86 protein-coding genes and 3 pseudogenes are annotated in these 99,248 nt (G+C 59.8%); 29 read left to right on the forward strand and 60 right to left on the reverse strand.

The annotated features are described in order from the left end of the window. Positions 1–54: 54 nt before the first annotated feature. Together AC1D2Q_RS26005 and AC1D2Q_RS26010 are read right to left on the reverse strand one after the other, a co-directional pair. The gene (locus AC1D2Q_RS26005) at positions 55–1,068 is read right to left on the reverse strand and encodes an aldo/keto reductase (protein WP_018929082.1); all 1,014 of its coding nucleotides are present in this window, start codon (positions 1,066–1,068) and stop codon (positions 55–57) included. Positions 1,069–1,136: 68 nt separating this feature from the next. After that, the gene (locus AC1D2Q_RS26010; RefSeq protein ID WP_477815040.1) at positions 1,137–2,036 is read right to left on the reverse strand and encodes a LysR family transcriptional regulator; all 900 of its coding nucleotides are present in this window, start codon (positions 2,034–2,036) and stop codon (positions 1,137–1,139) included. Between the two features lie 100 nt (positions 2,037–2,136). Between AC1D2Q_RS26010 and AC1D2Q_RS26015 the strand changes: the two genes are divergently transcribed. From AC1D2Q_RS26015 to AC1D2Q_RS26025, 3 genes are all read left to right on the forward strand, one after another. After that, complete coding sequence (locus tag AC1D2Q_RS26015; RefSeq protein WP_477815041.1) at positions 2,137–2,853, forward strand: SDR family oxidoreductase; 717 nt, start codon at positions 2,137–2,139, stop codon at positions 2,851–2,853. Continuing rightward, complete coding sequence (locus tag AC1D2Q_RS26020) at positions 2,850–3,224, forward strand: VOC family protein (RefSeq protein ID WP_477815042.1); 375 nt, start codon at positions 2,850–2,852, stop codon at positions 3,222–3,224. Before AC1D2Q_RS26015 ends, AC1D2Q_RS26020 begins: the two co-directional genes overlap by 4 nt. A gap of 343 nt (positions 3,225–3,567) precedes the next feature. After that, complete coding sequence (locus AC1D2Q_RS26025; protein WP_477815043.1) at positions 3,568–3,927, forward strand: DUF6124 family protein; 360 nt, start codon at positions 3,568–3,570, stop codon at positions 3,925–3,927. Between the two features lie 239 nt (positions 3,928–4,166). Here AC1D2Q_RS26025 and AC1D2Q_RS26030 read toward each other — a convergent pair whose 3' ends face one another. Beyond that, positions 4,167–5,477, reverse strand: a complete 1,311-nt coding sequence (locus AC1D2Q_RS26030) for an MFS transporter (protein ID WP_477815044.1) — start codon at positions 5,475–5,477, stop codon at positions 4,167–4,169. A gap of 169 nt (positions 5,478–5,646) precedes the next feature. Between AC1D2Q_RS26030 and AC1D2Q_RS26035 the strand changes: the two genes are divergently transcribed. The 5 genes and pseudogenes from AC1D2Q_RS26035 to AC1D2Q_RS26055 all read left to right on the forward strand — a co-directional run bounded on the left by AC1D2Q_RS26035 (position 5,647) and on the right by AC1D2Q_RS26055 (position 11,106). Continuing rightward, positions 5,647–6,759: a sugar diacid recognition domain-containing protein gene (locus tag AC1D2Q_RS26035; protein ID WP_477815045.1), complete on the forward strand. Its 1,113-nt coding sequence runs from the start codon at positions 5,647–5,649 to the stop codon at positions 6,757–6,759. Positions 6,760–6,881: 122 nt separating this feature from the next. Next, entirely contained in the window at positions 6,882–8,030 is a 1,149-nt protein-coding gene (locus tag AC1D2Q_RS26040; RefSeq protein ID WP_477815046.1) for a glycerate kinase, read from the forward strand. A 222-nt stretch (positions 8,031–8,252) separates the two neighbouring features. Continuing rightward, positions 8,253–9,020 (forward strand): annotated as a pseudogene (locus tag AC1D2Q_RS26045) (MCP four helix bundle domain-containing protein); the annotation flags it as partial. Then, on the forward strand, positions 9,015–9,878 hold the full coding sequence (locus tag AC1D2Q_RS26050; protein ID WP_371929189.1) for a methyl-accepting chemotaxis protein: 864 nt from the start codon (positions 9,015–9,017) through the stop codon (positions 9,876–9,878). The pseudogene AC1D2Q_RS26045 and the gene AC1D2Q_RS26050, both read left to right, overlap by 6 nt. A 40-nt stretch (positions 9,879–9,918) precedes the next feature. Beyond that, entirely contained in the window at positions 9,919–11,106 is a 1,188-nt protein-coding gene (locus AC1D2Q_RS26055; RefSeq protein WP_477815047.1) for a pyridoxal phosphate-dependent aminotransferase, read from the forward strand. Between the two features lie 50 nt (positions 11,107–11,156). On the opposite strand, the gene AC1D2Q_RS26060 is transcribed toward AC1D2Q_RS26055, so the two are convergent. From AC1D2Q_RS26060 to AC1D2Q_RS26080, 5 genes are all read right to left on the reverse strand, one after another. Next, the gene (locus AC1D2Q_RS26060; protein WP_477815048.1) at positions 11,157–12,134 is read right to left on the reverse strand and encodes an NAD(P)-dependent oxidoreductase; all 978 of its coding nucleotides are present in this window, start codon (positions 12,132–12,134) and stop codon (positions 11,157–11,159) included. Positions 12,135–12,146: 12 nt separating this feature from the next. Next, positions 12,147–13,445, reverse strand: a complete 1,299-nt coding sequence (locus AC1D2Q_RS26065) for an MFS transporter (RefSeq protein WP_019649635.1) — start codon at positions 13,443–13,445, stop codon at positions 12,147–12,149. 61 nt (positions 13,446–13,506) lie between these two features. Next, complete coding sequence (locus AC1D2Q_RS26070; RefSeq protein ID WP_477815049.1) at positions 13,507–14,460, reverse strand: sugar kinase; 954 nt, start codon at positions 14,458–14,460, stop codon at positions 13,507–13,509. Further along, entirely contained in the window at positions 14,453–15,235 is a 783-nt protein-coding gene (locus AC1D2Q_RS26075) for a sugar phosphate isomerase/epimerase family protein (RefSeq protein ID WP_477815050.1), read from the reverse strand. The genes AC1D2Q_RS26070 and AC1D2Q_RS26075 overlap by 8 nt, the downstream gene beginning before the upstream one ends. Before the next feature lie 96 nt (positions 15,236–15,331). Beyond that, the gene (locus AC1D2Q_RS26080) at positions 15,332–16,357 is read right to left on the reverse strand and encodes a LacI family DNA-binding transcriptional regulator (RefSeq protein ID WP_477815051.1); all 1,026 of its coding nucleotides are present in this window, start codon (positions 16,355–16,357) and stop codon (positions 15,332–15,334) included. A gap of 239 nt (positions 16,358–16,596) precedes the next feature. On the opposite strand from AC1D2Q_RS26080, the gene AC1D2Q_RS26085 reads away from it, so the two are divergent. From AC1D2Q_RS26085 to AC1D2Q_RS26095, 3 genes are all read left to right on the forward strand, one after another. Continuing rightward, positions 16,597–17,433: a hypothetical protein gene (locus AC1D2Q_RS26085; protein ID WP_477815052.1), complete on the forward strand. Its 837-nt coding sequence runs from the start codon at positions 16,597–16,599 to the stop codon at positions 17,431–17,433. 146 nt (positions 17,434–17,579) lie between these two features. After that, the gene (locus AC1D2Q_RS26090; protein ID WP_477815053.1) at positions 17,580–19,547 is read left to right on the forward strand and encodes a hypothetical protein; all 1,968 of its coding nucleotides are present in this window, start codon (positions 17,580–17,582) and stop codon (positions 19,545–19,547) included. A 198-nt stretch (positions 19,548–19,745) separates the two neighbouring features. Further along, complete coding sequence (locus AC1D2Q_RS26095) at positions 19,746–22,292, forward strand: autotransporter outer membrane beta-barrel domain-containing protein (protein ID WP_477815054.1); 2,547 nt, start codon at positions 19,746–19,748, stop codon at positions 22,290–22,292. A 70-nt stretch (positions 22,293–22,362) separates the two neighbouring features. Here AC1D2Q_RS26095 and AC1D2Q_RS26100 read toward each other — a convergent pair whose 3' ends face one another. From AC1D2Q_RS26100 to AC1D2Q_RS26115, 4 genes are all read right to left on the reverse strand, one after another. Beyond that, on the reverse strand, positions 22,363–23,004 hold the full coding sequence (locus tag AC1D2Q_RS26100; protein ID WP_477815055.1) for a DUF1345 domain-containing protein: 642 nt from the start codon (positions 23,002–23,004) through the stop codon (positions 22,363–22,365). 94 nt (positions 23,005–23,098) lie between these two features. Next, the gene (locus AC1D2Q_RS26105; RefSeq protein ID WP_477815056.1) at positions 23,099–24,016 is read right to left on the reverse strand and encodes a hypothetical protein; all 918 of its coding nucleotides are present in this window, start codon (positions 24,014–24,016) and stop codon (positions 23,099–23,101) included. Between the two features lie 143 nt (positions 24,017–24,159). Beyond that, positions 24,160–27,258 carry a multidrug efflux RND transporter permease subunit gene (locus tag AC1D2Q_RS26110; protein WP_477815057.1) on the reverse strand — a complete coding sequence of 1,033 codons (3,099 nt, stop codon included), beginning with the start codon at positions 27,256–27,258 and terminating at the stop codon, positions 24,160–24,162. Positions 27,259–27,272: 14 nt separating this feature from the next. Then, on the reverse strand, positions 27,273–28,430 hold the full coding sequence (locus AC1D2Q_RS26115) for an efflux RND transporter periplasmic adaptor subunit (protein WP_477815058.1): 1,158 nt from the start codon (positions 28,428–28,430) through the stop codon (positions 27,273–27,275). 210 nt (positions 28,431–28,640) lie between these two features. Here AC1D2Q_RS26115 and AC1D2Q_RS26120 point away from each other — a divergent pair, with 210 nt between their 5' ends. Both AC1D2Q_RS26120 and AC1D2Q_RS26125 read left to right on the forward strand, forming a co-directional pair. After that, positions 28,641–29,342, forward strand: a complete 702-nt coding sequence (locus AC1D2Q_RS26120) for a response regulator (RefSeq protein WP_018929113.1) — start codon at positions 28,641–28,643, stop codon at positions 29,340–29,342. 3 nt (positions 29,343–29,345) lie between these two features. Continuing rightward, positions 29,346–30,647, forward strand: a complete 1,302-nt coding sequence (locus tag AC1D2Q_RS26125; protein ID WP_477815059.1) for an ATP-binding protein — start codon at positions 29,346–29,348, stop codon at positions 30,645–30,647. Between the two features lie 90 nt (positions 30,648–30,737). Here AC1D2Q_RS26125 and pncA read toward each other — a convergent pair whose 3' ends face one another. Beyond that, positions 30,738–31,367, reverse strand: coding sequence for a bifunctional nicotinamidase/pyrazinamidase (gene pncA / locus AC1D2Q_RS26130; RefSeq protein WP_477815060.1), 630 nt, complete (start codon positions 31,365–31,367; stop codon positions 30,738–30,740). 229 nt (positions 31,368–31,596) lie between these two features. On the opposite strand from pncA, the gene AC1D2Q_RS26135 reads away from it, so the two are divergent. Together AC1D2Q_RS26135 and nudC are read left to right on the forward strand one after the other, a co-directional pair. Continuing rightward, positions 31,597–32,409 (forward strand): crotonase/enoyl-CoA hydratase family protein, encoded by an 813-nt coding sequence (locus AC1D2Q_RS26135; RefSeq protein ID WP_477815061.1) that lies wholly within the window; start codon positions 31,597–31,599, stop codon positions 32,407–32,409. A gap of 6 nt (positions 32,410–32,415) precedes the next feature. Continuing rightward, on the forward strand, positions 32,416–33,246 hold the full coding sequence (gene nudC, locus AC1D2Q_RS26140; RefSeq protein ID WP_477815062.1) for an NAD(+) diphosphatase: 831 nt from the start codon (positions 32,416–32,418) through the stop codon (positions 33,244–33,246). Here the strand turns inward: nudC and AC1D2Q_RS26145 are convergent. From AC1D2Q_RS26145 to AC1D2Q_RS26155, 3 genes are all read right to left on the reverse strand, one after another. Then, positions 33,214–33,993, reverse strand: a complete 780-nt coding sequence (locus AC1D2Q_RS26145) for a TSUP family transporter (RefSeq protein WP_477815063.1) — start codon at positions 33,991–33,993, stop codon at positions 33,214–33,216. The genes nudC and AC1D2Q_RS26145 overlap by 33 nt on opposite strands. 208 nt (positions 33,994–34,201) lie before the next feature. Then, entirely contained in the window at positions 34,202–34,678 is a 477-nt protein-coding gene (locus tag AC1D2Q_RS26150) for a nuclear transport factor 2 family protein (protein ID WP_305481039.1), read from the reverse strand. Between the two features lie 56 nt (positions 34,679–34,734). Continuing rightward, positions 34,735–35,298: a TetR/AcrR family transcriptional regulator gene (locus AC1D2Q_RS26155; protein ID WP_305408976.1), complete on the reverse strand. Its 564-nt coding sequence runs from the start codon at positions 35,296–35,298 to the stop codon at positions 34,735–34,737. A gap of 248 nt (positions 35,299–35,546) precedes the next feature. Here AC1D2Q_RS26155 and pssA point away from each other — a divergent pair, with 248 nt between their 5' ends. Continuing rightward, complete coding sequence (pssA, locus tag AC1D2Q_RS26160) at positions 35,547–36,890, forward strand: CDP-diacylglycerol--serine O-phosphatidyltransferase (RefSeq protein ID WP_477815064.1); 1,344 nt, start codon at positions 35,547–35,549, stop codon at positions 36,888–36,890. A gap of 89 nt (positions 36,891–36,979) precedes the next feature. On the opposite strand, the gene efeO (AC1D2Q_RS26165) is transcribed toward pssA, so the two are convergent. Genes efeO (AC1D2Q_RS26165) through efeU form a run of 4 tightly spaced genes read right to left on the reverse strand, consistent with a single transcriptional unit; the run spans position 36,980 to position 41,201 of the window. After that, positions 36,980–37,804, reverse strand: a complete 825-nt coding sequence (gene efeO, locus AC1D2Q_RS26165; RefSeq protein WP_477815065.1) for an iron uptake system protein EfeO — start codon at positions 37,802–37,804, stop codon at positions 36,980–36,982. A 26-nt stretch (positions 37,805–37,830) separates the two neighbouring features. Beyond that, on the reverse strand, positions 37,831–39,129 hold the full coding sequence (gene efeB, locus AC1D2Q_RS26170) for an iron uptake transporter deferrochelatase/peroxidase subunit (RefSeq protein ID WP_477815066.1): 1,299 nt from the start codon (positions 39,127–39,129) through the stop codon (positions 37,831–37,833). 18 nt (positions 39,130–39,147) lie between these two features. Then, positions 39,148–40,347 carry an iron uptake system protein EfeO gene (gene efeO, locus AC1D2Q_RS26175; RefSeq protein ID WP_477815067.1) on the reverse strand — a complete coding sequence of 400 codons (1,200 nt, stop codon included), beginning with the start codon at positions 40,345–40,347 and terminating at the stop codon, positions 39,148–39,150. A gap of 8 nt (positions 40,348–40,355) precedes the next feature. After that, positions 40,356–41,201 (reverse strand): iron uptake transporter permease EfeU, encoded by an 846-nt coding sequence (gene efeU / locus AC1D2Q_RS26180; protein WP_477815068.1) that lies wholly within the window; start codon positions 41,199–41,201, stop codon positions 40,356–40,358. A gap of 182 nt (positions 41,202–41,383) precedes the next feature. Here efeU and AC1D2Q_RS26185 point away from each other — a divergent pair, with 182 nt between their 5' ends. The 6 genes from AC1D2Q_RS26185 to AC1D2Q_RS26210 all read left to right on the forward strand — a co-directional run bounded on the left by AC1D2Q_RS26185 (position 41,384) and on the right by AC1D2Q_RS26210 (position 48,150). Then, a complete protein-coding gene (locus AC1D2Q_RS26185; protein WP_477815069.1) occupies positions 41,384–42,400 on the forward strand; it encodes an AraC family transcriptional regulator in 1,017 nt (338 codons plus the stop codon). 163 nt (positions 42,401–42,563) lie between these two features. Further along, positions 42,564–44,228 carry an AMP-binding protein gene (locus AC1D2Q_RS26190; protein WP_477815070.1) on the forward strand — a complete coding sequence of 555 codons (1,665 nt, stop codon included), beginning with the start codon at positions 42,564–42,566 and terminating at the stop codon, positions 44,226–44,228. A gap of 16 nt (positions 44,229–44,244) precedes the next feature. Then, on the forward strand, positions 44,245–45,006 hold the full coding sequence (locus AC1D2Q_RS26195; protein ID WP_477815071.1) for an SDR family NAD(P)-dependent oxidoreductase: 762 nt from the start codon (positions 44,245–44,247) through the stop codon (positions 45,004–45,006). A 12-nt stretch (positions 45,007–45,018) separates the two neighbouring features. Continuing rightward, entirely contained in the window at positions 45,019–46,212 is a 1,194-nt protein-coding gene (locus AC1D2Q_RS26200) for an acetyl-CoA C-acyltransferase (RefSeq protein ID WP_305408969.1), read from the forward strand. A gap of 22 nt (positions 46,213–46,234) precedes the next feature. Further along, on the forward strand, positions 46,235–47,362 hold the full coding sequence (locus AC1D2Q_RS26205) for an acyl-CoA dehydrogenase (protein ID WP_138867511.1): 1,128 nt from the start codon (positions 46,235–46,237) through the stop codon (positions 47,360–47,362). 14 nt (positions 47,363–47,376) lie between these two features. Next, positions 47,377–48,150, forward strand: coding sequence for an enoyl-CoA hydratase (locus AC1D2Q_RS26210; protein ID WP_028940625.1), 774 nt, complete (start codon positions 47,377–47,379; stop codon positions 48,148–48,150). A gap of 93 nt (positions 48,151–48,243) precedes the next feature. Here the strand turns inward: AC1D2Q_RS26210 and AC1D2Q_RS26215 are convergent, their stop codons facing one another. From AC1D2Q_RS26215 to argH, 11 genes are all read right to left on the reverse strand, one after another. After that, positions 48,244–49,395 carry an acyl-CoA dehydrogenase family protein gene (locus tag AC1D2Q_RS26215; RefSeq protein ID WP_018929133.1) on the reverse strand — a complete coding sequence of 384 codons (1,152 nt, stop codon included), beginning with the start codon at positions 49,393–49,395 and terminating at the stop codon, positions 48,244–48,246. 3 nt (positions 49,396–49,398) lie between these two features. After that, a complete protein-coding gene (locus AC1D2Q_RS26220) occupies positions 49,399–50,505 on the reverse strand; it encodes an enoyl-CoA hydratase/isomerase family protein (RefSeq protein ID WP_477815072.1) in 1,107 nt (368 codons plus the stop codon). Between the two features lie 345 nt (positions 50,506–50,850). Further along, entirely contained in the window at positions 50,851–51,546 is a 696-nt protein-coding gene (locus AC1D2Q_RS26225; protein WP_477815073.1) for an HPP family protein, read from the reverse strand. Between the two features lie 159 nt (positions 51,547–51,705). Then, complete coding sequence (locus AC1D2Q_RS26230; RefSeq protein WP_477815074.1) at positions 51,706–52,884, reverse strand: MFS transporter; 1,179 nt, start codon at positions 52,882–52,884, stop codon at positions 51,706–51,708. A gap of 55 nt (positions 52,885–52,939) precedes the next feature. After that, positions 52,940–54,352 carry an MmgE/PrpD family protein gene (locus tag AC1D2Q_RS26235; RefSeq protein ID WP_477815075.1) on the reverse strand — a complete coding sequence of 471 codons (1,413 nt, stop codon included), beginning with the start codon at positions 54,350–54,352 and terminating at the stop codon, positions 52,940–52,942. Beyond that, positions 54,349–55,236, reverse strand: coding sequence for a polysaccharide deacetylase family protein (locus AC1D2Q_RS26240; RefSeq protein WP_477815076.1), 888 nt, complete (start codon positions 55,234–55,236; stop codon positions 54,349–54,351). Before AC1D2Q_RS26240 ends, AC1D2Q_RS26235 begins: the two co-directional genes overlap by 4 nt. After that, on the reverse strand, positions 55,229–56,077 hold the full coding sequence (locus AC1D2Q_RS26245; protein WP_477815077.1) for a polysaccharide deacetylase family protein: 849 nt from the start codon (positions 56,075–56,077) through the stop codon (positions 55,229–55,231). Before AC1D2Q_RS26245 ends, AC1D2Q_RS26240 begins: the two co-directional genes overlap by 8 nt. Positions 56,078–56,154: 77 nt before the next feature. After that, on the reverse strand, positions 56,155–56,979 hold the full coding sequence (locus AC1D2Q_RS26250; protein WP_028940620.1) for an ABC transporter substrate-binding protein: 825 nt from the start codon (positions 56,977–56,979) through the stop codon (positions 56,155–56,157). 53 nt (positions 56,980–57,032) lie between these two features. Continuing rightward, the gene (locus AC1D2Q_RS26255; protein WP_064617790.1) at positions 57,033–57,797 is read right to left on the reverse strand and encodes an amino acid ABC transporter ATP-binding protein; all 765 of its coding nucleotides are present in this window, start codon (positions 57,795–57,797) and stop codon (positions 57,033–57,035) included. Between the two features lie 10 nt (positions 57,798–57,807). Continuing rightward, positions 57,808–58,686 (reverse strand): amino acid ABC transporter permease, encoded by an 879-nt coding sequence (locus tag AC1D2Q_RS26260; RefSeq protein ID WP_105346141.1) that lies wholly within the window; start codon positions 58,684–58,686, stop codon positions 57,808–57,810. Positions 58,687–58,770: 84 nt separating this feature from the next. Further along, positions 58,771–60,198, reverse strand: coding sequence for an argininosuccinate lyase (argH, locus tag AC1D2Q_RS26265; protein ID WP_305408961.1), 1,428 nt, complete (start codon positions 60,196–60,198; stop codon positions 58,771–58,773). Positions 60,199–60,494: 296 nt separating this feature from the next. On the opposite strand from argH, the gene AC1D2Q_RS26270 reads away from it, so the two are divergent. Next, positions 60,495–61,460 (forward strand): LysR family transcriptional regulator, encoded by a 966-nt coding sequence (locus tag AC1D2Q_RS26270; RefSeq protein WP_477815078.1) that lies wholly within the window; start codon positions 60,495–60,497, stop codon positions 61,458–61,460. A 143-nt stretch (positions 61,461–61,603) separates the two neighbouring features. Here AC1D2Q_RS26270 and AC1D2Q_RS26275 read toward each other — a convergent pair whose 3' ends face one another. The 10 genes from AC1D2Q_RS26275 to AC1D2Q_RS26320 form a co-directional block, all read right to left on the reverse strand. Continuing rightward, a complete protein-coding gene (locus AC1D2Q_RS26275; protein ID WP_477815079.1) occupies positions 61,604–63,226 on the reverse strand; it encodes an ArnT family glycosyltransferase in 1,623 nt (540 codons plus the stop codon). Continuing rightward, complete coding sequence (locus tag AC1D2Q_RS26280) at positions 63,199–64,578, reverse strand: UDP-glucose dehydrogenase family protein (RefSeq protein ID WP_477815080.1); 1,380 nt, start codon at positions 64,576–64,578, stop codon at positions 63,199–63,201. Before AC1D2Q_RS26280 ends, AC1D2Q_RS26275 begins: the two co-directional genes overlap by 28 nt. Next, positions 64,575–64,988: a 4-amino-4-deoxy-L-arabinose-phosphoundecaprenol flippase subunit ArnF gene (gene arnF / locus AC1D2Q_RS26285; RefSeq protein ID WP_019578860.1), complete on the reverse strand. Its 414-nt coding sequence runs from the start codon at positions 64,986–64,988 to the stop codon at positions 64,575–64,577. Before arnF ends, AC1D2Q_RS26280 begins: the two co-directional genes overlap by 4 nt. After that, positions 64,985–65,329, reverse strand: a complete 345-nt coding sequence (gene arnE, locus AC1D2Q_RS26290) for a 4-amino-4-deoxy-L-arabinose-phosphoundecaprenol flippase subunit ArnE (RefSeq protein ID WP_018925830.1) — start codon at positions 65,327–65,329, stop codon at positions 64,985–64,987. Before arnE ends, arnF begins: the two co-directional genes overlap by 4 nt. Beyond that, positions 65,326–66,981, reverse strand: a complete 1,656-nt coding sequence (gene arnT / locus AC1D2Q_RS26295; protein ID WP_477815081.1) for a lipid IV(A) 4-amino-4-deoxy-L-arabinosyltransferase — start codon at positions 66,979–66,981, stop codon at positions 65,326–65,328. Before arnT (AC1D2Q_RS26295) ends, arnE begins: the two co-directional genes overlap by 4 nt. Continuing rightward, positions 66,978–67,862: a 4-deoxy-4-formamido-L-arabinose-phosphoundecaprenol deformylase gene (gene arnD, locus AC1D2Q_RS26300; protein ID WP_064617800.1), complete on the reverse strand. Its 885-nt coding sequence runs from the start codon at positions 67,860–67,862 to the stop codon at positions 66,978–66,980. Before arnD ends, arnT (AC1D2Q_RS26295) begins: the two co-directional genes overlap by 4 nt. Beyond that, a complete protein-coding gene (arnA, locus tag AC1D2Q_RS26305) occupies positions 67,862–69,856 on the reverse strand; it encodes a bifunctional UDP-4-amino-4-deoxy-L-arabinose formyltransferase/UDP-glucuronic acid oxidase ArnA (RefSeq protein WP_477815082.1) in 1,995 nt (664 codons plus the stop codon). The genes arnD and arnA overlap by 1 nt, the downstream gene beginning before the upstream one ends. Continuing rightward, complete coding sequence (arnC, locus tag AC1D2Q_RS26310; protein ID WP_477815083.1) at positions 69,853–70,872, reverse strand: undecaprenyl-phosphate 4-deoxy-4-formamido-L-arabinose transferase; 1,020 nt, start codon at positions 70,870–70,872, stop codon at positions 69,853–69,855. The genes arnA and arnC overlap by 4 nt, the downstream gene beginning before the upstream one ends. Next, complete coding sequence (gene arnB, locus AC1D2Q_RS26315) at positions 70,869–72,017, reverse strand: UDP-4-amino-4-deoxy-L-arabinose aminotransferase (RefSeq protein ID WP_477815084.1); 1,149 nt, start codon at positions 72,015–72,017, stop codon at positions 70,869–70,871. Before arnB ends, arnC begins: the two co-directional genes overlap by 4 nt. A gap of 560 nt (positions 72,018–72,577) precedes the next feature. Continuing rightward, entirely contained in the window at positions 72,578–73,555 is a 978-nt protein-coding gene (locus tag AC1D2Q_RS26320; protein ID WP_477815085.1) for an IS5 family transposase, read from the reverse strand. 206 nt (positions 73,556–73,761) lie between these two features. On the opposite strand from AC1D2Q_RS26320, the pseudogene AC1D2Q_RS26325 reads away from it, so the two are divergent. Then, positions 73,762–73,866 (forward strand): annotated as a pseudogene (locus AC1D2Q_RS26325) (DUF4198 domain-containing protein); the annotation flags it as partial. 23 nt (positions 73,867–73,889) lie between these two features. Here AC1D2Q_RS26325 and AC1D2Q_RS26330 read toward each other — a convergent pair. Further along, complete coding sequence (locus AC1D2Q_RS26330) at positions 73,890–74,030, reverse strand: hypothetical protein (protein WP_477815086.1); 141 nt, start codon at positions 74,028–74,030, stop codon at positions 73,890–73,892. Positions 74,031–74,199: 169 nt separating this feature from the next. On the opposite strand from AC1D2Q_RS26330, the gene AC1D2Q_RS26335 reads away from it, so the two are divergent. Then, positions 74,200–74,655, forward strand: a complete 456-nt coding sequence (locus AC1D2Q_RS26335; RefSeq protein ID WP_477815087.1) for a hypothetical protein — start codon at positions 74,200–74,202, stop codon at positions 74,653–74,655. Positions 74,656–74,755: 100 nt separating this feature from the next. Here the strand turns inward: AC1D2Q_RS26335 and AC1D2Q_RS26340 are convergent, their stop codons facing one another. The 13 genes and pseudogenes from AC1D2Q_RS26340 to AC1D2Q_RS26400 form a co-directional block, all read right to left on the reverse strand. Then, positions 74,756–75,826, reverse strand: coding sequence for an ABC transporter ATP-binding protein (locus tag AC1D2Q_RS26340; RefSeq protein ID WP_477815088.1), 1,071 nt, complete (start codon positions 75,824–75,826; stop codon positions 74,756–74,758). Continuing rightward, positions 75,823–77,421: an ABC transporter permease gene (locus AC1D2Q_RS26345; RefSeq protein WP_477815106.1), complete on the reverse strand. Its 1,599-nt coding sequence runs from the start codon at positions 77,419–77,421 to the stop codon at positions 75,823–75,825. Before AC1D2Q_RS26345 ends, AC1D2Q_RS26340 begins: the two co-directional genes overlap by 4 nt. Positions 77,422–77,424: 3 nt before the next feature. After that, a complete protein-coding gene (locus tag AC1D2Q_RS26350) occupies positions 77,425–78,441 on the reverse strand; it encodes an iron ABC transporter substrate-binding protein (RefSeq protein ID WP_477815089.1) in 1,017 nt (338 codons plus the stop codon). Between the two features lie 202 nt (positions 78,442–78,643). Further along, on the reverse strand, positions 78,644–80,173 hold the full coding sequence (locus AC1D2Q_RS26355) for an ArnT family glycosyltransferase (protein ID WP_477815090.1): 1,530 nt from the start codon (positions 80,171–80,173) through the stop codon (positions 78,644–78,646). Between the two features lie 27 nt (positions 80,174–80,200). Beyond that, complete coding sequence (arnT, locus tag AC1D2Q_RS26360; protein WP_477815091.1) at positions 80,201–81,922, reverse strand: lipid IV(A) 4-amino-4-deoxy-L-arabinosyltransferase; 1,722 nt, start codon at positions 81,920–81,922, stop codon at positions 80,201–80,203. Positions 81,923–82,109: 187 nt separating this feature from the next. Next, complete coding sequence (gene pmrG / locus AC1D2Q_RS26365) at positions 82,110–82,790, reverse strand: lipopolysaccharide core heptose(II)-phosphate phosphatase PmrG (RefSeq protein WP_477815092.1); 681 nt, start codon at positions 82,788–82,790, stop codon at positions 82,110–82,112. A gap of 287 nt (positions 82,791–83,077) precedes the next feature. Next, on the reverse strand, positions 83,078–83,632 hold the full coding sequence (locus AC1D2Q_RS26370) for a PqiC family protein (RefSeq protein WP_477815093.1): 555 nt from the start codon (positions 83,630–83,632) through the stop codon (positions 83,078–83,080). Between the two features lie 16 nt (positions 83,633–83,648). Next, positions 83,649–85,304 (reverse strand): PqiB family protein, encoded by a 1,656-nt coding sequence (locus AC1D2Q_RS26375; protein ID WP_477815094.1) that lies wholly within the window; start codon positions 85,302–85,304, stop codon positions 83,649–83,651. After that, positions 85,285–85,965, reverse strand: a complete 681-nt coding sequence (locus AC1D2Q_RS26380) for a paraquat-inducible protein A (protein WP_477815095.1) — start codon at positions 85,963–85,965, stop codon at positions 85,285–85,287. Before AC1D2Q_RS26380 ends, AC1D2Q_RS26375 begins: the two co-directional genes overlap by 20 nt. Next, on the reverse strand, positions 85,962–86,558 hold the full coding sequence (locus AC1D2Q_RS26385; RefSeq protein ID WP_477815096.1) for a paraquat-inducible protein A: 597 nt from the start codon (positions 86,556–86,558) through the stop codon (positions 85,962–85,964). Before AC1D2Q_RS26385 ends, AC1D2Q_RS26380 begins: the two co-directional genes overlap by 4 nt. 220 nt (positions 86,559–86,778) lie before the next feature. Continuing rightward, a complete protein-coding gene (locus AC1D2Q_RS26390; RefSeq protein WP_477815097.1) occupies positions 86,779–88,080 on the reverse strand; it encodes an NAD(P)/FAD-dependent oxidoreductase in 1,302 nt (433 codons plus the stop codon). Continuing rightward, positions 88,077–89,165: pseudogene (locus AC1D2Q_RS26395) on the reverse strand (polyamine ABC transporter substrate-binding protein). The gene AC1D2Q_RS26390 and the pseudogene AC1D2Q_RS26395 overlap by 4 nt, the downstream one beginning before the upstream one ends. A 75-nt stretch (positions 89,166–89,240) precedes the next feature. Then, positions 89,241–90,599, reverse strand: coding sequence for a glutamine synthetase family protein (locus AC1D2Q_RS26400; protein ID WP_428635171.1), 1,359 nt, complete (start codon positions 90,597–90,599; stop codon positions 89,241–89,243). Positions 90,600–90,759: 160 nt separating this feature from the next. Here AC1D2Q_RS26400 and AC1D2Q_RS26405 point away from each other — a divergent pair, with 160 nt between their 5' ends. Continuing rightward, positions 90,760–91,686 carry a helix-turn-helix domain-containing protein gene (locus tag AC1D2Q_RS26405; RefSeq protein ID WP_477815098.1) on the forward strand — a complete coding sequence of 309 codons (927 nt, stop codon included), beginning with the start codon at positions 90,760–90,762 and terminating at the stop codon, positions 91,684–91,686. Further along, positions 91,683–92,123: a hypothetical protein gene (locus AC1D2Q_RS26410; RefSeq protein ID WP_477815099.1), complete on the forward strand. Its 441-nt coding sequence runs from the start codon at positions 91,683–91,685 to the stop codon at positions 92,121–92,123. The genes AC1D2Q_RS26405 and AC1D2Q_RS26410 overlap by 4 nt, the downstream gene beginning before the upstream one ends. Here the strand turns inward: AC1D2Q_RS26410 and AC1D2Q_RS26415 are convergent. The 3 genes from AC1D2Q_RS26415 to AC1D2Q_RS26425 are packed head-to-tail and all read right to left on the reverse strand — an operon-like array spanning position 92,108 to position 95,799. Further along, the gene (locus AC1D2Q_RS26415; RefSeq protein ID WP_477815100.1) at positions 92,108–93,139 is read right to left on the reverse strand and encodes a DUF2955 domain-containing protein; all 1,032 of its coding nucleotides are present in this window, start codon (positions 93,137–93,139) and stop codon (positions 92,108–92,110) included. The two genes, AC1D2Q_RS26410 and AC1D2Q_RS26415, sit on opposite strands and share 16 nt — an antisense overlap. Continuing rightward, on the reverse strand, positions 93,129–94,268 hold the full coding sequence (locus AC1D2Q_RS26420) for an HlyD family secretion protein (RefSeq protein ID WP_477815101.1): 1,140 nt from the start codon (positions 94,266–94,268) through the stop codon (positions 93,129–93,131). Before AC1D2Q_RS26420 ends, AC1D2Q_RS26415 begins: the two co-directional genes overlap by 11 nt. Then, positions 94,261–95,799 carry an efflux transporter outer membrane subunit gene (locus AC1D2Q_RS26425; RefSeq protein ID WP_477815102.1) on the reverse strand — a complete coding sequence of 513 codons (1,539 nt, stop codon included), beginning with the start codon at positions 95,797–95,799 and terminating at the stop codon, positions 94,261–94,263. Before AC1D2Q_RS26425 ends, AC1D2Q_RS26420 begins: the two co-directional genes overlap by 8 nt. A 206-nt stretch (positions 95,800–96,005) precedes the next feature. Between AC1D2Q_RS26425 and AC1D2Q_RS26430 the strand changes: the two genes are divergently transcribed. Beyond that, complete coding sequence (locus tag AC1D2Q_RS26430; RefSeq protein ID WP_477815103.1) at positions 96,006–96,527, forward strand: transporter suffix domain-containing protein; 522 nt, start codon at positions 96,006–96,008, stop codon at positions 96,525–96,527. Between the two features lie 6 nt (positions 96,528–96,533). On the opposite strand, the gene AC1D2Q_RS26435 is transcribed toward AC1D2Q_RS26430, so the two are convergent. Continuing rightward, entirely contained in the window at positions 96,534–97,166 is a 633-nt protein-coding gene (locus AC1D2Q_RS26435; protein WP_028940608.1) for a response regulator, read from the reverse strand. Between the two features lie 33 nt (positions 97,167–97,199). Beyond that, positions 97,200–98,561, reverse strand: a complete 1,362-nt coding sequence (locus tag AC1D2Q_RS26440) for a cache domain-containing protein (RefSeq protein ID WP_477815104.1) — start codon at positions 98,559–98,561, stop codon at positions 97,200–97,202. Between the two features lie 242 nt (positions 98,562–98,803). Here AC1D2Q_RS26440 and AC1D2Q_RS26445 point away from each other — a divergent pair. Continuing rightward, positions 98,804–99,248 (forward strand): carbon starvation CstA family protein (locus AC1D2Q_RS26445; RefSeq protein ID WP_477815105.1); only part of this gene is annotated, 445 nt, incomplete at its 3' end.

The raw sequence follows: 99,248 nt of genomic DNA on the forward strand, positions 1-99,248 counted from the left end.
ACACGACCGGACACGACCGGGATGGACACAAATCGAGCCTGCCCGCGACAAACCTCAAGCCGAACGCGGTTTGCGTCCCGGCACAAAATGGCTCACATCATTGAACCCCGGCGTCGACGCGTGCCCCGGTGTCACCAGCGAATCGATAAAGGCTTCATCTTCCGCCGTGATTTTCACCGCCTGCGCCTTGGTGTACCCGTCCCACTGTTCTTCGGTGCGCGGGCCGACGATGGCCGAGGTGACGGCGCTGTTGTTCAGCACCCAGGCGATGGCGAACTCAACGATGCCCACGCCACGGTCCCGGGTGTATTGCTGGATCTGCTGGGCAATGCGCAAAGACTCAACCCGCCATTCGGTTTCCAGGATGCGTTTGTCCTGGCGACCGGCGCGGCTGTTGGCGTCCGGTGTCACATCCGGCGCGTACTTGCCGCTGAGCACACCGCGCGCCAGCGGACTGTAAGGCACCACGCCGAGGCCATAGTTTTGCGCGGCGGTGATCTGCTCGGTTTCCGCCTGACGGTTGACGATGTTGTACAGCGGCTGGCTGATCACCGGCCTGTCGACGCCGAGTTTGTCGGCCAAACGAATCACCTCGGCGATGCGCCAGCCGCGATAGTTCGACAGGCCCCAGTAGCGGATCTTGCCCTGACGAATCAGATCGCCGATGGCCGACACCGTGACTTCCAGCGGCGTGTTGTGGTCTTCGCGGTGCAGGTAATAGATGTCCAGATAATCGGTGCCCAACCGCGTCAGGCTGGCGTCGATGCCATTGAACAGGTGCTTGCGGCTCAAACCGCTGCGGTTCGGCACACCGTCCACCGGACCGAAGCCGACCTTGGTGGCGAGCACCCATTCGTGGCGGTGGCTGGCGATCGCTTCGCCGACGATCTCTTCGGAGCGGCCATTGGTGTACACGTCCGCGGTGTCGATGAAGTTGATGCCCTGGTCCCAGGCCTTGCCGATGATCCGCAGGGAATCTTCGGTGCTGGTCTGTTCGCCGAACATCATGGTGCCCAATGTGAGGGTCGACACCTGTAAACCCGAATGACCCAGCGTGCGATAGCTCATGACGAAATCCTTTTACCGGTCAGAAAGCCCTAATCAAATACCAGAACCGCTGCGCGGAGCAATCTGAATTATCGACGCAGTGCCTCACAACGCTCCTGCAAGAACGTTTGCAACACCTTGACCCGCTCCGAAACCTGCACCCGATGCGGGCAGAGCAAATTGAATGGCACGCTTTCGCCTTGCCAGTCATCGAACAGCGTCACCAGCCGCCCGGCCTGCACATCGGCGGCGACGTCGAGCCAGGCCTTGTAGGCGATGCCATGCCCGGCCAAGGCCCAGCGGCGGGCAACTTCGCCGTCGTCGCTGAGGTAGTCGCCGTGCACATCAACCTCCAGCACCTCATCGCCACGGCTGAAACGCCAATGGTTGTAGGGTCGGCCATTGCGCAGGTAGAGAAGGGCGCTGTGTTCGCTCAGTTCCGCCGGGGTTAACGGCACGCCGCACCGGGCCAGATACTCGGGGCTGGCGCAGGCCACGCGGCGATGCTGCGGCAGAATCGGCAGCGCCACCAACGTCGAGTCACTCGGCACACCGAAGCGCAGAGCCACATCGACCGTCTCGCGGAACAGATCGGCATGGCGATCGTTGAGCAGTAGCTGAAATTGAATGTGCGGATGCTCGCGTTTGAAGTCGTCGAGCCACGGCAACAGCACGTTGCGCCCGAAGTCCGATGGCGCGGCCAGTTGCAGCACACCACTCAAGCCTTGGGTTTGTTGCTTGAGCGCCTGCTCACCTTCGGCCAGCGCGGCCAGTGCCAGGCGCACGCTATCCAGGTAGCGCCGGCCTTCTTCGGTCAGGCGCATGCTTCGCGTGGAACGGGCCAGCAAGCGAATGCCGAGGCGGGTTTCCAGGCGTTTGAGGGCGATGCTGGCAGCGGCGGGGGTCAGCTCTAGGGCGCGGGCGGCGGCGGAAATGCTGCCGGAATCGGCGGTGCGAACGAAGATCTCCAGATCGAGAATCGAGCTCATTGGTAAAAATCCTTTAAAGATCCTTCTGATTTACCGGGATTTTTCTTCGATTGGCAACCGGAGAAGATTGAATCTCCCTAACTCGACCGGAGATCGGCTCATGACACAACTCAACGCTTGCTTGCACAATCAGACCGTCGTGGTGATCGGTGGCAGCAGCGGAATAGGCGCAGCCGTCGCCCGGGCCGCAGCCGAGCGTGGAGCCCTTGCGGTGGCGGTGAGTCGCCGCCAGCCAGCGGTCGACCATGATGCAAAGACTCGACACGAAGCGGCGGACGTCACTGATGAATCGTCGTTGCGACAGCTGTTCGAGCGTATCGGCCCTTTCGATCATCTGGTGATCACGGCCGGTCCGAGTGTGAGTGCCAAACCGTTGGCTGACAGCGATTTGCAGCACGCCCAACAGGCCTTCGATGTCAAATTCTGGGGCGCGCTGCGGGCGATCCAGGTCGCGCTGCCATACCTGAGCGCACGTGGCAGCATCACGCTGACCTCGGGTCTGTTGTCGCGCAAATTCGTCGCCGGGCAGTTCATCAAAACCACCTTGAATGCGGCGCTGGAGGCTTTGGGCAAGCAACTGGCCAAGGAACTGGCACCGCGCCGGGTCAACGTTGTAAGCCCTGGCGTAACTGACACCGAGGCTTACGCCGGCATGGACGAAGCGCAACGCGCCGCGATGTTTGCCCGTACCGCCGCCGCATTGCCGGTGGGCCGGGTCGGCACCCCGCAAGATCTGGCGGCGGCGTTTATTCTGGCCATGGAAAACGGCTTCATCAGCGGCACCGTCATCGACGTCGACGGAGGAGGGTTGCTATGAGTTGGCACTTTGATCATCTGGCCTTCAACACCCCCGACGGGCAACCGTTGCAGGAGGCCTTCGGTTCGTTGTTGGGATTGGCGCCGGGACGCCGTCCGCCGTTTCCGTTCCCCGGACGCTGGTTGTATCAGGATGCGCAGGCGCTGGTGCATGTGATCGAACAGCCGACGTTCGATGAGACGGCGTTGAGCCACATTGCCTTTCGCACCGATGAGGAGGCCGCGACGGTGTTGCAGCGGGTGCAGGCCAGTGGCTTGCCGTATCAGGTGGCGCAGGTGCCGGAGGACGGGATCTGGCAGATTTTCGTGCAGATGCCGGGTGGTTTGGTGATTGAGCTGGATGCCAAGGCGGGGAGTCTGGTGGGCGTTTAAGGACGATGTTTAAAAGACATTTCCAGATACTCACTAAGGCTACATATTCTTGCGCCGCTGCCTACGACTGCGCCAGAATCCGCCGGCTTGTGCGCCTTGGGCCTGGGTTTTATCGTTTCCCCGTCGCTGAAAAACAGCGATCGGGTTTGGTAGCCCGGGTCTCTAATTGCAAAGCACTGCCTTTTGCCGAGCCTTTTCGTCTCGTCTTTATGGTGGTCATGCGCAGGGCACCTTCGGGTGCGCCGTTTTCCTAGAGCCCGGTCTACCAACCTGCGTATGGCCTCCACCCATCGTTTGGTAGCGAGGGTGATGGCTCCTTTTAAGCGCTTTAGGAGTTTCATCTATGTTCAAACCAACGCCAAATCCACCAGAAGCGGACGACGTTTCCCCCTACGAAACCCCCGATTCCAAAAAACTCAACGAAGCCGCCGAGCGCGCCCTCGACCATTACCTCAAACCGCCCACCCCCAAAGCCACCAAGCGCAAACCCAGCACCATTTACCATGTCGGTGAGAAAGTCGATAACGAAACCCTGCTGGTCAACGCCTGCGAAACCCTGGCGTCAGCGAGCATGATGCTTAGTGAGTTCGCCGGGCTGATGGACATGCCGCATCGCAACATGATGCTGGGGATTCAATCGGTGGTCATGCTTGGGGAACTGGCCGTCAACCGGGTGCTGGATAACCTCGATCCGCAAGGCTGACGAAAGTCTGTAGTGAGAGCACTCCTTGTGGCGAGGGAGCTTGTCGGATCGCCGCACCGTCCCGCTCGGCTGCGCAGCAGTCGCAAAGCCTGGGCATGCGGTATGTCTGAAAAACCGCGATCACCGGGATTGGGGTCGCTTCGCAACCCAGCGGGAGCAAGCTCCCTCGCCACAGAAGCAATTGCGAATGCATGGAATGAGAAACGGCCCGGGAGGGCCGTTTTTGTTTTCACTGAACCTTAAACCCGCAACGTCCGGGTCATGCGCAACGCCAGCAAACTCCCACACACAATCACACCCGCCAGCAGGTACAACGCCGCATCGGTGGACCCGGTGCTGTCCTTGACCCAACCCACCAGATACGGGCTAAGGAAACCCGCCATCTGCCCCATGGAGTTGATCAGCGCCAAGCCACCGGCCGCCGCACCGGCGCTGAGCATCGCCGTCGGCACCGGCCAGAACATCGGCAAGCCGGTGAGGGCGCCCATGGTGGCGAGGGTCAGGCCGAGGATTGCAATGGCTGGGGTGGTCGCGAAGTTCACCGCAATCAACAGACCGACCGCACCCATCAGCATCGGCACCACCAGGTGCCAGCGACGTTCTTTGCGCAAGTCCGCCGAACGCCCGACCATCAACATGAACACCGCCGCCAACAGGTACGGAATCGCGCTCAACCAGCCAATCACCAGGTTGTCGCTGAAACCCAGGTTCTTGATGATCGACGGCAGCCAGAAGTTAATCGCGTAAACACCGCTCTGGATGCAGAAGTAGATCAATCCAAAGGCCCAGATCGCCGGGTTCTTGAACACTGCCCGCAAGGAGTCAGTGGTGGTTTTCGGTTTACTGGCCAGGTCTTCTGCGTGGTCGGCTTCAAGCACCGAACGCTCGTACGGGGTCAGCCACTTGGCGTTGGCGTAACTGTCGCTGAGCAGGAAATAGGCGAGGGCACCGAGGATCACGGTCGGAATGCCTTGCAGCAGGAACATCCACTGCCAGCCCGCCAGACCCGCCTGGCCTGCGCCAAAATGATTGAGGATCCAGCCGGAAAACGGGCTGCCCAGCAAACCGGATACCGGGATCGCCGACATGAACAGTGCCATGATGCGGCCACGGCGGAAGGTCGGGAACCACTGCGAAAGGTAAAGCACCACACCCGGGAAGAACCCGGCTTCGGCGGCACCGGTAAACAGGCGCAGGGTGTAGAACTCGGTGGGTGTGGTGACGAACAGCAAACACGTCGAGAGCGCGCCCCAAGTCATCATCATCAGCGCGATCCAGCGGCGCGGGCCGAATTTGCTCAGGGCCAGGTTGCTCGGTACACCGCACAGTACGTAGCCGATAAAGAAAATCCCGGCGCCGAGGCCGTACACGGTTTCGCTGAATTTCAGCGCGTCGAGCATCTGCAGTTTGGCAAACCCGACGTTCACCCGGTCGAGGTAGTTGAACAGGTAGCAGATGAAGATGAAGGGGATCAAACGCAGGGTAATGCGTTTGTAGACGGCGTTCTTGTCGTCAGCGTTGGCCAGGGTAGCGGTGGCGCTCTGTGACATGGCGGGCTCTCTCTTTATTATGATTTTTTGCGACGCAAGGGTAACGTTGGTCGCCCGGTGAGTCTCGGCCACCCCTTGGGTGGTTGTCTTTGTGCCTGAGCACAGGGTTTGCGACCCTGGCCTGTGCGGGTGAACAACCCGTCCCATCACGTTTTCAAGGATCCGCGCTATGTTCGAACTCGATCACGACCTGGCCCAGGACATCGTCGACCGGGCGATGGCCATCCTGCCGTACAACGTCAATGTCATGGACAGTCAGGGGCTGATTCTCGGCAGCGGCGAGCCGGAGCGCATCAACACCCGTCACGAAGGCGCACAACTGGTGCTGGCCAACGGGCGGGTGGTGGAGATCGACGCGCAAACGGCGATCCATCTCAAAGGCGTGCAGCCGGGCATCAATCTGCCGCTGTTGCTCGATCAGCGTTTGATCGGTGTGTTGGGCATTACCGGCGAACCGGAGCAATTGCGCACCTACGCCGAACTGGTGCGCATGACCGCCGAGATGCTGGTGGCCCAGCGCAATCAGCAGGCCGAGCAGCAATGGCGGCGCCAACGGTGCGACGATCTGCTGGCATTGCTGTTGAGCGAAGCGGGGGATTCGCCACGGTTACTGGACGAAGCGCAGCAACTGGGGCTCAAGCCGCAGCTGACACGGGTGCCGTATCTGTTCGAGTTGGGCATCGAACACGGCCCGAGCCAGACCGTCGAAACGCTCAGCGCCTGGTTGATGTCGCGCTACCCGGACAGTTGGTGCGTGAGCTCGGCCAAATCTTCGTTGCTCTGGTGCCGCCCGGCGACGCCAACCGTTGAGAATGAACGGCTGCTGGAAAAACTCGATGGCCTGGGCTGGAACATTTTGCGCATTGCCGTGGGCGGGCAGGCCGACGGCTTGTCGGGGTTGCGTCGCTGCTATCGGCGGGTCGGCGATTTGCTGGCTTACGGGCGCGATGTGTTGCCGCATTCGCGCTTGTTGATCCTGAACCGTTATCGGCTGCCGGTGATGCTCTGGCGGCACCGCGACGACGATGCGCTGGATGAACTGCTGAGGCCGCTGCGCAAAGTCATCGCCAAGGACGGTAACGGGCAATTGCTGGCAACCCTGCGCAGTTGGTGCGAACACGACGGCCAGAGCCAGGCCTGCGCCGACGCCCTGGGCATCCACCGCAACAGTTTGCGCTACCGCATGGAGCGAATCGCCGAACTCAGCGGCGTCGACCCGCTGAAGCTCGACGGAATGCTCGCGCTCTACCTCGGCGTCCAGCTCCTGCCACAAACTGACTGACACGCAAACGACGTGGGGTTTTGTGAAATTGAACAATAATCCTCACGACCGCTTGTGCAGCGGACCGGCGTTATTGTTCAGGCCTGCTGGCAGCATGGACGCATTGGAACTGGAGAATTCGCATGAAGATCGTCATTGCCCCCGATTCGTTCAAGGATAGCCTGAGTGCCCAGGGTGTGGCCGAGGCCATTGCGCTGGGGTTGGCGCAGGTTTGGCCAGATGCACAATTGCTCAAGTGCCCGATGGCTGATGGTGGCGAAGGCACGGTCGAGTCGATTCTGGCCGCGTGCGRCGGCGAACTGCGCCGCACCCGTGTTCGCGGGCCGTTGGGCGCCACGGTCGATGCGGCCTGGGGCTGGTTGCCGCAGAGTCATACCGCGCTCATCGAAATGGCCGAGGCCAGTGGCCTGCAACGGGTGCCGCCGAACCTGCGCGATGCCTGTACCAGCAGCACCTTCGGCACCGGCGAATTGATCCGCGCTGCGCTCGATGCCGGGGCGCAACGAGTGATTCTGGCGATTGGCGGCAGCGCCACCAACGACGGCGGCGCCGGGGCGATGCAGGCCTTGGGGGTGAAACTGCTGGATGCCCAGGGCCAAACCCTGGCGCCGGGTGGTCTGGCGCTGGCGCAACTGGCCCGTCTCGATTTGAGCGACATTGATCCGCGTCTGGCCGGCGTGCGTTTCGACATCGCCGCCGACGTCAATAATCCACTGTGCGGCCCTCAGGGGGCGTCAGCGATTTTCGGCCCACAGAAAGGTGCGTCGCCCGAGCAAGTCCAGCAACTGGACCTCGCTCTTGGGCACTTCGCCGAGCACTGCGCGCAAGCCCTGGACAAAGACGTGCGCGATGAACCGGGCAGTGGCGCGGCGGGCGGTCTGGGGTTTGCCGCGAAGGCGTTTCTCGGCGCGCAATTCCAGGCCGGTGTGGAAGTGGTCGCCGAACTGGTGGGGCTGGCCGAAGCGGTCAAAGGCGCCGACCTGGTGATCACCGGCGAAGGCCGTTTCGATGCCCAGACATTGCGCGGCAAAACCCCGTTTGGCGTGGCACGCATTGCACGGCAGCACGGCGTGCCGGTCATCGTCATGGCCGGCACCTTGGGCGAGGGGTATCAAGCTCTGTACGAGCATGGCATCGACGCGGCGTTTGCATTGGCAAGCGGGCCGATGACCCTGGAGCAGGCCTGCGCCGAGGCGCCGCGATTGCTGCGTGAGCGCGCCAGCGATATCGCGCGGGTTTGGCGAGTGGCCGCCCGCAAAATCCAGAACTGACACCATTCCCAGTAGCAGCAGCCTCGCAGGCTCGGCAGCTGCTACACGTTTGAAAAATATTTCTCCAGCCCCCTGCAAAAATCCTAAACCCCGGCCGATACAGCCAATAGGCGTACACAAACCTATTACAACAGTGGCGCCAAACTGAAAGGTGCGCGCCATCGCCCGCCCGCCAGTGATTACCGCAAGGATGCTCGCCGCCTCAATTACCGAGATCATCCTATGTCACTGCGTAATCTGAATATCGCGCCTCGAGCTTTCCTCGGTTTCGCCTTCATTGCCCTGCTGGTCATTGTGCTGGGTGTGTTTGCCGTGAACCGCATGACGATCATCCGCCAGGCCTCCGTGGACATGCAAAGCAATCAGCTACCCAGCGTCGGCTTCCTGGGTGTCATGACCGAAAACGTGCTGCGTCTGCGTATTCTCTCGTTCCGGGTTCTGGTGAACCGTGAGCCCGCGAGCCTGCAAGAAGCCGAAACCCGAATCGGGGTGCTGGTTGACAAGGTCAAGCAAGCGCAGGCAAGTTATGCGGCATTGCCGGCCGGCGGTGAAGAAGCGGCGTTATTCAAGACATTCTCGGCCACGCTGGACAAATACCTGCAAGCCCTGCGCGAGATGATGGAGCTTTCGCGCCAGAACAAACCGGATGAAATGCGCAACCTGATCAACACCCGGATCAAGGAAGGCACCGACCAGATGGGCGAGCAGTTGAACACGCTGATCGCCATCAACAAGGCTGACGCGACCGCGGCCGACGCCGAGGCCAACGACCAGTACGCCTTTGCTACCAATGGCATCATCGTGGTCTCGGTGCTTGCTGCCCTGATGACCGTGCTACTGGCCTGGCTGCTGACCCGCAGCATCGTCGAGCCGTTGAACCGTGCAGTGCAGGCTGCGCAAACCATTGCCGACGGCAACCTGACCAAAGCCATCGCCATCGACGGCAAGGACGAACCGGCCCGTTTGCTCGGCGCCTTGGCCACCATGCAGACGAACCTGCGCAAGACCATCGAGCAGATCGCCGGCTCCGCGACGCAACTGGGCGCCGCCGCCGAAGAACTCAGCACCGTGACGCAAGAAGCGTCCCGTGGCCTGCAACAGCAGAACAACGAAATCGAGCAGGCCGCCACTGCCGTCAACGAAATGACCGCCGCCGTGGAAGAAGTGGCACGCAACGCGGTGTCGACCTCCGAAGCCTCGAACCAGTCGACCGCCGCTGCCCGTGAGGGTCGTGACCGGGTGGTGGAAACCGTCGACGCGATTCAGACCATGACCCACGACGTGCAAAACACCGCGTTGATGATCGAAGGCCTGGCCGCTCAGGGCCGCGACATCGGCAAAGTGCTGGACGTGATCCGCGCCATCGCCGAGCAGACCAACCTGCTGGCCCTCAACGCCGCCATCGAAGCGGCCCGTGCCGGGGAGGCTGGGCGTGGCTTTGCGGTGGTGGCGGACGAGGTCCGGGCGTTGGCCCATCGCACTGCGCAATCGACCCAGGAAATCGAGAAAATGGTGGCCGGCATTCAGAACGGTACCGGTGAAGCGGTTTCGTCGATGCAGCAAAGCAATCAGCGCACCCAAAGCACCCTGGAAATGGCCCGTGCGGCAGGTGTCGCCCTGGAACAGATCACTTCATCGATTCAGCTGATCAATGAACGCAACCTGGTGATCGCCAGCGCCTCGGAAGAACAGGCCCAGGTGTCCCGTGAAGTCGACCGCAATCTGGTCAACATCCGCGACCTGGCCACCCAATCGGCCGCCGGTGCCAACCAGACCAGCGCCGCCACCCATGAACTGTCACGACTGGCGGTAGATTTGAACGCAATGGTGGCGCGTTTCGTGATTTGAGATAGGGTTGAAACTGGAACTCGCGCGTTAGGAGAAGTACATGCGCTATTCAGCCTTGACCCAACGAATCGACGGTGATGGAGCGGCAGCCTGGAAGATTCACGATCGAGCGCTGGAATTGCGCGAGCAGGGCGTCGACGTGCTGCTGCTGTCGGTCGGCGACCCGGATTTCGATACACCGCTGCCGATCGTCCACGCGGCCATCGACAGCCTGCTGGCCGGCGACACCCATTATTCGGATGTACGCGGCAGCCGCACACTGCGTAGCAGCATCGCCAGCCGTCATCGGCAGCGCAGCGGCCAGGAGGTGGACGCCGACCATGTGATCGTGCTGCCCGGCGCTCAATGCGCGGTGTATTCGGTTGCGCAGTGCCTGCTTGATCCGGGTGACGAAGTGATCGTCGCCGAGCCGATGTACGTCACCTACGAAGGCGTGTTCGGCGCCTGCGGGGCGAGCGTGGTGCCGGTGGCGGTGCGTCCGGAGAACGGCTTTCGGGTCAAGCCGGCGGATGTCGCGGCGCTGATCACCGCTAAAACCCGGGTCATTCTGCTCAACAGTCCGAACAATCCCTCCGGCGCCAGCCTCTCCTTGAAAAGCTGGCAGGAACTGGCGGCGCTGTGTGTGCAGCATGACCTCTGGCTGATCAGCGACGAGGTCTACAGCGACTTGCTGTATGAGGGCGAGCACATCAGCCCGGCGAGCCTGCCGGGTATGGCCGAGCGCACCGCGACCCTCAACAGTTTGTCCAAATCCCATGCCATGACTGGCTGGCGGGTAGGCTGGATGATCGGCCCGAAACCACTGGCCGATCATGTGATGCATCTGTCGTTGTGCATGCTGTTCGGCATTCCGGATTTCGTTCAGAAAGCCGCGCAAGCGGCACTCGATAAGGATTTGCCGGAAGTGGCACTGATGCGTGAGGAGTATCGCCAGCGACGCGATCTGGTGTGCGCGAGGTTGAGCGGTTGCCCCGGTATCCGGCCGATCAAGCCCGATGGCGGGATGTTTGTGATGCTCGATGTGCGCCAGACCGGGCTCGGCGCCCAGGATTTTGCCGAGCGGCTACTGGAAGGTTATGGCGTGTCGGTGCTGGCCGGCGAAGCCTTCGGGCCGAGTGCGGCGGGGCACATACGCATCGGGCTGGTGGTGGACCAGGTGAAGCTGGCGGAGGCGTGTCGGCGAATTGCGTCCTGTGCGGCGGATTTGCTGCAGATGCGACGGGCCTGATCAAGCCATTTCATGATCGTTCCCACGCGAGCGTGAGAACGATCAATTCCTTACCCCTTCCACGCTCCGGTATTCACCAGATTCACCGGCCGCTCACCCGCCAACGCCGCCAACAAATTTTCGACCGCGCAAGTCGCCATCGCCTCCCGCGTTTCATGGGTCGCCGAACCGATATGCGGCGTCGCCACCACATTGTTCAACTGCAACAGTGGCGAGTCATTACTCAGCGGTTCGCGCTCGAACACATCCAGCCCGGCGGCGCGAATCCGGTTCTGCTGCAACGCCTCGATCAACGCCGCTTCGTCCACTACCTTACCCCGTGAAATATTGATAAAGATGCTCTGCGGGCGCATCAAGGCGAACTCCCTGGCGCCGATCAGCTTTTCGGTTTCGGCGGTCAGCGGCAAGGTCAGGCAAATGAAGTCGGCCTGCTGTAACAACTCGGTCAGGCTGCAGTATTGCGCATTGAAGCGCTGCTCCACCGCCGGTTTCGGCGAATGGCTGTGATACAGAACCGGCATGCCAAAACCGAAATGCCCACGCTGCGCCAACGCTTCGCCAATCCGCCCCATGCCGATGATGCCCAGCGTTTTGCCGTGTACATCGCTACCAAAATGCGCCGGGCCAATGTTGCGGTTCCACTGGCCGGCACGAACCATGTTCGCCAGTTCCACCACGCGTCGGGCGGTGGCCAGAATCAGCGCGAAACCGGTGTCGGCGGTGGTCTCGGTCAACACATCGGGGGTGTTGCTGAGCAGGATCCGCCGTTCGGTCAGGTAGTCGATGTCGTAATTGTCGACGCCGACGGACACACTGGCAATCGCTTCCAGGTTCGGCGCCAGGTCCAGCAACCCGGCATCGAGTTTCAGACTGGCGCCAAGCAACCCTTGGGCGCGGGGCAGGGCCTGGCGCAGCTTGGCCAGGCCTTCGGCGTCGAGGCTGTCGATCAGTGTCACCTCGGTCTGCTCATGCAAGCGCGCCATCAGCAGCGGCGAGAGTTTCTTGTACAGCACAACCTGCTTTTTCATATCAACATCCATTCAGGAATGAGCCGGCACCGGCCGGGGCGCGGCGGCTTTGGCCACGACCCGGTCACTGGCGCCGGGCTTGAGGAAAATCGTCAGCACCACCGACACCAGCAACGCGCCGCTCATCAGCAGATAAGACGCACCGGGCGATCCGGTGGAGCTGTTCAGGTAACCGACCAGATAAGAGCCGCCAAACGACCCGAGCGCGCCCATGCTGTTGATCAACGCCATCGCACCACCGGCCACGTTGGCCGGGAGGATTTCCGGAACGATGGCGAAGAACGGCCCGTACGGGGCGTACATGCAGGCACCGGCAATCACCAGCAGGGTGTAGGACCACCAGAAATGTTCAGCACCCAGCGCGTAGGAACCGTAGAACGCAATCGAGGCGATCAGCAGCGGCGGCCAGACGAAGCGTTTGCGCTTTTGCAGTTTGTCCGAGCCCCAGGACACCAACAGCATGCCGATCACTGCCGCCAGGTACGGCAATGCCGACAGCCAGCCGGCTTCGATCATGTCCATTTGCGCGCCGGCCTTGAGGATCGACGGCAGCCACAGCACGAAACCGTAGACGCCGATGCTCCAGCAGAAGAACTGCAAGGCGAGGATGATTACTTTTGGCGAGCGAAAAGCTTCTGCGTAGTTTTTCACCGCTTTGATGCCCACCTGTTCGGCGGCCAAGGCACTTTCCAGGTCCTGCTTTTCCTGGTCGTTGAGCCACTTGGCCTGAGCCGGACGGTCATCGGCCAGACGCCACCAGATAAACGCCCACAACACTGCCGGCAAGCCTTCGATGATGAACATCCAGCGCCAGCTGAAATGCTGGATCAGGTAGCCCGAGACCACCGACATCCACAGCATCGTCACCGGGTTGCCGAGGATGAGGAAGGTGTTGGCGCGCGAGCGTTCGGCACGGGTGAACCAGTGGCACAGGTACACCAGCATCGCCGGCATCACCGCCGCTTCGACCACTCCGAGCATGAAACGAATGACGATCAGCCAGTAGGCGTTGGAGACGATCCCGGTCAAGGTCGCCAGGGCACCCCAGAGAATCAGGCTGACGAAAATCAGCTTTTTCACGCTGTGCTTCTGGGCGTAGATCGCGCCCGGAATCTGGAAGAAGAAATAGCCGAGGAAGAACAGTGCGCCGAGCAGGGAAGACAACCCCGGGGTGATCATCAGGTCCTTGGCCATCCCGGAGGCGGCGGCGAACCCATAGTTGGCGCGGTCCAGATACGCCAGGCTGTAGGTGATGAACACGATGGGCATGATGTACCACCAGCGGCGGGTGGCCAGTGTTGCGGTTTTCATAGTGATGCTCCTGAGCTTGTTGTTTTTGTCGCAGCAGGTAACGGTTTAAATGCGGTGGTGACTATGCAGACCTCATCGCGGGCAAGTCGGCATACATTTCGGCTCGGGTAGGTAACCCCTCCATATCCCCCCGGCTCTGCACCGCGCGGCTGCCGATCCAGTTGGCACGCTGCACGGCTTGGGCGACGCTGTGGTTTTCCAGCAGGGCGCTGATCAGGCCGACGGCAAACCCGTCGCCGGCACCGACCGTATCGACCACCGTTGCCACGGGCACGCCTGCAACGAAACCTTCGTCCTGGTGGGTTCGGTAATACGCGCCGTGCGGGCCAAGCTTGATCGCCACGGCTTCGGCGCCCTGGTCGAGGTAAAACGCCGCGATGTCGGCGGGGTCTTCGAAACCGGTCAGCAACCGTCCTTCGCTCAAGCCCGGCAGTACCCAATGGGCGAGGGCGGCGAGGCGGTTGATCTCGCTGATCATCTGTTGTTCGCTGGCCCACAGGCTCGGCCGCAGGTTGGGGTCGAACGACACGCTGCGCCCGGCATCGCGCATGCGGGTCATCAGTTCGAAGGACATTGCCCGGGCCGACGCGGATAGCGCCGGAGGAATGCCGGTGGCATGCAAGTGCCGGGCGTTGAGCAGCGACGGGGAAATCGACTGCACCGACAAGTGACTGGCCGCCGAACCGCGACGGAAATACTCGACCACCGGATCGCTGCCGTCATCTGCGCGGGATTTGAGTTGAAACCCGGTGGGGTGCGCCGGGTCGATGTCGACGTGGCTGCAATCCAGGCCTTCTTTCTTCAGCGTATCGATGACGAACCGGCCGAGAGAATCGGCGCCCACCCGGCTCAGCCAGGCGACGTTAAACCCCAACCGCGACAAGCCAATGGCGACGTTGCTGTCCGCCCCGGCAATGCGCTTGTGGAAGTGGCCGACGTCGGCCAGATCGCCATTCTGCTCGGCAACGAACATCGCCATGGTTTCGCCGAACGACAGGATATCGAACTCAGACATGCGCGTTCTCCAGACGTAATTGGCCGAGACAGGCGAGGGTGGCGACATGTTCGGTGGTCAGTTGCACCAGGTCATCGCCTTGCAATGGATACTCCGCCGCGCGCATCACCCCTTGGGGCATGTGCCGCAGCAATTGTTGCCACAGATGCAAGTCATTGGCCGCTGGTGGCACCGCCACCAGTTTGCCGTCGGCCCGGCGCGCCACTGCTTTGCAGTGCACGTAGCCAACATATCGGCCGAGCAACCGCGCGGCGCTGGCGGCGGATTGGTCCTGCCATTGCCAGTTGCCGATGTCGAAGGTCATTTTGATCGGCAACTGATGCTGCTCGACGTCGGCGAAGAAGCGCTGGAACGGTTCTATGCGACCGCCGTGCAAGGTCTGGTCGTTTTCCACCAGCAATTGCACAGGGCTCTGCTGCAACACATGCGCCAGTGTTTGCAGGTCGTTGTTGTCGGTGAAATAGCCCAGGGAGACTTTCAGCCATTGTGAGCCGAATGCCTCAGCGCGTTGCAGGGTCGAGAGCAGTTCCGGGTTGGGCGCCGATTGCCCGGCCAGCCACAACTCCAGCGGCGAGGAATACACGCTTTCCAGGCCCCGGGATTGCGTGGCGTCGGCCAATTGCGCGGGGTCTTCAAGGGTCAGCAGCTCTTCGCGCCATTCAATGTGCGTGGCACCGGACGCGGCCAACACCTCGACGAAACTGCCTTGGCCACGTTGGCGCACAAGCTCGGCGCCGTAGCTGGACAGGCTGATGGATACGGGTGGTTTGTTCATTGTTATCACCTCTGAAACCGGTTTCATTTCTGTTCAAAAAAAATGTTCAAAAAAATGTTCAAAGAAATATCAGTGGTCGATGTGCCGTTCTTTCAGTCACCGAAAATGCCCAAGAGTCGACCCACGCACGATCAACCGCGCCGGAAAATCCAGGGTCCGCGCCGGCCCGTCATCCCCACGCAAACGCTTGAGCAAGCACTCGAACGCACTCGCGCCAATGTCCTCGGTTGGCTGGGCTAGGGCGGTAATCCCGCTGCCCACCAACGGATACCAATCCAGATCATCCAGGGCGATCAGCCCGACATCCTCGAACAGGTTGCACTGCAATTCACGCAACGCATGGGTGCCGGCCAGCGCGGCGATGCCGTTGGCGCAAAACAGCGCTTTCGGGCCAGGGCCGGGAGTGTTCAGGAAGGTTTTCAAGCGGCTGGTCAGATCGCTGCCGGTTTCAACTACCGTGCCTGAGAGCGCCGGGCGTTGCGCAATCTGCGCCTTGAAACTGCTGACCCGCTCGATCCGTGAACTGGTGCCGTCAAATGGCTCCGTCACCATCAGCACATCGCGATAACCGCGCTCTTCCAGGTGGGCGAGGGCCATTTCAACGGCGGCAGGATTGTCCAGCCCCACCAGATCGCTATCAAACTGTTCGACCTTGCGATCCACCAGCACCATGGGCATTTCCCGCTGCAATTCGCGCAACTCATCCACGTGGTGGCCGAGGGTGTTCACGATCAAGCCTTCGATGTTGTACGAGCGCAGCAGCGCCAGGTGCTGACGTTCCTGCTCGTCATCGCGATCGGTGTTGCACACCACCAGGCTGTAGCCGTGCCGACGGCAGGCGGTTTCCACGCCATGCATCACGGCAATCGAATAAGGGTTCCGGATATCGGCCACCAACATGCCGATCAGACGCGTGCGCCCACGTTTCAAGCCGCGGGCCATCTGGTTCGGGCGGTAGCCCAATTCGTTAATCGCTTTTTCGATGCGCAAGGCAATGGCATCGGAGAGCAGGGCGCGGTCGTCGCCGATGAAGCGCGAGACGCTGGCCTTGGAGACGCCGGCTTGTTCGGCGACGTCGAGCATGGTGACGCGACTGCGTTGGGCGGCGGAGAAGTCGTTCACGGTTGAGTCTTCTTATTGTCTGAAACCGGTTTCAGGAGACACCAATTTCTTTGTTGGCGTCAAGTGAAGGTTCGTTCGGTAGCGAGAGTGAAGAACCTGTGTATCCGACAGGTGGTCGTCAGAACTATCAGATTTGACAGTAGGCAGACTAGGAAATCGAACGTTTAATTCTCCCAACGAGTGGCTTTTTGCGTTAATCGATTTCCCTTGCGAAAGTACGATGACGAGGTCAGGAATAAATGTCATTGCCCGCGGATGAAAACACATCTTCCATTGGCTCCTTCACGTCAATAGGAGATGGTGTTCTAGCAGAAATCATCAAGGTGGATGGCGTCGATCCGGTTGATGTAGACGGAAATATTCCTCTTCCACAACTGCATAAGGGAACGATTGGCAGAGTCCCAAGATGGGCGGAATACTCAGTGGATCCTGACAACCCAGACCGCTTGCAGGTGTTTTTCGAGCAGGATGGAGTTAAAAATACAATTCACGACAATTTATATAATCCGATAAATTTACGTGAAATCGAAATTCCGCTAAGCGCTGCATTATTGAGTAAAGATGGGGTCGCCTGGATTTCTTATTTGGTGAATGACGCGGACTCTAACCCGGATATCGCGCCTCCGAGAAAGTTGACCATCGATCATACGCAGTTGCCTGTTCAAAAACTGCCTGAAGCGAATTTTCTCAATGCCACTCTCTGGGGGTATTGGAATTGCTTGACTCGTCCCGCACTCAGCGGCGGGGGATGGATACACATTTTGCCCCAGTTGATCGGTAGGTCAGGCGATTTATGCGTAGTGACGTGGCGGGGATATCTTAGTTTGAATGGTGTTGGAGAAGTTGAAGAAGCATATGGTAGTTTCTCGAAGAGTCTGAGCACAGAGGATAACTCGCAAGGCTTCAATATGTTGATTCCTTTCAAACATATAAAACCATTGGAAAATAATGCCTCGGCAATCGTGATTTACCGCTTCTATCGAGCGGCAAAGTTGATCGCAGAGTCCGAGCCAGCACTGATCAAGATTGATCGTGTTATTTCCGGCGAATCACTGCCCTGTTATTACGATGCTTGAATGTTTCTGGATGCAGTTTGGTTGACGGGGCTTGTCAATTGGGCGGGAAGTTTGTTCGGTCGTAGATGAGCTGGAAAGTTTTTAGTTGTTTTGGCAAGTGTTTGTAAAAAGAGCTGTCTGTCTGTTTTTATCATGGAGCGTGTGAAATGACCATCGAAGAGAAAATCCCTGCTGGCGCAAAAAGTTCAAATGTTGGTATCGGAATACTTTCTGATCCACCCGTGGTTAAAAATCTGGCCGTGGATGGTCGCGTTAAAAAATCTGATGATGACAGGGGGTATATTGAAGTCGAACTTGATGGTTTGAACAATGCGGCGGGAGGCGGTAGTGCAACACTCGAATTGCTCTTGCCCGACGGGACCACAAAACTGCTGGACTCAAAACCTCTAGAAGGCGTCAACGTACCTTTAATGTATCGCCTGAATAAAGCAGACATTCCTGAGCTGACTACGCCTGAGGCTCCAACTGAATATTCTGTTCAGTTCAAGGTTCTCGATGGCGATGGCAACGATGACCACTCTACAGCGCCGACTCTTTTGCGGGCCAGGTATCGTGGGCCCTATGCTACGAAGACCCCCTCAAGTAGAGGGGTTGTTCCACCCGTTACCTATGTGAATGCGCCGCCCTCTGGGGTTCTTGATGGGGCTTGGTTCAACTCGAACCCGGGCGGTCTGCGTTGCAAGGTGGTCACCACTTATCCTTTTCGACATGCCGATGATACTCATCATTTTTATTTGAGCTCGAGAGCTTTAGCCTCCACATCCCAAACCCCGATTTATGAGGGGAAACTGGATGCGAATGACGAGTTTGTTGTCAGTGTCGCCGCTTTACGCGCCTTGGGTAACACGACACTTTATCAGCTCAACACTATTACTGATGTCGCGGGATTTAGAAGTATCGACTCAACGCCCAGGAGAGATCTTGAGGTTCGTCAACCGCCTGCAGTGGTATTTTTCCCCCTCACAGTTCCTGATACAGGAACGGACGGAAATACCACGTTGACTCTTAAGCATTTCAACCCGGTTCCCAGGAATGTGAAGATCATCTTGCAGCAGCCAACCCATGCTGCTGTGCGCGCGATGATTGAAGTGAAGCTTGAAAATGAAGTGGTTGGCAGCAAGGAATTGGCTGCTTCGGGTGGCCTGGAATTCGATTTGACATTCGATGCCTATAAAGCCGCTTACGGTACAACTCTCGGAGAGTTGGCCGGGAAACTGACTTACACCTACAAAGATGGAACGGCGCCAACCCAGGACTCGAACCAAGTAACAATAGTCTATATGAACGCCGATTATCCGCCGATTGGTTTGATACCGGCGCCGGATCTAGAAAGTGACAACCTGCCCCCGGTCGAGGTTACTGGCGACACCGGCACCCTAAATCATCTTGTACCGGGTGATTTCGGCAAACCAGTTACGTTTACATTCAAACTATGGGAAATGGACGTTGGTGATCCTCTCACCCGAACTGCAATAGTCAATTTTTGGTACAACAAAGAGTTTATGGGGGATAAAGAAATCGAGCCGACTGATACCGAAACTTCTCTCGAGGTAGACTTTGCAAGAGTTGCCGCCCATGGTACTGGCACCAAGGACGCTTACTGTGACATCCGCTATCTGGACGTTGACGCTACCGTTGTGCAAAAAACTCCGACTCGGGTTAACTTTGAAGCAAATGAAGTCAAACTTCTTGAGCATGTCGCGAGAACCTACAATTCCGATCGCGTCGTCAGTTGCCCAAGCTTTGATCTGGTGGGGGGCGAGCGTCTATGGCGAGTGGCAGTACCGCAAGAACAAAGTTCCTTGCCTGATGGTCAATCAATAACTATTCATGCTGATGGCTATGAAGACATTGCAATGACCACTCCCATTGGCATTCCGCACGTGGAGACAAAAAAAGTTAGTGGCACGGCGCAAACCATCTTTGATGTGAATTTTACGTATATCAAGACACTGCAAGGCCCAATCGTACCGCCACCTGGTACACCTGACTATAACTACGTGTATGTATGGTATGAAACTACGATTGCGGGAACTCTCTACAAATCACCGGAAGTACTGCACAGGGTTAACGTACGCAACACCAGCAGCTTGTTCTGCGATGGCACCGCATAATCCATGACGAAATGACCGTGCCTGGCTCACAGGGAGTCTAAGTGAGTCAGGTTGCGGTTGTTCTTACGAGTCATGAAGGAATATCCGACTCGGATAGGGACTTTTCCTACATATAAGAGTGGGGTTGGTCTGTAGTCTCCCGGCGCTCAAATCGTGCTTCACCCGATATTGCCGACAACTCAATGTAAGAGCCCCCATATGTCCAGGTTTTCTTCGTGTTCAAAAAAAAACGTCAAAGGTTACGCATTATCGGCGCTCTCATCGTTAATGTTTCTCGGAGCACCTGCGCATGGCGGTAGCGTTCCTGCAGGCCAGACCCACACCATTGACAACTCCCTGCCCCCGGAAGATTGGACGCTGAACGCGGGTTCTACGCTCATCTCCAACGGCGCCGAGACGCTGATCATCGGGGCTGAAAGTGCATTGTTCAACGCCGTTGGTGGAAGCGCACAACGCCTGGATGGCAGGCTCAATTCAACGTTCAATCTCACGAATGCGTCAGTTGATCGTATAGGGGGGGGCTTTGCCATAAGGCTGAGCGACAGCACAGCAAACCTGACGAACAGTACGGTGACCAGTGACGACATCGGTCTGCAACTCATCAGGAATAATGCCGGGCAAATTGGCTCTACCGTCACGTTGACGAACAACAGCTCTGTAACAGCGTTAAACGGTGGCGCTCTTATGACCGGTTTCAGTCAATTGAACGTCTTGAATTCATCGATAGAAGCCACTGATGCAACCAGTTATGGTGTTCGATTGAGTCACGCCGATCTTAATGCGGCTGGCAGCACCATTATTGGAGGGTTGAACGGGTTGGAAGTCGGGCGAGAAATAGTTGATCTCGCGAGAACATCCGCGGTGACGCTGGATAGTTCAACCATCGAAGGAAAATCCGGTTCGGCCATCGTTGTGGGTTTTCAGGATCGTGCGGGAATCACGGCAAACATAGACGTACTCAACGGCTCCCGACTGGTCGGGGCCAATGGCACGATGCTCGAAGTCAACGATGGTGCCGCGGTCAATCTTAAAGTGGATCGGAGCGACTTGGCGGGCAATATTATCGTTGAGTCTGGCAGCACAGCGAAGGTCACATTGCAAAACGCCTCGATTCTGAACGGCAATTTACAGAACGTGACCCAAACCAGGCTTGATACACGCAGCACCTTGAACGGCGACGTGCAAGCGGTCGCAGGTACTGGAGCCATGGTCAGTCTCGACAATGGATCGGTGGTCAACGGCAATATCGACAACGTCTTCAGCTTGTCGCTGAACAACGGCAGCAGGATGACTGGAGACGTGCTCACCGACACCAATGGCAGCGTGCTGCTGGACAACGGCTCGGTACTGACCGGCCAAATCAAAAACTCCGCCAATCTGAATATCAATAACTCAGCRCAATGGGTAATGACGGGCGATAGCTCCGTGCAACGTCTCGCGTTGAATGATGGCGTGGTTCGCATGGGGACGAACGAGCAGTTTCAGCAACTGAACGTGGGTGATCTTTCCGGCAAGGGCACCTTTGTGATGGGCACCGACCTGGGTAACGGCAACACAGATTTCCTGAACGTCACCGGCAACGCCAGCGGACAACATCAACTGCAAATCTCCGCCACCGGCACCACGCCGGTCACTGCCGAGCCGGTGAAGGTCGGTAATATCGCTTCCGGCGACGCGAGCTTCTCGTTGGGTAATCGTGACACCGTGGACGCCGGCACATTTGTCTACAGGCTTGCGAAGGAAGGCCAGGGCTTGTATCTGAATCCGGACAAGAAGACCGTCAGTACTTCAAGTAATACGGCGTTGGCCCTCGCCGGGAGTGCGCGCAGCGTGCTGAATGCTGAAGCGGCCATGCTTAGCGACCAATTGGGCGACCGCAGTCTGAACGTCCGACCCGAAGCGTCGATGCGGGCGATGAACGACAGCTCGGTAAAAAACCTCAGCAACAGTGTCTGGGTTCGCACTTATGGCAACCAGTACAATGTCGATAACGCCTATGGTGATGGCTACACCCAGAATCAGACCGGTATTACGGGTGGTGCCGACACAACTGTGGATTTGGGCGGCAGGCCGTGGGTAGTGGGTGGATTCGTCGGGACAAGCCATACCAAAATGGATCTCAAGTACGGTTCCAGCGCCACCGTCGACAGTGTGAATGCCGGCGTCTATGGCAGCACGTTCGATGTTGAGAGTGGTGTGTTCGTCAATGTCATGGCCAAGATCAACCAGTTCGATAACAAGGCCAACGTCACCATGAGTGATGGCACTCGGGCCAAGGGCGATTACAAAGCCTTGGGCGCCAGTGGTTCGGTGGCCGTCGGTAAGCATATTCGCTTGAAGAACGACTACTTTGTCGAGCCTCAAGTACAGGTATCGACCGGTGTCACTCAAAGCGACAAGTATCGGCTCGACAACGGCCTGGAAGTAAAAAGCGACACCATGCGTTCAGTGCAAGGCAAGGTTGGTGTCCGCGGCGGGCGCGTCATCACTCTGGACAACGGCAGCCGGCTCGAGCCCAGCCTGATGACGGCGTTCAATCACGAGTTTGTGAAGAGCAATGAGGTCAAGATAAACGACAACAGTTTCGATGATGACCGCGCCAGTAGCTCGATTGAGTACGGAGCAGGTTTGAAATGGTCGCCGGCTCAACGCAACTGGCAGGTTTCCGGCCAGGTCGGTGGCAGTAAAGGCACCACCGTCAGTCAGGAATGGAGCGGCAGCTTGAGAGTGAGCTATTTCTTCTGATGAGCGTTGTTTCAATGAAGTGACCTAATAAAAATGCCCCGAGACTGCCGGGGCATTTTTTGTGCAGTCATCAGCTAAACAGACCCGCCGCGATATTGATCGAAAACCCGAGAATCGCCGTGTTGAACAAGAAAGCGATCAACGACTGCGCCAGTACGATTTTGCGCAAGCCGCGGGTGGCTACGCCCACGTCTGCTGTTTGTACGGCGACGCCGATGGTGAACGAGAAGTACAAAAAGTCCCAATAGTCGGGCTTCAGCTGCCCCTCGGCAAATCGCAGCGCAGGTTCCTTGCCTTCCCAAGTATAGAACAGCCGCGCGTAATGCAGGCTGAAAATCACCCCGATCAACAACCATGAACCGATTATGGTCAGCCCGGTGAAGCCGTAGTGAAACAGCCGGTGATAAGTGTCCAGATCCTTGCTTCCCGCCAGTTGGAGGGTAATGGCGGCGAGGCTGGCCAGCGCGGCCATGCTCACGGTGAACAGCACCAGCCCGGCGTTTTCGTCTTCGACTGCGGCAATGCGTTTCACATCGTCGGCTTTGGCGCGCATGGTCAGCCAGATGATCAGGGCCAGATACGTCCAGACCCCGGCGTTCCAGCCGATGAGGATTTTGCCGAGGATCGAATCGGCCGGAGCCAGAATGCCTGCCGCGACGCCAAAGGTGGCGGCGGCGGACAGGCGAGGGTGGGTGCGGGCGAGGAAGGGCATGGGGGTTCACGGTCAGGGGCTTTTCAGCACCTTAGCCCTGGTGTGAGTGGTGCGGCAAGTGCGGGGGCTTTGAAGGTCATCGCAGCCCTGTTAGTCAGGCCTGACGCTTTACGCGCTCGAAACTAAATTTCCCGTTTTTGATCGCGATAGTTCCGGCCGAAGATTCGGCCGTGACATTATCGAGGGTGCCTTCCAATGAGTCCCCTGTAATTGAGGTTATCGTAAAGGAACCGCTAATCGCGTCGTAGCCGACTACGCTGACACTGTCCATATAAAGAACATAAATCTTGTTCCTGTCATTATTCAGTTCATACGTGCCGGGGCCAAGATCTTTGGCAATGTAGATAGTCACGCTGTGCCGCCAACGATTTGGAATGCCTACGTTATCAAAGTAACCGGACCACGCACGGTAGTGCTCCTTTGGAAATATCACCTCGTTGGCAGGTCGTTCGGCAAAAGTAAAATTGTTGGCCTCGTACTGATGTGTGATGTGCCCTGAAATGTCAGCCGTGAATGAACCGATCGCTGTGTCATCGCCCAACACGGAGCGGCTTGGATCGAAGCCCTTAAGTTCAACTGCGCCATCGGTGACTGTCAGCTCCTCTTTTGACGGAGAGAACGCATTGAACTGAAAAGTGCAGGTGGCTTCTTGAGCCGCTACATTGAGGGTTACGACAACTTCACCCGAGGTGGCAATGTAGGGGGTGAACAAACTTTCGTTGTGCATCCAAAAGGTGGCCTTTGCGGTGTCTAGGTTTTCGTACACATTATCAATTTTGTAGATGCGATTCACTACATCTCCTTGATCAGGAATGCGCAAAACGATACTTCGATAAAGGTAGAGCGTTTGCTCCAGATCTTGGGTTGCCATTGCAATGTAACGATTTTCCTGGGGATCCAGATACAGCTTCATTTTGGTAGGTGAGCCCACATAGGGCTCAGGAAGCTCTTTTATCTTTGCGGTGAATGTTCCGGTAGTGATCCCGAGTGAGTTTCTGGTTAAATCATCCATTTGGAGACTCCTTAGTTGAGGGGCAACAACGTCGTTGATTGTTGAACCCAGCGTAAAGAGGAGTCCAACCCTCGTGAACTATCAGTTCTGATAGTTCACGAGGGTTTTTTGGCATAACAATACCGTTATCAATAGTGAATGGTTCAGTTGGTTTTCTTTAAACAAACAACCCACTTCATGACCACCACAAAAAACACCGGCACAAACACCACCGCCAATGTCGCCGTGATCATCCCGCCGATCACTCCGGTACCAATGGCTTGCTGACTCGCCGAGCTGGCCCCGGTAGCAATCGCCAACGGCACCACCCCAAGAATGAACGCCAGCGATGTCATCACAATCGGCCGCAACCGCAGGCGCGCCGCTTGCAGCGTGGCATCGATCAGGTCATGACCTTCGTCATACAGGCTTTTGGCGAACTCGATGATCAGGATCGCGTTCTTCGCCGACAGGCCAATGATGGTGATCAGCCCGACCTTGAAGAACACGTCATTGGGCATCCCGCGCAGGGTCACAGCCAGGACCGCGCCGAGCACTCCCAGCGGCACCACCAGCAGCACCGAGGTTGGAATCGACCAGCTCTCGTACAGCGCCGCCAGGCACAGGAACACGATCAGCAGCGACAGCCCGAGCAGCATCGGCGCCTGACTGCCGGACAAGCGTTCCTGCAACGACAACCCGGTCCACTCCTGCCCCAACCCCGCCGGGCCTTGCGCCACCAGCCGTTCGATTTCCGCCATGGCTTCGCCAGTACTGTAACCGGGCGCCGGTTCACCGGAAATGCTGATGGCCGGGTAGCCGTTGTATCGGGTCAATTGCGCTGGGCCCTGGGTCCAGTTGGCCCGGACGAAGGCCGACAGCGGCACCATTTTTTCGGCGTTGTTGCGTACGTGAATCTTCAGCAGATCGGCGACCTGGCTGCGTTGATCGCCTTCAGCCTGGACCACCACTCGCTGCATTCGCCCCTGGTTGGGAAAGTCGTTGATGTAGGCCGAACCGACCGCCGTGGACAGCACATTGCCAATGTCGGCAAAGGATATGCCCAGGGCGTTGGCCTGTTTGCGGTCGACTTCCAGCTGAACCTGTGGCGCTTCGGCCAGGGCGCTTTCGCGCACATTCATCAGGATCGGGCTTTTCTCGGCGGCGGCGAGCAATTCGCTGCGCGCTTTCATCAGCGTGGCATGGCCGAGGCCGCCACGGTCCTGCAAGCGGAACTCGAAACCGCTGGAGGTGCCGAGACCGTCAACCGGCGGCGGCAGCACCGAGAAAGCCATGGCATCCTTAATCTGGCTCAGCGCGATGTTGGCGCGATCGGCGATGGAACTCGCCGAGTCGTAGCTGCCCCGATCCGACCAGTCCTTGAGCGTGGTGAACGCCAGCGCGGCGTTCTGCCCGCTACCGGAAAAACTGAAGCCGAGAATCACTGTGCTGTCGCCGACGCCCGGCTCGGTGGCGTTGTGCGCTTCGATTTGCTCGACCACCTGCACCGTGCGGTTCTTGCTCGCGCCGGGTGGCAGTTGAATGTCGGTGATGGTGTAACCCTGGTCTTCCACCGGCAGGAACGAGGAGGGCAGGCGACTGAAACACAGTCCCAGGCCGACCAGCAGCACGCCATAGATCAACAGGTAACGACCGGTGCGTTTCAACGCATAGGCGACCCAGCCCTGATAACGCTCGGTCAGTTGTTCGAAGCGCCGGTTGAACCAGCCAAAGAATCCGGCTTTTTCGTGATGCTCGCCTTTGGCAATCGGCTTCAACAGCGTCGCACACAACGCTGGGGTCAACGTCAGGGCGAGGAATGCCGAGAACAGGATCGACGTGGCCATGGACAGCGAGAACTGTTGGTAAATCACTCCGACCGAGCCCTGCATGAACGCCATCGGAATGAATACCGCCACCAGCACCAGGGTGATGCCGATGATCGCGCCGGTGATCTGCTTCATCGCCTTGCGCGTCGCGTCCTTGGGCGACAGGCCTTCGGTGGCCATGATCCGCTCGACGTTCTCCACCACCACAATTGCGTCGTCCACCAGAATGCCGATGGCCAGCACCATGCCGAACATGGTCAGCACGTTGATCGAGAAGCCCAGCGCGAGCATGGTCGCAAACGTGCCCATCAACGCCACCGGCACCACCAGCGTCGGGATCAGCGTGTAGCGGATGTTCTGCAGGAACAGGAACATCACCGCAAACACCAGCAGCATCGCCTCGCCGAGGGTGTAAACCACTTTGGTGATCGAGACTTTGACGAAGGGCGAGGTGTCGTACGGGATCTTGTATTCGACACCGGCCGGGAAATAGCGCGCCAGCTCGTCCATTTTCGCCCGCACCAGGGTCGCGGTGCTCAAGGCATTGGCGCCCGGCGACAGTTGCACGCTGACGGCGGTGGACGGTTTGCCGTTCAGGCGTGTGGAGAACTGATATTCCTGGCTGCCGATCTCGACCCGCGCGACATCACGGATGCGCACGGTGGAGCCGTCAGGATTGGCCTTGAGCACGATGTCGGCGAATTCTTCAGGCGTCGACAGCTGGCCTTTGACCAGAACGGTCGCGGTGATTTCCTGAGTGGTGCGGGTCGGCAAGTCGCCGATGCTGCCCGCGGAAACCTGAGCATTCTGCGCGACGATAGCGGCGTTGACGTCGGCCGGGGTCAGGTTGAAGCCGATCAGCTTCTGCGGGTCGATCCAGATCCGCATCGCCCGTTCGGCGCCGTACAACTGGGCCTTGCCGACGCCATCCAGACGCTTGATCTCGTTCATCACGTTGCGCGCCAGGTAATCGCTGAGCGCCACGTCATCGAGCTTGCCGTCGCTGGAGGTGAGGGTGATCAGCAACAGGAAACCGGCGGAGACTTTCTCCACCTGCAAACCTTGCTGGGTGACCGCCTGAGGCAGGCGCGACTCAACCGCTTTGAGGCGGTTTTGCACATCGACCTGGGCCATTTCCGGATTGGTGCCCGGCTGGAATGTCGCGGTGATGGTGGCGCTGCCGAGGCTGCTCTGGGATTCGAAGTACAGCAGATGGTCGGCACCGTTGAGTTCTCCCTCGATCAGGCTGACCACGCTTTCGTCCACGGTCTGCGCCGAAGCGCCGGGGTAGGTGGCGTAGATTTCGACTTTCGGCGGCGCAACGTTCGGGTATTGCGCCACGGGTAACTGCCCAATGGCCAACGCACCGGCCAGCAGGATGAACAAGGCAACCACCCAGGCGAACACCGGGCGATCGATAAAGAACTGCGGCATAAAAAGCGTCCTGCTTACTGACCAGAAACCTGGGCAAGTGGAAGAGGGGTGTTGTCGATCTGGACTTTTTCACCGGGGCGCGCGTGTTGCAGGCCTTCAGTGACGATGCGGTCGCCGGGCTTGAGGCCGCGGGTGACGATCCAGCGATCGTTCTGCACCGCGCCCAGCTCTACCGGTTGCTGGCCGACCCTCTGCTCGGCGTCGAGCAATAGCACTTGGGCAACGCCGGCGCTGTCACGCTGGATGGCCCGTTGCGGCACGCTGATGCCTTGCTGATTGAACGCTTGCTCCAGACGCACGCGAACGAAGCTGCCCGGCAGCAAGTCGAGGTCCGGGTTGGGGAACTCGCTGCGCAGAATGATCTGACCGGTGCCCGGGTCGACGGTGATGTCGGTGAACAACAACTTGCCGGGCAACGGATATAGGCTGCCGTCGTCCTGGATCAGCGTGGCTTTGGCCTGGCCTTGGCCCACTTCCTTCAGTTGGCCGGAACGGAAGGCCCGGCGCAGATCGTTGAGTTCACGGGTTGATTGGGTCAGGTCGGCGTGGATCGGGTTCAACTGCTGAATCAGCGCCAGCGGCGTGGTTTCGTTCTGGCCCACCAACGCACCTTCAGTCACCAGCGCGCGACCGATGCGCCCGGAAATCGGCGCGGTGACGGTGGCATAACCGAGGTTCAGTTTCGCCCGTTCCACCGCGGCTTTGTTGGCGGCGACATCGGCGGCGGTTTGCCGGGCGTTGGCGCGGGCATTGTCGTAATCCTGAGCGCTGATGGCGTTACCTTCGATCAACTGGGCGTAACGCTGCTCCTGCAATCTGGCCTGGAACGCGTTGGCTTCGGCCTTGCGCAGCGCGGCTTCGGCGCTGTCCAGGTCGGCCTTGAAGGGGGCCGGGTCGATACGGAACAGAACGTCGCCTTTATTCACGTCGCTGCCTTCGCGGAAGACCCGCTGCAACACCACGCCGGCAACCCGGGCACGCACTTCGGCAATCCGTGGCGCGGCAATCCGCCCGCTCAGTTCGCTGCTGATCGACAGCGGTCGGGCTTCGATGGTTTCGATGCGCACCGTGGCCAGCGGTGCCGATTCTTCGGCGGTCGAAGACTGGTCACAAGCGCTCAGCGTCAACGCCAGGGCAATCAGGCTGAGCGTGGCAAGCAGGTTCTTTGACATGGAAATACCCCAATAATGACTACCCGCATCCTACGGGGAGTCGATGAGGGTAGCGGTGAAGCTTTGTTGGTGCTGTGTGAAATTGTGTAAGGGTTTTGCTCGCGTATGCGTGAGGGCGTATATCCTTCGCAGCTTGAAACTTTTTGCGACGGTTATGCCGCCATCGCGGGCAAGCCCCGCCAGTCGCCACAGCATTTTCTGGAAACACCCATGCCCAACATCCTCCTGGTCGAAGACGACACCGCACTCTCGGAACTGATTGCCAGCTACCTGGAACGCAACGGTTATTCCGTCAGCGTGATCAGCCGCGGCGATCATGTACGCGAACGCGCGCGGGTCAGTCCGCCGGACCTGGTGATTCTCGATCTGATGCTGCCGGGGCTCGACGGCTTGCAGGTCTGCCGCCTGCTGCGGGCCGATTCGGCGACGTTGCCGATCCTGATGCTCACCGCCCGAGACGACAGCCACGATCAGGTGCTGGGCCTGGAAATGGGCGCCGACGACTACGTCACCAAACCTTGCGAGCCCCGTGTGTTGCTGGCTCGCGTACGCACGCTGTTGCGTCGCAGCAGCCTCAGCGAACCGCAGACCGCTAATGACCGCATTCTCATGGGCAACCTGTGCATCGACCTGTCCGAGCGCACCGTGACCTGGCGTGGGCAACTGGTCGAACTGTCCAGCGGCGAATACAACTTGCTGGTGGTGCTGGCCCGGCATGCCGGCGAAGTGCTGAGCCGCGACCAGATTCTGCAACGCCTGCGCGGTATCGAATTCAACGGCACCGATCGCTCGGTGGACGTGGCCATCTCCAAACTGCGACGCAAGTTCGACGACCACGCCGGCGAGGCGCGCAAGATCAAGACCGTGTGGGGCAAGGGCTACTTGTTCAGCCGCTCCGAGTGGGAATGCTGAACCATGTTCAGAATCCTGTTTCGTCTGTATCTGGTGACCATCGTTTCGTTCAGCGCGGCGATCTACCTGGTGCCGGACCTGGTGATCAAGGTCTTCCATGAGCGTTTTGTGACCTACAACCTCGATTACTCCCGAGGTTTGCAAACGCTGATCGTCAAACAGTTTCGTACGGTGCCTGTCGAGCAGTGGCCGGCGCTGGCGGCGGAGATGGACAAGGAGTTCCAGCCGCTGCACATCATTTTGGCCCGCAACGACGATGCCGAATTTACCCTGGATGAGCGCGAACGCTTGCAGCGCGGGGAGAACGTGGTACGCATCGGCGACTGGGGCTGGCGCACCCTGGCGGTGGCACCGCTGAACGAGCAGATGGTGGTGGAGATGGTCGTGCCACCGGACCCCACGGATGTCAGTTGGTTGTACTGGAGCATCAACGTGCTGATCGGTGCGACGATGCTGGCCTGCCTGTTGTTGTGGCTGCGCCCGCACTGGCGCGACCTGGAACGTCTCAAAAGCACCGCCGAGCGCTTCGGCAAGGGCCACCTGAGCGAACGCACGCAGATATCCCCCAGCTCCAACATTGGCAGCCTGGCCAACGTGTTCGACACCATGGCCGGCGACATTGAAAACCTGCTCAACCAGCAGCGCGACTTGCTCAACGCCGTGTCCCACGAATTGCGCACGCCGTTGACGCGGCTGGATTTCGGCCTCGCCCTGGCGCTGTCCGACGACTTGCCGGCCACCAGCCGCGAACGTCTGCAAGGCCTGGTCGCGCACATTCGCGAACTGGATGAGCTGGTGCTGGAATTACTGTCTTACAGCCGATTGCAAAATCCGGCTCGACTGCCGGAACAGGTCGAGGTGTCGCTGGATGAATTCATCGACAGTATTTTGGGCAGTGTCGATGAAGAACTTGAGTCACCGGAAATCGTCATTGATGTGCTGCTGCACGGTCAGCTCGAACGCTTCTCGCTGGACCCGCGATTGACCGCCCGGGCGATCCAGAACCTGCTGCGCAACGCCATGCGCTATTGCGAGAAACGGATTCAGATTGGTGTGCAGGTGTGCGCCAAAGGCTGTGAGATCTGGGTGGACGACGATGGCATTGGCATTCCCGATGAAGAGCGGGAGCGGATCTTTGAGCCGTTCTATCGGCTGGATCGCAGCCGGGATCGGGCCACAGGCGGGTTTGGCCTGGGGCTGGCGATCAGCCGCCGAGCGCTGGAAGCGCAGGACGGCACGCTCACCGCGCAAGCATCGCCGCTGGGTGGGGCGCGGTTCAGGCTTTGGTTGCCGACCCCGGCTTAACGCCTGTTTACGGGCTTTACTCGATCCAAATGTAGGAGCGGTGCAAGTAGTCATGCCGAGGGGCAGCCCCCCGCCGCAGGTTTTGAGCGTTCAGTCGAGCAGTTCGGTTGACTCAATCAACCCAACCCCCGCCACCTGCATCCGCTCAATCGCTGCCGCCAGCGACCCTTCCAGATCAATCGCCCGACAAGCATCCAGCACCACAAACGCATTGAACCCCGCCGCCCGCGCATCCAGCGCAGAAAACATCACGCAGAAATCCAGTGCCAGCCCGACCATGTAAACCGTGTCGATGCCGCGTTCTTTCAGATACCCGGCCAAACCGGTGGTCGTGGTTCGATCCGCCTCCAGAAACGCCGCATAACTGTCGATGTCCGGGTTACAGCCCTTGCGGATGATCAATTGGGCGTGGGGCAGGTCCAGCTCCGGGTGGAACTCGGCGCCGGGCGTGGCGCGCACACAATGCTCCGGCCACAGCGTCTGTTCACCGTATGGCAACTGAATCACGTCGTAAGGCTTGTGCCCAGGGTGGCTGGAAGCGAACGAGGCGTGGCCGGGCGGGTGCCAGTCCTGGGCAATGATGACCTGTTTGAACTGGCGACCCAGACGATTAATCAGGGGCACAATCAGGTCACCCTCCGGCACCGGCAATTGACCGCCGGGAATGAAGTCGTTTTGTACGTCGATGACCAGTAAGGCAGCGCGTGAAGAAATCGGCATGGGTAGGGTTCCTCCTTGGAAAGTCAGGCGCAAGCATAGTGACAACTGTGTTCACGCGCCAAGACGGTTTCTAACAGTTTCGGTGGTGCGGCCAATCGCGAGCAGGCCCGTCCAGACGCTGAAAATCCAGAAGTCAGTCCCGCATTTGGCCGAACCGCTGCCTTACTGCCGGCACGGATGCCTTGTTATAGTTCGGGCTTCATTTTCTGCCCGGTATAGGATTCCTGCCATGTCTCAATACACCGCCTTCAGCGTCGAACTGGCCGATAACATCGCCCATGTGCAGATCAACCGCCCGGAAAAGATCAATTCGATGAACGCCGCGTTCTGGAGCGAGATCATCGAGATTTTCCAGTGGATCGACGATACCGATGAAGTGCGGGTGGTGGTGCTCAGTGGCGCCGGCAAGCATTTTTCTTCCGGCATCGACCTGATGATGCTCGCCGGTGTGGCCAATGAGCTGGGCAAGGACGTCGGCCGCAATGCGCGCCTGCTGCGGCGCAAGATCCTGGCGCTGCAAGCGTCGTTCAACGCCGTCGACAACTGTCGCAAACCGGTGCTGGCGGCGGTCCAGGGTTATTGCCTGGGCGGCGCCATCGATCTGATTTCGGCCTGCGACATGCGTTACGCGGCTGAGGATGCGCAATTTTCCATCAAGGAAATCGATATCGGCATGGCGGCCGATGTTGGCACTTTGCAACGCTTGCCGCGGATCATCGGTGACGGCATGCTGCGTGAACTGGCTTACACTGGTCGCACCTTTGGCGCCGAAGAAGCGCGTAACATTGGCCTGGTCAATCGCGTCTACAGCGACACCGCCAGCCTGCTTGAAGGTGTGATGGGGATTGCCCGCGAAATCGCCGGCAAGTCGCCGATTGCCATCACCGGCACCAAAGAGATGATCAGCTACATGCGCGACCATCGCATCGACGACGGCCTCGAATACGTCGCCACGTGGAACGCCGCCATGCTGCAATCCACTGATTTGCGCGTGGCCATGGCTGCCCATATGAGCAAACAGAAACCCGAATTTCTGGATTGATTAAAAATGACTTCACGCTGGACCACCGCAGTACTGGACACCGATCAACCCGGCGGCTGGGCCGTGGCGCGCAGCCCCGAAGGCTTTTTGTTCGATGACAATGGCGCGCTGTTTCCACGGGAATGGCTCAAGCGGCAGGACTTGTCGATTCTTGCCGAGCACGGCATCGGTCACCTGGATGGCGAGCCGGTCTACCTGCTGGAGTTGCGCAGCCACAGCGACGTGCCGGGCTGTAACTGGAAAGGCCTGCGGGCGTTCATGCTCGAGGGCGATCACACCGTCTACAAGGTTCTGGGCTATGCCGCACAAATCGGCACCTGGGCTCGTGAGCACCGTTTTTGCGGTAACTGCGGGCAGGTAATGACCCAAATGCCGCGTGAGCGGGCGATGTACTGCGAACCGTGCGATATACGCCACTATCCGCGCATTTCACCGAGCATGATTGTGCTGGTGACCCGTGGCGACGAGGTTCTGCTGGCCCGTTCGCCACGTTTTGTCACCGGGGTCTACAGCACGTTGGCGGGGTTTGCCGAACCGGGTGAGTCGGCCGAAGATTGCCTGATTCGCGAGGTTCGCGAAGAGGTGCAGATCGAGGTCAAGAACATCCAGTACATGGGCAGTCAGTGCTGGCCGTTCCCGCATTCGATGATGCTCGGTTTTCATGCCGAGTACGCTGGCGGCGAGATTGTCTGTCAGGAAGACGAAATCGAAGACGCCCAGTGGTTCAACGTACACGACTTGCCGCCGTTGCCGGCGTCTCGCTCGATTGCCCGCTACCTCATCGACGTCTACGTGGCACGGCGTTTAGGCCATGCTGAACCAGTGCTGCCAGGCTAGGCGCACGGTCAGGCCCAGCACCACGGTGATGAACACCGGACGAATGAATTTCGCACCGCCGCTGATGGCGGTGCGCGCGCCGAAGAAGGCGCCGACCATCACCGACAGGCCCATGCTCAGGCCGATGATCCAGTCCACTTGCCCGGAAAAAATGAACACCGACAGCGCGGCAATGTTGCTGACGAAGTTCATGCTGCGCGCCACACCGCTGGCCTTGACCAGGTCGATGGGGTAGAGCAGCAAGCTGCTGACGGTCCAGAACGCCCCCGTTCCCGGGCCGGCCACGCCGTCATAGAAACCGAGGCTGAAGCCTTGGCTCGATTGCCACTTTTTCTTGATCGGTGCGTCGCTGTCCAGCGGCGCCTTCGGTGTGCCGCCAAACAACAGGTACAGGCCGCAGGCGAACACAATCACCGGCAGCATCTTGTTCAGCCATTGCGCCGGCAAGTAATGAGCGACGATGGCGCCGGTGAGTGCGCCGACCAGTGTGCCGACGATGGCGTGCAGCCATTGCCGTGGATGAAACAGCTTGCGCCGGTAGAAGGTGAAACTGGCGGTGCCCGAGCCGAAAGTGGAACTGAGTTTGTTGGTGCCCAGTACCAGATGCGGCGGCAGGCCGGCGGTCAGCAGTGCCGGGGTGGTCAACAGACCGCCACCGCCGGCGATGGCGTCGATGAAACCGGCAATGAAAGCGACGAGAGCCAGAACGGCCAGGGTAGTGAGGTCAACGCTGAGTTCGAAAGGCATGGAATGGGGCTTATTCGGCAGGGCGCAGAAGAGGGCTGCGGGAAAAGGCCGGTATCTTACTCATATCCAACTTCTGCGGCGACCTGAGCCGATCGTTCCCACGCTCCCGCGTGGGAATGCATCTTGTGACGCTCTGCGTCACGGCGGACGCGGAGCGTCCGTGGCGGCATTACCACGCAGGAGCGTGGGAACGATCGGTGAGGTGATGTTACAGACCCAGGTCAGACAACCCTGGGTGATCATCCGGCCGGCGACCCAGCGGCCAGCGGAACTTGCGCTCGCTTTCCTTGATCGGCAGGTCGTTGATGCAGGCGTAACGGTTGAACATCAGCCCGTTCTCGTCGAACTCCCAGTTCTCGTTGCCATAGGAACGGAACCAGTTGCCCGAGTCGTCGTGCCATTCGTAGGCGTAACGCACGGCGATGCGGTTGTCGCCATGGGCCCAGAGTTCCTTGATCAGTCGGTAGTCCAGTTCCTTGGCCCATTTGCGGGTCAGGAAAGCTTTGGCTTCTTCGCGGTTGTGGGCGAACTCGGCGCGGTTACGCCACTGGGTGTCCAGGGTGTAGGCAAGAGACACCCGTTCCGGGTCACGGGAGTTCCAGCCATCTTCGGCCAGGCGAACTTTTTCGATGGCCGATTCACGGGTAAACGGCGGCAATGGCGGACGAACTTCGGCAGTAGACATATTAAGTCTCCCTATCAAATTAACGTTCAAGCAAGTTGTCGGGCTTATTTAAAGTGTTACAGGTCCAATAACTTTCGCGCCATGCATTGCGCATTATCGGCGGCACTGTGATCACCCATCACAAGCGCTACGGTAATGGCACCGTCGATCAGGATCAGCAGCTGTCTGGCCAGCGTCTCCGGGTCTGTTGCGCCATATTCGGTACAGAGCTCGCGCACGTAGTCGAGCAGCTTCTGTTTGTGGTCTTTGGCGACCAGGCGAACCGGGTCTTGCGGGTCGCCGGTTTCGCCGCTGGTATTGATGAATGCGCAGCCGCGGAAGCCTTCGGAGGCGAACCAGGCCTTGAGCACGGTAAACAGGTTGAGCAGCCGCTCGGCCGGGTTTTGGGCCTTGCCGACTTCGCTCCGGTACCAGTGCATCCAGCGCTCATCGCGGCGTTGCAGGGCCGCGACGACAAGCTCCTCCTTGTTGGCGAAGTAGCGGTAAATACTTTTTCTGGAGACGCCGGCGGTTTTCACCAGAAGATCCATGCCGGTGGCAGCGATGCCACTTTTGTAGATCAACTTTTCGGTGACATCCAGAATGATGTCGCGTGTGTCGTTGCTAGTGATTTCGTTCATGTGGCTAACAGTAGAATGATCGTTCTCCTTGGTCAACTTTTTTTCAGTGATCGTTCCCACGCTCTGCGTGGGAATGCCGCCATGGACGCTCCGCGTCCAGCGTTAATGTGACGCAGAGCGTCACGAGATGCATTCCTTTGCTGCGCATGGGAACGATCGGTGCGGGGTCTTTACAGACAGTAACAAGACCCAAACCCATCCATGGTGTAAGCTCTCAGGCTCTTCGGATTCGACCCTTTGCGAGCCCTATGCCGTTGCTTTTCAAACGTTCTCTGCTGCCTAAATTGCGCAGTTTTCCGCTGACCGCCGATGCCGTCACCATCCTCTCTGGCGCTGCCGAGTTCCGTCGTTGCCTGCTGGAAAAAATCGCTCAGGCGACCCGGCGCATCTACATCGTTGCGCTGTACCTGCAACAGGATGAGGCCGGCCAGGAAATCCTCGATGCCCTGCACGCGGCCAAACTGGCGCGTCCGGAACTGGACGTGGTGGTGGTCGTGGACTGGCTGCGCGCCCAGCGCGGCTTGATCGGTGCCGGCAAGCAACCGGGCAACTCGGCCTGGTATCAGGAAACCACCCGCACCCACGAAAGCGAAGTGCCGGTGTACGGCGTGCCGGTGCAGACCCGCGAACTGTTCGGCGTGCTGCATTTGAAGGGCTTCGTGATCGACGATTGCGTGATCTACAGCGGCGCGAGCCTGAACAACGTTTACCTGCACAAATTCGACAAGTACCGCTTCGACCGTTATCACCTGCTGCAGAGTCAGGCGCTGGCCGATTCGATGCATCACCTGATCCAGCACGGTTTGATCACCTCCAAAGCGGTGCATCGCCTCGACCTGCCGAACCTGCCGACCACCCGCAGTCTGCGCCACGACATCGGCGACCTGCGCAGCCGTCTCAAGCACGCGGCGTACGACACCACGGCGGGCAGCACGGCAAAGGGCGGTTTATCGGTCAGTCCGTTGCTCGGTGTGGGCAAGAACAACCCGTTGAGTCGGGTGATCTGCGAGCTGATCGCCAGTGCGCAGCATCAGCTGACCATCTGCACGCCGTACTTCAACCTGCCGCTGGCGGTGACCCGGGAAATCAATCGGGCCCTGGCTCGCGGCGTGAAGATCGACATCATCGTCGGCGACAAGACCGCCAACGATTTCTACATCCCGCCCAGCGAGCCGTTCAAGGTGATCGCGGCGCTGCCATACCTCTACGAAATCAGCCTGCGACGTTTCGCCAAGCGTCATCAGCGCAACATCGACAGCGGCAAGCTGAACCTGCATCTGTGGAAGGATGGCGACAACACCTACCACCTCAAGGGTATGTGGATCGATCAGCGCTACACCTTGCTGACCGGCAACAACCTCAATCCACGGGCGTTCCGTCTCGATCTGGAAAATGCGTTGCTGATTGATGATCCGAAAGGCGAGTTGCTGGAGCCGCGTGGCAAGGAACTGGCAGAGATTTTCCAGCACACCCGCCGTATTGAGCGTTACCTGGATCTGCAAACGCTGCCGGATTACCCGGCGGGGGTGGCCAAGTTTCTCAAGCGTGTGAGTCGGGTGCGGATCGAGCGGTTGTTGTATCGGATTTTGTAGGGTTCAAAAGCAAAGATTGCAGCCTTCGGCAGCCCCGCGCCTGTGGGCGCCGCCGAAGGCTGCGATCTTTTCACAGACAACGCCGATATTCAGTTCAACCCCAACTTCCCCCGCAACATCGACAAGTCCTCAGCCAAGGTATTCACCGGCCCGACCAGCGCTTTGCGGTCGCTGTCCTTCACCTTGTCATACGTTTCAAAACCACCCCCTGTAGTTTTGTACTTGGCTAACGTCTTGTTCACCGTAGCGAAGTTCTTGTCGACTTTGGCCATGAATGCCGCGTCTTGCTTCTCGATCTGCGGACGGAACAGGTCGACGATTTTCTTCGCGCCGTCGATGTTGCCCTGGAAATCATAGAGGTCGGTGTGGCTGTAGCGATCTTCCTCGCCGGATATCTTGGTGGCGGCCACTTCTTCAAGCAGCGCAGCGGCGCCGCCGACGACTTTTTCCGGTGGGAAGGTCAGGCCGGCGACGCGGGTTTGCAGGTCTTTCACGTCTTTGTTCAAGCCGTCAGCCAGCGCGTCCAGACCCTGGGTGCTGTTCTCTGAAAACAATGAATACTCGATGCGATGGAAACCGGTGAAGTCTTCGGCCTTCACGCCTTTTTCGTGGTCGTCGACCCGCGAGTCGATGGACGCATCGAGGTCACTGAACAACTCGGCAATCGGTTCGATCGACTCGTAATAGACGCGGGTCGGTGCGTAGAGCTTTTTCGCGGTGGCCAGGTCGCCTTTTTTCACTGCATCGGTGAATTGCTGAGTGTGGCTGGCGAGTTCATCCAGTTGTTCGGTGACGTAGATCTTGTAGTCAGAGATCGGCCCCACCAACTCCAGTGGCGCCGTCGCCGCGAAAGCCGAAAACGGGGTGTTGAGCAAACCAAGGGTCAGCAGTAACGTGAGGGGCGACTTTTTCATGGGACGGTTCCGTGGAGTGGTAAGGGTCAGACTGAGGCTTTGGGTTGTGTGGCGTTGAGCAGCGAGCGGCCGATGAAGTCCTTGTCGCCGGTTACACCCGGCAGGGTGAAGAAGTACCCGCCGCCAACCGGTTTCAGGTATTCCTCCAACGGCTCGCCATTGAGTCGGGTCTGCACGGTGATGAAGCCTTTTTGCAAATCCGCCTGGTAACAGATGAACAGCAAACCCATGTCCAGCTGACCGTTCTTGTTCACGCCGTTGGAGTAGTTGAACGGTCGGCGCAGGATCAGGTTGGCCTGGGTTGCGGCGGTGCGCGGGTTGGCCAGGCGGATGTGGGCGTCGAGTTTGGTCAGCTTGCCTTCCGGGTCTTTGGCGTAATCCGGGACTTGGGTTTCATGCGCACCATCCATCGGTGCACCGGTGCTCTTGACCCGGCCGATAATGCTTTGCTGTTCTTGCAGCGGCGTGCGGTCCCAGCGTTCGACGAAGTTGCGGATGATCCGCACCGCCTGGTAGCTGCCGTTGACCGCCCAGGCCGGTTCGTCGCTGTCGAGCTGGACCCAGACGATGCGGTCCATGGCCTTGGCGTCGTTGGAGTCGGGGTTGGCCGAGCCGTCGCGAAAACCCAGAAAGTTGCGTGCGCTTTGCGCCGGCACACCGGGTTTCGTCGGGGCTTGCGCAGGCACGCTGCCTTCCTGTTTCCAGCGCACCAGCAACAGGTCCGGAAGGTTTTTCACGATGTCGCGCAGGGCGTGGATGTTGGTGTCGGCGGTGTTGGAGCAGAACTGCAGGCTAAGGTCGCCGTGGCAGCAGTCGGCCTCCAGTGCGTCGTTGGGGAAACCGACCATGCGGATCAGCCGCTTGGGCTTGGCGCCGGCCAGACCGAAGCGCTCGTCGAACAGCGACTCGCCCACCGATACGGTGATGGTCAGGTTGTCCGGCGTGACCACCGGGCCAAGAATCCCCGAATCCAGCGGCGGCAATTTGGGGTCGACCTGGGCCACCGGACCGCCTTGCATCAGGAACGCGATACGCTCGTTGAGCGTGCGAAACAGCCGTTCCAGGTCACCGCGGTCGCTGGCCAATACGTCGAACGACACCAGCATGCCGGATGTTGGGCGCGGGGTGACGATGCCGGTCTGGTGCGGGCCGTGGAAGGCGTGGCGGTCCTCGGTCTTGTCGCTGCTGGGTGCTTCGGTGACTTGCGCGGGGCTGGCGGCCATGGCCGGACAACTCAGGGCCGAACCGGCTATCGCCACACCGGCGGCTCCCATACCCATCAATACACGACGGCGTTGTGCTGAAAACTGTTCTGAGTCGTTCATCTGTCTGAGGTCTTCTGCTTACAGGCCGGAAAGGCCAAGGGCGGGATCGATTCCATCGAGTGCATCGGCCAGAACCTTGGCCTTGTCGGCGATGCGCTTTCTTTGCTCGGGGCCGACGGTGTCGTAGCTGGCGTAGCCATCCTTGACCTTGAAACCGTTGAGTTCGGCGTCGAAGGCCGGTACCGCGCTGTCGATTTTCGCCAGTAGTTCAGCGGCAGGTTTGCTCAGCAACGGCCGCAACAGGTCGACGACTTTGCGGGTCGCGTCGAGGTTGGCGGCGAAACCGTTCAGGTCGGAGTGGCTGTAGCGTTCTTCTTCGCCGCTGCTGGCGCGTACCTCGGCGAGGCTGTTGAGGTTGCGCACCAGCATGCTCACCAGTTGTTCCGGTGGCAGCGACTGGGCCAGCAGTTGCTGTTTGAGATTGGCGACATCGATGCTCAGGCGTTGTGCAACAGGCGTCAGACCGTCGAGGTTGCGTTGTTGGAACAGCGCGTATTCGAGGCGGTGGAAGCCGACGAAGCCCGGATCCTGCTCGCGCTTATCGAAGTAATCGGCGCGGGCGTTGATCGCGTTGTCCAGCTCCGCCAGGCGCTGGGCTGCTGGAGCCAACCGTTGATAGGCCGCACGAGCCGGCACATACAAGGCTTGTGCCTGGCTCAGGTCGCCGGCCTCGATCGCTTGCTCAAGCGCGGCGACGGCTTTGATCAATGCGATGCTCTGGCTGCTCAGGTACACGCGAAATTCCGACAGTGGGCCAATGAACGCCACCATCGACGGACGCGCCTTGGCCGCCGCATCGGATGCGGCGGTCGGACTGACATGCAAGGTGCCGCGCGGGTTGCTCAGCAAGCCGCAGGTGATGGCGTAGTCGCCGGGCAACAGGTTGGCGTTGATCACCTGGCTCAGGCCAGGGGCGATGTTCTCGCGCTCTTCGACCACCAGCACGCCGTCAAGAATTTCCCATTCGACGGCACGGTCCGAGCGGTTGACGATACGGAAACTGGTGCGACCGGCCGGAACCGTCAGCGCATTCGGTTCGCAGCTGTGCGGGTGAAGGGTGACCAGCACTTGGTCGTGGTTGCTCTGGCGCTTGGCGGCGGCCATTTTCGAGGCGTAGTAGAACAGGCCACCGGCGGCGATCATCACGATCACCGAACCGGCTACCGCCCAGCGCAAGGCGCGGGGCGGGGAAGCCACTGGAGGAACTGGCGTTGACATGAAGGCCCTTACTGGCTGGAAACGGAGGAGGGTGTTTGCGCAGACGTGGCTACGGGAGCCGGGAGAAAAAACATCACCAGTGCCACCAACAGATAAGTCAGATATGCCCCGAGGGTGCTGACCGTCGGTGCGTCCTGGTAACCGAACATCCCGGCCAGCACCGAGCCCAGCGGGCCGTCCATCGGCAGCGTGGCACTGAAATCGAAGAGCACGGTTTGCAGGTGATTCCACACGCCGGCTTCATGCAGGGCTTGCACCGAGTTGGCGAGAATCCCGGCGGCGACCACCAGGATGAACAGGCCGGTCCAGCGCAAGAACGCCGAGAGATTCAGGCGCAGGCTGCCGGTGTAGATCAGGAAGCCGACGATGATCGCCAGGGCCAGGCCGAACAGGGCGCCGAGCGGTGCGGCCGGGCCTTCGCTTTGCTGGAACACGGCGAGCAGGAAGAACACCGTTTCCAGGCCTTCCCGGGCGACGGCGAAAAACACCATGGCGATCAGCGCGGTCACTTGATGCCTGGAGCCGGTCAGCGCTTGATCGAGGGAAACGTGTAGCGAATGCTTGATCGAACGCGCCACCTTGCGCATCCAGAACACCATGGAGCTGAGAATGCCGACGGCCAGCAAACCGACCACACCTTCAAACAGCTCTTGTTGCTTTTGCGGGAATTCAGCGCTGACCAGTTCCAGGCCACCGCCCACCAGCAGGGCCAGCGCGGCGGCGAGGAATACGCCGACCCACACTGCCGGCATCCATTGGCCGCGACCGGTCTGCTTGAGGTAACTGGCGATAATGCCAACGATCAACGCGGCTTCGATGCCTTCGCGCAGCATGATCAGAAAAGGAACGAGCATTCAGCACCGGAGAGTAATTAGATAGGGTGCCAATTTGTAACATGATGAAACTCATTCTCATATGGTAGCTATTGCTAATTGCCTGAACCTAAGCTGAACAACCCTGAAGATCCCACCATCCCTTAGGAGCGAGCGGTGCGCTAATATGCCCACCACTCCAATAACAAGGCTCACCCCGGTCAATGTCGGAAAAAGACACCATCGCCATTCAACTGGTGCGTGAAGCGCTGTTGCAAAGTTGCGCCCCGGGCGCTGCCACCGCAGAGGTGTTGAACAAGGTCGGCATCGATCCAGCGCTGTTGGACAGCACTGACGCCCGTGTCCCGGCCACCGCCTATGCGCGCCTGTGGCGTTTGCTGGCCCGGCGCGGGGACGATGAGTTTTTTGGCATGGACCCGCGCAAGCTCAAGTCCGGCAGCCTGGAGTTTCTCTGTCGCTGCTCCATGGTCCAGCCAAGCCTGGCCGCCGGGTTGACCTCGGGCCTGAGCTTTCTGTCGTTGATGCTCGAACGCCTGCCTGCGCAACTGGTTCGCCAGCAAAGCCTGGCGGAAATCGTCCTGCTGGAGGACGACGATGAGCCGCGCCGCGCCTTCACCTATTTCACTTACTGGATGATCGTGCACGGCGTTGCCTGTTGGCTGGCGGGGCGGCGGATTCCGATCCTGGCCATCGAGTTGCGTTGCCCGGAGCCGGATTTTTGCGATGACTATCGGGTGATGTTTTCCGAGAACCTGCGATTCGATCGGCCTCGCACGCGGATGATTTTCTCCGCCGACTGCCTGGATTTGCCGATCAAGCGCAGCGCCGAAGAGCTCAATCGTTTTCTGGCCCATGCGCCGGCGAACATTCTGGTCAAGTACCGCGACCCCGAGAGCCTGGCCAGCCGGATCAAGCACGATTTGCGGCAACTGCGCGCCGAACACTGGCCGGAAACCGAGGCGCTGGCGCAGCAACTGTGCATGTCGGCCTCGACCCTACGCCGACGCCTGGCCGAAGAAGGGCAGACGTATCAGGGGCTCAAGGACAGTGTGCGCAAGGAACTGGCCATCGTCTGGCTGGCCGAACCGGCCATCAGCTTCGCCGAAATCGCCACCCGTTTGGGGTTTGCCGATGCCAGCTCGTTCTACAAGGCGTTTCGCAAGTGGTCGGGGTCCAATCCTGGGCATTATCGGAGTTTGATTCTTAACGACGTCAGCTAATCGTTCCCTCGCTCTGAGTGGGAACGAGGTGGTTAGCGGTCTTGGCCAAACCAGTCACGCAACTTGATAGCTTTGACCATTGTCCCGCTCCCCGCGCAGAGCGAGTATTTCCCTGTTGATTACGGTTCCCCCAACCTAATAAAAATACAGAGGGATTCTGGCAATGCGCGATTACTTGTCTGCTACGTCACAGTTCAATTATCAGCACACCGTCGATGCCGCGCTCACAGGGTCGTTGACCGCGCTCAACGCCTGCGTCGAGTGTTGCGACCGGCATGCCTTGCCGGGGCGTATTGCGCTGTTCTGGGAAGGTCGCGACGGCAGCAGCGCGACCTACACCTTTAGCGACTTGCAGGACAAGGCCGCGCGTTTCGCCAATTTCCTAGTGGCCCAGGGCGTGAAGAAGGGCGACAAGGTCGCCGGCCTGTTGCCACGCAACATCGAATTATTGATCACTGTGTTCGCCACCTGGCGCATCGGCGCGGTTTATCAGCCGCTGTTTACCGCCTTCGGCCCCAAAGCCATCGAGCACCGTCTCGGCAGCTCCGGCGCCAAAGTGGTGGTCACCGACGCGGTCAATCGCCCGAAACTGGCTGAAGTGGCCGACTGCCCGACCATCGTCACCGTCGGCGGCGCCAAGGGGCAGGGCATCGTGCGCGGTGACTTCAGTTTCTGGGCGGAACTGGCCAACTACTCCAGCGTCTGCGAACCGGTATTGCTGACCGGTGAAGACCCGTTCCTGCTGATGTTCACCTCGGGCACTACCGGCCCGTCAAAAGCGCTATCGGTGCCGCTCAAGGCCATCGTTGCGTTCCAGAGTTACACCCGCGACGCTGTAGACCTGCGCCCCGAGGACGCCTTCTGGAACGTCGCCGATCCGGGTTGGGCCTACGGTATTTATTTCGGTGTCACCGGGCCGATGGCGATGGGGCATCCGATCACCTTTTACGATGGCCCGTTCACCCTCGAAAGCACCTGCCGGGTGATCAATAAATACGGGATTACCAACCTCACTGGCTCACCGACCGCCTATCGCTTGCTGATTGCCGGTGGCGATGAATTCGCCCGTTCGATCAAGGGCAAGCTGCGCATCGTCAGCAGCGCTGGCGAGCCGCTGAACCCGGAAGTGATTCGCTGGTTCGCCGATAACCTTGGCGTGGTGATTCACGATCATTACGGCCAGACCGAACTGGGCATGGTGCTGTGCAATCACCACGGTCTCGATCATCCGGTGCACGTCGGTGCCGCCGGTTTTGCCTCGCCGGGTCACCGCATCGTAGTGCTCGACGAGGAATACAAAGAACTCGGCGTCGGCCAACCGGGCATTCTGGCCATCGACCGTACCCAGTCGCCGATGTGCTGGTTCAACGGTTACGAAGGCGCACCGACCAAGGCATTCGTCGGCAACTATTACCTGAGCGGCGACACCGTCGAGTGGAACCCGGACGGCAGCATCAGCTTCGTCGGCCGCAGCGACGACGTAATCACCACCTCGGGCTACCGCGTCGGCCCGTTCGATGTGGAAAGCGCGCTGATCGAACACCCGGCGGTGGTCGAGGCGGCGGTGATCGGCAAGCCCGACCCGGAGCGCACCGAACTGGTGAAAGCCTTCGTCGTGCTCAGCCCGCAATACCGTACCGAGCCTGCGTTGGCCGAAGAACTGCGGCAACACGTGCGCAAGCGTCTGGCGGCGCACGCGTACCCCCGTGAAATCGAATTTGTCAGTGAATTGCCGAAAACCCCAAGCGGCAAATTGCAGCGCTTTATCTTGCGCAACCAGGAAATCGCCAAGGCTCAAGAGGCCGCCGCGAAGAACGTTTCAGCTTGAATCCAAGGAAACAATGATGCAGATCGAAAACAAGGTTTTTCTCGTCACCGGCGGTGCTTCCGGCCTCGGTGCCGCCACCGCTGAAATGCTGGTGGCCGCCGGCGCCAAGGTGATGCTGGTGGACATGAATGCCGAAGCCGTCGCGGCCCAGGCTGCACGTCTCGGCGCGCAGAGCGTGGTGGCCGACATCAGCAATGAAGCGGCGGCCGAAGCGGCGGTGCAGGCGACGGTCAAAGCGTTTGGCGGCCTCAATGGGCTGGTCAATTGCGCCGGCATCGTGCGTGGCGAGAAGATCCTCGGCAAGAACGGTCCTCATGCCTTGGCCAGTTTCAGCCAGGTGATCAACGTCAACCTGATCGGCAGTTTTAACATGTTGCGCCTGGCTGCGGCGGCGATTGCCGAGACCGAAGCCGATGCAGACGGCGAGCGCGGGGTGATCATCAACACCGCATCGGTGGCGGCCTTCGACGGTCAGATTGGCCAGGCCGCGTATTCGGCATCCAAAGGCGCGATTGCGAGCCTGACCTTGCCTGCCGCCCGTGAGCTGGCGCGCTTCGGTATCCGCGTGATGACCATCGCACCGGGCATTTTCGAAACGCCGATGATGGCCGGCATGACCCCGGAAGTACGTGATTCACTGGCCGCCGGCGTGCCGTTTCCACCGCGCCTGGGCAAGCCGAGCGAGTACGCCGCGCTGGCCAGGCATATCATAGAAAACAGCATGCTCAACGGCGAGGTAATCCGTCTCGACGGTGCCTTGCGCATGGCCGCCAAATAAGGAGTATTTGTCATGACACTGTCCAACGATCCGATTGTTATTGTCAGCGCCGTCCGCACCCCGATGGGCGGTTTCCAGGGCGAACTGAAAAGCCTGACCGCGCCGCAACTGGGCGCTGCTGCGATTCGTGCCGCGGTCGAACGCGCCGGTATCGCCCCTGAATCCGTCGAAGAAGTGCTGTTCGGCTGCGTGCTCTCCGCCGGCCTCGGCCAGGCCCCAGCGCGGCAAGCGGCACTGGGCGCCGGGTTGGATAAATCGACCCGCTGCACGACGCTGAACAAAATGTGCGGCTCGGGCATGGAAGCGACGATCCTGGCCCACGACATGCTGATCGCCGGCAGCGCCGACGTGGTGGTCGCTGGCGGCATGGAAAGCATGTCCAACGCGCCGTACCTGCTGGACCGCGCCCGCAGCGGTTACCGCATGGGCCATGGCCAGGTGCTCGATCACATGTTCCTCGATGGCCTCGAAGACGCCTACGACAAGGGCCGCCTGATGGGCACCTTTGCCGAGGATTGCGCCGAGACCAATGGCTTCAGCCGTGAAGATCAGGACGCGTTTGCCATCGCGTCGACCACCCGCGCCCAACAGGCGATCGAGGAAGGTAGTTTTAACGCCGAGATCGTGCCGCTCACCGTGACGGTCGGCAAACAGCAAGTGCTGATCAGCCACGACGAACAACCGCCGAAAGCCAAACTGGACAAGATCGCTTCGCTGAAACCGGCGTTCCGCGAGGGCGGCACGGTGACGGCGGCCAACTCCAGTTCGATTTCCGACGGCGCGGCGGCACTGGTGCTGATGCGCCGTTCCGAAGCCGAGAAACAAGGCCTGAAGCCACTGGCAGTGATTCACGGTCACGCGGCGTATGCCGATACCCCGGGGCTGTTCCCGGTGGCACCGGTGGGCGCGATCAAGAAGCTGATGAAGAAAACCGGCTGGTCGCTGGATGAAGTCGAGTTGTTCGAAGTCAACGAAGCCTTCGCCGTGGTGAGCCTGGTGACCATGACCAAGCTGGAAATCCCCCACGAGAAGATCAACGTCCACGGCGGTGCTTGCGCTTTGGGCCACCCGATTGGTGCGTCCGGCGCGCGGATTCTCGTCACCTTGCTCTCGGCCCTGCGCCAGAAAGGCCTGAAACGCGGCGTGGCAGCGATCTGCATCGGTGGCGGCGAAGCGACGGCCATGGCCGTTGAATGCCTGTACTAAAGCTTGGCATTAAGGAATCTACATGCTGCCCAACGACGAACAACTTCAGATCAGCGACGCGGCCCGGCAGTTTGCCCAGGAACGGCTGAAACCGTTCGCCGCCGAATGGGACCGCGAACATCGCTTCCCCAAGGAAGCCATTAGCGAAATGGCCGACCTGGGCTTCTTCGGCATGCTGGTGCCGGAACAGTGGGGCGGTTGTGATACGGGTTACCTGGCTTACGCCATGGCCCTGGAAGAAATCGCTGCCGGCGATGGTGCCTGCTCGACCATCATGAGCGTGCACAACTCGGTGGGTTGCGTACCGATTCTCAAGTTCGGCAACGACGACCAGAAAGAACGCTTCCTCAAACCGCTGGCCGCCGGCGCGATGCTCGGTGCGTTTGCGCTGACCGAACCGCAAGCCGGCTCCGATGCCAGCAGCCTGAAAACCCGTGCCCGGCTGGAAGGCGATCACTACGTGCTCAACGGCTGCAAGCAGTTCATCACTTCCGGGCAAAACGCCGGGGTGGTGATTGTGTTTGCGGTGACTGACCCGAGTGCCGGCAAACGCGGGATCACCGCGCTGATCGTGCCCACCGATTCGCCGGGCTATAAAGTCGCGCGGGTCGAAGACAAGCTCGGTCAACATGCCTCCGATACCTGCCAGATCCTCTTCGAGGATGTGAAAGTGCCGGTGGCCAATCGACTGGGTGAGGAGGGCGAAGGCTACAAGATCGCCCTGGCCAACCTCGAAGGCGGACGTGTCGGCATCGCCTCGCAATCGGTGGGCATGGCCCGCGCCGCGTTCGAAGCGGCCCGCGACTACGCCCGCGAACGCGAGAGCTTCGGCAAGCCGATCATCGAGCACCAGGCGGTAGCGTTCCGCCTGGCGGACATGGCCACCCAGATCGCCGTGGCCCGGCAGATGGTGCATTACGCCGCGGCATTGCGCGACAGCGGCAAACCGGCGTTGGTCGAAGCGTCGATGGCCAAGCTGTTCGCCTCGGAAATGGCCGAAAAGGTTTGTTCCTCGGCGTTGCAAACCCTTGGCGGTTACGGTTACCTGAACGACTTCCCGCTGGAGCGGATCTACCGCGACGTGCGGGTGTGCCAGATCTACGAAGGCACCAGCGACATTCAGCGCATGGTCATTTCGCGCAATCTTTGAGAAGGAGCCCACCTATGAACTACGAAACGATTTTGCTGGAAACCCACGGCCGCGTCGGCCTGATCACCTTGAACCGTCCGCAAGCGCTGAACGCGTTGAATGCCCAAATCGTCAGCGAACTGAACCATGCCCTCGATGGCCTGGAGGCCGATTCGAACATCGGTTGCATCGTGCTGACCGGCTCGAAAAAAGCCTTCGCCGCCGGTGCCGACATCAAGGAAATGGCCGAGCTGACCTACCCGCAAATCTACCTCGACGACCTGTTCAGTGACAGCGATCGCGTGGCCAATCGCCGCAAGCCAATCATTGCCGCGGTCAACGGTTTCGCCTTGGGCGGTGGCTGTGAACTGGCGCTAATGTGCGACTTCATCCTGGCCGGCGACAATGCCAAATTCGGCCAACCGGAAATCAACCTCGGCGTATTGCCGGGCATGGGCGGCACCCAGCGCCTGACCCGCGCCGTGGGCAAGGCCAAGGCCATGGAAATGTGCCTGAGCGGGCGCTTGATCGATGCGGTGGAAGCCGAGCGTTGCGGAATCGTGGCGCGCATCGTGCCGGCGGACGAGCTGGTGGACGAAGCGCTGAAAGTCGCGGCGCTGATCGCGAAAAAGTCGCTGCCGATTGCGATGATGATCAAGGAAAGCGTCAACCGCGCCTTTGAAGTCAGCCTGTCGGAAGGCGTGCGTTTTGAACGCCGGGTATTCCATGCAGCGTTTGCCACGCAGGATCAGAAGGAAGGGATGGCGGCGTTTATTGCCAAGCGTGAGGCCGAATTCCAAGGCAAGTGATGTAGCGTCCTCACGGACGTCTTCGCGGGCAAGCCWCGCTCCTACAGAGGATATGCATTCCCCTGTAGGAACGAGGCTTGCCCGCGAAGCTTTTTAGATCAGGTAGTTCTTGAGTTCCCGGGCAATCACCATCCGCTGTATCTCACTCGACCCTTCATAAATCTGCGTGATCCGCGCATCCCGGTAGTAACGCTCCACCGGGTAGTCTTCCAGATACCCATACCCGCCATGAATCTGAATCGCCGACGAACAGACTTTCTCCGCGATCTCCGAAGCAAACAGCTTGGCCTGTGAAGCCTCCGACAGGCACGGCTTGCCGGCACTGCGCAAGCGCGCGGCGTGCAGGATCAACAGGCGCGCGGCGTTCAGTCGGGTCTGCATGTCGGCCAGCATATTGGCGATGCTCTGGTGTTCGATGATCGGCTTGTCGAACTGCACCCGATCCCGCGCATAGGCCAGCGCCGCTTCGAACGCCGCACGGGCGATGCCCAGGGCTTGCGCGGCGATGCCGATGCGGCCGCCTTCGAGGTTGGAGAGGGCGATGGCCAGGCCTTTGCCGCGTTCGCCCAGCAAATTGGCTTCAGGGACGGTGCAGTTGTTCAGGGTGACGGCGCAGGTATCGGAAGCACGGATGCCCATTTTGTGTTCACTGCGGTCGACGATGAACCCCGCTGTTTCGGTCGGCACCAGGAATGCCGAGATGCCACGCTTGCCCAGCTCCGGATCGGTCACGGCGAAAACGATTGCCAGCTTCGCCCGTTTGCCGTTGCTGACGAATTGCTTGGCGCCGTTGATCACCCACTGGCCGTCGCGCAGTTCGGCGCGGGTGCGCAGGTTATGGGCTTCGGAACCGGCTTGCGGTTCGGTCAGGCAGAAGCAACCGATGGCCTGGCCGCTGGCGAGGTCCGGCAGCCATTGCTGTTTTTGCTCTTCGGTGCCGTAATTGAGCACTGGCCCGCAGCCCACGGAGTTGTGGATGCTCATCAGTGCACCGGTGGCGCCGTCACCGGCGGAAATCTCTTCCACCGCCAAGGCGTAGGCAACGTAGTCGACATAAGTGCCGCCCCATTCCTCGGGCACCACCATGCCCAGCAGCCCCAGTTCACCCATCTTCGCCACCAGACCATCATCGATCCAGCCGGCCTTTTCCCAGGCTTGTGCGTGGGGCGCGATTTCGCCGCGGGCAAAATCCCGGGCCATGTCGCGGATCATCACTTGTTCTTCGCTCAATTCGATATCGTGCATGGCTCAGTTCCCGCTCTGGTCAAACCCGGTGAAAAAACTCGCGACGTGCTCGGCGTCCAGCGCCTGCAAGGTCGGCGGGTTCCAGCGCGGGTTCTTGTCTTTGTCGATCAGCAAGGCGCGCACGCCTTCGATCAGGTCGCCACGTTCGAACCACTGGCGATCCAGATGCAGTTCGAGGGCGAAGCACTGCTCCAGGCTCAGGTGCCGACCGCGCCGCAGCATCTCCAGGGTCACGCCCATGGCCAGCGGTGAACGGCTTTCCAGCAGGTCGGCGGTGGCCGTGGCCCAATCGTGGCTATCGGCGACGGTCACTTCACGCAGTTGTTCCACCATACTCGGCACATCGGACAGGGCGAAGAAGTGGTCGATGACCGGCCGCAGCGCCGCCAGCGGCGCTACCGGCAGTTGCTGCACGGCGAGTTTCGCCAGCGCGCCTTGCAGGTCCTTGAGCGGGGTGTCGTGCCATTCCAGATGGTCGAGTCGCTCGTCCAGCTCGCCCAGGCTGGCGCTCTCCAGATACCAGTCGGCCATGCCGCAATAGAGCGCATCGGCGGCGCGGATCTGCACACCGCTGACGCCGAGATAAATGCCCAGCTCACCGGGAATGCGCGGCAGGAAGTAACTGCCGCCGACGTCCGGGAAATAACCGATGGCCACTTCCGGCATCGCCAGACGGCTGCGCTCGGTGACCACCCGCAAATCGGCGCCTTGCACCAGGCCCATGCCGCCGCCCAGGACAAAGCCGTCCATCAAGGCCAGGACCGGTTTGCGGTAGTGATGGATCGTGAGGTCGAGGGCGTATTCCTCGACGAAGAAATCTTCGTGCAGGGTGTCGCCGTTTTTGAAACTGTCGTACAGCGAGCGAATATCGCCGCCGGCACAGAAGGCTTTCTCGCCAGCACCGCGCAACACCACCGCATGCACCTGCGGATCCTGTGCCCAGGCATCGAGCTGCTGTTGCAGGCTGCGGACCATGTCCAGGGTAATGGCGTTGAGGCCGGCGGGGCGGTTGAGGGTCAGGTGACCGATGTGATTGCGAACCTCGGCCAACACTTCGTTTTGCGTGGCATCCATGGACGGTGTCCCCGGGGATGAAACCTGAGCAGTCATCACTAACTCCCTGCTTTTATTGTTCTTTATAGAGAAGCTCGCGCGCGAGCGATGCTGGATCGTAACAGTGCAAATTTGCCCTGTACAACCGAGATACGTGCAGGTTCTTTCTGCATTTTTACCTTAGTACAAAATCAAAAGATCGCAGCCTTCGGCAGCCTGACACCGTTTTGAATCAACCTTGAATTTGTGGCGAGGGGGCTTGTCGGATCGCCGCACCGTCCCGTTCGACTGCGCAGCAGTCGCAGATAAGGGCAATGAGGTATGCCTGGAAAAACTCGTTAGCAGGTTTTGGGGCCGCTTCGCGACCCAACGGGGGCAAGCCCCCTCGCCACAAAGATGCCTTTAGGTTCTGCTGCTCAGCACTTCACCGATACTGCGCCGCTTGGCATGCAACTCACTGGCATGAATCAACTGCTCGAGGTCTTCGGGGGTAACGTCGTAGAAGGCCTCCATGTCGGCGAGTGCCCGTCGCAGATCTTCGGCGGTGATCGCCTGGCTGTCGGCCGCGGGCATTAGCGGGGCCGGTTCGGCGGGACGTTTGGGGTAACGAATGCGCGTGAAGTTGTTGTACGCCAACGCGCTGAGCAGCATCGTCGAGCCACTGAGCATCACCGGGCCGAGGGCTTTCCAGCCCATGGCGATGGTCGCCGGGTCTGCCAGCACCATCAGCAGCGCCAGCGCCCCGGCGGGTGGGTGCAGGCAACGCAGCCAGCACATCAGAATCAGCGCCATGCCCGCCGCGAGGCAGGCGCTGCCGAGGGTGCGGCCGAGTACGTGAGCGACCAGCAGCGAGACCACTCCCGCACACAGGTAACCGCCAAGAATCGACCACGGCTGGGCCAGCGCACCCGAGGACACGGCGAACAGTAATACCGCCGACGCGCCCAACGGACCCATCAGATGCAGCGCCACCTCGAGGCCGAACACCTGGCCGCACAGCCAGACGCTGAACATCGTGCCCAGGGCCATGCCGATCGCGGCGCGGCTCCATTCGGTGGGGCGGGTGTTGATGGCGGCGGGCAACCAGTGAGCGAGCATGACGAACATCGATCCTTTGACAAAAACCAGGGCAAAAAAAAGGCTTGTCCGGATACCCGGAAAGCCCTTGAAGTGGTTCCAACTATTGGGGAGGAACGGCGCACAGTGTGCCGATCATTGCCGATGCTGACAAATTCATATTAATGCAGCTTCAATGCATTATTTTTGCAGTATCGCGACGCGTCGACCGCTCATGAAACAGAGAAAACCGCCCATCGCCGTCAACGCGCTCAGGGCGTAGAACATGGTGGGCGCGGGCGTGTGCATCAGCAGGAAACCGCAGATCATCGGGCTCAGCGCGCCACCGAGGGCTGCTAGGTTCTGTGCGCCGTAGTAGCTGCCGCGCAGTTCTTCCGGGGCCAGGGTGTCGACGAAGAGGAATTCGGCCGGGTAAATGATCATTTCGCCGAGGGTGAAAATGAACATTGCGATGCACCAGCTCACCAGGCCGTCGGCCAGGCTGAAACCGATCAAGCCGAGGATGAACAGGCTACTGCCGCCGACAATCCAGTAACGCAGTTGTTCGCGTTGGAGAAACCGGCCGATCTGGTATTGCAGCAGGATCACGCTGATGGCGTTGCAGGCGAGCAGGGCGGCCATGGTTTCCAGCGCTCGTTTGGAGTCGTGGGTCACCAGCAGGTATTGCGACAGGTACAAGGTAAAACGCCCGTGGACCACGGTGCTGAGCAGGCAGCCGCAGGTGAACATGATCAGCGTGCGGTCGTTTTTCAGGGTGACCAGGGTTTTGAGAAAGCTTTGGGGCTGGCCGATGGCGGATGTCTGGGCCGGGTCTTTGGGAATGCCGCTCATCAGGAAAATGCTGAAGAACGCGATGCCGCCGGCGATCAGGAACGGGGCAATCGGGTATACGCCGGCAATCACCACACCGAGCATCGGGCCGGTGGCGTAGCCGATGTTGGTCAGGGTGTAGCGCAGCGAAAAGGCCTTGGCCCGCTGGCCCACGGGCAGGTTGTCGCTGAGGATTGCCTTGGACCCGATCAGAAACAGCGCCGAGGCGGTTTCGGTGATCACCAGGGTCGCGGTGGTCAGGTAGAGGTTTTCGGCAAAAGTCAGCAGCACGAAGCCGATGGCACTGGAGAGCATGGCCAGGATCAACAGCCGCCGCTTTTCGAGGCGGTCGATGATGTAACCGCCATAGAGCGCGAGCAGGGTGGCGATGAACACCGCAATCCCGAGCAGCAGGCCGACGTCCTGTTGGTTGAGGCCGAGCTTGGTGCTCAGGAACAGCGTGAGCAACGGGCTGGTGATGGCGCGACTGACGACGATGGTCAGCGAACAGATCATCAGCCGGCGGATAACGAGGGAGTAAGTGGCCACGGTGGGGCAAATGTCCTTATTCAGATTCTGTGGTGTTCGACGCGCAACGCCAGACTCAACTCAGCCACCGATCAAGCGCCCGAACCGACTCCAGTTCTTCCAGCCGCCACAACTGCTCCAGCAGCTCTTTTGCCTGCTGTCGTGGTATTACCCGCCCGGCCAGGCTGAAGAATTTCTCCTCCAGCGCCGCGTCACTCAGCGGATTGCCCGGCGCCCCCAAGGGCACCTCGACGCACAGGCTCGCTTGCCGACCGTCCACGGTCCGCACGCTGACGACAGGCTCGCCATCCTCGGACAGATGCGGGTCGAGTTCAAGGCGAATACGCGACATCCAGTGCGCAATCCGCGGGTGGCGGCGCTGTTCATCGTCGTAGGCTTCCAACCGGCAATGCCCATGGACCAGCCGGGCCGCCAGGGCATATCGCAGACTCATCTGCGCCGCCGGCAATGTGCTGACGTCCTGACCGCCACACATGTCCTGAAGGAATCCGCACAACGACACCTGAACGTCCTCGACCTGATCGGCGCTGGCCTGCAATTGATCCAGCAACAAGCCCAATGCATCAATCGCCGAATGGGTCCCACGGCATGCCGCATAGGGCTTGATCGAGCAGCGCGCGAGTTTCCATACGTGGCCCAGTTCGGCGTTCAACGCCTCGGGCACGGCGGTGTCCGCCGCGAGGGTCTTGAGGAAACCGCCCCAGACGTCATCGAACAGTTTTGTCGGGCCGGTGATGCCTTGTTGAGCAAACCGCGCGGCCAGCAATCCACCTTCGGCGGCACGTCCGCTGTGGAGTCTTTTGCTTTGCGAGCCGTCATGGATAAACGCCCACAGACCGCCGCTGAAGCTGCCGGCGATGCCCAGTGCCGACAAGGTTTGTTGTGCATCCAGCCCCAGAATCCGTGCACTGGCCGCCGCCGCGGCAAACACTCCGCACGTCGCCGTGGAGTGCCAACCGGCGCCGTTATGGGCCGAGTAACTGCCGCAGGCTTCGAGCACACGACGGCCGATTTCGTAGCCGATCACCACCGCAGTGATCAGTTCGCGACCATCAATTGACGCTTCAGAAACCGATAGCGTTGACATCGACAGCGCCGCCATCACCGCCGGCAGCACCACCGCGCCGGAATGGTCGCAGCCGCCGGTATCGTCCAGCTCCAGGGCATGCGCGGCGATACCGTTGAGCATGGCCGCTTGCGCCGCGCCGACTCGCTGACCGGTGCCCCAGACCAACGTGCTGCCGGTTTCCCCCTTGAACACCTGATGCGCCTGTCTGGCGACATCGCTGCCGGCCCCGGCCAGGGCTGCGCCGAAGGTGTCGAGGATGTGTCGCTTGGCTTGCTCTACCAACGCGGCGGGTAAGTCTTCAAACCGCGTATCAACGCAAAACCGTGCCAACCGCTCCATTCGAATCACCCCATCGTAGGAGCTGCCGAAGGCTGCGATCTTTTGATCTTGATCTTTCATACGCCGTAATCCCGATAATGACGCTCGTACACAGCGGCCGGGTGATCCTCGGTCACCGGCGCAGCAGACTCTGCCCACCACTGAGCCACTTCGGCACCGGTGGCGATCCACACGTCGTCGTGCTGCTGAATGCTTTGCAGCAATTCACGCAACACACCGATCCGCCCCGGTGTGGCGATAATTTCCGGGTGCAGCCGCAGCACGTAACACAGCCCGAACCGGTGAAACCCGGCGAAGTCCATTTGCAGGTTGCCCAGCGTGTGGCTGTAAGAGGCGATGCGCGATTGCGCCGGTGGCACCGCCGGGCTGAGGTTGAAGGCGAAATAGGGCTCGTCTTCCAGTTCGTAATGCAGCGGCAACTCGATCACCTCGGGCGCCGTCGGGTGGGCGAAGGGCAAATCATCGCCGCGCCATGACGAGGACCAACGGATACCGTGCTCGCGCAACACCTCGATGAAGCCCGGTGCGCCATTGCCGGCCGGAATGCGAAAGCCTGTCGGCCGCTGACCGGTCAACGCGCTCAAGGCCGCGCAGCCTTTGGCGATTTCGGCGCTTTGCTCGGCCAGGGTCAGGTTGTCGTACTGCTGATGGCGATAGCCGGCGCAGGCAATCTCGTGCCCGCCGGCCTGGATCGCCCGGAGGTGTTGTGGGTTTTCCTCGGCGACGATGCCGGGCACGAACCAACTGCTGGAAACCCCCAGTTCTGCGAACACGCCAAGCAAACGCTCAACCCCACGCTGGGTGCCATAGCGCCACACCGACAAGGTCTTGTCGCGCCCGGCGACTTCCGGCGCCTGGGTAAGGATGCCGTGGATGTCGTTGTAATCGACGGTCAGCACCACGGCGCAGCGGTAGCCTTTCGGCCAGACAATGGAATCAGCCATGGTGATGCTCCTTCAGCCACCACTGGGCGACATCGCGGCAGGTGGCGAACCACACGTCGTCACGCTGGCGCATGTGTTCGAAGAGTTTTTCCAGGAGCAGGATGCGCCCCGGTTTGCCGGTGATCTTGGGGTGGAACAGGGTGGTCAGGCACAGCCCTTCAGCCATGGCGCCATCGAACTCGCGGCACCAGTTATCGAGAGTCAGTGCGTAGCTGGCGGTACGGTCCAACCCGGACGGGAAGTCCGGCGCGCGGGTGTAGGCGAGGGAGGCGTAGTCGTCCATTTCCCAGCGCCCGGGGATTTCCACCAGCGGCGTATCGAAGCCCGGCACCTTGACCAGGTAGGGCCGGTCATCGCCGCGCATGCTGCTGGAATAAGTCACGCCGGCTTCCACCAGCATCGCCGGCGTTTCAGCCCGCCAATCGCCGGACGGCGTGCGGAAACCTTCAGCGCGGATGTTCAGGTACTTCCAGAACACCTCGCGGGATTTGTGCATCACGTCCTTCTGCTGCTCCAGCGTCAGGGCGTAAAAAGATTCGTGTTTGTAGCCGTGATAGGCCACCTCATGCCCGCGCTCGACAATCGCCTGGCACTGTTTCGGCCAGTTCTCCACGACCCAGGCCGGAACGAAAAACGTGGTCGGGATCCGGAACTCATCCAGCAGATCGAGAATCCGCGGCAGCGCCCGAAAGGGGCCGTAACCGCCGAAACCGAAATACTCGGGCTTGCGCCAGATCGAGCCGTTGAGCATGGCATCGCCGGTGGGGCCATCGAGGTCGAAGGCCAGGGCGAGGCAGGCCAGGTGCTGGTCGGGCCAGGTGGGTTGCAGCGAGGAGGACATCGTGTGGCGCTCCAGAATTAATAGTTGAAACACCCGTAGCAGCTGCCGAGCCCGCGAGGCAGCTGCTACGAACCGTGTTATTTCCCGGCGTTGATGGTCACGGTCTTGATCGCGCCCAGTTCCAGGTCCCATTTCTTCAGGATCGCCTGGTAGCTGCCGTCATCGATCATGCTTTGCAACGCGACTTTCACCGCTTCGCTCAGCTCAGGTTTTTTCTTGCTCACACCCATGCCCGAGAACTGCTTGGAGATCGGCAGGCCCACGGTTTTGTACATGTCCTTTTCCTGGGTCTTGAGGTACGGCAGGGTTTCGCTGCCTTGCATGGCCGCGTCGATACGGCTCTGACGCAATTGCGCACGGGCGTCGGCCGAGCCTTCGGTGCCGATCACGTTGATCGCAGGTTTGCCGGCGGCTTCGCAGTTTTCCTTGCTCCACGCGGCGATTTCCGCCGGGAAGGTGGTACGGCGGCTGGTGCCGACTTTCTTGCCGCACAAGTCGACGATCTCGTTGGTGTCCTTGTTTTTCTGCAAGGTGTAGAACTGCGGACCACTGGTGAAGTAATCGACGAAGGTCACGCTGGCCTGACGCTCGGCGGTGTCGGTCATGCCTGACAGCACCATGTCCACGCGGTCGGTCGTGAGCGCGTTGATCATTTGCTCGAAACCGGTTTCCTGCCATTTGATCTTCACGCCCAGACGTTCGGCCAGGGCGTTGCCCAGGTCATAGTCAAGGCCGGTGAGGGTGTTGGTGGCCGGGTCCTTGAAATCCATCGGCGGGTAGTTCGGCATGATCGCAACAACGATCTCGCCCTTGTCCTTGATGCTGGCCGGCAACTCGGCAGCGAAGGCGAAACCGGATGCCAGGACGCTGGCAAGTACTGCTGGGATTACTAGGTTCTTCATGGTCGTTCTCTTATGAGTGTTGTTAGGCGGCTCTTGTTTTCCAAGCACGGCCCTTAGGTTCGAACGGCAGAAATGAAGCTTTGGGTGCGTGGGTTTTGCGGACTTATTAGTATTTCTTCGGGGCTTCCAGCCTCCACGATCTGCCCGCCGTCCATGAACACCATGCGGTTGGAAACCTCGCGAGCGAAGCCCAGTTCATGGGTGACGACGATCATGGTCATGCCGGTTTGCGCCAGATCGCGCATCACCGACAGCACCTCTCCGACCAGTTCCGGGTCGAGTGCCGAAGTGGGTTCATCGAACAGCATCAGCTTGGGGCGCATGGCCAATGCACGGGCAATGGCGACACGTTGTTGCTGACCACCCGACAGTTCGATCGGGTAGCTGTTGCGCTTGTCGGCCAGGCCGACGCGAGCGAGCAGTTCCACGGCTTCTTCGTGCGCTTCTTTGGGCGAACGCTTGAGCACCTGGCACGGCCCTTCGATGATGTTTTGCAGCACAGTCATGTGCGGGAACAGGTTGAAACGCTGGAAAACCATGCCGGTGGCCAGGCGCTGGCGGGCAATCTGCGATTCGTTGAGCTCGTGCAGTTTGTTGCCGACGATCCGGTAACCCACCAGCTCGCCGTCGACCCACAGACCGCCCTTGTCGATTTTTTCCAGCTGATTCACGCAGCGCAGCAGGGTACTTTTGCCGGAGCCGGACGGGCCGATGATGCACAGCACTTCGCCTTGCTCGACTTCGATGTTGATGTCCTTGAGCGCGTGGTACTGGTCGTAATACTTGTTCAGGCTCACGGCCTTGACGATGCTTCTCATGTGGGGCTCCTCAAGAACGCTTGCCGGCGCCGCGAGCGAAACGACGCTCCAGACGGCTTTGACCAAAGGACAGCACGGTGACCGTGGCCAGGTACCAGATACCGGCAACGATCAGCAACTCCATCACACGGGCGTTGGCGTAGTAGATGTTCTGCGCGTTGTAGAGCAGCTCCGAGTACTGGATGACGCTCGCCAGGGAGGTCATTTTCACCATGCCGATGAATTCGTTACCGACCGGCGGAATGATGATCCGCATGGCCTGGGGCAGGATGATCCGGCGCAACGCTTGCAGGCGCGGCATGCCGATCGACTTGGCGGCTTCGTACTGGCCGGTGTCCACCGACAGCAGGCCGGCGCGCACCACTTCGGCGGTATAGGCGCCCTGGTTGATGCTTAAGCCGAGGAGGGCGGCTACGAAGGGCGTCATCAGGCTCACGGTGTCCATTTCGAACAGGCCGGGAATGCCGATGGTGGGGAAGATCAGCGCCAGGTTGAACCACAGCAACAGCTGCAGGATCAGCGGCGTGCCACGGAACAGCCAGGTGTAGGTCAGCGCCACATAGCGCAGTATCGGGTTGGCCGACATGCGCATGATCGCCGTGATCACCCCGAAGACAATGCCCAGCGCCATCGCCAGCACCGCCATGACGATGGTGTTGAGCAAGCCCCACATGATCGCTTGCGAAGTGAGGAACTGGCCGATGTACGACCATTCGATCTTGCCTTCGGCGAAGGCTCGTACCAGGCCGATAATCGCGATCACGATGACGGTGGCGAAAAAAATCCGCCCGTAATAACGCCGTGGCACGTGTTGATACTGGGTGATATCGAACTGGTTTTCCGCCAGTTTGCGCTCCGCCTGGAGTCGTTCTGCCTGTGTCTGGCTCATGTTGGTTCTCCGTACGCCGCCCTCGATACGGGCGGCGTGTGTGGTTTATCAGTTGCAGCGCTCGCGCAGGGTTTTCGCCCTGGATCAGAGACGGAAGCCCTGATAGTTCTCGGTCCACTGTTGCTGCGCGACAAGGGCGGTTTTCAGTCGGCCGATCTGTTCRCGCACCTGTTGYGGCGCGGTACCGCCCCAGCCGCTGCGGGCGGCGATGGCGGCTTCGAGGGTCAGGCTGTCGCGCACCTCAGGTGTCAGGCGCGGATCGATCTCGGCCAGCAGCGCCGGCGAGGCTTCCCACAGTTCGATGTCGTGTTTCTCGCAGGCCTGGACCAATGCGCCGGTGATTTCATGCGCTTCCTTGAACGGCACGCCGCGCACCGCCAACCAGTCGGCGACTTCGGTGGCAAGGGTGAAACCCAGCGGTGCCTGACGGCGCAGTTCTTCGACGTTGACCTTCATGGTCGCGACCATCCCGGCCATGGCCGGCAGCACCAGCAGCAGGGTGTCGACGCTGTCGAGTACGCCGTTCTTGTCTTCGCTCAAGTCACGGTTGTAGGACAGCGGCAGGGATTTGAGCGTCGACAGCAGACCGGTCAGGTTGCCGATCAAGCGACCAGCCTTGCCCCGGGCCAGTTCGGCGATGTCCGGGTTTTTCTTCTGCGGCATGATCGAACTGCCGGTGGCGTAGGCATCGTCCAGCGCGACCCAGCGAAATTGCCGCGACGACCACAGGCAGAATTCTTCGGCGAGGCGGGAAATGTTGATCCCGAGCATGCTGGCGATAAACAGGAACTCGGCGACGTGATCGCGGCTGGCCACGGCGTCGATGGAGTTTTCGCACACGCCGCTGTAGCCCATTTCCTTGGCCGACTGCTGGGGCAGGCGAGCGATGGCGGAACCGGCCATGGCCGCCGCACCCAGGGGCGACAGCGAGGTGCGCGCATCCCAGTCCACCAGACGCTGCACGTCGCGCAACATCGATTGGGCGTGGGCCAGCAAGTGATGAGCGAAGACGATCGGCTGGGCCTGTTGCAGGTGAGTGAAGCCCGGGCAGATGCTTTCGACGTGTTGCTCGGCCTGCTCCACCAGTGCTTGCTGCAAGGCCAGCACTTCAACGGCCAAAGTACGGACGTGATCACGCAGGAACAGCCGCAGGTCGTTGGCGGTCTGGTCGTTGCGCGAACGGCCGGCGCGCAGCTTGCCGCCCAGTGCGCCGAGGCGCTCGGTCAGCAGGCGCTCGATGAAGGTGTGCACGTCTTCGTCGTCCAGGGTCGGCGCGATGCTGCCGGCACGGAAGTCATCACCGATGCGCTGCAGGGCGTCGAGCATGGTCTGGGTTTCTTGCTCGCTCAGAAGGCCGGCGCGCTGTAATTCCCGGGCATGCGCCTTGGAACCGGCGAGGTCGTACGGGGTGAGGCGAAAGTAGCGCTCGGGGCAGCGGGACAGCGCCGCCAGGGCTTCGGACGGACCGCTCTTGAAGCGGGCACCCCAGAGACGGTCGGTGGTTTGAGACATTGTTGTTTTCCTCGTCGGTAACGCGAACTGATATCGGTGTGCAGAGCCTGAAACACTTCCCGGAAATTATTCGGGTGTGGTCATGGCCAAGCAGTGTTCAAGAGGGCAGTTGCTAAAGGGCGAGAGCTGATCGAAGTGTCAGCTTTTAATAGTTCGAAATCAGTGAGTTGGCACTGATCGGCGGGATTTATTAACGGTTGCCAAGCCTTGTTTTCTGTGTTCATTATTATTAGCCAGCACTGTTTTTGTTGTTGGACACAGGTTGTTGAATAGGGCGACAGAGGTAAATAAGCATTATGGAAACCCCACTTTCCAATTCCGGAAACCCGCCGCTAAAAACGGTATATCGGGCGCCGCTGGCCCTCAGCGGTCTGGACTTCAAACTGCTCAAAGTATTCAAGGCCGTGGTCGAAGCTGGTGGCTTCAGTGCGGCGCAGAATGAGCTGAATGTGGGCTTGGCGGCCATCAGCAAACAGATTTCCGACCTTGAGATTCGTATTGGCATGCGCCTGTGTACCCGGGGGCGGGAAGGGTTTCACCTGACCGAAGAAGGGCGTCTGGTGTATCAGGCCTCGATCGATTTATTTGCCTCGGTCGATAACTTTCGTGATCGGCTTAGTTCGGCGCAGAATGAACTTATTGGCGACCTTGGGGTGGGCGTCATTGATAATACAATTACCGACTCCAATTCTCCGTTAGTTGCGGCGCTTAGAAGAATAAATGAAGAGTCGCCGAAAGTAAGATTTCAACTTCAGACATCGCAGTTAGATGAAGTGGAAAGAGGTGTGGTCGAGGGGCGGCTAGTGGCCGGGATCGTGCCGGTTTATCAAAAAAGAGAAGAGTTCGATTACTTCCCGCTTTATGAAGAACGCTCGTACGTGTATTGCGCTGTCGGTCATCCACTGTTCTCGGTGCCGGAGGCGGACATGGGCGGCAATGTGCTGCAGGATTACGAGTGCATCAACCACCGTTACGCGATTCATCGGGACAAACTGAATTTTGCCCGCTACGACAGCTTTTCCGCCTCGGCGACTCAAGTGGAAGCCGTGGCGCTGTTGGTCAAGACGGGGCGTTTCGTCGGTTTTCTGCCCGAGCATTACGCGGCAAACCTAGTGGTTCAGGGACAGTTTCGGGCGGTGCGTCCGGACCTGATCAACATCGTCACGCCGTTCAATCTGATCCTGCGCCACAACACTGTGCGCAGTCCGTTGGTGAAGGCGTTTGCCCAGGCGCTGGGGGTGGATTTGAAGGCGCCGGTTTGACCTCAAACGTAGGCGTTCAAGTGTGGTTAACAGTAACTAACGGACAATGTATGCCTACGTAGGAGTTGCCGAAGGCTGCGATCTTTTGATTTTTCTCTTCAGCAACATCGAAACCATCAAAAGATCGCAGCCTGCGACAGTTCCTACAAGGGAGGTGTGTGCAGCAATACGAAATCGTTTTTATCGAAACGTCCGCTCAATACCGGTGGCTGGGCACCCAGCGGAGTGCCTTGCAAGGCGTTGTAGTCGTTTCGGTCCATCATCAGCCAGGCCGGCCCCGAGAGGGCTTCCAGCTCCTGAATCGATTCGGTGAACACCGGTTGCAAGTCCTGCTCGATATTGACCATGAACTTGATCGCCTTGGCGTCTTTGCCCATGCCGTGCAGCACCAACGGCGCCGGGGCTTTTTGAACTTCTGCGAACGCGGCTCGGCTGAAGGTTTGCGTGTCGTAAAGCTGACGCTCGACCGGTTCAAACACCAGAATGTACACCGACCACAGCGCCAGAACAGCGCAACAGGCCAGCACCTCGGCTCGCCAGTGAGCGCGGAACCAAGCCGCCAGCGCGATGACTTGCAGGGCCGCAAGCACGATCAATACCGGCACAAAGGCAGGAGGTTGTGCTGGCAGACGCCGCTGAATGATCAGCAATGCGACAATCAACACCCCCGGTATCACCAACCAAAGCCCTTGCATCAAACCCCGCAACCAACCGAATACCCGACCTTGCGCCACCTGAAACGGGTACGCCGCAATGATCGCCGCCATGGGCAGCATCGGCAGCAGGTAACGGGCCTTTTTCGCCTGGGGAATCGATAAGCCAATCATCACGATCAACCCGGCCGCCGTGCAGTATTGCAACAAGCGTAATGCCGGACCTGCCTGCCGTGGATTCGTCAGCCAGACCGCGGCCAATACCAGCAGTGCCAATGGATAAGCGAGCGCATAGTTGCCAAACGAAGCGGTGAAGTAATACAGCGAACCACTGACGCCTTCACTGCCGTCCATACGTCCCATGAACTGCATGCGCACCACGTCATGCATGAAGGCCGTTCCACCACTGGCTTCGGCCAGCCACAGCAGTGCGCCGACGCACACCACCAGCAACACGGCCGCCAACAGGCCAAAACCGAACAACCGCGACCATTGGCGATTGAGCAGGTAGTAGCTGCACAACATGCCGGTGGGGATCACCAGCCCGATCGGCCCGCGAACTCCGAAGCCCAACAGCAGCAACGCAAAAATAAGCGGCCACCGACGGGGCATGGCGAAATGATCGGCGGCGTACCCAAGGTAGAACACCGAAAAAGCCACGGCCGCCAGCATCAGGTCCTGGGACACGGCACGGGTTTCAGTGACAAACGTACTGGTGAGCAACAGCAACGCGATGCTAAGCAGCGCCCAGCGTGTGGAGCAGGGCGCGAGCAGCCGGTACATCAACGTGACGATCACCGCGGCGCCGATGGCGCTCGGCAACCAGGCGGTGAGGCTGTTGACCTGCCCGAATGGCAGGGACAGCAACCAGACGAACAATGTCGACAGCGCCGAGTAATCGGCATAAGGCTGGCCGTAGGTGGTCGGGAAAAACGACGGCCCGTGGCGCAGCATCTCCTGGGCGAACAGCACGAACCGCGAATCGAAACCGATCGCCGTTTGCTGATACGCCCCGGCGATGAACAGCATCAGTGTCAGCAGCCCGAACCCTAAGGACTGCCGACGAATGCCGGGCGATACCGTACTCACGCGACGACTGAGGCCGATGGCCATTGCTGAAGGGGAATTGGCAATTTGCGGGATTCACCGCGGCCCATCGGGAAGTACAGGAAACCGCTGCGGGCCAGGCGCTCTGCGTCGTACAGGTTACGTCCGTCGAAAATCACCGGTGCATTCAGGCGTTGCTGGATCAGGTCGAAGTCCGGCGCCTTGAACTGCTGCCATTCGGTGCAGATGATCAATGCGTCGGCGCCCGAAAGGACTGATTCCGGCGTGCCCATGAGCATCAGCTTCGGTTCGTCAGGATAAAGCTGTTGGGTTTCCTGCATGGCTTCCGGGTCGAACGCCCGTACATTGGCCCCCGCAGCCCACAGCGATTCCAGTAGCACCCGGCTCGGCGCATCGCGCATGTCGTCGGTGTTGGGCTTGAAGGCCAGGCCCCAAACGGCGAAGGTCTTGTCGCGCAAATCACCCTTGTAGAAGGCGTTGATGCGTTCGAACAGTTTGTGTTTCTGCCGCTCGTTGATGGCCTCCACCGCTTGCAGCAGGTCGCTGTTGCAATGGGCTTCTTCGGCACTGTGAATCAGCGCGCGCATGTCCTTGGGGAAACACGAGCCGCCGTAACCGCAGCCGGGATAGATGAAGTGGTAACCGATGCGCGAATCGGCACCGATGCCCAGCCGTACCGATTCGATGTCGGCCCCCAGGTGTTCGGCCAGTTCGGCGATCTGGTTGATGAAGCTGATTTTGGTCGCCAGCATGCAGTTGGCGGCGTATTTGGTCAGCTCGGCGCTGCGCAGGTCCATGAACATGACGCGGTCATGGTTGCGGTTGAACGGTGCATAGAGGTCGCGCATCACCTCGCGCACTTCATCGCCTTCACAGCCGATGATGATGCGGTCCGGGCGCCGGCAATCGGCCACGGCCGAACCTTCTTTCAAAAACTCCGGGTTGGAAACGATATCGAACTGCAGCTGACGGCCGGCCTTGAGCAGGTACTGGTCGATATGGGCGCGTAGCGTATCGCCGGTGCCCACCGGCACCGTGGATTTCTCCACCAGGATCACCGGTTGTTCACGATGACGCGCCACCGCTTCACCCACGGACAACACGTATTGCAGATCCGCCGAACCATCCTCCCGGGACGGCGTGCCGACGGCGATGAACAGTACCTGTCCATGTTGCACCGCGAACTTTTCGTCCGAGGTGAAGTGCAGCCGCTTGGCATCCAGGCTTTCACGCACCAGGCTGGCCAGCCCCGGCTCGAAGATGCTGACGTGGCCTTGTTGCAGCAACGCAACCTTTTTCTCGTCAATGTCCATGCACACTACGTCATGGCCGACTTCAGCCAGGACGGCGGCTTGCACCAGACCAACGTAACCGCTACCAAATACACTGATTTTCATGATGCACTCCTAAGTTCGGGCGCGCGAGCAGGTCGAGAATTAATAGTGATGACACCCAGGATGACCAGCGCCACTCCCAGGGTTTTTGAAAGACTGAAGGATTCGTTGAACAGCGGCAGGCTGGCGGCCAGCACATACACCAGCGCGTAGCTGATGCTCAGCAGCGAATAGGCCCGACCCAGGGGTACATCCCGCAGGGCGGCGAGCCAGGTGAGCATCGACACAGCATAGGCGAGGATGGCGGCCAGCACGACAATCACAGCGGGCATATCGACACTGCCGCTGCTCAAGGCCGCTAACCACTGTTCGGGATGTGGCAAGCGAGTCATGCTCCAGCGCATGCCCAGCTGCGCGGCGGTGCCCAGCACCACGCTGCCCATGGCAAAGGCGATTCCGCGACGCAGGCTCATGCGTGTTGCCCCAGCAACGCCACGCCACCAATCACCAGGGCCACGCCCAACCAGTGACGGCGGTCGATGACTTCGTGAAAGACGAAACGGGCGACCAGTGTGATCAGCACGAAATTCAGGCTGAGCATGGGATAGGCGATACCGACTTCGAGGCGCTGCAATACCAGCAGCCAGACCAGCAAACCCAGCCCCAGAGAGGCGAGCGCCAGCCACAGCCAGGGCGAACGCAGTTTCTCGCCCCAGCCCGAGGTCTTGCCACGCCAGCTTTCCACGGCGTACTTCTGGGCGATCTGGCCAAGGCAAGTCAGCAGGCAGGCGGTCAGTAGCAGCAACAGGCTCATGATGCATCCCGAGGGAAGATCAGGATCACCAGGTTGCCTTGTTCATAACGTTTGCCATCCTTGGGCAGCAGTTCGATTTCTTGCAGTTCGTCATCCCCTTTGACCCGCATCACCACGCCGACCGAACCACTCTGACGCGCTTCGCGCATCCACTGTTGCACTTGCTCGAGATCGACCCGCTGCTGCATTGCATCTGGATCAGGATAGTCGAGGCCGTATTTCAATTCGCCTATCGTGTTGTACAACGCCACTTCCGGGCGTTTCAAGCGCCAGGCCAGGGCCGAGGCAGCGCCCAGGTCGTTGCTCAACAGCTTGTCGGTTTGCGCCAGTTCCGGGGCGTGCTGGAGGATGAACTGGTCGGGCATCTTGTTCGCCACCACCGAATCCGGCATGCCGGCCGGCAGCACGCCGATCAGCAGTAAACTGCCAAAGGCCGGTGCCGCCCAGCATTGCAAGGGACGGAAGGCCTGCAGCAGGTTGGCCATGATCCAGCCGATCAACCCGATGAACACCAATACCAGGTTGTGCAGTTCGTGGGTGTACAGCGGCTTTTTCAGTTGCAGATAGACCAGCGCAATCAGGACGATCAGGCCCAGCGTCATGTTCAGCAGGCCATTGATCCCCAGCACCCGGCCCTGTTCCAGCTTCAGTCGGTCCGCCAGGGCATGGCCCAGCAACAACGCCAGAGGCAGCAGGCAGGGCATGATGTAGGTCGGCAGCTTGCCGTTGCTCAGGCTGAAAAACAGCAAGGGCATCAGCAGCCACAGCAGCAGGAAAGCGATGTTGGCCTGACGCCGGGTCTGCCAGGCCTGTTTCAGCGCCGATGGCAGCAACGCCGCCCATGGCAGGCTGAACGCCACCAGCAGCGGCAGGTAGAACCACCATGGCGCATCGTGTTGGGCGTCATCCCCGGCGAAGCGGCGAATGTGTTCGTGCCAGAAGAAGAACCGCCAGTAATCGGGTTCCTGCGCGTGCACCGCCAGGACCCACGGCAGGCTCACCGCGATGGCCACGACAATCGCCACCGGGCCGTAAGTCAGCAGTTCCCGCCAGCGTTTCTGCCAGAGCACCCAGGGCAGGGCGATCAATACCGGCAACGCCCAGGCGAGGAAGCCTTTGGTCATGAAACCCATGCCGCAGGCCAGCCCCAGTACTGTCCAGCCGAGCAGACGCTGGCCACGGCTGGTGCTGTCCAGCGCAAACCACAAAGCCACCAGGCTCAGGTTGACCCAGAAGGTGAATTGCGGATCGAGGTTGGCGTAGCCGGCTTGCCCGGCGACGATCGCAAAGCTCATGTACAGCAGCGCACAGGCAAAACTCTTGCGCGGCTCGTTCCACAGCCGGTGAGCGATCAGATAACACAGCAACACGCTCAGCCCGGTACTCAGCACCGAGGCGATACGCACGCCAAACAGATTATCGCCAAACAGCGCCTGGCCGATGGCGATCATCCAGTAGCCCGCGATGGGCTTTTCGAAGTAACGCAGGCTCATGAAGTGCGGCGACACCCAGTTACCGCTCAGGAGCATGTCCTGGCTGATCTGGGCGTAACGGGTTTCGTCGGGAATCCACAGGCCGTGAGAGCCGAGCGGCAGCAGGTACGCCAGCGCCAGAACGACCAGTAATAACGGCAATGCCCAGGGTTTGCTCATGCGCCTTGAACCCCTAGCCAGCCTTCGCGCCCCTCAAGAGTGCCGCGCACGACCCGGCCCTTTGGCAGGATGGCGGGGGCGTCGGGAAGCAAATTGCCCAAGGGCTGGAAATGAATATCACGTTGGCGAGCATCGGCCAATAATTGGCGAAAATCGTTGGCCATCAGAATCCCTTCTACTTCGGCATGGACAGTGTAGACATTGAGTTTTTGCGGGGAGAACCGCTCAAGAATGAAGGTGTTGAAGTCTTTGGCCGCAACGGTCGGGCCAACCACTTCGTCGAAGGTCGGCAGGTCCACCGGAATCTGCGGTGCGCCCAGACTACCATTGGTCAGGATCGGCTGGAACAGGTGCTGGCCTCGACAATCGCTGTTGTAGCGAAAGCCGAAACCTTGCTTGGCTTCGATCACACGCTCGTCCGCCCGCCAACCGGCGGATGCCGAGCATTCGACTTTTTGACCGAGGATGTCACTGAGGCTGTCGACGCCACGGCGAATTTGCTCGATCAGTTGCGCCTGGCTCCAGCGTCCGGCATTGGCCTGCCAGCCGTGGTGATCCCAGGCGTGCAGGCCGACTTCATGCCCGGCCGCCTGGGCCTGACGCATCAGGTGCCCGAGGTCGCGACCGATCGGTTTGCCTGGCCACGCAGTGCCGGCCAACAAAATGTCCCAGCCATACAGGCCGGCAGCGTTGGAACGAAGCATCTTCCAGAGAAACTGCGGACGGATAAGGCGCCACAAGTGGCGCCCCATGTTGTCTGGCCCGACGCTGAAGAAAAACGTCGCCTTGACCTGTGCTTCATCGAGTATTTCGAGTAACCGCGGCACCCCTTCACGGGTGCCTCGGTAGGTGTCGACATCGATTCGAAGGCCTGCCTGCATCAACGTTTTTTGTCCGCGATTTCGAGCATGGCCTCGCGCAGGAAGAAGTCCAGCGTGTTGCCGATGGTTTCCTTCATCTCCACGGTGGGTGCCCAGTCAAGCAGACGCTTGGCGTTGGCGATGCTCGGTTTGCGGTGAGAAACGTCCTGATAGCCAGTACCGTAGAAGGCCTTGCTTTCGATATCGCGGAAACCGGCGAATGGCGGGAAGTTGTCGCGCAACGGGTGAGCTTCGAACTGACGCAGCAGTTCTTCGCCCAGCTGACGAATGCTGGCTTCGTTGTCCGGGTTGCCGATGTTGATGATCTGGCCGTTGCAGACATCGTTGTCGTTGTCGATGATCCGCGCCAGGGCTTCGACGCCATCGGCAATGTCGGTGAAGCAGCGTTTTTGTTCGCCGCCGTCGAACAGGCGAATTGGCGTGCCTTCCACCAGGTTCAGGATCAACTGGGTGATGGCCCGGGAGCTGCCGATACGCGCCGAGTCCAGACGGTCCAGGCGTGGGCCCATCCAGTTGAAAGGGCGGAACAGGGTGAAGTTCAGGCCTTTCTGGCCGTAAGCCCAGATCACTCGGTCAAGCAGCTGCTTGGAGATCGAGTAGATCCAGCGTTGCTTGTTGATCGGCCCAACCACCAGGTTGGAGCTGTCTTCGTCGAAGTTGGCGTCCTGGCACATGCCATAGACTTCGGAGGTCGACGGGAAGATCACGCGCTTGTTGTACTTGACGCAGTAGCGAACCAGTTTCAGGTTCTCTTCGAAGTCCAGTTCGAATACACGCAGCGGATTGCGGGTGTATTCGATCGGCGTGGCGATCGCCACCAGCGGCAGGACCACGTCGCATTTCTTGATGTGGTATTCGATCCACTCCGAGTGGATGCTGATATCGCCTTCGACGAAGTGGAAGTTCGGATGGCTGCGCAGGCGCTCRATGGCGTCCGAGCCGATGTCCAGGCCGTACACTTCATAGCGGTCGTCACGCAGCAGGCGCTCGGACAGGTGATTGCCGATGAAGCCGTTGACGCCAAGGATCAGCACGCGGGTGCGACGCGGTGCACGGCCCGATTCGGCGCCACGCAGCACAGAACCGTCGACCAGCCCCAGCTCGTTGGCCAGTTGTGGGCCGCTGAGGTACAGGCCGTTGTCGTTGCGTTGGCCGGCGTTGATCACCAGCGAGTCTTCGCCGCAGGCGATTCGCAGCGGATCGACGCTGATAACCCGGCCCGGTGCCTGGCCTTCGTTGCCCTTGACGACATCCGCGCTCCAGACAATCAACTTGTGCTCGCCCACGGCGCAGAACGCGCCCGGGTAAGGTTGGGTCACGGCGCGGACCAGATTGAACAGTTCTTCGGCCGGTTTGCTCCAGACCAGTTTGCCGTCCGCCGGGGTGCGACGGCCAAACACGGTGGCTTTGGATTCGTCCTGTGGGGTTTCGCTGATTTTGCCCTGAAGCAATGCAGGCAAGGTGTCGCGCAGCAGATCGCTGGCGGCCTGGCGCAATTTGCCGTGCAGGGTCAGCGCGGTGTCGGCGCGCTCGATCACCACCCGTTGCTGGGCGATGATTGCGCCGGCATCGGCACGTTTGACCATGCGGTGCAGGGTCACGCCGGTCTCGGTTTCACCGTTGACCAGTACCCAGTTGGCCGGTGCGCGGCCACGGTAGCGAGGCAGCAACGAGCCGTGCAGGTTGAAGGCGCCTTTGCTGGCCGTGGCCAACAGTGGTTCGCTCAGCAGGTTGCGGTAGTAGAACGAAAACAGGTACTCGGGGTTGAGTTTGCTGATGCGCTCGATCCACAGCGGGTGGTTGGCGTCTTCCGGGGCATGCACCGGGATGCCTTTACGGGCGCACAGTTGCGCAACCGAGCCATAGAACGCATTTTCCTTCGGGTCATCGGGATGGGTGAACACGGCTGCAATCTCGAAACCGCTGGCAAGCAGGGATTCGATGCCGGCACAGCCAATATCGTGATAAGCGAAGACAACAGCTTTTGCACTCATGAGAGAACCTGATCTGAAGAAGTGGAAGTGAGACCGTCAACGGTGATAACGGGGGCAGGAGCAGAGGGGGTGCTGCGCAAAACCTTTTCGATAAAGAACCGTGGACGTGCCCGGACGTCGCTGTACATGCGGCCCAGGTACTCGCCCAGCAGGCCCATGCCAATGAATTGCCCACCGGTGAAAACGAACAGTACGGCGAACAGGACGAACGTACCGCCGCCCGCCCAACCGGCGCCGAAAGCCATGCGCAGCACAATCAACGCAATGGCGAACAGTACGCCGAGGCCGGCCATGGCGAAGCCGACGATGCTCAGCAATCGCAGCGGCGTGGTGGTCATGCAGGTGATCAGATCGAACATCAGGTTGATCAGGCGCATCGGGCTGTATTTGGATTCGCCGTGTTCACGCTCGGCGTGGGTCACCAGAATTTCCGTGGTGTGGCGGGCGAAGCTGTTGGCCAGGATCGGGATGAACGTGCTGCGTTCGCGGCAGGCGAGCATGGCGTCGACGATGGTGCGGCGGTAGGCGCGCAGCATGCAGCCGTAGTCGGTCATGGCAACACCGGTGGAGCGTTGCACGGCAAGGTTGATCAGCTTCGACGGCCAGCGACGCAAGGCCGAGTCCTGACGGTTGTTGCGCACCGTGGCGACCACGTCATAGCCCAGTTCGGCCTGAGCCACCAGCCGCGGGATTTCTTCAGGCGGGTTTTGCAGGTCGGCGTCGAGGGTGATCACCACATCGCCCTTGCATTGTTCGAACCCTGCCATGATCGCCGCGTGCTGGCCGTAGTTGCGGTTGAGAATGACCGCCACCACCGGGCTGCCGTCGAGACTGGCCGCCTCCTCGAGGATTTGCGCCGAGTCGTCGCGGCTGCCGTCGTCGACCAACACAATTTCGTAGTCATGGTGCAGTTGCTGGCACGCCGCTTCGGTGCGCCTGAGCAACTCGGGCAGGCTGTCCTGCTCGTTGTAGACCGGGATGACGATTGATACGCAACGGATCGGATAAGGTTTCACAGGCTTCTGTCCAGTGTTTTTTCAATGGCGCCGACGACACGATCGACATCATCGGTGGTCATGTCGGGGAACAACGGGATCGAACACAGCCGCGCCGAGTTCCATTCGGTGTTGGGCAAGTAGATGTTGGGGAAACGCTGCCGGTAGTAAGTGTGCAGGTGGGTGGCGATGAAGTGAATACCGGTGCCGATGTTCTGCTCCTGCAACGCCTTCATGAACGCCTCGCGATCCAGCCCGCAACGTTCGGCGTCGATGCGCAGGATGAACAGGTGCCAGGCGTGCTGTTGCGCATGGGCCGGAATGGCCAGCGGTTGCACCGGCAGGCCTTTAAGGCGTTGCAGGTAGGTCTGGGCCAGCTCTGTGCGCTTGGCGTTGATCGCGTCCAGGCGTTCCAGCTGCACCAGGGCGATGGCTGCATTGATGTCGGCCAGGTTGTACTTGAAGCCGGGTTCGATCACCTGGGCCTGGGGTTTGCGGCCGTGGGTGAGGCGGTCGTAGGCGTCGACGCCCAGGCCATGGAACTTGAGCATGCGTACCCGATTGGCCAAGGCTTCATCGTCGCTGACGAACATCGCGCCCTCGGCGCAGGTCATGTTCTTGATCGCGTGGAACGAGAAGATCGCCGTGCCTTGGGCGCCGACATGCCGACCTTTGTAGAAAGTGCCCGCCGCGTGTGCCGCGTCTTCGATGACGGCGATGCCATGTTTGTCGGCCAGAGCGTAGAGCGGATCGAGGTCGAATGCCGCGCCGGCATAATGCACCGGAATGATTGCCTTGGTGCGAGGCGTGATCGCCGCTTCGATGCTCGCCACGTCGCTCATCAGCGTATCGCGATCAACGTCGACGAAAACCGGGGTCGCACCGAGCAGGCAGATCATGTTGGCGGTGGACACCCAGGTCTGCGACGGTGTGATGACTTCGTCGCCGGGACCGATACCCATCGCCAATAAAGTAATGTGCATGCCACCGGTGGCCGAGGACAATGCGACGGCATGCCGACAGCCGACATAGTTGGCGAAGTGTTCTTCCAGTTGCTGGTTTTTCGGCCCGGTAGTGATCCAGCCAGAGCGCAGTACTTGCTCTACCGCAGCAATTTCTTCGTCGCCGATACTCGGGCGAGAGAAGGGGAGAAACGCCTGACTCATGGGCACCTCGGAACTGAAAAAAATTAGACTATCAGGCTTGAACGTTGGATCCAACATCAGCGTAGACGCTAAAACAAACGCTGCATCAAGCAGTTGCCAGTAATTTGTGACAAATTACATCGGTTGACTTTGCTTGTCATGCCCGCGGATTGGACGCCATCAAGACGCCATCTCCGGTCCGTTGAGGGTAAGCGCGATTTTGTGAAAGGAACATGAAAAACCGGTAGGTGATTCGTTTTATTTCAAGCCCATACAGGCGCTGTTCAGGCTTCTACCGGCTCATCGCACTTTTTGTGGGAGAAGGCGTACAAAAGTGTCCGCCTTGATGGACTTGTGCTGTATTGCTTAGTTGTTTTTTTGAATTGTTATATTCAGGGCGATTTCGTTTCTTACCCGTTATCGATTCAAAAGCTTAGGGAAGCTCTGAAGTAGGCATCGATTTTTTATGCCCTCGTGGCCTGATGTTCAAAAAAGCTCGCTCGATCAGATAATCAGACTTTTCCCGCTTTTAACTTATCGATTTCCCTTCGAGCAGCACCTTTCCAAGGCGTTTTTCCGCATTACAGTCGCACCTCTCCTGTAGCCAGCAGCCGTTTTCGCACCATCCAAAGGTTCGACAGGGCAAATAGCGTGGTCTGTTGTGCGATGTTTTTAGCCAGCCCGCGAAACCGGACTTTCGTATAACCAAACTGGCGCTTGATCACGCGGAATGGATGTTCAACCTTCGCTCGTACCTGGGCTTTCGCGAACTCGATCTTGCGGTATACCCGTGTGATTAAACTGGCCTTGCCATGTTTTTTGTAACTGCTTGGGCGTGCGGCGATCGACCAGATCATCTGACGATCCTGATGCTCCGCACGCTTGTCCACGCCGGTGTAGCCCGCATCACCAATGACATAGGTTTCCTCGCCGTGCAGCAACTGATCGACTTGAGTCACGTCCGCTACATTCGCCGCAGTGCCTACCAGGCTATGGACTAAACCCGACTCGGCATCGACGCCGATATGCGCTTTCATGCCGAAGAAGTATTGATTTCCTTTCTTCGTCTGATGCATCTCAGGATCGCGTTTGCCGTCCTTGTTCTTGGTCGAACTCGGCGCGTGAATGATCGTCGCATCGACCACGGTGCCTTGGCGCAGCATCAAACCACGATCACCCAAATAGCCGTTGATGACCTGCAAAATCCCGCCTGCCAGCTCGTGTTTTTCCAACAAGCGCCGAAAGTTGAGAATGGTGGTTTCATCGGGAATCCGATCCAGACTCAATCCCGCGAACTGGCGCAGGATCGTTGTTTCGTACAACGCTTCCTCCATCGCCGGATCGCTGTAGCCGAACCAGTTTTGCATCAGATGTATGCGCAGCACCGCCATTAACGGATAGGCGGGACGGCCACCGTCGCCCTTGGGGTAATGAGGCTCGATCAGATTGATCAATCCCTTCCAGGGCACGACCTGATCCATCTCGATCAGGAAACGCTCTTTACGGGTTTCCTTGCGTTTGCCAGCGTACTCGGCGTCGGCGAAGGTCATCTGCTTCATCAGGCGTCTCGGCGGTTGAGATCAGGCATTCTGCCAAATTTGGAGGTCTTCTTTAGAGTTTCCCTAGACTCCGCTCGAAAAAATGTGAACGTATCTATATTTTAGATACATCTATGTATATTTGGCTCCACCGGAAGGTTCCATCACCAAAGTGGTCACCACAGCGCTTTACGATGAAATGTGCACACCGTATTTTCCAACGGCACGGTATCAAGCTGATAGGCGAATACCGCAGCGCGCCCAACGACGTCAGCGCCGAGCGCGGCCTGTTTACCTTACTGACGTTTGTCGGCGAGGTGCATCACGACTGATCACTCGCCATATCAGGCTCTGTTCAAGTATGCAAAGTTTCTTCGGCAGTAGCTGCCGGAGAACTTTGCTGATCGAACGTTGTGCGTGCCTGCTCGATTGCTTGTTTATTGGCCGCCGCCCATGCAGAGAGCATTTCCAGCTGTGGCTTCAAGGACTCAATCATGGATCCCCGCTAACGAGACGTGTCCAGGCCATCGTCTGGACGCCTGACTACGCCCACCCACGCAAGATACATACTTGTACATAGTGGATACATTTCGCTAAAGCCCAGTCTTTGCGAGCCGATACCTGGTTTAACAAGAATCCACCAACGCCCAGGAACCGGAACCTCGATGAAAATCACACCGTTCGACACCCCACCGATCATGAATATTCAGGTCGTGACCTCGACGTCAACCTCTGTGATAGACAGCCCGGCCAGCACAAGTGTTACGCCTGCCACTACCAAGGTTCAGATATCGAAAGAAGGCCTGGAAAAACTGGAAAGTGAAAAGAATGCGGATATCGACCAATCCGGCCTGCCCGAGGACGTCAAGGAAGTCCTGAAAAACATCCGTAAGCTTCAGGAAAAAATCGCTGAGAAAAATCAGGAGTTAATGGAGCTCTTGAGCGACAAGACGTTGCCTGAAGATGAAATGAAACGGAAGCGAGACCTTTTGACGACCACCATCAGAGGCATGCAATCGGCGCTGAGCGTGGCCACCAATGCACTGAATAATGCAATGTCCTCCAACAACCTGAGTTCCGACAGCCGAAGCCAGGCTAAAGGCCTGATCGGAATGAAATAGCAGCGTGCCTTGAGTGCCCGGCGTGTATGCAGGCGAACACCGGGCTTTGCTGGCAAGATGCGCGTATCCAAAGGTGCGCCCCGCGTTCTTCAGATGCTCCTTAAGGTTCGCCCAGTACATGAGCGTGGCCGATGGTCGACACATGAACCTCGCTGCCAGCGGGTGGCGCGTGCATGCCGGAACTGCGCACCAGCAATGAACGCCCCGGACGCTCATTAGCGTTCAACGTCTGCAATTCCACGGTCAATGTGCAGGTATTACCGCCGAAATCGCATTCGGTGACCACGCCGCGACAGCCGTCCTGTTGCTCCAGACCGTGGGGCGCGCTGATCAGCTGAAGTTGCTCGGGGCGCAGCATGATTTGCGCTGATCGGTTGTTTCTGTGGTTGTTGACCGGTATGCGACCCAGATCGCAATGAGCCCAACCCGCTTCAATTCTGGCCGGCATGACCACGGCATCCCCGAGAAACAGGGCGGTTTGTTCATCGGCGGGATAGCGGTAAAGGTCCAGCGGATGTCCGGATTGCACTAGCCGGCCCTGACGCATCACCGCCAACTGATCGGCGAATGACAACGCTTCACTTTGATCGTGAGTCACCAGAATGGTCGTGACACCGGCGTCAGCCAGAAGCCTTGCGACCAATTTGCGCATGGCGGCGCGCAAACCGGTATCGAGTGCCGAAAACGGCTCGTCCAGCAACATCAGCCGTGGTTGTTGCGCCAGGGCCCGGGCCAGCGCGACACGCTGTTGCTGGCCGCCGGAGAGTTCATGCGGCCAACGATTGGCCATGCTCGAATCCAGTGCCACGCTGTCCATCAACTCGGCGACACGTTCCTGTTTGGCAACGCCCTTGGCCGCTAGCCCGAAACCGATGTTGGCGGCTACGGTCATGTGCGGGAACAGTGCACCATCCTGCGGAACATAGCCGATCAAGCGTTGATGCGCGGGCACCTCGCGGGTGGCGTCGACCAGTGTCTGACCATTGAGCGCAAGGCTGCCCGAGTCCGGGAACTCGAAACCGGCGATCATTCGCAGCAAGGTGGTCTTGCCCGAACCGGACGGGCCGACGATCACCGTACGGCTTCCCGTCGGCACCGACAGGCTGATGTTCTCCAGGGCTTGTTGAGAACCGTAGGACTTGCAGATCGAGTGGAGTTCAAGAGCGTTCATCGGCCAGCCGTGCGTTTGGATTGATGGTAAAGAAGTCCGGTTAACGGAAGCGACAGCAGAATCATGAGCAAGGCATAGGGCGCCGCGGCGGCATAGTCGATTTCACTGGTCATTGCCCAGAAACCGGTGGCCAGGGTGCGCGTGCCATTGGGGGCGAGCAGCAGGGTAGCGGTCAACTCATTGCTGACCGCCAGAAACACCAGCGCAGCGCCAGCGGCCGCACCGGGTGCGGCCAGACGCAGAGTGATCAGCCACAACGCCCGACCGGGCGAACGGCCGAGGCTGCGTGCCATGTTCTCCAGTTCCACCGGCGCCTGGGCGATGCCTGCGCGCAAACTCACCAGGGCGCGGGGCAAAAACATCAGTAAATACGCCAGCAGCACCGTGATGGTGGTCTGGTAAATCGGCCGGGCAAAATGAATCGTCAGGGTCACCAATGCCAGCGCCACGACAATCCCCGGCAACGCGCTGGTAATGTAGTTGCAGCTTTCCAGCACACGTTGCAACGGGCCCGGGGAGCGAATCGACAGCCAGGCGATCGGGATGGCCGCGCAGGTGGTAATAAGCGCGCCGGCGGCCCCGAGTATCAGCGTCTGCTCCAGCGCTGGCAGCAATTCGCTGAGGTTCCAGACTTGCGCGCCACCGGCGATCAGCCACTTGCCAAGGGTGATCAACGGCACACCGAGTGCCAGCACGCAGGTCATGCCTTGCAGCGTGAGCGCGAGTAGGGTGGTGCGCAACTTCAAGCGCACGATCCTTTGTTCGCGCGCGCTTCCCGACCCGACCCGGGCGTAGCGTGCCGTGCCGCGAGCAGCCGACTCGGCCGTCAGCATGGCCAGGCAGCAGAGCGCAAGGACGCCGGCCAGCATATTGGCGGCAGGCCCGTTGAAGGTGGACTTGAACTGATCGAAGATGGCCGTGGTGAAGGTGTCGAAGCGAATCATGGCGTACAGACCGTACTCGGCCAGCAGGTGCAGCCCCACCAGCAAGGCACCGCCGCAGATGGCCAGGCGCAATTGCGGAAGCACCACGCGAAAGAACACTGCCCAGGGCTTGAGCCCCAACGACTCGGAGACATCTTCGATGGCCGGATCGAGCCGGCGCAAAGTCGCTGCTATCGGCAGGTAAAGAAACGGGAAATAGGCGATGACCGACACCAGAACGCCGGCAAACAGCCCATGAATCGGTGGCACCAGACTGACCCACGCATAGCTGTGCACGAATGCCGGCACCGCCAGCGGCGCCGTCGCCAACAGCGACCACCAGCGCCGCCCCGGCAAGTTGGTGCGTTCCGTCAACCAGGCCAGCGCCAGCCCCAGTGCGATGCACAAGGGAATGGTGAGCACCACCAGCAGCACGGTGTTGATCAGCAACTCGCCGACGCGTGGGCGCCATACCAGCGTCACAAGCGTCGCCCAGCCAGTCTGCACCGATACGCCGATCACGAAAGCAATCGGCAGTAACGCCAACAACGACATCAGCACCGATAGACTTATCACCCAGGCGCCGCCACGGCCCGAGAAGACGCCGCGAGAGCGTGCGCGCAAGTTTACAGAGGACGCCGCAGCGACCTCTGCCGGTAGCGTTTCAGGCAACAATTAGAGCAGCCCGGCCTGGGTCATCAGCTCAACCGCCTTTTTGCTGTCGAGTTTCGAGACGTCGACAGTCGGAGCGTCGAGTTGCTGCAGCGGCACCAGTTTCGGATTGGACTCTGCATTCTTGCCCACGGCGTATTCAAACGAGTTGCCGTTCTTGAGGATCGCCTGGCCGTCTTTGCCGGTAATCCATCTCAGGAAGGCCTGGGCCTGTTCCTTGTGTTGACTGGAGGCCAGGACGCCGCCACCAGACAGGCTGACAAAGGCCCCTGGGTCCTTGTGTTTGAAGTAGTTCAGCGAGGTGTTCTTGCTGTTCTCGCCGGTCTTGKACTGATCGACGAAGCTGTAATAGTGATAGATCACGCCGCTGTCGATCTGACCGGCATTGACTGCCTTGAGCACGGCGCTGTTGCCCCGGTAGGCGGTGAAGTTGGTTTTCATGGCTTTCAGCCAGTCGAGGGTCGCGGCTTCACCCTTGAGTTCCAGCACGGCAGCGACGATGGCCTGGAAGTCGGCACCGGCCGGCGAAGCGGCCCAGCGGCCTTTCCAGTTCGGTGCTGCGAGGTCCATCAGCGATTTTGGCAAGTCTGTTTCAGCCAGCTTGCTCGGGTTGTAGACGAACACCGTGGAGCGTGCGGCAATCCCTACCCATTTGCCATGCGCCGGACGATAGGCCGCGCCCACTTGTTCCAGCGTGCTCGGCGCAACCGGTGCAAACAGCCCCGCGTTATCGACCAGCACCATCGCCGGGGAGTTTTCGGTCAGGAACACGTCGGCCGGGGAGGCTGCACCTTCTTGCACGAGCTGATTGCCCATCTCGGTGTCGTCGCCATTGCGCACGGTCACTTTGATGCCGGTTTCCTTGGTGAAGCCTTCGATCCAGGCTTTGGTCAGGCTTTCGTGTTGAGCGTTGTAGACCACGATACCGTCAGCCTGAGCAGCGGCATACACGTGACCGGCGCTGAGGAAAGCGGTGGTCAGCAATGCGTTTTTAAGGAACGAAGGGATGCGGGAAATCATTCTGTCGACGGCTCCTGTTTTTTTTAGTCAACACGCGCGGATTCATTATCGGAACAATGCGAATCATTTGCATGTTTGAGTCGCCGCGAATGTAGAGCGCCAAATGAGAAAAAAACGTCAAAAAAATCGTTAATAGATGTCATTTCACTGTCGACGGAAAACCCGAACCGGCGCCGTGGTGAGCAAAAGCCTGCGCTGACATTTATTCGCCCCGGGGAATAAACGCCACGCTCTGGTCTTCACGGCCGTGGAATATGCGCTCGCCGTTGGTGGGCGTGGTGGTGATGACCTGATGGTCGGCACTCAGGTAGCCCAGCGGTACCGCATCACCGTTGCGGTACTGGGTGATAACGATGGTGCGCTGCGGGTCCCAGTGCTGGCCGCTGGTGTTGTCCAGCCAGGTCATCAGCGCGGCGGTATCGCCGGTGCGAGGAAAGTCCTGGGTTTGCTGCACGTAATAGAAGGGGGCGCCGCCGGTTTGCAGGTACATCGGCACTTTGTTGTCCACCTCGATCATCACCATGCGCCATGTATTGAGCGGTGCGCGTTTGCTGGCCTCAAGCCTGACCGTCTCACCGAACTGAACCACGCCGCCACCGCCGTTGGTCCAGGGATAGAACACACCGAGTATCGCCATCAACAACACAGCGGTCAGGCCGAAACCGATTTTCAATCGGCGACTACCGAACCTGTCTGTGGCGTTGCGCTCGGCCATTCGCCGGGTGATCCACCAGGCGCCCAGCAACTGGGCGAAGGGCACCAGGGGCAACACGTAGTAACTGCGTCGACTGCCGCTGGCCGTGAAAAACAGCATCAACAGACCTAACCCCCAAACCAGCCAGCGCGTATTGGGTTCGACGGTGCGCCAGTAGCGCAGCGCAAACCACAACCCCAGCATCCAGCAAGGCGCCCATGGCAGGGTGTAGACCGGGAGGTAAAGCAGATAGGTGTAGATCGGTCCGATGTGGTCGAAGGGCTGGAAAAACCGCACGACGTTTTCCCGCAGCACCAGGCCCAGGCCACTTTCGCCATAAGTCGGCGCGCCGTAGAGGTGCGACAATATGAACGGCGTCATGTAAAACGCCCCGGCGATGACCAGGGCAGCACACAGCCGCAGATTGAGGTGGCTTTTCCAGCGACCGTCCTGCACCACATGCGGTAACAGCAGCAAGCCCGGCAGAATGAAGCCGATCAGGCCTTTGAACAATGAGGTCAGGGACAACAGCAGGAAAAACACCAGGTAACGGCTCAAACGCGTGTCTTGCGGCCCGCGCCAATACCACCATACCGCCGCCAGCACACCGCAGACAGTGAGGATGTCGGCGGTGGCGACCCGTGCCCAGAACGCGAAATAGAAGGTGGTCGCCAGCATCCAGCCGGCAATCAACCCGGTGCCTTTGCGCATCAGCTGCTCGCCGATCAAGTACACCAGCCAGATGCTCAACCAGGCGGCAATCACCGAAGACAAGCGTAATGACCAGTGTCCCAAACCACCGGTCAGCCAGGCCGTGGCCGTGATCAGCCAGTAGGAGGGCAGCGGTTTGTCGTAATACGGCCCGCCCTTGAGGTAGGGATCGAAATAGTCACCGCTCTGGAGCATTTGCAACGCGATGTTGGCCCAGCGGGTTTCCGGCCCCCATAACTCCCGCGTGCCCAGACCCAACAACAAAATCAGCGCAGACACACCCAGCAGGAGCGCCAACGCGCCCCTGTCACTTGCCCAAAACTTCATGACGGGTTTCCTGTAGAACGGACGGCGTCAGGGTTGGCTCTGCGGGAATATCAGAATCTCCAGTTGGCCGCGCTGATAGCGCTTGCCATCGATGGGCAACATCTCGACTTCCTGCATTTCCACGACACTGTTAACCCGCATCACCACACCGACCGCGCCTTTTTTGCGAGCCTCGGTCATCCATTGCCCGACGTTGTCCATGGTGACTTTACGTGACGCCATGGCGGGATCATCGAGGCCATATTTCAGCTCGCCGATGGTGTTGTAAAGATCGACCTGTGGCCGCTTCAGTCGCCACGACAAAGCTGACGCCGCGCCCAGATCGTTGCTGAGCAACGATGTCGTCTGACTCAAGGCATCCAGATGCTCAGCGATAAACTGGTCAGGCATTTGGCTGTTGACGATCTTCGACGGCATCGCTGCCGGCAACAACGCTACCAGCAGCCAGATGCCGAGTGCAGGCATGGCCCAGAACATCAATGGACGCAGCACCTGCAAGGCGTTGGTGATGATCCAGCCGAGCAACACGATGAACGCCAGGGACAGGGCGAACATCTCGGTGTTTTCGTAGACTTCTTTGGTGGCTTGCAGATAAAGCAGGGCGATCAGGGCGCAGGTGGCGATGACGACGTTGATCACGCCGTTGATGCGAATGATCCGGCCACGCCCCTGATTCAACAGCTCCATCACTGCGTGTCCCATCAGCAACGCCAAAGGCAACAGGCACGGCATGATGTAGGTCGGCAGTTTGCCGCTACTCGAGCTGAAGAACGCCAGCGGCAACAGCATCCAGAGCAACAGAAAACCGATCACGGGCTGGCGCTTTTGCTGCCAGGCCTGAACCAACGTCGTCGGCAACAAGGCGGCCCACGGCAGGCTCGAAGCGACCAGCAGCGGCAGATAGAACCACCACGGGCGAGCATGTTGCGCGTTATCGGCAGCGAAACGGCGAATGTGTTCGTGCCAGAAGAAGAACCGCCAGAAATCCGGTTCCTGATGGTGAATGGCGAGCACCCACGGCAGGCAGACCACCGTCGCCACGACCACCGCCAGTGGTCCGTAACGCAACAGCTCGCCCAGGCGTCGCTGCCAAATCATGTAGGGCAGGGCGATCAACACCGGCAACAACCAGGCGAGAAAGCCCTTGGTCAGGAAGCCCATGCCACAGGCAAAACCCAACAGCGCCCAAGCGCCGAGTTTGCCGCGGGAGGAATGGCTATCGATGGCAAACCACAACGCGACCAGGCTCAAGTTGACCCAGAGCGTGAATTGCGGATCGAGGTTGGCGTATCCGGCTTGTCCGGCGATCAGGCCGAAGCTCATGTAGAGCAAGGTGCAGATAAAGCTCTTGCCCGGATCATTCCAGAATCGGCGAGCAATCAGGTAAGTCAGCCAGACGCTCAGCCCGGTGCTCAGCGCCGAAGCGATACGCACACCAAACAGGTTGTCGCCAAATACCGCTTGACCGATGGCGATCATCCAGTAACCGGCGATGGGTTTCTCGAAGTAGCGGATACCCATGAAGTGCGGGGACACCCAGTTACCGCTCAGCAGCATTTCCTGACTGATCTGGCCATAACGGGTTTCATCGGGAATCCATAGACCATGGGTGACTAGCGGCAGCAGGTAGAAAACCACGTACGCCAGCAGCAAGCCGGGCACGATCCAGCGTTCGGTGATGGGCAGCGCACGCGCGGTGCCACGCAATAAAGAGCCGTCGGGGTGGGGCAACAAGTTATTGGACGTCATGACTCGACCTTGGCGCAGAAGGATGTTGTTCCGCCAGGTGCACGCGTGCACTAGCGGAACTTCTTACATAAAGCAACACAATAGCGATGTGAACTACAGAAGTTGCGTCAGCCATCTAATGGTTACGGACTAGTTATAGTCCGCCCGAGCAAAAACGCTTTCTCGGCTTCGACTTTTTTTGCCGCGATTATTGTTTCAAGGCTTTGCCGTGCAACAGTGTCTGCCAGTCAGTGGCATTCACAATGCCGAGCACTTGAGGTTGCCCGTCGGCGGCAATTTGCACGAACAAGGCACTGCCATACTTACTGGTCGTCGCGTGCTCGAAACCGGTCTGGGCTTCGAAGTCGCTGATGCAACCGCTGTGCGTGACCAGCACCAGATTTCGACGGGCTTGCTTGTGCGCCACCACATCGTTACGCAGGGTTTTGCCACAACTGACCAGCCATTCCTGGGTCACCGCGTCTTTACCGAACATGTAGCGCGAGGTTTGCGCCGTGCGGGTGGCTGGGCTACTCAGCACATCGGTCTGGGTCATGCCCAGCTGCATAAAGCCTTGGCCCACGGCCGTGGCGGCTTCGCTGCCGACTCGGGTAATGCCGTCGGCGGGGCCAAGGCACGGATTGCTGGACTGGTCGCAGCGTTCCGCATGGCGAACCAGTACCACCACTTCACCGGCTTGCCAGCGATCGACCAGGCTGTTGGTCGCTTCGACCCCGGCGGTCGCCAGGTTGATCGGAGATCTGGGCCACCARACAAACCCCGTGACGAGTGCCGCGATAACCAGAGCGGCCGTTGTCGCGACCAGTTTGCCGAGCCGCGACGTAACGATTCGTGCTGTTGGCTGTTTGCGCGATACATGATTAACCACGTTTTGTTTACCCGTCGGTACGCAATAGAGAATAACTTTCAAATACAACCCGGCGTAACAACGCTCGAAGGACCATGGAAAGACACTAGTTCAAGGCAGGTGTCGGAGTAGTGAAAGGGATGTGAAAATTTTGCGTAGAAATATTTCGGTACTTATTTAGTTGGTTGTTGCAACGCTTGTCTTGAACACCACGTACAGTGACCCATCAGAATTGACGAGTGGAACTCAGCAGCCTTCAGCCCAACGGCAGTTGTTTCACCATTGAGCTGGAAGGCGCCTGATGACTGTTATTTTGCTGCCGGGCAGCTTCTCGATGTACTGGCGGTAGCCTGGCTGATGGTGGCGGCCAAGCGCTTCACATTGTTCTGATGAGCCACCACCAACTCATCGATACTCGTGCCGGACGGGGTCTGCAAAGTGCTGCGGCAAGTGACCAATGCAGCATCGCCTTCGCCGAGTTTGCGCAGGCGCCATTTCACGTCGATCAATGCGTACTGACCGGGTATCGAGTCAAAACGCTGAACTTCCAGGCGCAACGACACTTTGCGCTGCGGGTTACTGTTGACCAGTTGATCGACCAGGGCACTGCGCAGTTCTTCCGACAGGCTTGCGCCCCACCACTGTGTTTCGAGGATTGCCAGGCCGGCGTTGCCTTGACGAATGACGATCTGCGGACGGTCGACCTGGGGCGGCACGGTGATGCTTTCGATCTGGATGTCCGCGCCGCCGCTTGCACCGCTCGGTTGAGCCGGGGTCAGGGTGTGGAATTGAATCGGATCACTGCGGCAAGCGGCGAGTAGCAACAACGCAGTGACCAGCGTGATCTTCAGCGAAAATGCCATGGGGTAGCTCCTGTGGTCAGTTGCGCGGTGGCCCTTGCAGATCCATCGGCGGGGCATTGTCGGGGCGGCCGCGAATCAGCGATTCCGGATGCCGTCCCATGTAATCCGAGAGTTCACGCAACGAGCGCGACATGCGTCCAAGCTCGTCCAGGGTCTGGCTCAGTTGTTCCCGTTGTGGCGAATCTTCGGCGAGGGTCGAACTGGCCGATTGCAAGGTCTTGCTGACGTCCGCCAGAGTGGTTTGCACGCCGGGCAGGGTCTTGGCGTTGAATTGTGCGAGGCTTTTGCGCAGTTCGACGAGGTTGCTGTCGAGGTTGCCGGCTATGCGTTCGATGGGCAGCTGGTTGATCTTGTTGACCATGCTCTCGAGTTTTTCCTGCAACTGCTCAAGACTGCCGGGAATGGTGGGAATAACGACGGGACGGGCGGTCGGATCGAACACGACTTTTTCAGCTTTGGGGTAGAAGTCGAGCGCGATGTACAGCTGGCCGGTCAACAGATTGCCGTTACGGGCCTGGGCTCGCAGGCCGTTTTCGATGAAGGAGCCGATCAGGCGCACGCTGGCGGCTTCGTCGTTGGGGTCATGCTTCAAGGCTTCGAGCAATTTGAGATGAGCCTTACCGAGGCGTTGCGGGTAGATCACGATGCCGACATTGACCGGGAAGCTGCGGTTCTTCACGTCGAAATCCAGATTGACCGCCACCACCCGGCCGATCTCTATGCCGAGGAATTCCACCGGTGCATCAACCTTGAGCCCGCGCAATGCCTGATCGAAACGCAAGCTCAGGTACTGCGCCTTGCCGTTGGGCGGGGCGAGGGCGGTATGCTCATCCTCGAACAGGTCGAAGGCATTATCCTCGGCTGCCACTTGATCGTTGGGGCTGTATTCCGGCGCGCGAAACGCGATGCCGCCCACCAACAGGGCCGACAGGGACTCGGTCTTAACCGCAAAACCGTTGGCGCCGACATTTACATCAATACCGCTGGCGTTCCAGAACCGGGTATTTTCGGTAACGTAGGCATCGTTGGGTGCGTGTACGAAGATTTCGATGTTCACCCCTTTGCCGTCGGCATCCAGTTCATACGCCACCACTTGCCCGACGGGGATCTTGCGGTAGTAGACGGGGGAGCCGATGTCCAGCGAGCCGAGGTCCTGAGTGTGCAGCATGAAGCGTTTGCCCGGCTCGCCATAGGTAATGGGCRGCGGGTTTTCCAGCCCGGTGAAGTGTTTGGAGCGGGCATCGGCCTGGCCGATGTCGGCACCAATGTAGTCGCCCGACAGCAAGGTATCGATGCCCGAAACACCACCGGCGCCGATGCGCGGCCGCACAACCCAGAATTGCGAGTCTGCGCGAGTAAAGCTTTCAGCTTGTTTGTCGAGCTGGATCGTGGCGTCGACGCGTTTCTGGTCGCCGCTCAGTTTCACTTCCGAGACGCGGCCGATGACCACATTGCGGTATTTGACCTCGGTCTTGTTGGCCACCAGGCCGCTACCGGTCTTGAACGTGACGGTAATGGTCGGGCCTTCCTGCAGCCAGCTGTGCACCACCAGGGAAATCCCCACCAGCACCGCAACGATCGGCACTATCCATACCAGCGAGACGCTGAAGCGACGGGTCTTGATCGCGGCCTGGCCAGGGGCGTGCGGACCGTCAGTGGCTTGGGACTTCATCCATGCGCTCCTCATCTTGTGGGTTTTCCGGCGCTTGATCCCGTTCTTTATCCCGCTCTTTATCCCAAATAAGTCGCGGGTCGAAACTCATCGCCGACAGCATGGTGAACACCACCACCAGACCAAAGAACAGAATGCCCGGGCGCGGTTCGATATCGCCCAAAGCCTGGAATTTCACCAATGCCGCCACCAGCGCAACGACAATTACGTCGAGCATCGACCAGTAGCCGATCAGCTCGACGAAACGGTAAAGTCTCGAACGTTCCTTGCGCGCCCAGAAGCTTCCGCGTTGCACCGTGATCAGCAGCAAGGAGAGAGCAACGAACTTGATGCCCGGCACCGCGATGCTGGCAATGAAAATGATCAGCGCAATGTCCCATGCACCGTGTGCCCAGAACTCCAGCACACCGCTCATGATGGTGCTGTCGGAGCCGTTGCCGAACAGACTCGTGTTCATTACCGGCAGCAGATTGGCCGGGATATAAAACACCAGTGAGGCCAGCAGATAGGCCCATGTCCGGGTCAGTGAGTCAGGTTTGCGGGCATGCAACGGCGCGCCGCAGCGTTCGCATTCATGAGGTTGATCGGTCATGTCGCAGGCCATGCCACAACTGTGGCACAGGCACAGGTTGAGTTCGCTGGCGAGCGGTGGCCTGTTCATAGGGTGTCCCACAAATCACGCACATCGCGCCCGGCGATGCGGATCAGCAAAAGGCTGAGGACCGCCAGGGCAAACATGCCGATACCCGGCAGCACATCCAGCAACCCGGCGAGCTTGAACACCGCGACCATGGCCCCAAGCAAGCAGACTTCCAGCATGCTCCAGGGCCTGAGGGTTTCCAGCCAGCGCATGCATAGCTTGAAGCCTGGGGAACGTCGGGAGGTCAGGGCGAAGCTCAATACCCAGATCAACAGGAGCAGCTGGAACATCGGCGCGATGATGATGGAAATCGCCGCCACCAACGCAATGAAAGTGATCGGCCCCTGGCTCAGCGCCACCACCGAATCCCACAGCGTCGCGCTGTTCTTCATGCCCTTGAGGCTGATGCTCATGACCGGATAGAAATTTGAGAAAGTCCACAGCACTGCCGCCGTGAAGCTCAGCGCCAGGCGTTGTTGCACCGACAAACCGTTGTAACGCGCAAGCACGCCGCCGCAACGGACGCACAGGGCCTTTTGATGTTTGGCGAGCGTGACTTTTTCATACACGCAGTCGCAGTGCTCGCAGATGATCAATGGGGCAGTCGTCGCCATGGGCCGCACTCGCCAAGAGGCAGAAAATTCAGAGCACCTCCTCAATATAGAAGTGACTAGCGATAGAGCAAATTAAATGGCTGATCAAGAGGAAGGAGAGGGAACGATTAATGAGGAGGCCAATGAGGTCCCCTGTAGGAGCTGCCGAAGGCTGCGATCTTTTGATTTTTAAAAACAAGATCAAAAGATCGCAGCCTTCGGCAGCTCCTACGGATGGGAGTCAACCGAGCAATTCGCGCAACCGGTACCAGAACATGCCAAGCGCCAGCAGCGGTGAGCGCAGGGCTCGTCCGCCGGGAAAGGTCATGTGCGGCACGGCGCTGAACACGTCCAGCCCCTGGCTGTGCCCGGCCTGAATCGCTTCGGCCAGCAGCCGGGCGCACCAGTGGGTCACGTTCAGGCCATGGCCGGAATAACCCTGGGCGTAAAACACGTTCGGGTACTGGCTCAGGCGGCCGGCCTGGGGGAAACGGTTGGCGGTGATGCCGATCTTGCCGCCCCATTGGTAGTCGATGCGCACATCCGCCAATTGCGGGAAGACCTTGAGCAATTTCGGCCGCATATAGGCGCCGATGTCCACGGGGTCGCGCCCGGAATAATGGCAGGCACCGCCAAACAGCAAGCGTCGATCCGGCGAGAGCCGATAGTAGTCGAGGCCGACTTTCTGGTCGCACAGCGCCAGGTTCTGCGGGATCAGTTGAGCGGCCACTTCGGGTGCCAACGGTTCGGTGGCGATGATGTAGCTGCCCGCCGGCAGCACCTTGCCACTTAAACGCGGTTCGAGCTCTTCCAGATGTGCGTTGCACGCCAGCACCAGGCTGCCGGCGCGCACTGTACCGCCGGCGCAGCGAACCTGCACGGTGCTGCCGTGGACCAACTCCAGCACCGGGCTTTGCTCGAAAATCCGTACCCCGAGGGATTGCGCCAGTTGCGCTTCGCCGAGCACCAGATTCAGCGGATGCAAGTGCCCAGAACCCATGTCGATCAGGCCGCCGGCATAAAGGTCCGAGCCCACCACTTGCTGGCGGATCTGCTCGGGGCCGACGAGTCGGGTTTCATGGGCGTACTCCAACTCGGCGAGGCTTTGCAGCTCAGCCTTGAACGCAGCGAACTGCGCCGGGGTATTGGCCAGCTCGCAGAACCCCCAGCGCAGGTCGCAATCGATGCCATGTTCACGGATGCGATTGCCCACCAGTTCCACGGACTCGATACCCGCACGCTCCAGATAACGCACGCCTTCCTCGCCGACATAACGGGCGAACCCACTGACGTCATGGCCGATGCCACGGATCAACTGCCCGCCATTACGACCGCTGGCGCCCCAGCCGATCCGCCGGCCCTCCAGCAGAATCACCGAGAGCCCGCGCTGTGCCAGTTCGATCGCGGTGTTGACCCCGGTGAACCCGCCACCGATCACGCAGACATCGGCTTCAAGGTCCGAATCCAGCGTAGGGTAGGGTGCCATGCCATTGGCCGATGCCGCGTAATAGGAACGGGCATGTTGCTTGTCATGCTGATTCATTGGTTGGACTTCACTTTGCTCCAGGAACGGGTCATCAGACGCATGATCGCCTGGGGCGGGGTGGTGGAGATGTAGAGTTTGTCGAGGACATCCTGGGGTGGGTAGACCTCTGGATTATTGACCAGCCCAGCGTCCATGTATGCCTTGGCCGCCGGGTTCGGGTTGGCATAACCCACCGAGGCGCTGACCTTGGCGATCACTTGCGGGTCCAGCAGGTTATTGATGAAGGCGTGGGCCTGTTTCGGGTTGCTGGCGTCGGCAGGAATCGCCAACAAGTCGAACCACAGGTTGCTGCCTTCCTTGGGGATCGAGTAGGCGATGTTCACACCGTTCTTCGCTTCCTTGGCCCGGTTCGCCGCCTGGAACACATCACCCGAGTAACCGAAGGCCACGCAGATGTCGCCGTTGGCCAGGTCCGAGACGTATTTGGAGGAGTGGAAATAGGTGATGTAAGGCCGGATGCTCAAGAGTTTGGCTTCGGCTTTTTTAAAGTCCTCAGGGTTTTCGCTGCGTGGGTCCATGCCCATGTAGTTGAGGACTGCCGGGAAGACTTCATCGGCCGAGTCCATCATCGACACGCCGCACTGGCTGAGTTTTTTCAGGTTCTCGGGTTCGAACAGCACGGCCTAGGAATCGATGTGATCGATGCCCAGCACTTGTTTGACTTTGTCGACGTTGTAACCGATGCCGTTGGTGCCCCACAGGTACGGCACTGAATGCGCGTTCTGCGGATCGTTTTTCTCCAGCAGCGTCAACAATTTCGGGTCGAGGTTTTTGAAGTTGGGCAGCTGCGAGCGATCCAGTTTGAGGAACGCGCCAGCCTTTACCTGGCGCGCGAGARAGTGGTTGGACGGCACCACCACGTCATACCCGGTGCGGCCGGCAAGCAGTTTGCCCTCCAGGGTTTCGTTGGAATCGAATACGTCGTAGATCACCTTGATCCCGGTTTTTGCCTGGAAGTCGGCGAGGGTGGTCTCGCCGATGTAATCGGTCCAGTTGTAGACGCTGACGCTCGGCTGAGCCTGCGCCCCGGCGCTGAACAACACCGCCAGCGCGACCGGAACCACGGATTTCAATAGACGCATATCGACACCTCTTTGAGTTATTTGGTGATCGTTCCCACGCAGAGCGAGGGAACGATCATTAACAGGAGATTGTGATCAGACGCTGAGCAACAGGAACTCGCGCTCCCAGGAGCTGATCACACGCTTGAAGTTCTCGTGTTCGGCGCGCTTGACCGCGACATACCCCCGGACGAATTTGCTGCCCAGGTAGCGCTTGATGGTTTCGCACTCTTCCATGCGCGTGAGTGCGTCCTCGATGGTGATCGGCAGGCGCAGGTTGCGTCGCTCGTAGGCACGACCCTGCACCGCGGCGCTCGGTTCGATCTGTTCGACCATGCCCAGATAGCCGCACAGCAGGCTTGCGGCAATCGCCAGATAGGGGTTGGCGTCGGCGCCCGGCAAACGGTTTTCCACGCGCATGGCGTCGGGGCTCGAGGTTGGCACGCGCAGGCCGACGGTGCGGTTTTCTTCGCCCCATTCGACGTTGACCGGTGCGGAGGTGTCGGGCAGGAAGCGGCGGAACGAGTTGACGTTGGGCGCGAACATCGGCAGCACTTTGGGGATGTACTTTTGCAGGCCGCCGATGTGGTGCCGGAACAGCGCGCTCATCTGCCCGTCGGCATCGGCAAAGATCGGCTGGCCGCTGGCGATGTCGACCACGCTTTGATGGATGTGCATGGCGCTGCCAGGTTCGTCACCAATGGGTTTGGCCATGAAAGTCGCAGTCACGTTGTGCTTGAGTGCCGCCTCGCGCAGGGTGCGTTTGAACACGGTGATCTGGTCTGCCAGGTCCAGCGCATCGCCATGACGGAAGTTGATTTCCATCTGTGCCGGGCCGTCTTCGTGGATCAGCGTGTCGAGGTCCAGGCCCTGCAGTTCGCACCAGTCGTAGACGTCTTCAAACAGTGGATCGAACTCGTTGGCGGCGTCGATGGAAAACGACTGACGACCGCTTTCCGCGCGGCCAGAACGCCCCAGCGGGGCCTTGAGTGGCAAGTCCGGGTCTTCGCAGCGCTGGGTCAGGTAGAACTCCATCTCCGGCGCGACAATCGGCTGCCAGCCTTTGTCGGTGTAGAGCTGCAGCACTTTTTTCAGCACGTTGCGCGGCGACAGTTCGATGGGGTTGCCGAACTTGTCGAAGGTGTCGTGGATCACGATGGCGGTGGGTTCGATGGCCCACGGCACCACGTAAACCGCGTCGGCGACAGGTTTGCAGACCATGTCGATGTCGGCCGGGTCGAGCAGGTCGTAGTAGATGTCGTCGTCGACAAAGTCCCCGGTTACCGTTTGCAACAGCACACTTTCCGGCAGGCGCATGCCTCGCTCATGCAGGAACTTGTTGGTGGGTGCAATCTTGCCGCGAGCAATGCCGGTCAAATCGCTGACCACACACTCGACCTCGGTAATCTTGTGATCTTTCAGCCACGTGAACAGCTGATCGAAAGGGACATTCATAAGGACCTCATTGTTGGTTTGAGTTACGCCGGAAGGCGCCTTGATCCACCGGACACTTCCCCTGTGGCGCGTTGACGACTATCTTGGGCGGGCCGTGGCGTTCCATCTATCCACTTTAAGCAGCACCAAAACGCACCAAACGAGTGCGTAAGGTCACCCCATGACAGCGTGCAATCCGTTACAGGTTCAAGCCTTCAACACCGCCGACGTGGCCGAGCAGATCCGCGCCACACCGGGTTGGGTGCAGCACTATCAGCAGATGTCGCCGGGGCATTTCGCCGGGCGGGTGCGCTATCTGGACTTGCAAGGCGTGGAGATTTACGAAGAGCAGATGAACACTCGGGTCGAGCAGAATTTCAGCGCCCCCGAAGGCTCACTGGCGTTTTGTTTCGATCGCAATGACAACTCGCTGTACATGTTGAACGGCGAGAGCCGCAACATCTGGATCACCCCGGAGAACTACCAGGAAATCGCCGTGGTGTTCGGGCCGCAATTCGTTCAACGGCATGGCCTGGACGTGGCGCGGCTCGAAGGCTTGTTTATGTCGCCGCTCAATTGCGGGCAGAACGCGCTGTTCAGCCGCTGGTTGAGCGGCACCTTGACGCGACTGGAACAAACGCTGGATCCGCCGAGCAAAGAGGCATTGACCCAGCAGTTGCTGGAGGACTGTTTGTTCATCCTCGATAACGCCTGTGTGTGTCTGGATCGCGCAGGCATGCAGCGTCGGGCCGAAGAGCGAACGATCATGAAGCGCGTCGCCGAATGGGCCGCCGATACCCCGGAAGAAACCCTAAACTTGCTGGAACTGTCCCTGGTGGCCGGGGTTTCGTTGCGTCAGTTGCAGCACGCGTTCAAGGCGTATACCGGGATGACGCCTTCGCATTGGTTGCGCTTGCGCCGGCTCAACAGTGCGCGCCGTGAGTTGCTCAGCCGAACGGCCGGCGACACGACAGTCGCGCAAGTGGCGATGCACTGGTCGTTCTGGCATTTGGGGCGATTTTCCAGCAGTTATCGAGCGTTGTTCCAGGAATTTCCCAGCCAGACGCTCGCCCGCCAACACAGTGGACCTGGTCGGAGATCATCATGAGTCGGTTATCGTCTATTAGTCTGTGTGTTGTCATGTCGATGGCTTACACGCAGGTTCAGGCCGAAACGGTCGTGCCCTTGAAAGGGCAGAGTTCGCAACAAATCCAGCTGGACATCAACGATTGCCGCAATGTCGCGGCGAGTCAGAGCGCCTCGACTCCACCACCCTCGGGCGGGCGCTTGCGCGGTGCTGCGGTGGGTGCCGCTGCCGGGTCGGTGGGCGCTGAGGTGCGAGGGCGTCAGCATGACGAGTTTTACGATCGGGTCGACGACGATGTGAAACAGGACTATCGCCAGAACAGAGCCGGGCAAACCGCGGTGGTCGGCGGCGCACGCCAGCGCCAGGAGCGCCGTGCGCAGCAAAAAAACAGCGCGGCGACCAGTTCAACTGCCTATACCAGCTGCCTGCAAGGTCGGGGTTATCAGGTAACGCCCTGAGCCCCCGGCGTTCGCTGCCGCTGTTCGATCAGGTGAACCATCAGGTCGGCATAGAGCGTGAGGGCGATAAACAACCCCATGCGCACGGCGAAGGCGGTATAGACGTCTTTGCCGGCAAGACTGTCCTGCACCGACTGGCCCAGCAGGATGATCAGCGTGACCAGGCTGTTGAGCCAGAACCCCGGGGTTTGTCGAGTCGGACTCAGGGCATAGAGCTTGCGCGCCAACAGCAAGCCGAACAGCAGCATCCACAGAAAGAACATCCACAAGTGCACGAACAGGCTGAGCGCGCACCAGAACACAATGGCCAACAGCCCGCCCATCAAGGTCGAGCCGAGCAGTTCGCGACTGGCGTTGCGCGTCGTTACCGTTGAACTCTGCTGGCCCAGACTGACCGCTTTCAAAATGATCGGCAGATAACTGGCCGGGTCGATCAGCGCCAACAGGAACGCCGGCATCACGATCAGGGTGGCACGCAGCGCTATCCTGGGCACTTCTTGCGCCGGCATAGCGCTGGCGGCAGGTGGGGAGGGCGCATTGGCCGGGTCGGGAAACAGCCAGTGACTGATCGCTACGACAATGACGGCGAGGAGCAAGGCCTTGACCAGAGCACCGATGACCATCATCGCCAGATCGAACTCGGCAACGCCGGCTGAGGAAATCATCGTCAGGCCAATGATCAGAAAGGTCACGACCAAGGTGTTGCCGCCGCGCAGCCCGAAACCAAAGGCCAGGAACAGACTGACACCGATCAGCAGCACACCGCTGAGGGGGTAATAGCGCAGGACCGGGATCAATAACAGCCCGATGCCGGTGGTCAGCATCGCAACCACTGCCAGCATCGCGCCGGCCTTGAATGGCAGGGGTTTGTTAAGCGTGGCCAACAGCAACACGCAAAGCACCGGCGCAATAAACGGGATCGGCAGCGCCAGGCCGAAGCTGATGGCCAGGCACAGCGCCGTGCCAATGGCCAGACGCGGCGCCCGTTGAAATCCGGGCGGACGATCAGTAGGCATAAGACAGCCAGCTCATCAGCCTCACAAACAAGCGCCCCAAGGGATTCAGCAGAGGGTTCTGCACAGGAAAGGCCATGACTTCGGCCTGGCCCCCGGCACGAATGGCGCGATTGTCACGTAGCACCTGCATCGCCTCGTCAGAAAATTCGATGATCACCGGGAAGCGTTGGGCCGGACGCAACCAGTCGCGACTGTTTTGCACACTGGGCAAGGTGCCTGGCGCCGGCGTTTGCCCCACGCTGACGCCGTAGCCGACGCTGCGCACCCGTCCCTCGAAGACCTCGCCCGGCAGCGCGTCCAGCACGATCGCCACCGGAGTTCCAGGCTTGACCCGCCCCAGGTTGTTCTCGGTCATGTCCGCACTGATCCACACATCGTGGATGGCAATCAAGGTCATGACCGGCGTGCCGACCGCGGCGAATTGGCCGACGTCGGTGCGCAGGTCAGTTATCAAACCCGCCGAGCGCGCGCGGACTTGGGTGTTGGCCATGTCGAGTTCGGCTTTTGATAACGCCGTGGCGGCGCTGCGTAACAGCGCGTTGTCTTCCTCGCTGCCGCCTTCCTGTTCCCGTGCGCGCTGCACTTCGGCACGGGCCGCGGCAACCTGGCTGACGGCCTGTTCACGGCTGGCCCGAGAGGCTTCAAGCAAGCGCACGGAAATGGTTYCGCGGTCTTGGCGGTACAGGCTTTCGAGGCGTTCGTTATCCTGCCGGGCCTTGAGTTCATTGGCCTGGGCCGCCCGCAACGAGGCTTGCGCTGAGGCAATGCCGGCAGTGCTGGCACCGATCTGCCGGCGGGTAGACTCAAGATCAGCGCGTGCGCGGTCGGCGGCTATTTGATAGGGCTGCTGATCGACCTCGAACAGCACATCGCCGGCCTTGACGTCCTGGTTGTTGCGCACATTCACGCGGATCACCTGACCGGCCACCTCGGCCGCCACCGGAATCACAAAGGCACCGACCCGAGCCTGTTGCGTATACGGCGTGAAACGGTCAGCCAACAGATACCAGGCCAGGCTCAGGACGATCAGCAGCAGCACCCATTTGATGCCTTTTTTCGCCGGATCGGCAGCCGGTTCGGGCGCCTTGGAAGAGGGCGCTTCAGTGGCGGGCGGTGAGGGCTCACTCATCGGCTTTGACCTTGTCTGACGTGGAAGAGAGGGCTCGCGAAGGGACTGGTTCATTCAGCAGGTCGCCCCAGTCGGTGCGGTGTTCCATTTGTTGGCGAGTGCCTGGGTCGACGGGTGGCAGAGCGCTGTACCAGCCACCGCCGAGGGCTTTGTACAGGGCGATCAGATTGCTCACGGCATCGCTGCGGCTGAGCAGGTAATTGTCCTGCTGTTGGAGCAGTGCGCGTTGAGCATCCAGCACCCGCTGGAAGTCCGAGTAGCCTTCGCGGTATTGGCTGTTGGCCAGGCTCAGCGAGCGCTTGGCGGCGACCTGCGCTTCACGCAGGATGCGCTCGCGTTCCAGTGATTTGCTCAGGCCGCTGGCGGCATCATCGGCCTCGCGCGCGGCCTGGCGGACTTTGTCGCGATAAGCCTCAATCAGCTGCTGCAAGCGCGCATCCTGGACCCGCACGTTGTTGCTGATCTGGCCGTGATCAAACAGGTTCCAGCGCAAACTGGGGCCGCCGATCAGGTCCAGGCTATTGGAGGTGCCCTTCAGCGTGTCGGTCGACCAGACGATGCTGCCGAGCAAGGTCAGCGACGGATAGAAATCGGTTTCTGCCACGCCGATCAGTGCCGATTGGGCGGCGACGTTGAGTTCGGCGGCGCGTACGTCCGGTCGACGCAACAGCAGGCTGGCGGGTACGTCTTGCAGCACGGCACGGTCTACCAGCGGAATCAGTCCTTGGTTTTCGAGCAATTGGGGCAGGGCGTTGGGCGGTTGCCCTGTCAGCACGGCCAACGCGTTGCGGGTACGCAGTACTTGCCCCTCAAGCTCCGGAATGCTGCTCAACGTGCCCAGGTACTGGGTCTTGGCTTGTTGCAAGTCGAGTTCGGCGCTCTGGCCGCTGTTGAACAGTTTCTCGGTGATTTCAAAGTTGCGCTTTTGCTGTTCGGCGTTTTCTCGGGCGACACGTAAACGCGCTTCGGTGGTGCGCAATGAGAAGTAAGTATCGGCCACTTGAGCACGCAGCAGTACCAGTACGTCCTCATAATTGGCTTGAGCCGCAAAGTAACTGGCATCGGACGACTCGATGGCCCGACTGAAACGTCCCCAGAAGTCCAGCTCCCAACCGACATCAAAGCCCACGCTGTGTTGCCAGAAATGGCTGTCTTGCGGGTTGCTGCCGCCGGATTGCCGGCGGTTGAAGTACAGACTTTCGGCACTGGCCTGTTGCAGTTGCGGATAGCGTCCGCTTTGCGCCATGCCCAGCCTGGCGCGGGCTTCCATTACGCGAAGGCCGGCAATCTTCAGGTTGGAATTGTGCGCATCCGCTTCGGCAATCAGCCCGTCGAGGACCGGGTCGGCGAACACTTGCCACCACTGGCGCACATCGGGATAGGCGCGTCTTTCGCTGGCCTGTTCAAGCGCGGGGCTGCTCCAGAGTTTTGTCCAGGCCTCGCCCGGGGCCTGGAAATCCGGCCCCAGACGCACGCAACCGCCAAGAGCGAGGGCAACCAGTAGAAGCAGCGGACCCGGGCGCGTCAGCATCGCAGCACTGTAAGTTGGTCACGGGAAAACCTCATCCGAGCGTCCCCAATGTTGAATGCCCTGGCTGTTGGGCGGGCTTGAACCGGTTTTGATTAGGTTAGTACAGCCAAGACAAACACAAAGTCATGTTTGACAAACAGGGTATCGAGCAACTGCTACGCTTTTGAAAGTTATTCATTCGGGTGAATATGAAGGGTACGAAGACCATGACCAGCCCCCAGGACAACATTGCCCCCATCTCCACCGGTTGGCGCTTCAAAGCAGGCATTGCGATACTCAGTTTGACGGTGATCTCCTGGTTGACGGTGCCGCTCGCCGCCGCCGCGGATGTGCCCGGCCCAAAGATCGCGGCACTGACAGGCATTTTGTTTATCAGCAACAAGATTCTGCTGATCCTCGCCATCGCCGTCATGGGCAAGTCCGGTTTTCAGCAACTCAAGCGCAGCGTGTTTGGCTATGTTTCCACGCTCGCACCGACTGAACTGGAAGTAGGCCCGGCTCGCCATAGAATTGGCCTGGTGATGTTTTGCCTGCCACTGATTTCATCATTTCTCGAACCTTACGTGGACACGCTGTGGCCGGGGCTGAGACCGAACCTCTGGCAGGCCCAGGCGCTGGGCGATGCCATGTTGGTCGGCAGCTTTTTCGTACTGGGCGGGAATTTCTGGGACAAGGTGCGTGCTTTGTTTATCCGCACGGCGCGTGTTGTCAACGTGAGTACGGTGTGAGTGCTTCTAACGAGAGATGATCCCGTGATCGATCGCGTATTTTACGAGGGCGGCGGGTTTGTCGATGTTGAGTTTGCGGCGGATACTCAGGCGATGGGTTTCCACCGTGCGGACGCTGATGTCCAGCTCACGAGCCATTTCCTTGTTGTTCAACCCCTGAGCCATTTTGTACAGCACCTGGCTCTCGCGTGGTGTCAGTTCGTTGTCGGTACTTTTATCGGCGATAAGCCGTTGGGCGATTTCGGCACTGTAGAACGTCCCACCACTGACAATGGCTTCGATGGCCGCGATGATTTCCCGTGAAGGCGCGTTCTTCAGCACATAGCCACTGGCGCCCGAGCGCACGGATTCACTGACGTATTCGTAGTTGTCGTACATGCTCAGCACCAACACCTTGAGCGACGGGTACTGGCTGCGCAACAGCCGGGTCAGCTCGAGCCCGTTGATATCCTTCAGGCTGATGTCGACCAGCAACAGATCCGGCTGACAGCGCCCGACCATCGCAATGGCATCGGCGCCATTCTCGGCTTCGCCCACCACTTCCAGCGGCGCCATGACCGCCAGCAGCGATTTGATTCCATCGCGGACCAGGGAGTGATCGTCGACCAGGGCGACGCGGATCGGGTAGGGCAAGTTCATCGCAGGCATTCACTCTAATTGTTATGGGTTGAGTCAGCGTTCTGTACCGGGTGGCTTCATCGGCAGCAGCACGTCCAGCTCACTTCTTCCCGGCATCGAGGTCAGGTCGAATCGACCGCCAAAATGCTCGACTCGCTCACGGATATTGCGCAGGCCAATGCCGGCCTGGCGACGCTCGACCTGGGCGACATTGAAACCTCTGCCGTCATCGATCACCGTCAACCGTACGGACTTTTCGCAGCCGTGCAGGGTAATGATGACGTGTTTTGCCTGGGCGTGGCGTTCGATGTTGGTCAGGCCTTCTTGCACAATGCGAAACAGCGAGGCGGCGGCGCCATCGGCCAGGTGACAGTCGAATTCGTTATCGTTGAAGGTTACAACAAGACCGCTGCGTTGCTCGAACTCGGCGGCGAGTTGACCGATTGCCGCCGGCAGGCCGAGGGTGTCGAGCAACGATGAGCGCAGGTCGTGGGAGAGGCTGCGAACCTCGCCGATCGCTTCCCCCAGGCGCTCGGTGGCGTCTCTTAAAATGCTCAAGCCTTTGTCCTGACCGTTCTCCAGCACATGGCTGGCCAGTTCGAACTGAAACTTGATAGAGACCAGCAGCTGGCTGATGCCGTCGTGCAGCTCTCGGGAAACCCGCGAACGCTCTTCCTCCTGCAAGCTGACGATGCGTTGGGTCAGGCGCTGCAGCTTTTTGTCGGCCAGGCGATGTTCGCTGACGTTCAGCGTCATGCCGCTGGCGAACACAAACAGCACTGCCACAAGCGCTACTGCGGCAATCGCTAACATGGTTGTGCGGATGCCCTGAGCCACCTCGGCACGCGCTTGCTGGGTGGCGCGTTCAACGTCTTCAAGGTAGATGCCGGTGCCGAGCATCCAGCCCCAACGATCGAGCATCACTACGTAGGCGAGCTTGTCGGTCACTTGGCCGGAAGAGGGTTTGTTCCAGGCGTAACGTTGAAAGCCTTCGCCGGATGCCGCGCTTTTGAGCAACGCCTGGATTACGGGCAGGCCGTGAGGGTCTTTCATGTCCCACAGGTATTGGCCCACCAGCTCCGACTGGCGTGCATGCATCAGGCTGCGGCCCTCGCGGTCGTAGACGAAGAAGTAGCCGTTGATGCCAAAGCTGAGCTTGCGCAGTTCTTCCAGCACTTGTTGCTGTGCGTGTTCGTCACCACGGCCGTTGTCGTACAGCGGCGCGATCAGGCTTTGCGCCATTTCAACGTAGTTTTTCAGCTCTGCGCGCTTGCTGGCCAGAATGCTGTCTTCGATCAGTTGCGCCTGTTGATCGCCCAGTTGGCGGTTCAGGGAAATCACCAGCGCACAGATGACCGCGATCGCCAACACCAGCGGCAGAATGCCGAGCGCGACGATTTTGTGTTTGAGCTGCATTTCTACTCCTGGCCAGACCGAGGGAGGGCGAAGGCCCGGCATCATATGCCAAAGATACGCGCCTCCAGTAGCGGTGCTGGACAGAATGACAAACCGTCTACGTAGAACTACGTAGACGCCACGTACGTAGTAACGCGGATTTATTTGTCGACAGCATGGGTGGATATTGGGCCCGCTCCGCAAAGCGGACACAATTATAATAATTACCGCCGCAGTCACTGACTGTCGGCAGGAGACACGCTATGCCCCGTCTGGCTAAACACCTCGCCTGGTTTGCCGTGGCTGTCTTGGGAGCGTTTGCGCTAAGTGTCGTGGCCCTGCGCCGCGGCGAAGCCATCAACGCCCTCTGGATCGTAGTCGCAGCCGTCGCTATCTACCTCGTCGCATACCGCTATTACAGCCTGTTCATCGCCACCAAGGTGATGCAACTCGACCCCAATCGAGCCACTCCCGCCGTACTCAATAATGATGGTCTGGACTACGTGCCGACCAATAAACACGTACTCTTTGGTCACCACTTCGCAGCCATTGCCGGCGCGGGGCCGCTGGTCGGTCCGGTGCTGGCGGCGCAGATGGGCTACCTGCCCGGTACGCTGTGGCTGATTGCCGGCGTGGTGCTGGCCGGTGCGGTTCAGGACTTCATGGTCCTGTTCATGTCCACCCGCCGCAACGGCCGTTCCCTGGGCG

It is taken from the genome of Pseudomonas sp. P1_A1 (assembly GCF_056406935.1).

Coding starts and splice junctions, on each gene's coding strand:
- AC1D2Q_RS26005 (WP_018929082.1), bottom strand. CDS start 1,068: ATGAGCTATCGCACGCTGGGTCATTCGGGTTTACAGGTGTCGACCCTC.
- AC1D2Q_RS26120 (WP_018929113.1), top strand. CDS start 28,641: ATGCCCAACATCCTCCTGGTCGAAGACGACACCGCACTCTCGGAACTG.
- AC1D2Q_RS26115 (WP_477815058.1), bottom strand. CDS start 28,430: ATGTCAAAGAACCTGCTTGCCACGCTCAGCCTGATTGCCCTGGCGTTG.
- AC1D2Q_RS26430 (WP_477815103.1), top strand. CDS start 96,006: ATGACCAGCCCCCAGGACAACATTGCCCCCATCTCCACCGGTTGGCGC.
- AC1D2Q_RS26210 (WP_028940625.1), top strand. CDS start 47,377: ATGAACTACGAAACGATTTTGCTGGAAACCCACGGCCGCGTCGGCCTG.
- AC1D2Q_RS26380 (WP_477815095.1), bottom strand. CDS start 85,965: ATGAACAGGCCACCGCTCGCCAGCGAACTCAACCTGTGCCTGTGCCAC.
- AC1D2Q_RS26405 (WP_477815098.1), top strand. CDS start 90,760: ATGACAGCGTGCAATCCGTTACAGGTTCAAGCCTTCAACACCGCCGAC.
- AC1D2Q_RS26440 (WP_477815104.1), bottom strand. CDS start 98,561: ATGCAGCTCAAACACAAAATCGTCGCGCTCGGCATTCTGCCGCTGGTG.
- AC1D2Q_RS26055 (WP_477815047.1), top strand. CDS start 9,919: ATGCGCTATTCAGCCTTGACCCAACGAATCGACGGTGATGGAGCGGCA.
- AC1D2Q_RS26090 (WP_477815053.1), top strand. CDS start 17,580: ATGACCATCGAAGAGAAAATCCCTGCTGGCGCAAAAAGTTCAAATGTT.
- AC1D2Q_RS26415 (WP_477815100.1), bottom strand. CDS start 93,139: ATGCCTACTGATCGTCCGCCCGGATTTCAACGGGCGCCGCGTCTGGCC.
- AC1D2Q_RS26220 (WP_477815072.1), bottom strand. CDS start 50,505: ATGACTGCTCAGGTTTCATCCCCGGGGACACCGTCCATGGATGCCACG.
- arnE (WP_018925830.1), bottom strand. CDS start 65,329: ATGAGCCTGTTGCTGCTACTGACCGCCTGCCTGCTGACTTGCCTTGGC.
- AC1D2Q_RS26320 (WP_477815085.1), bottom strand. CDS start 73,555: ATGAAGCAGATGACCTTCGCCGACGCCGAGTACGCTGGCAAACGCAAG.
- AC1D2Q_RS26250 (WP_028940620.1), bottom strand. CDS start 56,979: ATGAAGAACCTAGTAATCCCAGCAGTACTTGCCAGCGTCCTGGCATCC.
- AC1D2Q_RS26270 (WP_477815078.1), top strand. CDS start 60,495: ATGGAAACCCCACTTTCCAATTCCGGAAACCCGCCGCTAAAAACGGTA.
- AC1D2Q_RS26330 (WP_477815086.1), bottom strand. CDS start 74,030: ATGATTGAGTCCTTGAAGCCACAGCTGGAAATGCTCTCTGCATGGGCG.
- AC1D2Q_RS26155 (WP_305408976.1), bottom strand. CDS start 35,298: ATGAACGAAATCACTAGCAACGACACACGCGACATCATTCTGGATGTC.
- AC1D2Q_RS26355 (WP_477815090.1), bottom strand. CDS start 80,173: ATGAAGTTTTGGGCAAGTGACAGGGGCGCGTTGGCGCTCCTGCTGGGT.
- AC1D2Q_RS26020 (WP_477815042.1), top strand. CDS start 2,850: ATGAGTTGGCACTTTGATCATCTGGCCTTCAACACCCCCGACGGGCAA.
- arnB (WP_477815084.1), bottom strand. CDS start 72,017: ATGAGTCAGGCGTTTCTCCCCTTCTCTCGCCCGAGTATCGGCGACGAA.
- AC1D2Q_RS26425 (WP_477815102.1), bottom strand. CDS start 95,799: ATGCTGACGCGCCCGGGTCCGCTGCTTCTACTGGTTGCCCTCGCTCTT.
- efeU (WP_477815068.1), bottom strand. CDS start 41,201: ATGCTCGTTCCTTTTCTGATCATGCTGCGCGAAGGCATCGAAGCCGCG.
- AC1D2Q_RS26195 (WP_477815071.1), top strand. CDS start 44,245: ATGCAGATCGAAAACAAGGTTTTTCTCGTCACCGGCGGTGCTTCCGGC.
- nudC (WP_477815062.1), top strand. CDS start 32,416: ATGACTTCACGCTGGACCACCGCAGTACTGGACACCGATCAACCCGGC.
- AC1D2Q_RS26010 (WP_477815040.1), bottom strand. CDS start 2,036: ATGAGCTCGATTCTCGATCTGGAGATCTTCGTTCGCACCGCCGATTCC.
- arnD (WP_064617800.1), bottom strand. CDS start 67,862: ATGCAGGCAGGCCTTCGAATCGATGTCGACACCTACCGAGGCACCCGT.
- AC1D2Q_RS26125 (WP_477815059.1), top strand. CDS start 29,346: ATGTTCAGAATCCTGTTTCGTCTGTATCTGGTGACCATCGTTTCGTTC.
- AC1D2Q_RS26435 (WP_028940608.1), bottom strand. CDS start 97,166: ATGAACTTGCCCTACCCGATCCGCGTCGCCCTGGTCGACGATCACTCC.
- AC1D2Q_RS26335 (WP_477815087.1), top strand. CDS start 74,200: ATGAAAATCACACCGTTCGACACCCCACCGATCATGAATATTCAGGTC.
- AC1D2Q_RS26400 (WP_428635171.1), bottom strand. CDS start 90,599: ATGAATGTCCCTTTCGATCAGCTGTTCACGTGGCTGAAAGATCACAAG.
- AC1D2Q_RS26185 (WP_477815069.1), top strand. CDS start 41,384: ATGTCGGAAAAAGACACCATCGCCATTCAACTGGTGCGTGAAGCGCTG.
- AC1D2Q_RS26225 (WP_477815073.1), bottom strand. CDS start 51,546: ATGCTCGCTCACTGGTTGCCCGCCGCCATCAACACCCGCCCCACCGAA.
- AC1D2Q_RS26135 (WP_477815061.1), top strand. CDS start 31,597: ATGTCTCAATACACCGCCTTCAGCGTCGAACTGGCCGATAACATCGCC.
- AC1D2Q_RS26060 (WP_477815048.1), bottom strand. CDS start 12,134: ATGAAAAAGCAGGTTGTGCTGTACAAGAAACTCTCGCCGCTGCTGATG.
- AC1D2Q_RS26105 (WP_477815056.1), bottom strand. CDS start 24,016: ATGGATGATTTAACCAGAAACTCACTCGGGATCACTACCGGAACATTC.
- AC1D2Q_RS26150 (WP_305481039.1), bottom strand. CDS start 34,678: ATGTCTACTGCCGAAGTTCGTCCGCCATTGCCGCCGTTTACCCGTGAA.
- AC1D2Q_RS26190 (WP_477815070.1), top strand. CDS start 42,564: ATGCGCGATTACTTGTCTGCTACGTCACAGTTCAATTATCAGCACACC.
- AC1D2Q_RS26235 (WP_477815075.1), bottom strand. CDS start 54,352: ATGAAAGATCAAGATCAAAAGATCGCAGCCTTCGGCAGCTCCTACGAT.
- AC1D2Q_RS26145 (WP_477815063.1), bottom strand. CDS start 33,993: ATGCCTTTCGAACTCAGCGTTGACCTCACTACCCTGGCCGTTCTGGCT.
- AC1D2Q_RS26065 (WP_019649635.1), bottom strand. CDS start 13,445: ATGAAAACCGCAACACTGGCCACCCGCCGCTGGTGGTACATCATGCCC.
- AC1D2Q_RS26240 (WP_477815076.1), bottom strand. CDS start 55,236: ATGGCTGATTCCATTGTCTGGCCGAAAGGCTACCGCTGCGCCGTGGTG.
- AC1D2Q_RS26085 (WP_477815052.1), top strand. CDS start 16,597: ATGTCATTGCCCGCGGATGAAAACACATCTTCCATTGGCTCCTTCACG.
- AC1D2Q_RS26100 (WP_477815055.1), bottom strand. CDS start 23,004: ATGCCCTTCCTCGCCCGCACCCACCCTCGCCTGTCCGCCGCCGCCACC.
- AC1D2Q_RS26340 (WP_477815088.1), bottom strand. CDS start 75,826: ATGAACGCTCTTGAACTCCACTCGATCTGCAAGTCCTACGGTTCTCAA.
- AC1D2Q_RS26370 (WP_477815093.1), bottom strand. CDS start 83,632: ATGGCATTTTCGCTGAAGATCACGCTGGTCACTGCGTTGTTGCTACTC.
- AC1D2Q_RS26050 (WP_371929189.1), top strand. CDS start 9,015: ATGCAGACGAACCTGCGCAAGACCATCGAGCAGATCGCCGGCTCCGCG.
- AC1D2Q_RS26015 (WP_477815041.1), top strand. CDS start 2,137: ATGACACAACTCAACGCTTGCTTGCACAATCAGACCGTCGTGGTGATC.
- AC1D2Q_RS26410 (WP_477815099.1), top strand. CDS start 91,683: ATGAGTCGGTTATCGTCTATTAGTCTGTGTGTTGTCATGTCGATGGCT.
- efeO (WP_477815067.1), bottom strand. CDS start 40,347: ATGTCAACGCCAGTTCCTCCAGTGGCTTCCCCGCCCCGCGCCTTGCGC.
- AC1D2Q_RS26075 (WP_477815050.1), bottom strand. CDS start 15,235: ATGAACAAACCACCCGTATCCATCAGCCTGTCCAGCTACGGCGCCGAG.
- pncA (WP_477815060.1), bottom strand. CDS start 31,367: ATGCCGATTTCTTCACGCGCTGCCTTACTGGTCATCGACGTACAAAAC.
- AC1D2Q_RS26070 (WP_477815049.1), bottom strand. CDS start 14,460: ATGTCTGAGTTCGATATCCTGTCGTTCGGCGAAACCATGGCGATGTTC.
- AC1D2Q_RS26025 (WP_477815043.1), top strand. CDS start 3,568: ATGTTCAAACCAACGCCAAATCCACCAGAAGCGGACGACGTTTCCCCC.
- AC1D2Q_RS26205 (WP_138867511.1), top strand. CDS start 46,235: ATGCTGCCCAACGACGAACAACTTCAGATCAGCGACGCGGCCCGGCAG.
- AC1D2Q_RS26110 (WP_477815057.1), bottom strand. CDS start 27,258: ATGCCGCAGTTCTTTATCGATCGCCCGGTGTTCGCCTGGGTGGTTGCC.
- AC1D2Q_RS26245 (WP_477815077.1), bottom strand. CDS start 56,077: ATGTCCTCCTCGCTGCAACCCACCTGGCCCGACCAGCACCTGGCCTGC.
- AC1D2Q_RS26275 (WP_477815079.1), bottom strand. CDS start 63,226: ATGGCCATCGGCCTCAGTCGTCGCGTGAGTACGGTATCGCCCGGCATT.
- AC1D2Q_RS26385 (WP_477815096.1), bottom strand. CDS start 86,558: ATGGCGACGACTGCCCCATTGATCATCTGCGAGCACTGCGACTGCGTG.
- efeB (WP_477815066.1), bottom strand. CDS start 39,129: ATGAACGACTCAGAACAGTTTTCAGCACAACGCCGTCGTGTATTGATG.
- AC1D2Q_RS26200 (WP_305408969.1), top strand. CDS start 45,019: ATGACACTGTCCAACGATCCGATTGTTATTGTCAGCGCCGTCCGCACC.
- arnT (WP_477815091.1), bottom strand. CDS start 81,922: ATGACGTCCAATAACTTGTTGCCCCACCCCGACGGCTCTTTATTGCGT.
- AC1D2Q_RS26280 (WP_477815080.1), bottom strand. CDS start 64,578: ATGAAAATCAGTGTATTTGGTAGCGGTTACGTTGGTCTGGTGCAAGCC.
- AC1D2Q_RS26260 (WP_105346141.1), bottom strand. CDS start 58,686: ATGAGCCAGACACAGGCAGAACGACTCCAGGCGGAGCGCAAACTGGCG.
- arnT (WP_477815081.1), bottom strand. CDS start 66,981: ATGAGCAAACCCTGGGCATTGCCGTTATTACTGGTCGTTCTGGCGCTG.
- pssA (WP_477815064.1), top strand. CDS start 35,547: ATGCCGTTGCTTTTCAAACGTTCTCTGCTGCCTAAATTGCGCAGTTTT.
- AC1D2Q_RS26255 (WP_064617790.1), bottom strand. CDS start 57,797: ATGAGAAGCATCGTCAAGGCCGTGAGCCTGAACAAGTATTACGACCAG.
- AC1D2Q_RS26215 (WP_018929133.1), bottom strand. CDS start 49,395: ATGCACGATATCGAATTGAGCGAAGAACAAGTGATGATCCGCGACATG.
- AC1D2Q_RS26390 (WP_477815097.1), bottom strand. CDS start 88,080: ATGAATCAGCATGACAAGCAACATGCCCGTTCCTATTACGCGGCATCG.
- AC1D2Q_RS26030 (WP_477815044.1), bottom strand. CDS start 5,477: ATGTCACAGAGCGCCACCGCTACCCTGGCCAACGCTGACGACAAGAAC.
- arnF (WP_019578860.1), bottom strand. CDS start 64,988: ATGAGCCTGCGTCGCGGAATCGCCTTTGCCATGGGCAGCGTGGTGCTG.
- AC1D2Q_RS26035 (WP_477815045.1), top strand. CDS start 5,647: ATGTTCGAACTCGATCACGACCTGGCCCAGGACATCGTCGACCGGGCG.
- efeO (WP_477815065.1), bottom strand. CDS start 37,804: ATGAAAAAGTCGCCCCTCACGTTACTGCTGACCCTTGGTTTGCTCAAC.